Origin of the sequence: Kribbella sp. ALI-6-A (assembly GCF_001984195.1) — a bacterium.
Lineage (GTDB): Bacteria > Actinomycetota > Actinomycetes > Propionibacteriales > Kribbellaceae > Kribbella.
Window position 1 is genome coordinate 57,672 of sequence record NZ_MTQN01000010.1, and the last position, 111,536, is coordinate 169,207.

A 111,536-nucleotide genomic window follows, 5' to 3' on the forward strand; every position below is an offset into this window, starting at 1 on the left:
CAGGCCGATCGCGATCAGCAGCGCGCGCGGGTGCCGCCGGGCCAGCCGACGGGCGTGCCGGCGCACTTGTGCGGAGTCCGCGACCGGCAGGATCCGCTTCATGCGAGCACCTCCTCGTCCTCGGTCTGGCGGGTGACAGTACGGCGGTAGCGCGGTTCGGACTCCAGCAACTGCCGGTGCGGACCGGTCGCGACGACGCGGCCCTCGGCGACGAAGACCACCTCGTCGACCCGGTCGAGCAGCAACGGGCTGGATGTCAGAACGACGGTGCTGCGGCCGGCGCGGTACTCCTTGAGCCGGTCCGCGATTCGGGCCTCGGTGTGCGCGTCCACCGCGGACGTCGGCTCCACCAGCACCAGCACCGACGGGTCGGCGAGCAGGGCGCGGACCAGCACGAGTCGCTGCCGCTGACCGCCGGAGAACGACCGGCCCTTCTCCTCCACCTCGGAGTCGAGCCCGTCGGCCAGGGCGACCAGCACGTCCTCGGCCGAGGCCGTCCGGATCGCCGCCAGCAGTTCGTCGTCGGTCCGCCGGCCGGTCGGGTCGAGCTCCTCGCGCAGGACGCCGGTGAACAGCTGGGAGCCGGTGTCGCTGACCAGGATGCGCTGCCGGACGTCGGCCCGGGTCGCGCTCGCCAGCGTGACCCCGCCGTACCGGACCTCGCTGGTGTCGTCGTACCGGCCGAGGGTGTCAGCGATCAGCGCGGCGCGGTCGGACTCGGCGGAGACGATCGCGGTGAGGCGTCCGTCGCGCACGCGGATGCCGGAGACCGGGTCGACCAGGTCTCCGCGCTCCGGCAGCCGGACCGGCTCGGTCGGGTCGACCACGTCGGGAGTCAGTTCGAGCACCCGGACGATCCGGCGGGCGGCGACCAGCCCGCGCATCAGCGCGTTGGCCATCTCGGTCGCCGTCCGCAGCGGCAGCACCAGGAAGGTGGCGTAGCCGTAGAAGGCGACCAGGCTGCCGGCGCTCAGATCACCGCGGACGGCGAAGTGCGCGCCGAGGCCGACGACGCTGACCACGAAGATGCCGGGCAGGAAGACCTGCGCCGCGTCGAGCACGGACTGGATCCCGGCCACCTTCACCCCGGCGCCGCGGACCCGCTGCGACTCGGCCCGGTACCGCTTGGAGAAGGAGTCCTCACCGCCGATGCCGCGCAGCACACGCAGCCCGGCGACGATGTCGGAGCCCAGCGAGTTCAGCTCGCCGACCGCCTCGCGCTGCGCGGACTGGCGCTGGTGCAGCGGACGCAGCATCGGGCCGAGCGCGAACAGCATCAGCGGCACACCGATCAACACCACCAGGCCGAGCACCGTCGAGGTGTTGAGCAGGATCACCGCGACCACGACGAACGCGACGATCGCGCCGCTGAACCGGGCCACGATCTCCAGCAGGTTGCCGATGTAGGCCAGGTCGCCGGCGCCGACGCTGACCACCTCTCCGGTGGCCAGGTGCTTGGGCAGGGTGGCGCCCAGGTCGGCCGACTTGCGGGTGACCACCTGGACCGTGCGGTAGGCGCCGCTCAGCCAGTTCGTCACCGCGAACCGGTGCCGCATGATGCCGGCCAGCGCTTGCACCACGCCGACCACGAACAGCCACGCCGTCCAGAACAGCAGCCGGTCGGTGTCACCACCCGCGACGCCCTCGTCGATGGCCTTGCCCAGGATCGCCGGCACGAAGGCCTGCGCGCCCATCCAGAGCATGCCGAAGGCCGTGCCGCCCAGCAGCGTGACCTTCTGGCCGCGGGCCACCCAGAGCAGATAGCGCGCGGCGGAGCGGTGGTCCGGAGTGCCGGGATCGGCGACGGGAAGCTGTTTCATGACCTGTTCAGGCTAGGCACCGGCACCGACAAAAGCATGTGAATTACCGGTCTTCTCCGGATCCGGAGAGCTTCATCTTGCGTTGGGCAACCAGTTCCCCGGGGTCCACCTCGACCGCTTGTCCTGGATCACATGCTGGTCATCGCGCATCGGGGAGCGAGCGGGTACCGCCCGGAACACACGCCGGCGGCGTACCGCCTGGCTGCGGCGCTCGGCGCCGACTACCTGGAACCGGACCTGGTCGCCACGCTGGACGGCGTGCTGGTGGCCCGGCACGAGAACGAGATCTCCGGCACCACCGACGTCGCCGACCACCCGGTGTTCGCCGACCGCCGGATCACCAAGATCGTCGACGGGGCGGCCGTCACCGGCTGGTTCGTCGAGGACTTCACCTACGCCGAGCTGAGCACGCTGCGCGCCCGGGAGCGGATGCCCGCCCTGCGCGCGGCCAACACGGCCTACGACGGCCGCGAGGCGATTCCCACCTTCGACGACGTGGTGGCGCTGGCCCGGCAGGAGTCGGCCCGGCTCGGCCGCCCGATCGGGGTGCTCCCGGAGATCAAGCACCCGGCGTACTTCCGCCGGCTCGGGCTGCCGCTGGAGGAGCTGCTGGCCGAGCGCCTGAGCGCGCTCGGCGTCGGACGCGACGAGGCGATGGTCCAGTCCTTCGAGCCGACCAGCCTGCGCCGGCTCGCGGTGATGACGAACGTGCCGCTGGTCCAGCTGGTCGACTCCGAGGGCACGCCGAACGACTTCCTGCGCTTCGGCGACGACCGCACCTTCACCGACCTGACCGCACCGGCCGGTCTGCGCGAGATCTCCACGTACGCCGAGGTGCTGGCGCCGCACAAGGACCTGATCATTCCGCGCCGGTCCGACGGTTCGCTGGATGAGCCGACCGGTCTGGTCGACCAGGCCCACCGTGCCGGCCTGAAGGTCCAGGTCTGGACCTTCCGCGCCGAACGCCGCTTCCTGCCCACCGGCCTGGACCTGGCCGCCGAACTCCGCGCCTTCGCCGCCACCGGCATCGACGGCGTCTTCGCCGACCACCCGGACGTCGCCGTGGCCACGATGACCCGCCGGGCGACGCTGAAGGTCTAGCGAGGGAGCTCGGCGCGCAACTGCTTCAGCACTCGTTCCGCCGCGGGTGCGAGCTCACGGTCGATCGCGTGGTGTTCGTTCAGCCCCAGTACGACGCGAGCGCTGGTGGCCGGGCGCGTACGGATCAGCTTGGTCCGCAGGTACGTCGGCGGGTGGCTGAAGTCGGTCCGGGTCTCACGCAGCCGGCTGACGCGCAGCCGCCGTTCGATCTCCCGCTGGGGGATCTCGGTCACCGCGCGCCGTACCGCCTCCAGCGGTGGCACGTCCTTCTCGAAGCGCAGCGCCCGCTCCAGTGCCCGATACGCCGAATCGGCCAGCAACGTCCGCTCCAGTGCCCAGGCGGCGGCTTCCGATCCGGCCACCTCGCCGGCCGTGCGGTCGGCCAGGTACTCCGCCCGCTGATTGCTGCGGAGGCTGACCCGGTCGAGCAGCCAGGCGTAGCCGCGGACGAGTGGCCCGACCGTGGCGTTGATCAGCCGGGTGAGATGACCGACCGAGGTGTCGGTGGCCAGGGCGTGCGCGGCGTCCAGCTTGTACTCGTCGTACGGCTGCTCGGTGAACGCGGCCTCCAGATGCTCCAGCACGGACTCGGCCGCTCCGACCACCCAGCCGTGCCGGGCGTCGCCGTTCTTGCCGTGTCCGAGCTCGTGAGCCAGCACCGCCACTCGTTCCTGAGGGCCGAGGCCGGTCCACAGCGGCAGGCCCAGTCCGACGACCGGGCGGAACCGCCAGCCGACCCGGAGGAAGCAGACGTTCGACTCAGCATCCACCGCGACCGCGGCGACCCGTTGCGTGCCGATACTCGCGGCGATCTCGTCCAGCAGGCCGAACAGCACCGGCGCCTCGTCGCGGTGCACGAGCTCGGCGTCGGGATCGAGTTGGGCGGCGCGCGGCCGCAGCATCAGACCGATGCCCAGGGCAATCACCGCGAGCGGGGCGCTCAGCCAGAGCGGCCGGTAGAACACCAGCAGGGCGATCCCACCGAGCAGTGCGATGACGGGCAGGACCAGCAGCAGAGCCGACAGCAGGTACGCCGCGACGCGGGCCGCGTCCCACCCGGGCCGGTGCACCTTGCCGCGTTCGAGCTCGCGATAGAGGGTGTCGGCGAGTTGGTGCTCCAGCTTGACCCGCCAGGCCGGGTGGTTCCGCTCCGGGCCCGCCGGGTCGACGTTCCAGTCGCACTGGTCGCACCAGGTCACATAGCCGGGATCGGTGCGGATTTGCCGGCCGCACTGCGGGCAGCTGATCACGCTGTCGTGGGTCTGCACGAGCAGCAGTGTGACAGTGCGGTCAGAGTTCCTGGCGCAACGCGGAGAGAGCTGCTTGCGTGGCGGGGCGCAGTTCCTTGTCCAGATCGGCGGTCAGCATGACCTGCGGCTGAGTGGAGGACTGCTGGAGGAGCTGCAGGCGGAGGTACGTCGGCGGCACGTCCGGGGTGCCGCACCGGCGGGTCAGGCGGATGCGGCGGTCCAGCTCACGGGCAGGGACTTCGGTGACGGCTCGGCGGGCCGCGGTGGTCGGGTCCTCGTCGCGGTTGTAGCGCAGGGCTCGTTCGAGGGCCCGGAAGCCGGTGTCGGCGAGCAGGGCCTTCTCCAGGGCGTGGACAGTCGCCTCGGTGCCGGCCAGCTGGGCGGCCTGGCGGTCGGCGGCGTAGACGGCGTACTGGGTGGGGCGGAGGGTGATGCGCTGGAAGACGGCCAGGTACAGGCGGGCGGCTGGGCCGAACACCAGGTTGGCCAGCTTGGTCAGGTAGTAGTTGACGATCGCGTCGTCCTGCGCGGAGATCACACCACCCGCATGGCTCGGCAGGACGCGCTGGGCCTCGTCGTGGCGGGCTTCGTCGAGTGGCCCGGGCTGGAAGGAAGCGATGAGCCCGGTGAGGACGTGCCGGGCGGCCTCGATCGTGAGAGCGAGCCGGCTGGATCTGGCGAGGCTCAGCTCGTGCGCGATCACTGCAACCTGCTCCTGCGGCGCCAATGCGGCCCAGTACGACGTACCGATCGCCAGCACCGGGCGGAAGCGCCAGGTGATCCGGGCGTAGCCGATGGTCGGACCGGTGTGTAGGTAGACGCCGGTGAGCTTGGTCCGGGTGATCCGGCCGATGTCGTCGAGCACGGCGTACAGGTGTGGGGCGTCGGCGGGGGAGACGGGCTGAGCGTCCGGCGGTAGCTGCTGAGGGCGCGGTCGGAACGCTGCGCCGATTACCAGAGCGATCACCGCAAGCAGCCCGCTGAACCACAGCGGGCGGTAGAAGAGCAGAAGAGCGACTCCACCGAACAGACAGGCGAAGGGAACCAGCAGCACCGGGACGGCTACCGAGTACGCCGCAGCCCGGGCTGCCCATGAGCCCGGGCGGGTGACGGCACCGCGTTCCCAGTCGCGGTAGAGGGCTTGCTGTTGCCGCTGCTGCCAGGCGGCGACCTGATGGTGCTCCGGGTCGACGTTCCAGTCGCACTGGTCGCACCACGTCACGTAACGCGGGTCGGCGGGCAGCTCGTGGTCGCACTGCGGGCAGTGCGACAGTCCCGACTCGGTCTGCACGGCAGCAGTGTGGTCCCTGATCGGGGCCAGTGCATCTTCCCGGCCCCGATCGGGCCGGGCGGGTCACTGCTGCCGTGACAGCTCGGTCACGCGGCCGGCGGCTTGTCGTCGTAGATGCGGGCGGCGATGTCGGCCTCCGGGGTGGTCTGCTGCTGCGGCTGGTTCTGCGAGTTCTGGACGTTCTGCCAGACCGCCTTGCCGTCGGCCGCGGGCATCACGACCCAGGCGATCAGGTAGCCGAACGCTGCGGTACCGCCGGTGATCAGCGTCAGCCCGACGATCGCCAGCCGGACCAGCGTCGCGTCGATGTTGAAGTACTCGGCGAGGCCGCCGGAGACACCGGACAGCATCCGCTGGTCGCGCGAACGGCGGAGGGTCTTGCCGGACAGGTTCTGGAAGGGTGCGGTGTTGTTCGTCATGTCAACCACTGTGCCGCCCGCGGACCCCCGCGCACATCGGGATCGGTACCGACCCACCCCTGAGCCGACCCCGGCATCCCTCGGCCGGGGCCCTGACGACTTATGGACCGAACTTGTCGGTGGCCGGGGTTAGCGTCACAGGATGGACGCGGAAGCGGTGCAGAAACTGGTGCTGCGGTTGCCAGGGGCGGAGGAGCACGAGGGCTGGGCTGGCCAGCCGGCCTTCAAGGTGCGCAAGAAGGGGTTCGCCTACCTGTCGGAGGACGAGACCAAGCTGTTCGTCAAGGCGCTGCGCGAGGAACAGCAGGCGATGATCGCGCAGAACCCGGACGTCTACGCGTCCTGGTGGGAGTCCGGCCGCTTCGGCTGGCTGGAGATCGACCTGGCCGGCGCGGACGACGAGGAGGTCGAGGAGCTGCTCACCGAGGCCTGGCGGCTGAACGCCCCGAAGTACCTCGTCGCCCAGCTGGAGCAGTAAGCGCCGGGCCGCCCGGCGGGCACCACCTGGCTTGCACTCGCTTGGGTCGAGTGCTAATACTTGGTTAGCACTCAATGGGCGAGAGTGATAACGCTCGTGCCCGCTGGGAGCTGTTAGAAGACGGCCTCGATGAGGCGCCGGAGTCAGGGCGGGACGTGAGCGCCAGGACGCCGGAGCCGTCCGTCGCGGGCATCCGGCCGGCTGAACCACCAGAAACTCGACGCGGGAGGACTCGCGGAGAATGCCCAAGCTGATTTCGTTCAACGAAGAGGCGCGCCGCGGCCTCGAGCGGGGAATGAACACCCTCGCCGACGCCGTCAAGGTGACGCTTGGCCCGAAGGGCCGCAACGTCGTGCTGGAGAAGAAGTGGGGCGCCCCCACGATCACCAACGACGGTGTTTCCATCGCCAAGGAGATCGAGCTCGAGGACCCGTACGAGAAGATCGGGGCCGAGCTCGTCAAGGAAGTTGCCAAGAAGACCGACGACGTCGCGGGTGACGGCACCACCACCGCGACCGTGCTGGCCCAGGCGCTCGTGCGCGAGGGTCTGCGCAACGTCGCCGCCGGCGCCAACCCGATGGGCCTGAAGAAGGGCATCGAGAAGGCGACCGAGGCCGTCAGCGAGCAGCTGCTCGCGCTGGCCAAGCCGGTCGAGACCCGTGAGCAGATCGCGGCCACCGCCTCGATCTCGGCGGCGGACACCCAGGTCGGCCAGATCATCGCCGAGGCGATGGACAAGGTCGGCAAGGAAGGTGTCATCACCGTCGAGGAGAGCAACACCTTCGGTCTGGAGCTCGAGCTCACCGAGGGCATGCGCTTCGACAAGGGCTACATCTCGCCGTACTTCGTGACCGACACCGAGCGGATGGAAGCGGTCCTCGACGACCCGTACATCCTCGTGGTGAACAGCAAGATCTCCAGCATCAAGGACCTGGTCCCGGTGCTCGAGAAGGTCATGCAGACCGGCAAGCCGCTGGCGATCATCGCCGAGGACCTCGAGGGCGAGGCGCTGGCCACCCTGGTCGTCAACAAGATCAAGGGCACCTTCAAGACCGTCGCCGTCAAGGCGCCGGGCTTCGGTGACCGCCGCAAGGCCATGCTGACCGACATCGCGATCCTGACCGGTGGTCAGGTCATCTCCGAAGAGGTCGGCCTCAAGCTCGACACCGTGGACCTGGAGCTGCTCGGCCAGGCCCGCAAGGTGGTCGTCACCAAGGACGAGACCACCATCGTCGAGGGCACCGGCGACGCCGACTCGATCCAGGGCCGGGTCAACCAGATCCGCGCCGAGATCGAGAAGTCGGACTCCGACTACGACCGCGAGAAGCTGCAGGAGCGGCTGGCCAAGCTGGCCGGCGGCGTCGCGGTGATCAAGGTCGGCGCGGCCACCGAGGTCGAGCTGAAGGAGCGCAAGCACCGCATCGAGGACGCCGTGCGCAACGCGAAGGCGGCCGTCGAGGAGGGCATCGTCGCCGGTGGTGGCGTCGCGCTGCTGCAGGCGTCGGTCAAGGCGTTCGAGAAGCTGGAGCTCGAGGGTGACGAGGCGACCGGTGCGCAGATCGTGCGTCACGCCGTCGAGGCCCCGCTGAAGCAGATCGCCGTCAACGCCGGCCTCGAGGGTGGCGTCGTGGTGGAGAAGGTTCGCAACCTCGAGCCGGGTCACGGCCTCAACGCCGCGACCGGTGAGTACGTCGACCTGATCGCCACCGGCATCATCGACCCCGCCAAGGTGACCCGCTCGGCGCTGCAGAACGCGGCCTCGATCGCGGCCCTGTTCCTCACCACCGAGGCGGTCATCGCCGACAAGCCGGAGAAGGCCTCGGCCGCTCCGGGTGGCGCGCCCGACATGGGCGGCATGGACTTCTGATCTCCGGAAGTTCCTCGTAGTACTCAGCACGACGACAGCGGTCCCGGGTCCCAGCCCGGGACCGCTGTCGCGTTGGGGCTCAGGCTCCGGCGGCGCGCAGCAGCCGGAGCTGGCCGATTTCGGCGGCGTTCTTCATCAGTTCGGCGTTCACCCAGCCGTACATGTCGGCGACCGAGCGCCCCGCTTCGGGCGACCAGGGAAAAGCCGCGGGCAGCGTGAGCCGGGACGAGTCCTCCAGGACCATGGACCACTCGTCCCGCAGGTGGTGCATCAGGTCCCGCGTGCCGAGCAGCGTGCCGGGCCACGGTACGTCGGTGCGGTGCGGCGGCACGGTCTGCTGCGCGTGGGCCAGCGCGACCGTCCACCACCAGCCGATGTGCCAGGTCAGCCAGCCGATTGTCGGCACCGGAATCGGGTCGAGTTCCTGGTCGGACCAGTCCGGCCGCCAGATCCCGGCCGCGTCCGGCCGCACGGTCCAGGTCAGCCCGGCCGGCTCCCAGAGCAGGTCCTCGGGGACCAGCCGATCCAGGTGGTACTCGAACAGCGACCAGGTCAGCTCGAACTGTCCGCGCAACAGGTCAACCCCGGTGATCGTCACCACCGAAGTCTCTCAGGTGGTCCCGACAGCCCGCGTCCTCCCCAAAGGCGGTGGACGACGACCCCGCCGGCCCCCTAGTCTTGCCGCTGCGAGAACGACTCGAGCGAAAGGAGCGACCGATGACCACTCAGATCTGTGCCACGGCGCGACCGGTTCGCTCGTCCAGCTCGCACTGAGCGGAGCCCGCGCCTTCGTCCCGGAGGTTTCGTGAAGATCCGCACCGCCGTCGAGTCCGATCTCGACGCCATCCACACCCTGATCGCCGACCAGTCGGTCAACACCGTCACCCGTGAGCGGTACGACGAGTTCCTCGGCAACGGCTCCTACCGCCACGCCTGGACCTGGGCCGCCGAGGAGGACGGCCGCATCGTCGCTCTGGCCGTCTGGTGGGGGATGCCGCAGTCCGAGCACCCCTTCAGCATCGACGGGCTGTACTACGCCGGCGACGGGGATCCCGTCCCGGTCTGGGCCGAGCTGATCCGGCACACGCTGGACTCGATGCCCGAACCGCCCGAGTACCACGTCTTCCTGCCGAGCGGCTGGCGCGAGCAGCCCGAGGTTGTCGCCGCGCTGGAGCCCCGGCTCGCCGCCGCGGCGCAGGCCGGCCTGTCGCAGCTGACCGAGCGACTGCGCTACGAGTGGCTCCCGGCGTACGGGCTGCCGGCGCGGTCGACCCGGCTGCGGTTCGAGCCGGCGGACGACGACGCGTTCCTGCGGGCCTTCGTCCGGGTGATCGAGGGCAGCCTGGACGCCGCCACCGCACGAGCCGTCGCGCAGGACGGCGCCGAGGCCTCGGCCAAGGCGGACCTGGAGGTCTACCAGGAGATGCCCGGCGAGCGGGACTGGTGGCGTCTCGCGTACGACGAGGCCGGCGACCTGGTCGGCTTCATCGTGCCGTCGGCCAACAACGGCGGCCCGGTGATCGGGTACGTCGGAGTGCTGCCCGAGCAGCGCGGCCACGGCTACGTCGACGACCTGCTGGCCGAGGGCACGCACCTGCTGGCCGAGACCGGTGCCGAGCAGATCCGCGCGGACACCGACCTCACCAACCGCCCGATGGCCGCGAGCTTCGAACGCCTCGGCTACCGCAACCACGCGATCCGGATGGTCGCGAGCCGCCCGATCGCCTGAGCCGTGCCCGGCTGCCCCTCGGAAAGTTGGTTCCGAGGGGCAGACGGGCGAGCGGCCGGCCCCTATGCTCCCTGACATGTCAGAGGCCTTCGGGTCCGGTCGGGGTGGTGGGCGATGCGGGACATCGCGCTGATCCTGCACGTCGCGGCGGGGGCGCTGGGGCTGGTGCTCGGCCCGCTCGCGATCGTGCTGACCTTGCGCCGCAAGCGACTCAACTGGGCCGGCGAGATCTACCACTGGGCGGTCGCGCTGGTCTGCCTGACGGCGCTGGTGATGGTGCCGTACGACTGGGCGGGGCTGTGGTTCTTCTGGCCGATCTCGCTGGCGTCGTACTTGTTCGTGTATCTCGGGCAGCGGTCGGCCGAGTCCCCCGGCGGCCTGTGGTACCGCGGCGTGCTGCGCGGGTACGGCGGGAGCTGGATCGCTTTGTGGACAGCGATTCTGGTCGTCAGCGTTTCCGACTACCCGTGGACGTGGGCGGCGCCGACCGTGCTCGGCACCGCCTTGATCGAACTGCTCTGCCTTCGGCCGGTGCCGGCGTGGACGCGGGCCTGAGGGTCCGCGGTCGAGGCGTGCCGGGGATCAGCGCAGCGAGCGGAAGAACGTGCGCAGGTCGTCGGTGAGCAGGTCGGGGACCTCCATCGCGGCGAAGTGGCCGCCGCGCTCGTACTCGGTCCAGTGCTCGATCTTGCCGTCCGGGTCGACCAGGCTCCGGATCGCCGTCTCGGCTCCGAACACGGCCACCCCGGTCGGTGGAGCCGGCGGCCCATCGCCCCAGCCTCCGCCGTCCGAGCCGCCGCTCCAGTCACCGCCGTCCGCGCCGCCCGCCTCCGCTCCGCCGTCGCCCCAGCTGTCCGAGCTGTCGCCCTGGGAAGCCGCGCCCTGCTGTTCGGCGAAGGCGCGCCAGGCCGCCATGCCGTCGTACAGCGCGTGGGCCGAGGAAGCTCCGGAGCCGGTGAACCAGTACAGGCTGACGTTGGTGAGCAGTTGGTCCTTGTCGACGGCGTCGTCCGGCAGCGCCGCCGCCGGATCGGTCCATTCGGCGAACTTCTCCACGATCCACGCCAGTTGCCCGGCCGGCGAGTCGTTCAGCGAGTAGGCGAGCGTCTGCGGCCGGGTCGACTGCAGCGTCAGGTAGCCCAGCCCGTCGGTGAGGTACCGGTTGAACCTCTCGCCCCGCTCCCGGTCCGCCGCGGTCAGCGGCTCGAGGTCGATCGGCCCGGCGAACGGTTCGGACGCGCTGACCGCGGCCAGATGCACCCCGGCCACCCGGCCCGGCGCCACGAAGGGCAGCATTCCGCTGACCCCCGCGCCGGCGTCCCCACCGTGTGCCGCGAACCGCTCGTACCCGAGCCGGCTCATCAGCTGCGCCCACATCCCCGCGACCGCGAAGAGGTTGAACCCGGCCGGGCCGAGCGGGTTCGAGAACCCGTACCCCGGCAGCGACGGGACGACGACGTGGAAGGCGTCGGCCGGATCGCCTCCGTGCGCCCGCGGATCGGTCAGCGGGCCGACCACCCGCGCAAACTCGACCGGCGAGCTCGGCCAGCCGTGGGTCAGCAGCAACGGCAGCGCGTCCGGCTCCGGCGACGGCTGGTGCAGGAAGTGGATCCGCTGACCGTCGATCTCGGTCAGGTACTGCGGGATCTCGTTCAGCCGCGCTTCCTCGGCGCGCCAGTCGTACCCGTCGGCCCAGTACGCCGCGAGGTCGCGCAGGTAGCCGGTCGGCACGCCCCGGCTCCAGTCGTCGACCCGCGGCGTCGTCGGCCAGCGCGTGTTGCGCAGGCGAGCGTGCAGCTCATCGACCTCAGCCTGCGGTATGTCGATGCCGAAGGGCTGGATCTCGTCGCCGGTCGTCATGGCTGCACCCCATCTCGCCGCGAGCGATGGCGGCAAACACTTCGACTCTGATCTAAAGCACTACGCCTGCCCGGCCTGCTCTTCGGGAGTGGCCCTGCGCACGACCAGGCGGGTCCAGGCGCCGACGTAGATCCGGTCGTCGGCGTTGAGCTCGCGGCGCTGGCCTGGGGTGATCGGGTCCTCGGGCAGCGGACCGGAGGCCGGGCCGACGAAGGTGCCGTTGGAGGACTGCAGGTCCTCGACCCACCAGCGCTGGCCGTCGGTGGTCAGCTGGGCCTGGCGCCTGCTGACGCCGGTGTCGTCGCCGCAGTCGACCTCCGGGCTGATCCCGCGACTCCGCGACGGCCGCCCGACCAGGACGCTCTTCTCGGTCAGCGGTACGACGACCGGCAGCCCGGGGGACGGGCAGGGATCGTCGCTCTGCTGGACGGCGTACCAGTCCGGGTCGACCCAGCGCTCCACCACCCACTCGGCGACCTCCTGGGGTGCCGACGGGACCGGCGGCGGAGGCGTCACCGGGCCGAGGTCCAGCGACGAGGCCGGCCGGGGCATCGTGCCGGTGGTGAAGTCGTAGCCGCAGGACTCGCAGAACAGCGCATCCGTGGCCGCTGCCTCACTGCAATTCGGGCAGGCCTGGACAGCCGGTGCGGGCGTCGGGGCCGCCACAGCAGGAGCCGGTACGGCGGCGGCAGCCGGGCTGGCCGCCGCTCCGATCGGCAGACCGCAGACGTCGCAATAGTCGGTCGAGGTGGACGGGTGCCCGCTCGGACACGTCACTGCGCTCACTTCTTCACCCGGGTGGTCTTGGTGGAGGCGGTGTCGAGCGCCATCTCGTCGACCTTCTCGACCGTGCGCTTGAGCCGCACCGTGCCGGTGTCCTGGTCGTCGATGTCGACCACCTTGCGCAGCCGCGAGGTGGCCTCCTCGTTACCGGTCTGCGCGGCCAGCTGGACGGCCCGGCCGAGCTTGGTGGTCGCGGTCGCGGTGTCGCCGACCGCCTTCGCCGCGAGGCCCTCCTGGATCGCGTTGGCCAGCTCGGTCTGCCCGGTGTAGTGGGCGACCTCCGGGCTGATCCGTGTGGTCAGCGCCTCGTCGGCCGACCACAGCGCCTTCACCAGCCCCTGCGCGAGCACCTGGTCGCCGATGGCCAGCTGGACGCGTGCGGCGAGCTGCTCCTGCCCGATGCCCTTGGCCGCGAGCCGTACGGCGACGTGGTAGTCGCGGGACTCGTCACCCCACGAGCCGGTCGGGTAGGACCCGGTCAGCGCGTTCACCTCGGTACGCCGGCCGGTCAGGTCCTCCACGGTCGGCGCGACCTGGCGGACGAACAGCACCTGCGCGCCCTGCGGCGCCCAGACCCGCAGGTCCGCGGTGGCGACGCCCTTGCTCATCGCCTGCCGGATCAGCTTCTGGAACTCCGCCGCCAGCTGGTCCGGGGCCGGGATGATGTCGACCGTGCCGAGCAGCGCGGTCGCGATCCGGCGGACCTCGTCGACCTGCCAGGCCACACCGACACCCCGGCAGTCGCACTGGAACTGACCGGTGACCGCGTTGATCGTCTCGGTCAGCACCTCCGGCGACTCGTGCTGGTTCTCGCCGTCGGTGAGCAGGATCGCGTGCTTTTGCGTCAGCGACGGCACGGTCGCGAAGACCCGCGCGGCCAGCCGCAGCCAGGTGCCCATCGCGGTCCCGCCGTCGGCGTAGAACCGGGCCACCGCGTCCTTGGCGGCCTGCCGGGTGTAGGGGTCCATCCGGACCATCACCGGCTCGGCCGACGGCGGGAACGCCAGCTGGGCCCGGTCGTTGCCGGAGATCACCGCGAACCAGACCCCGTCGAGGATCTGGTCGATCGCGGTCTGCGCGGCGTACGCGGCGGCCCGGACGCCGTCGGCGCCCATCGAGCCGGAGGTGTCGACGATGATGATCTCGCCGACGTCACCGCCGCCCGACTGGCCCGCGACACCGGCGCCGGAGCAGTCGACCGTGACGATCGCGTGCACGTCGGTGCCGCCGTCGGGCAGGAACTCGTTCTGGTAGACGGTGGCGGAGAACTCGGCCATCTCGTGGCGTTCCTTTCGTCGAGCGGTGTCTTCTACAGCCGCGCGAGCGCGACGGTGATGTTGTCCTGGCCGCCCTGGGCGTTCGCCCAGTCGACCAGCGCGGACGCGGTGGCCAGCGGCTCGCCACCGTTGGCCGCAGCGGTCTGACGGACCAGGTCGGCCAGCGGTGCCGCTTCGGAGCAGTAGTTCCACAGCCCGTCCGAGCAGGCCATCAGCCAGCCCGGTCCCGCCACCCGCAACGTGGTGGTGCGCGGAGTGTGGTCGGGAGCGTCCTTGCCCAGCCAGCGGGTGATCGCGTGGCCCTGCGGACCGGTCTCGGCCTCGTGCCGCGGTACGCCGGTCGCGATCAGCTCCGCGGCCCACGAGTCGTCAACGGTGAGCGCGACGGCCTCGGCGTTGTCCGGGAACCAGTACGCCCGGCTGTCGCCGACCACCCCGGCCACCAGCAGCCCCGCCTCGAGCACCGTCGCGACGAACGTGCACGACGCCGGGTTCGGGCTGTCCGGACTCGTGTTCGCCAGTACGGCGTCGCTCGCGGCGTCCGCGGCCGCGTTGAGCCGGGCGATCACCGCCGCCTCGCGGGACGCCTCCGTGCCCATGCCCTGGGCCTGGCCGGCGACCAGCACGTCGCGGGCAGCGCGGGCCGCGGCCAGGCTGGCCACGTCGGAGTCGAGCGACGAGCTCACTCCGTCGCAGACGACCAGCAGAGCCCGGCTGCCCGGCTCCGGGTCGGCGGCGATCGCCACGGCGTCCTCGTTGCGGCTGTGCCGGATGCCCCGGTCGCAGACGGCGGCGACCCAGGGAGCGGGCTGCTCGGTGAAGTGGTCGCGGAGCTTGGTGGCTTTGGTGCCGCAGGTTTCGCAGTAACCGTCCGCGCTGACCGTGCCACCGCAGGAGCGGCACGGACCGGGTACCACTGCGGCAGCGGCGCCGGGGTCACCGGTGTGCAGTTCGATCGTGGGCTCCGTGTCGGTGTCCAGCGCGGGCGTGGCCGGTGCGCTGGACTGCAGCTCGGCGCCGCAGTTCTCGCAGTACAGGTCGGTGCCGGACACCGGTTCGCCACACGCTGGGCAGACCGTTCGGGTCGTACTCGTCATCGCAACGTCCATCCTCGAACCTCGTTGGCCAGGTCGACCAGGGCGATCCGTTCCTCCCGGCTGCGGGCGTGGCCGGCCAGCTCACGGTAGGCCGACTCCAGGCCGGCGCGCAGGTCGGACTCCGTCGCGGCGCGCTGCGAGATCACCACTTGGGGGTCCGGGCCTCCCGCCAGCACGAGGTCGAGCGCCGTCCGGAACACGTTCGCCGACAGCGTCGCCCGGTCCACCGGGTCGATCGTCAGGGAGTCGATACTGCCCATGGCCTCCGCCAGTGCGCCCAGTCCACGCCCCGATCCTGCCAGCAGACCGGCTCGCATCCGGCGGGCCCGGATGTAGGCGCCGCTGGTCGGCGGGACCAGGTCGAGCGCGGCGACCGCCCCGTCGAGGTCACCGCGGTCGGACCGGATCGCCGCCAGCCCGAAGGCCGACGGGGCGATGTAGTTGGCGTCCGTGCGGGCACAGGTCAGGTAGAGCCCCTCGGCGACGTCGTACTCGCCGCTGAGCTGGCAGGACATCGCAAGAGCCAGCTTCGGCGCCAGCTCACCCGGCACCTGGCCGTAGACCGCGTTGAACGCCGACTGCGCCGCGGGGATGTCGTTGCGGGCCAGAGCCACCAGCCCGGCCATCCAGACCGCTCGCCACTCCCAGGGGTCCAGCTTCAGCAGGTCGGCGACGGCGGTGTCGACCAGGTCGTACTGGCCGGCGTCCAGAGCGGCTTGAGCGAACTCCAGCAGCGTTTGCGGCGTCGACACCGGTGCGTTGGACAACGCCTCCAACCGCTGCAGCGGGTCCTGCACGCTGACCGTCTTCAGCCACCCGGACATGGTGTCGCTCTCGTCCGGTAGCAGCGAGGGGAGACGCTGCCACGACAGCGCGGCCTCGCCGAGTCCGGCCGACCGGTCACCCGGGCTGCCGAACAGCAGCGACGACGTTGAGTGCTGCGCGGCGCCGTCCGGCTGCTTGGCCGCCACCACCTCCCGCAGTACGCCGAGCAGCTGCACGCGGAGCTCGTCGGCCGAGACGAAGCGGTCGGCCGGGTCCTTGGCGCAGGCCTTGAGCAGCAGGCGGTAGAACGAGTCGTACTCCTGGAACAGCGGCACGTCGGCGACCGGCGGCAGCGACGACAGATACGTCGACTGGTAGCCGCGGAACTCCATCGCCAGAACGGCCAGCGTGCGGCCGAGCGTGTAGATGTCGGAGGCGATCGACGTCCCGACCTCCGGCACTTCGGGCGCCTGGTAGCCGACCGTGCCGTAGATCGCGGAGTCCATGTCGTCGATCCGCCGGACGCCGCCGAGGTCGATCAGCTTCACCGCGTCGCCGACCTGGATGATGTTGTCCGGCTTGAAGTCGCAGTAGACCAGTTCGAGGTCGTGCAGGTACGAGAACGCGGGCAGGATCTCCAGGATGTAGGCGATCGCCTGGTCCAGCGGCAACGGGTCGTACCGGCCGTTGTTGGCCTGCATGCGCTGCTTGAGCAGGGTTTTCAGCGAGGTGCCGCCGACGTACTCCATCACGATGTAGCCGGCACCCTCGTGGGTGACGAAGTTGTAGATCTCGACGATCAGCGGGTGCTCGACCCGGGCCAGGAACTGCTGCTCGGCGATCGCCGCGGCGACGGCGTCGGGGTCCTCGGAGTTCAGCAGGCCCTTGAGCACGACCCAGCGGTCGGAGACGTTCTTGTCCTGGGCCATGTAGATCCAGCCGAACCCACCGTGCGCCAGGCAGCCGGCCACCTCGTACTGGCCGCCGACCAGGTCGCCCTTGTGCAGCTTCGGGGAGAACGAGAACGGGCTACGGCACTTGGGGCAGAACCCCTCGGTGCGACCCGGCTGGTCACCCCGCGCGCGACCGACCGCGTTGCCGCAGTTCGGGCAGTTCCGCCGGTCCTCCGGGACCATCGGGTTGGTCAGGATCGCCTTGCTCGCGTCGATCGGCGGGATCGTCGGCACGCTGGTCAGACCGGCACCCAGCCGAGCTCCCCGCAGCCGCGTCGACGAGGTCCCCAGCCGCCGGGTCAGCTTCGACCCGGCCGCCTGAGCGCGGGCAGAACCCAGCGGGGTCGAAGCCAGTCGATTGGACGCACGAGACACCGTCGACGGCGAGCTGATCGGCTCGCCGGCGCCTGGCCCCCCGGCGCCCGCTTGACTACTACCGCCGGCACCGCCGGGCGTGCCGCAGACATCGCAGTACCCGTCAACAACCGTCCCGGAGCAGCCGGGCTGCGTGCAGGCACCCGCAGCAGCCGGAGCGCCCAGCCCGGCAGTACCTCCACTGGGTGTGGTGACTGCGGGCGAACCGCAGACGTCGCAGTAGCCGTCGACTATGGAGCCGGTGCATCCCGGCTGGGTGCAGGTCATGTCGTCCCTCCGACACTGTTGTCCAGATAGGTCTGGTAGGCCGCGACGAGCGCTGCCAGGCGGGCCAGGTCGACCGGCTCCGCCGTCAGCACCTCGCGACCACGCCGGTACAGCTCGGCCAGGTCCTCGACCGTTCCCTCGGTGCGCGCGACACTGCCGGCCTTGACCCGGTACGCGTCCAGTCGCGCGGCCAGCTCGTCCCGCCGTTCCAAAGCACCGCCGTACGCCGACTGCGCCTGCCCGAGCGCCCGCCGTACGGCGTCGAGCCGGGTCAGGTACTTCTCCAGCTCGGCAGGCGTGTTCGGCACCGGCCCCAGCGCGGTCACATCCGGTACGCCGAGTCGCGGCGCCGGATGGACCGCTGCCACGCACCGGTCGGCCAGAGCGCGCACGGCCGTGCCCTGCGCCTCCAGCTCGGTCCGCAACGTCCGGGCGCGTGCCACGTCGGCAGCCCGCTCCCGCCGAGTCGCCGACCCGACGATCAGGTCGCGCTCGACTCGCGCCGCGTCCATCTCCAGCGGGCCGATCAGCCCACCGACGTCGGCGCCCCGCTTGGACCGCTCGGCCAGGTCGGTCACCCGCCGGTCGAGGTCGTGGTGCTTGGCGATCGCGTCGTTGCGGCCGGCCGCAGGCTCGCGCGCGACCAGGTCGTTGATCCGCTCGACCTGGGCCCGCAACTGCCGCAGCCGCGCGGCCAGGTCCGCGTCGCCGGGTTCCAGCGCGAGCTTGGCCCGCAGCGTCGCCGCCAGCGCGTCCGACAAAGTGCATGCCTCAGGCAACGAAACCGCGAGTGACCCGGCGCCGGCGCCACTGGCGACGGACGTGCCGCCACCGCCGCCGTCGCCCGCGCGCGGACCGACGCCGGTGTCCAGGCCGCCCCAGATCAGCGTCGAGATCCGCTCGGTCTCGACCGGACCGACCCGCCCGGAGTCCCAGGTCAGCAGGATCAGCTCGTACCGGTCCGAGACCGCCTTCCAGACCGCCATACTGAGCACGACGTCGGCGCTGAGCGCGTCGGCGTCGGCCGCGTGCAAAGCGGCCTGGTCGAGCTCGTCCAGCTCCGCGCGCCGGCGGTCGCGCCAGGTCCCGAGCGCGTCGAGCCAGGCCAGCAACTCCTGCGCCGGGATGCTGCTGCCGATCCGCCCCGGCGGCGCCGGCGCGACGGCGGTCGGCGTACGGACGGTCATCATCTCCTGCCGTACAAGGGCTTGGGCGGAGCCGGAGCGGGACCGAGCGTCGGCGCCAGCCACTTGTCGTAGGAGGCCTTCCAGCGCCCGTCGGCCTTCATCTGCTCGAGCACGCCGTTGACGAACTGGACGAAGTCCTTGTTGCCCTGGGGGATCCCCAGCCCGTACGGCTCGTCGCTGATCCGCTCGTTCGGAATGATCCGCGCGTACGGGTCCTGCGCGGCCTCGCCGGCCAGCACGGTGTCGTCACCGGTGATTCCGTCCGCCTTGCCCTGCTGGAACAGCACCAGGCAGCCGGTGTCGGTGTCGGCGGTGATCGCCTTGACGCCACGGTCCTTGTACTTGTTCAGGTTGTCCAGGCTGGTCGAGCCGGCCGGTGCGCAGACCGTCTTGCCGCTGAGGTCGGCCAGGCTCTTGGCAGGCGAGTCGCGCTGGACCAGCGTCTTCTGGCCCGACCGGTAGTACTCGGCCGAGAACGCGATCTGCTGCCAGCGGGCGCAGTTGATGGTCATGTTCCGGGCGACGATGTCGACCGAGTTGCGCTGCAGCGCCGGGATGCGCTGCGGGCTGGAGATCACCACTAGCTCGACCTTGTTCGGGTCGCCGAAGATCGCCCGCGCGACCTCGCGGACCATGTCGATGTCGAAGCCCTCGATCGCGCCGGTGATCGGGTTGCGCGACCCGAGGTTCAGGCTGTCCGCGGAGATGCCGGCCCGGAGCCGGCGGTTGCGGTAGATCTCCTCCATCGTGGAGCCGGCCGGCATCTGGTGCGGCGGGGGCAGTGCGCCCGTAGGAGCGATGGAGCGCAGTTCGTCGACGCCGTTGTTGGTGCAGTTCGGCCCGGCCGGTGGCGGCGCCGTACTGGTCGGGGCCACCGGCTTCGGCGGGATCTCGGTGGCCGCGTAGTCGGCCGAGCCGCAGGCGGTCAGGGCGAGCAGCGTCAGTGCGCTGCCGGCGGCGATCAGCTGCTTCTTCATCGGTATTCCCCCAGTCGCTGGGACAGGCCCCAGGCGGCGAGCAGTGCGGCCGCGATCCCGATCGGCAGGCCGAGCCACTCGATCGGTGGCAGCGCGCCGCGGGCCAGACCGAGCTGCTGCTGTGCCGCGTTGCTGGTTGTCTCCAGGCTCGCGGCCGACGACTTGTCGAAGGTGCCGAAGTACGTGTTCGCCGAATCCCCGCCGGATCCGATCGCCAGGTTCACCGCTTCGTCCCAGTTGCCGCGGTCGTCGGCTCTGCGGATCGCCTCGTGGCTGCGCTTGTAGTCCTGCCAGCCGCGCGGCGCACCGACTCGCCCGACCTTGGCGAGCTCCGCGTCGACCCGCTGGGCCGCTTCCTTCCACCCCTTCTCGAACTCCGCACCGGAGCCGCGGGCGATCAGCGTCAGGCTTTCGTTCGACTTCGCGTCGTACGCCGCGATCCGCGCCCGCGAGAGGGCCAGCGCGTTCGCGTAGGTGTCGCCGCGGGTGTCCTCGGCCGTGCTGCTCGCCTCGGCCATGCCGGCACCGCCGATCACCATCGTCACCAGCACCAGGACGGCTCCGACGGCGAGCGGGATGTTCAGGTACCGGTGGGTTCGCTTGGCCAGCCAGATCATCGTCACCACCAGGACGGCCAGGCTGACGAGCCCGCCGACGATCAGCCAGACGTTGCCGTCGCCGACGCCGTCGAACTCGGTGTCGACCCGGTCCTCGTTGGCCGAGACCAGCGCGTTGAGCAGCGGCAGCGAGTCGTTCTGCAGGGTCGCGTTGGCGTCCTTCAGGTACTGCGAGCCAATCGGCAGGCCCTGGCGGTTGTTGGCCCGGGCCTGCTCGATCTGGCCGTTGTAGGTCAGCAGCGTGGTGTTGAGCTGGCCGAGCACGGTCTGGTCGGCCGGCTGCGCCGTGGCGGCCTCGGCGATCAACCGGGAGGCCGTCGCCAGCGAGTCGACGAAGTGCTGGCGCTGGGCCGGCGGCTCCAGCCCACCGACCAGGAAGGCGTTGGTGGCGTCGGCGTTGGCCGCGACCAGGCTGGTGTGGATCGCCTGGACCCGGACCAGCTGGGCGGTGTTCGCCTCGGCGCGCTGGAGGGCTCCGTCGGACTGGCGGAAGCCCTGCGCGGCGGCCAGGCCGAACAGCACGGACACCACCGCGGACAGGATGAGCAGCGCGCGCATCCGGCCCGGCGTACCGGCGAACCACTCGCCGAGCGGTCCACGCCGGGGCGTCGACAAGCTCTGCGGCGGCTGCGGCGCGCCGCTCGGGGCGGCCGGCGTGGCCGGCGGCGACCAGGTCGCCGGGGGCGCGCTGACTGTCTGGGTCACGCCTGTTCTCCTTGCTCGGGCGGCACAGTCTGATCTTCACTGAGCAGCTCTGTTCCGACGGCTGTGCTGCCAGGACCGGTCGGCGGGTGCAGTTCCTCGTCGGTCAGGTCCACGGCGAGGATCTGACGCAGCTGGTCGGTGGTGGGTGCCGTGACGTCGCGCAGCCGCCAGGCGTGCCGGCCGATCGCGGCCTCCAGCACGTTGCGGGCGAAGCGGCCGTTGCCGAACGAGCGGCCCCGCGGGGTGGACGACAGGATCACCTGGAAGTGCTCCAGCGCCTCCGGGGTCAGCTCGTAGTCGGCGGCCTCGGCCAGTCCGGTCAGGATGTCGGTGAGCTCGGCGTCGGTGTAGTCGTCGAAGCCGATCGTCGTGCGGAACCGGCTGGCCAGGCCGGGGTTGGCGGCGATGAAGGTCTGCATCGGCTCGGGATAGCCGGCCACGATCACGACCAGGTCGTCGCGGCGGTCCTCCATCTCCTTGACCAGGGTGTCGACCGCCTCGCGGCCGTACTGGTCGGTGCCCTGGTCACCCGAGGTCAGGCTGTAGGCCTCGTCGATGAACAGCACGCCACCGGCCGCGGAGGCGACGACCTCGGCGGTCTTGGTCGCGGTCTGGCCGAGGTACCCGGCGACGAGTTCGGACCGGTCGACCTCGACGAGCTGCCCCTTGGACAGCAGCCCGAGGGCCTTGTAGATGCCGCTGACCAGTCGCGCCACGGTCGTCTTGCCGGTGCCGGGGTTGCCGACGAAGACCAGGTGACGGGTGATGGTCGGACTCTTCAGCCCTGCTTCGGTCCGCAGCTTCTCCACCCGCAGTACGGCGACCTGCCGGTGCACCTCACGCTTGACCTTCTCCAGCCCGGTCAGCGCGTCCAGCTCGGCCAGCAACTCCTCGACCGTGCGCTCCGGCTCAACAGGTGCTGGTTCTTCGGTCTTCTCGGGAGCTGCTGGTGCCGCGGGAGTACTGCTGACTTGGAGAGGGCGTGCGCCCGCCGCCTGGAGCTGGGCGGCCGCTGCGACGGATGCGTTGCCGATGACCCGCATCGTCGGCTCGCCCAGCGAGCAGCTGGCCGACGCGACCTCGGCCAGCGCCTCGGCGTACGGGATCTTCTCGGGTGAGCTCTGCGCGACCAGCTCGCTCAGTACGGCGGTCGGCGCGCCCCGCCATCGACGGCCGCGGACGGCGGCGTCGAAGAAGTCCTGGGTGGTCGCGCCCGGCGTCACCGCTGCCCAGTCGGCCGGAGCGCCGGGAGCGGACTCGGCCAGTGCGGCGGCGAGTGAGAGGCCTTCTGCCCGGGCAGAGTCCTCGGACACCCCGGCGCGCGCGGCAACGGTCAGCAGGCCCGCCAGTGCGTCCTTCAGCGAACTACCCCCCACGCTGCTCATGAGCCTCCTCGTCCTGGCGGTGGTTGCAGTGGGCCCCCACCTGGGGGCGGTGTGCTGGGTGGGACGTCCGGCGGCTGTGTCGAGGTCGTCTCGCCCAGTGCCAGCCCTCCACCGGTGGATCCGGTGCCGAACTTCTCCTGCAGGAACCTGCCGTGCGCGACCAGCGCGGCCGCGTCGGCCCGGTTCACCGCGTCGAAGACCTTGTCCATCGTGGACCCCAGCAGGTCCAGCTGGTCGATCAGCAGCATCAGCGACGTCTTGCCACGGTCCACCGGCCGGCTGTCGGCCCACTGGCGCGGCAGCCGCAGATACCCGCCGATGGCCTCCGGCAGGTAGTCCGTCGCGGTCGCCATCACCGAGTACGCCTGGGCGCTGCCGCCGAGGTTCCCGAGCCGCGGAATGGTCTCCCGTACGGTCCGGACCACCCGGTTGACCCGGGACGCGACCACGGCCGGTACGGCGCCGTCCGCGACCAGCTGCTCGACCCGGACCAGCGCGGCGAGCAGGTCGTCGGTGGTCGGCGCACGGGGAGTCGGGGCAGGCTCGGGCTCCGCCTTGCGGCCGGTCAGCCGCGCGAAGAAGTCACCCAGCGCCATGCAGTCCTACCCGTCCCCCCGCTCGTGGACCGACCGGTCCGGCTGTCCTGGTCCCGCGGCTCAGCGGCCGAGGTCGAGGCTGCCCTGGATCACCCGCTGGTCCTGCTGGGCGACGCGCTCCAGGTAGCTGCGGGACTTGGTCACCTCGGTCTCCAGCGTGCCGATGGTGGCGGCCATGCTGTCCAGCGCCTCGACCTTGAAGGTGTCGATCGCGTCCATGGTGGCGTAGATGTTCGCGAACGCCGCCTGCAGCTGCGGCAGCCCGATGCTGGCCGACGCGGCCTGCTGCTGGATCGCGACCGAGTTGTCCCGCAGCATCTGCGAGGTGCGCTCGATCATCCCGCTGGTGGTCGTGTTCAGCGCGGTGATCTGGTCCAGCACGAGCTTCTGGTTGCCCAGCGCCTGAGCCACGATGACCGCCGTCCGCAGTGCCGAGACGGTCGTGGTCGAGGCCCGGTCGACACCCTTGATCAGCTCGATGTTGTTCTTGATCACGATGTCGATGGCCAGGTAGTTCTGGATCGACACGGCCAGCTGGGTGAGCAGGTCCTGGTGCTTTTGCCGCACGTAGAACAGCACGTCGTCGCGCAGCGCCTTGGCCTTGTCCGGGTCGGTCGCGTCCAGCTCGGCGATGCTCGCCGACAGCCGCGCGTCCAGCCGCTCCGCGACGTACACGTACTGGTTCAGCCGGGTCATCGCGTCCCAGAGCTGCTGCTTTTCCAGGTTCAGCGCGGCGTTGTCCTTGGCGAGCTCGTCCTGGCCGTCGCGCAGCGCGTGCAGGATGCCCTCGAGGTGGCTCTGCGCGCTCTGGTACTTGCGGAAGTAGTCCTCGATCTTGTCGCCGAACGGGATCATCCCGAGCAGCTTCTTCGCGCCGGTGGCTTCCTTGGGGTCAAGGTTCTCGACCGTACGGCGCAGGTCGAGCAGCGTCTTGCCGACCGTCGAGCCCTCCGACAGCCCGCCGCTCTGCAGCGCGCGGACCGGTGACTGCAGCAGCCGGTTCGAGCTCTCGGCGGCGTGCCGGATGTCGACGTCACCCATGCTGCGCACATCGGTGGCCTTGGCCGCGAACTCCGGCGACCGCGGCGCGGCGGTCATCAGCGAGCTGAGGAATCCGTCGACCTTCGCGTCCAGCCCCGGCAGCGCGGCCGGGTCGACCGCCGGCGCCATGCTCGGCGCGGCCGTCGCGGCGACGGGCTGTGCCGGCGCGGGTGCGGTGAGTATCAGGCCGGGCGCGGTCGCGGTCGGCGGCTGCAACGGCGACGGCTGCGCCTGCGCGGCTCCCGCTCCGGCTGCCGGTGTCCCCGCGGTGCTGTCGGCTTCGGTCATCGTCGTTCCCCTCCGGTGGCCTGCCACGGGCTCGCGCCCGCGTCCCCTGTCACACACTCCGTGACGCGGAGACAATCTACGCGGTTCCCGGTCCGTTGGCTCCCGCCGTAACGGAGTCGTTGTCAGGACAAGGAGTCAGGCGCGGACGTAGCTGACGAAGCTGAAGCCGTCGTGGGGCTCGCGGGCGGTCTCGGTCCAGGCGGTGGGGTCGAGTTCGGGGAAGGTGACGTCGCCGGCGGGGGACTGGTCGACCTCGGTGAGTTCCAGGCGGTCGGCGGACGGCAGGGCGAGGCGGTAGATCTCGCCGCCGCCGGCCACGAAGACGTCGTTGCCGTCAGCAAGTTTCAGGGCGTCGTCGAGGGAGTGCGCGACCTCGACACCGGGGGTGGACCACTCGGTCTGCCGGGTGATCACGACCGTACGCCGGCCGGGCAGCGGGCGGCCGATCGAGTCGTAGGTCTTGCGGCCCATCACCAGCGTGTGCCCGAGGGTGAGCTGCTTGAAGTGGGCCAGATCCTCGCGGATCCGCCAGGGCAGGTCGTTGTCGCGGCCGATCACCCGGTTGCGGCCGAGCGCCGCGATCAGGACGACGCTCATACCGCGATCGGCGCCTTGATCCCCGGGTGCGGGTCGTAGCCGACCAGTTCGACGTCGGCGATCTCGTAGGCGTCGATCGAGTCGCGCCGGCGGAGGTTCAGGGTCGGCAGCGGGCGGGGCTCGCGGGTGAGCTGGAGCTTGGCCTGGTCCAGGTGGTTCAGGTAGAGGTGCGCGTCGCCGAGCGTGTGCACGAAGTCGCCGACCCCGAGCCCGGTCTGCTGGGCGACCATGTGGGTCAGCAGCGCGTACGACGCGATGTTGAACGGGACGCCGAGAAAGATGTCCGCCGAGCGCTGGTACAGCTGGCAGGACAGCTTGCCTTCGGCCACGTAGAACTGGAACATCGTGTGGCACGGCGGCAGGGCCATGGTGTCCAGCTCGGCGACGTTCCAGGCGCTGACCAGGTGCCGGCGCGAGTCCGGGTTCTGCTTGATCGCCTCGATCACCGCGCTGATCTGGTCGACGTGCCGGCCGTCCGGAGTCGGCCAGGAGCGCCACTGGTAGCCGTAGACCGGGCCGAGCTCGCCGTCGTCACCGGCCCACTCGTCCCAGATCGAGATGCCGTTCTCCTGCAGCCACTTGACGTTGGTCGAGCCGCTGAGGAACCAGATCAGCTCGCCGACCACCGACTTCAGGTGCAGCTTCTTGGTGGTCACCGCGGGGAACCCGGCGCTCAGGTCGTAGCGCGCCTGGTGCCCGAAAACACTCAGCGTGCCGGTGCGGGTGCGGTCGCCCTTCTCGACACCGTGGGTGAGAACGTGGTCGAGGAGCTCCAGATACTGCCGCATGCCGCCGACCTTACAACCGGCCCCCGCTCTGCCCGCGATGCCACTCCTGCCGGCTACGGCAGCGGGCTGGCAGACTCGCGCGGGTGAGTGATGTGGAGTACGTGCTGACGCTGGTCGCGCACGTGGAGAAGAACGAGCGGCCGGCGCAGACCGACGCGCTGGAGACCGCGGCGCGCGCCGTCCTGGCGATCCTGGCCGACGAGCGCTCGATCGGCGAGGGGGAGTGGGCCGAGGCGATGCGGGCCTGGCAGGACGCCCGGATCCGGAAGGTCGTACGACGTGCGCGTGGCGCGGAGTGGCGCCGGGCGTCGGCGCTGCCGGGGATCACCGTCCGCAGTGGGGAGCCGGTCGAGCCGGTCGAGCCGGAGGAGCCGGCCGGAGCGGCTCAGGTAGAGGAGCCGGCCGGAGCGGCTCAGGTAGAGGAGCCGGCCGGGCCGCCGCCGGCGGAGGTTCGGGTGTTTCCTCCGGTGCCGGTGGACGAGCTGCCGAAGGACCTGGCCAAGTTGCAGGTGACCGGGACCGATCTGGAAGACGGCGAGTTGCCGGCGGTGGCGCCCGGCGTACCGGTGCTTTGGGTGAACCCAGGACTCGAGATGTCGACCGGCAAGACGATGGCCCAGGTCGGCCACGCCGCGCACCTCGCCTGGTGGGCGCTCTCGGACGCGGCGCGGAAGGCCTGGATCGACGACGACTTCCGGCTGGCGGTGCGGACCGCGTCGCCCGAGCGCTGGAAGCAGCTGCTTCGCAGCCGTCTGCCCGTCGTCCAGGACGCGGGCTTCACCGAGGTCGAACCGGGCAGCCGGACCGTCGTCGCGGACCACCCGCACCTGCACTAGCGGCTGACCCGATAGTGCAGGTGGGTGACCCGATCGCCCTCGACGACCTTGGGGTTGTCGAGCAGCACCTGCTCTCCGGCGTAGTCGCCGAAGAACGGCACGCCGGTGCCGAAGACGACCGGGACCAGGCTGTAGGCGATCTCGTCGACCAGCCCGGCGGCCAGCGCCTGGCCGGTCAGGTTGCCGCCGGTCACCGCGACGTCGCGGTCCCCGGCGAACTCCCGGGCCTGCGCGATCGCGTCCTCGATCCCGGCGGCGAACGTGAACGGCGCGGCCGGGAACGACCAGTCCGTCGGCGGTGTGTGGGTGACGACGAAGACGTGCTCGCCGACCGCCGGTACGCCGTTCCAGCCGTTGGTGATGTCGAACAGCCGCCGCCCGATCACGCACGCGGCGACCTTCGGCCAGGACGCGTTGATGTAGTCCGCGCTGGCCTGACTGACCCTGAACGGCCGGCCCGGATCGGCGCCGTAGACCTCCACCGGGCCGTTGCCGTACCAGTCGAACAACGGCCCGACGTCGTCGTTGGTGTCCGCCACGAAGCCGTCCAGCGAGACGACGGCCGACGCGATCACGTTGCCCATCACGCGCTCTTGCGTACGGCGTATGTGAGGTGCTGCGCGTTCGGCGTCGACACCGCCGACGTCAGCTCCAGGTCCACCCGCGGACCGGGACCCGCGGGAAACAGCCTCGTCCCGTCGCCCAGGACGACGGGCGCGACGTGCAGGACCAGGGCGTCGGCCAGGCCGGCCGCGAGTGTCGCGTGGCAGATCTCGCCGCCGCCCATCACCACGACGTCCTTGTCCCCGGCGGCCTGGCGGGCCTGACCGATCGCGTCGGCGAGGTCGGTGACGAACGTGAACCGGTCACCGAGCCGGGTCGTGGCCGGCGGCTCGTGGGTGACGACGAAGATCGGCGGCTTCCGCTCGCCCTCGTGGGTGGCGCCGTAGCCCATCTCCTCGTTCCAGCCGTCGGGGGCGTCGATCACGTCGAACAACCGCCGGCCCTGGATCACCGCGCCGGTCTGTTCGAAGCTCCGGTCGAGCGCGGCCCGGTCCTCGTCGGTGCCTTCGAAGATCCAGGTGTGCAGCGCCTCGCCGTTGTCGCCGAGGCCGTTGCCCGGGCCGGCGTTCGGCCCGGTGACGTAGCCGTCCAGGGAGACGGTGATCTCGACCAGCACCTGGCTCATCGGCCGGCCTCCTTCGCGACCAGCGCGGTCAGCTTCTCCATCGCGTCGTTGAGACCCTGCTCCATGCCGCTGGCGACCATGCCGTCGCGGGCCTCGACCGACGGGAACACCGACCAGGTCCGCAGCCGGACGCCGTTCTCGGTCGCGGTGTAGGTGGCCTTCTCCAGGCTGACCTCGCCGGGCAGCCCCTCGTACTCGAAGGTCTGGATCACCATCGCGCCGGGCTCGATGGCGTGGAAGACACCGCGGAACGCGTACTCGGTGCCGTCGGCGGTGCGGTGGATGTAGCGGTAGCGGCCACCCGGGCGGACGTCGTACTCGACGACCTCCATCTCCAGGTCGTTCGGGCCGAGCCACTGGCTGACCAGGTCGGGGTCGGTGGAGACCCGGAACAGCTGCTCCGGGGTGGCGTCGAAGTCGCGGATCACCTCGATGAACGGGGTGTTCGCGGGGGCGTTGATGGTCGTGTCGCTCACTGGTCCTGCTCCTTCACGGTGTCGAGGAGAGCGTCGATCCGGCGGAACCGGCGCTCGGTCTCCAGGCGGTACTGGTCGATCCAGCTGGTCAGCTGCTCGAGGGCGCTGGGGGCGAGGTGGCACGGACGGCGCTGACCGTCCCGGGTGCGGGTGATCAGTCCGGCGGCCTCCAGGACGGAGATGTGCCGCGAGATCGCCTGCAGCGTGATCGGGAACGGCTCGGCGAGTTCGTTCACCGTGGCCGGACCGCGGGACAGCCGGGCGATCAGAGCCCGCCGGACCGGGTCGGCCAGGGCGAGGAACGCCCGGTCGAGTGCCTCTTCGTCAAACGCCATGTTTATCAACCAATGCCTTGATCAACTGATGTGTTGAATATAGGGCGAGTGTCGAGCGGAGGTCAAGCAGGAAGTTCGAGCAACTTTGGTTGACATTGGGGCGTTGTCAACTTAGGTTGCTAAGAGAGGAGGTGGCCGATGGAGAAGTTGGTGGATCCGGCGGATCCCGGGGCCGGGCTCGCGGCGGTGGTCGCGTTGCGGCGGCTGGCGGACCGGCTGGAGGACAGCCAGGTGGAGCAGGCGATGCGGGCCGGCTGGAGCTGGTCCGACGTGGCCGAGGTGCTGGGAGTCACCCGGCAGGCCGTGCACAAAAAACACGCCAAGCGGCTGATCGCCGCGGGCGTCGCCCTGAGGAGGCGCTGATGAGTGGAAGTACCGCTGCCAAGGATGTCCGGTCGGTGCTGGTGCGCGGTGCGCGCGAGGAGGCGCGGCTGGACGGTTCGTCGACGATCGAGGCCGAGCATGTGCTGCTCGCCTTGGCCGCACTCGAGGGTACGGCGACCGCCCGGTTGCTCGCCGCGGCCGGTTTGAACCGGGACGGCGTACGGGCCGTGCTGGATCGTGAGTGGGAGCAGAGCCTGGCCGTCGCCGGGGTCCGGATCGATGCGGGACAGTTGCCGACGGCAACACCCGATCCGACCCGGACGCCGCGGATCGGCGAGTCGACGGTCAGGTTGCTGCAGCGCGCGATGGACGCGTCCAGCGAGCTCGGAGGTGGGCGGATCACCGCCACGCACATGCTGGTCGGCGTGCTGGACACCAAGCTGGGCAGGGTCTCCCGGGCGCTGGACCTCGCCGGCGTCGACCGTGCCGCACTGCGCGCCCTCGCGGCGGAGTCCGCGCAGCGCGGCGAACGCTGAGGTCAGACCGTCGCGAAGCCGGCCATCATCGCCATGTCCTCGTGCTCGAGGTTGTGGCAGTGGATCAGGTACTTGCCGCGGTGGGCGGTGAAGCGCACCAGGACGTCGACCACCTCGGCGGGCCGGACATCGACGGTGTCCTTCCAGCCGCCGTCGTACGGGCCGGGTGGGCCGCCGCCGCGGCGCAGGACCTGGAACGGCGCGAGGTGGACGTGGACGGGATGGTGCACGTCGGTGACGAACGACCAGACCTCGTACTGGTCGAGGTTCACCGTCGCCTGCATCACCTCCCGGTCGAACGGCTTGCCGTTGATCGTCCACCCGCGGTGTCCGCCGGCCACGCCGCGGCGGAAGCGCCACTTGCGGCGGACAAGGCCTTGCGGCTCGGGCGTTCGGGCGTACGACGAGAGCTTCGCCGGAACGTTGCTGTCGTCAACCACCTTGCGAGCGACGACGAAGCGCATCACCTCGGCGGCCCGGCCCGTGCCGAGCTTGTTCTGCAAGGTGACCTCGGTTCCGACGGCGTACTGCGAGAAGTCCACAACCACGTCGAACCGCTCGGCCGGTGCGACCACCAGAGTCTCGTGCTCGACCGGTGCGCCGAGCAGACCGCCGTCGCTGCCGATCTGGACGAACGTGCCCCGGCCGTCGAGCGCCAGCTCGTAGCGCCGTGCGTTGGCGGCGTTGAGGATGCGGAAGCGATAGCGCGCGGCGTCCACCTCCAGTACCGGCCAGGGTGCGCCGTTGACGAGCTGGACGTCGCCGATGACGCCCTCCATGTACTTCGACTCGACGCCCGGCCCGTCCTTCAGTGCGGGATAGCGGAACGAACCGTCAGCGTGGAACGCGCGGTCCGCCAGGATCAGTGGGATCTCCCGATCGCCTGCAGGCAAAGGGAGTGCGTCCTCTTCGGCATCGCGTACCAGGTGCAGGCCGAAGAGGCCTCGGTAGACCTGTGGAGCGGTGTAGTCCATCCGGTGGTCGTGGTACCAGAGGGTTGCGGCCCGCTGGGTGTTCGGGAAGGTGTAGCTCCGGCTGCCCGTCTTGACGTCGCCGCCGGCCATGCTGTGGTGCCCGCCGTGGTTGTGGTGACCCCCGTGGGGCAGCAGCAGGTCCAGTGGCCAGCCGTCGCTGCTGGCCGGGGTGTGCCCGCCATGCAGGTGGACGACGGTCGGTACGTCGAGCTGGTTGACCTGCTCGACCACAGTGGTCCGCCCGCTGCGGACATCGAAGGTCGGGCCGGGCAGCAGGCCGTCGTACCCGAGCACCTCGGTCTTGAGGCCCGGCAGGATCTCCAGCGACGCCTTCTGCTGCACGACGCGGTAGTAGTCGGCCTTGGCGTCGCTGCGGATCGGCCGCTTGACCGGTGGGATCGGGAGCGGGACCTTGAACGCCTCCGGCAGTGGTACGGCGCTGGTCAGCAACTCGGCAGTCTGGCCGGGCGACGCGTCCAGGCCGCAGCCGGCCAGTGTCGCGGCACCGGCGACGCCCAGGAACCCGCGGCGGGACAACCTCATCGAACGACCTCCTGATGGCGGAAGGACCACACCGTCATCCCCACGACGGTGACGACGATCGCCGTACCGAGCGGCACGTGCACGGCGAAGTTCTGCAGATGACCGAAGACCAGCTGGACGAAGTCGGCGAAGAACAGAACGAGCGTGACCAGCGCGGGCCAGAGCCGGCCGCCGCCGGGGCGCCAGTACAGGACGGCGACGACGAACTGCAGCATCGCGACCATCCACAGCGTCGAGCCGATCGGGCTGTGGATGTCGATGGCGTCGGCTTCGCCGGACAGGAAATAGCCAGCCAGGATCGGCTGGGCGATCACCAGTGCGGCGTGCAGCAGCAGGACGATCCGCAGCATCCACAGCGTCACGCGCGGCTTGCGCTGCACGCGCGGTCCGGTCTCCACCACGCCCGACATGCGGCCACCGCCGTACGCCGGACCGCCCAAGCGGCGCAGACGATGCTGCCGGCAACTACCACCGTACCGAGCGGCACGTGGAGAGCCAGCTCCCGGCCGTAGCCCGCGTGAACCATCAGGGCTTCGCCGGTGAGCAGCGCCGCGCTCAGCAGGATCGGCCAGAGCAGGCGTGTGGTCCGCCACGTCAGGCCTGCGAGGGCGAGCTGGACGAGGCAGAGCGAGGAGGCGGTGAGGCCGGCCACCTCGTGGATCCGCCCAGCGCTGCCTTCGCCGTTCAGGTAGATGCCGGCGAGTACTGGCTGCGCGCAAACCACGACGGCGTGCAGCACCGCGACGGCACGGAAAAGCTTCATGCCGCCACTGTAGTAGCGTGTCTACATGTAGCGCGACCAGGTAAACCCTGAGTCGCCCCTGGCGGCTACGGCATCAGAGCCCGCCGGACGGTCGCCGCCAGCGCCTGACGGCGACGTTCGTGCACCTCGTCGGTGTCGTCCGGGCCGGCGGCGTGAGTCAGGCTGGCTGCCGCCCAGGTGCTCGCCAGGGCGATGAGCATCGAGTGCACGTCCACCGGATCCAGGTCCGCCACGACGTGGCCGCTGCGTTGCGCCGCCTCGATCGCGGCCAGTTTGTCCTTGTCGTGGCCGGCCCAGTCGGCGAACAGGTCGCCGGTCGGGGTGCGCTCGAGCCGGGCCCAGGTCGCCAGCCGAACCAGCTCCGGATGCTCGACGTTGGAGTCGTAGAGGCGTGCGGCGTACCCGGGCAGGTCGTCGGCGGTCAGCGGGACCTGGTCGATGTTGGCCACGACGTGCTCGGCCAGGACGACGTCGAACAGGGCGTCCTTGTTGCCGTAGTACGCGTAGAGCTGGGCCTTGTTGGCCTTCGCGTCGGCCGCGATCCGGTCGACCCGGGCGCCGGCGATGCCGTGGGTCGCGAACTCCGCGGTCGCGGCGTCGAGAATGCGCCGCCTGGTGGCTTGTCCATCTCCCATGAACCCCATCCTACTCGAAACAAACTGGTTGGTTTGTTTTTGCAGCGGTAGCGGCCTAGAGTCGAGAAAACCAACTGGTTTGTTTCTGACTAGGGAGTTGTGGCATGCAGCAGCGCACACTCGGCCGCGAAGGCCTGACCGTGTCCGCCCTCGGACTCGGCACGATGGGCATGACGATGGCGTACGGCGCGCCCGACGCCGAGGGGGGAATCGCGACGATCCGGCGGGCCTACGAGCTCGGGATCACGTTCTTCGACACCGCCGAGCTGTACGGCGCCGGGACCGGGAGCAACGAGCAGCTGCTCGGCCGCGCGGTGAAGGACTTCCGCGACGACGTCGTGCTGGCGACCAAGTTCGGCTTCGACATGACGAAGAACCCGCTCGAGGGCGAGGCGCTCGACAGCCGGCCGGAGAACATCCGCAAGGTCGCCGAGAACAGCCTGCGCTACCTCGGCACCGACCGGCTCGACGTGTTCTATCAGCACCGGGTCGACCCGGCGGTGCCGATCGAGGAGGTCGCCGGCGCGGTCGGCGAGCTGATCCAGGCCGGCAAGGTCCGGTACTTCGGGTTGAGCGAGGCCGGGCCGGAGGCGATCCGCCGGGCGCACGCCGTCCAGCCGGTGTCGGTGCTGCAGACGGAGTACTCGCTGTTCGAGCGCGAGGTCGAGGACACCGTGCTGCCCGTCGTACGGGAGCTGGGGATCGGGTTCGTGCCGTACTCGCCGCTCGGGCGGGGTTTCCTGACCGGAGATGTTCGGCCGGCCAGTGAGTACCCGGAGGACGACATGCGAAGCTTCGACGATCGCTGGCAAGGCAAGAACTTCGAGGCGAACCTGGCGGCGGTCGAGGAGCTGAAGACCTTCGCGGAGAGCAAGGGAATTACGGCGACACAGCTGGCGCTGGCGTGGCTGCTGGCCCAGGGCGACGACATCGTGCCGATCCCGGGGACCCGCAAGGTGCACCGGATCGAGGAGAACGCCGCCGCGGCGGCGGTGGAGCTGACGACCGCTGACCTGGAGCGGATCCGGGAGATCCTGCCGCACGGTTCGTACGGCAGTCGTTACCTGGCCCAGCACATGCCGGAGTGGGCTCGCTGAACCGGCCGAGCCGCACTGCTAGGTGAGCTGGCCCAGCCGCGAGACCGAGATGCCGGCGCGTTCGCAGACCCAGTGTGGGTCGGGGCCGAGCTCGGGCTCGATCCGCAGTTCGTGGTCGTTGAGGTCGTCGCAGGCCGTGCAGCGGGGCCAGCGCACGCCGGAGTCGGTGAGCCGGTCCTGCATGTCCTGCGCGACCAGGCCGGCGATGTGCTCGGCGCCGTCCGGCCACTGGTCGAGCCACCACTGCCGCTCGGCGACGGCGTCCTCGAGCGCGGACACCGTGACGGCGTCGTCGAATCCCCGCGCGGCCAGGTCGTGAAGCACCAGCGCGCGGGCGGTCAGCAAGATCCCCGGCTCACTCATCGCCCTTCAGCCTGCCAGACCCCACCGACAAACCCCACACCCCCGTCCCAGCCCTCCCGCCCCATTTCGACGGTTGACCCCCGCAGTTGCGGGTTCCATGGCTGCCTGCGGACCTGGAACCCACCTGTTCCAGGGTCAACCATCCAAATGGGGTTGGGGCGGAGGGCGGTTGCGGGGTGGTGGAGGGCAGGGCTGAGGGTGCGTCGGCGGGCTCAGCGGGTGACCGGGTCGCAGGTGGGGTCGAGGCGGTTGGCCAGCCGGAGCTCGCGTTCGGCGACCGAGCGCAGGATGGCCACGGTCCGGGCGCGCAGGGCGAGACCGCGGCGCGGACGGCGCGGCTCGTGCGGCTGCTGGGGAGCGTCGGGCAGGGCGGAGTGGGACAGCGATCGGGCGTTCTCCACGGCGGTGTTGCCGGCGATGAACATGGTGGTGCTCCCTTCGAAAAGAGCGTGGTGAAGTGTCCGGCGGCCGGACGGCCGTCGGTCGGTCAGTGGGTGGTGAGGTTCAGTTACGCGGTGCCGGACCGCTGCTGGAACGGACGACCAGCTCGGTCGGCATCATGATCTGGCGTTCTTGTACGGCGGGGTCGAGCAGCACGCGGCCGACCATCCGGCCCTTGTCCTTGATCGGCTGGCGGACCGTGGTCAGCCCGGCCGGTTCGGCCTGCGGGATGTCGTCGAAGCCGGCCACGGTCAGGTCCCGGCCGGGAACCAGCCCGCGGGTCTTCATCGCCTCCATCGCACCGAGCGCCTGGACGTCGCTCAGCCCGACGATCGCGGTCGGCCGGTCCTGGGAGTCCAGCACCCACTCGGCCCCGATCAGTCCGGAGCTGAACGCGTTGTGCCCACCGGAGACCAGCCGGATCCTGGCGTCCGGCATCTCCTTCTGCAGGCCACGGATCCGCAGCTCGCAGTCGGTGTAGCCGACCTCGTCCAGCGTCATCTCGACCGGCTGGGTGCCGGCCGCCTCCGCGTTGTCGACCAGGACGACGACCTCGCGGTGCCCGAGCCGGTTCAGGTGCTTGCCGAGCTTGGCCGCGGCCTCCACCTCGTCGATCGCGACCCAGGACAGGTCCGGGTGGTCACCGCGGTCGGTCGACACCATCGGGACGCCGCGCGCCCGCAAGGTGTCCAGCGCCGGGTGCCCGCCCGCGACACAGAAGATCGCGGCCGCGTCGATGGCCGCCTGCTGGACGGCGTTCGTCCCGCCCTGGATGTCGGACGAGCTGAGCGGCATCAGCAGCAAACTGGTGGCGAACTCCTCGGCGACCTCGGCGAGACCGGCCAGGAAGCCCACGGCGTACGGGTCGGAGAAGGCGTAGGCGAGCTTGTCGGTGAACAGCACGCCGACCGCGCCCGCCTTGCCGCTGCGCAGCGCCCGCGCCGAGGCGTCCGGCCCGGCGTACCCGAGCTCGCGGGCGGTCTCGAGGATGCGCTCGCGCAACGCCGCCGACAGCTGGTCGGGCTTGTTGTAGGCGTTCGAGACGGTCGACGGCGACACTCCGACGGCCTGCGCGACGGTCTTCAGCGTGACTCCCGGCGACATCGGTCCCACCCTTCTCGAACAGTCTTCTGTATCGTTCTTCTAAATCGATCTAGAAAAACGATACAGAAGATCGCCGGGCAGTGCAACGGGAAATCTGACCAGGCTCTGCTGGATGATGGTCGCCATGGGGTCGTTGCTCGAGGTCATCGCGTTGCATCCGGCGGATGCCGAGGCGGCTCAGGAGGGTGGGGCGGACCGGCTGGAGCTCTGCGCGTCGATGGAGGCGGACGGGCTGAGTCCGTCGGTGTCGACGGTCAGTGCGATCCGGCGGGTGACCGACCTGCCGTTGCGGGTGATGCTGCGGCTGACCGACTCGTTCGCGGTGAACGGCGCGGAGCTGAACCGGCTGACCGCGATGGCGCAGTCCTACCTGAGCGCCGGGGCGGACGGGTTCGTGCTGGGCTTCCTGACGCCGGACAACGAGATCGACACCGAGTCCGTCGCGGCGCTGGCCGGCACGTTCGCCGGGACGCCGTGGACGTTCCATCGCGCGATCGACCACGTGCTCGAGCCGCGGCCGGCGTGGCGGGCGCTGCGGACGCTGCCGGGTCTCGACACCGTGCTCACGGCGGGTTCGGCGCTCGGCGTCGGCCACGGGCTGGACGACCTGACCGCGCTGGCAAAGGCCGAGCCGGCGGTCGCGGGCGTGATGATGGCGGGCGGCTCGCTGCAGCCGGAGCACGTGCCGTGGCTCTACCAAGCCGGCGTACGCAAGTTCCATGTCGGGTCGTCGGTGCGCCAGGACGGTTCGTGGACCAAGGCCTACGTGAACTCGCGCTTCGTCCGGTCGTGGCGCAACCTGCTGGACGCCCAGGACACCAAGGAGACGACCGCGTGATCCTGATCGACCCCCCGGTCTGGCCGGGCTGGGACCGGGTCTGGTCGCACCTGGTCAGCGACGAGTCGTACGACGAACTGCACGCCTTCGCCCGCAAGGTCGGCATCCCCGCGCGCGGCTTCGACCGCGACCACTACGACGTCCCGTCCGACCTGTACGACGACATGGTGGCCGCCGGCGCGACGCCGGTGCCGAGTCGCGTCCTGGTCCGGCGCCTGATCGAGTCCGGCCTCAGACACCGCAAGGGAGAATAAAAGGTGCCCCGGGCAACTAGCCCGGGGCACCTTCTCTTCAATCGAGCAGCTCGGTCACCGTGCCGGCGGCGACGGTGTGGCCGCCCTCGCGGACGGCGAAGCCGAGGCCGACGTTCAGCGCGACCGGCTTGGCCAGCTCCACGCCCAGGTCGACCGTGTCGCCGGGCATCACCAGGGCGATCTCACCCAGGTCGATGCCGCCGTCCACGTCGGTGGTCCGGATGTAGAACTGCGGCCGGTACTCGGCGCCGAACGGGCTGTGCCGGCCGCCCTCGGCGGTCGACAGCGCGTGCAGCGTCGCCCGGAACTTCCGGTGCGGCGTCACACTGCCCGGCAGCGCGACGACCTGACCGCGACGGACCTCGTCGCGCTTCACGCCGCGCAGCAGGATCGCCGCGTTGTCGCCCGCCTCCGCGGACTCCAGCGACTTGCCGAACGTCTCCATGCCGATCGCCGTACTGACGACCGTCGGACCGAGGCCCACCACCTCCACGGCGTCGCCGAGCTTCAGCGAACCGCGCTCGACCGCACCGGTGACGACCGTGCCGCGACCGCTGATCGTCAGCACGTTCTCGATCGGCATCAGGAACGGCTCGCCCAGCTCACGGTCCGGTGTCGGCACGTAGCTGTCGACGGCGTCCAGCAGTTCACCGATCGACGCGGTCCATTGCGGGTCGCCCTCCAGGGCACGCAGCCCGGAGACGCGCACCACCGGCACCTCGTCGCCCGGGAAGCCGTACTCCGACAGCAGTTCCCGGACCTCCAGCTCGACCAGGTCGAGCAGTTCGGGGTCGTCGACGGCGTCCGCCTTGTTCAGCGCGACCACCAGGTACGGCACTCCGACGCGTTGCGCGAGCAGCACGTGCTCACGGGTCTGCGGCATGGCGCCGTCCTGCGCCGACACGACCAGGATCGCGGCGTCCACCTGGGCGGCACCGGTGATCATGTTCTTCACGTAGTCGGCGTGGCCCGGCATGTCCACGTGCGCGTAGTGCCGGGTGGCGGTCTCGTACTCGACGTGCGAGATGTTGATGGTGATCCCGCGCTGGACCTCCTCCGGCGCCCGGTCGATCCCGTCGAAGGCGACGAACGAGTTGAGGCTCGGGTCGCGCTCGGCGAGCACCTTGGTGATCGCGGCGGTCAGCGTGGTCTTGCCATGGTCCACGTGGCCCATGGTTCCGATGTTGAGGTGCGGCTTGGTCCGCACGAACTGGCTCTTGGCCATGATGTGAGTTTTCCCTTGCTGGTCAGTGGATTTGACGAGAGCCAGGACCCCCGGCCACCACGTCACCGCACAGCACAAGGGCTGCGAGGGAGGGGGCCGGTTGCCGTGCCACCCTCCTCCGCGGGTCCTGCTTCAGCAGGAGGAGGGTCGGCTTCGCGCGCCGGTGAACAGATCTGAATCCGCTGACGCCCACGCGGCAGCGCCCGTCAGGCACAGGCCCGACAGGTACGCAGCAGAATCCGCGCGGAACATGGTCATCACGGTAGGCATCAACCACGCCCGGGGCAACGGAATTCCCTCAGCCCAGATAGGCCCGGCGAACCGCCGGGTCGAGCTTGTCCACGGCGTACCGCAAGGCCGGCCGGGCCAAAGAGCTCGCATGCTGGTCGAGCCACGCGCGCAGGGCCGGCTCGTCCTGCACACCCGCGTATTTCAAGGCGATCCCGACCGGTTTGCAGACCACGGGATCGGCGTCCTCGGCGAGCAACGAAGCCAGCGCGAACACGTCGGCGAGGTCGTGCGGCCGGCCTGATCCGACGAAGCCGAGCGGTGCGGTCATCGCCGTACGGCGACGCAGCGGGTCCGTCGATCGGGCCAGCTCGAACAGCGGGTCGCGGGGCCGGTCGTGCAGGTAGCCGCCGATGACGCGGGGCGCCGCCCGGTCGACCATGTCCCAGTTGTCGATCCGGTCGTGCCGGGCCAGGTACAGCTCGTACGCCGCCCGGCGCTCGTCGTCCGGCAGCTTCGCCTTGCGGACCTTGAAGTCGAGCACACAGAACGCCGCCAGCCTCGGCTCGTACGCCGTGGCGTCCAGCAGCCGGTCGACCTCGGTCATCGGCAGGCCGGTGAAGGACTTCGCCATCGAGAACACTGTGCCCATCCGGACGCCGAGCACGCCGCCGTCACCGTGGTAGTGGCGTTGCGGGTACTTCTCCGGGTCCGCGGCCGACCGCAGCGCGTCGACGAGGGCGGCGGCGTCCATGGTCAGTTGAGCGCGAACAGCCGGACGCCGTCGCTGAAGATCGGGCGGCCGCCGGCCACGGCGACCGCCGGTTTGCCGCAGGTGACCTTGTCCCGCCCGGCGGCCTTGGCTGCGTCAGGACTCGCGACGATCGGCCGGGGCTGGACGCCGGTGGTGCCGATCATGACGGGAGTGCAGACGCCGTTGGGCTGGGGCATCAGCGTGACCACACGACCGTCGGGCAGCAGGCCGAAGCCGTCGCGGGGGAACGCCGGGTTCTGCAGCCGCGGCGGGACCTCGAGCAGGTGGTGCCACTGCGGCGTACCGTCGGCGGGGCTGGCCGCCGACACGTCGTACGTCTGGGGCTCGCCGGGCTCGGTGCTGGTCCGGCAGGTCACCAGGACGATCGTCGTGTGGGTCGCGGCGAGCTGTGCGTCGCAGGAGGACGCGCCGAGCCGCGGCCTCGGCGTACCGGGGACCGGGGTGGTCCACAGCATGCGGCCCTCGCCGACGTCGACCGACCACTGGTGCAGAGTGCCGCCGGCGTCGCTGGTCCAGACCAGGCCGGAGACCTCACGGGTGTCCGGTACGGCGACCAGCTCACCGATCCAGGTGGACGGGTCCAGCTCGGCGCTGAGCTCGAACTGGATGCCCAGGTCGACGTCCCACTTCTGGTCGCCGTTGGCCAGGTCCAGGCCACGGACTTCCGCGCCGTTGCCTCCACAGGCATCGACCACGACGGCCTGGTCGGCCAGCAGCACGCCGCGCGTCACCGCGCACTGCAGCCGGGTCCGCCAGTGGGTGGGGCTGCTCACCCCGTGTGCCACGACGTAGTTGTCCTCGGCGACGAGCAGCTGGTTGCGGTCGACCGCCAGCGCGGTGCCGTCGGTGTGGACCTCGGTCAGCACCTCACCGGTGTCCGCGTCCAGTACGGCGTACGTCGGCAGCTCGATCCCACTCGGCGCGTGGTTGCCGCCGTGCGGGAGGTGGGCGGCCAGGGTGCGGCCGTCGCTGGAGACCAGGAGGCCGCGCGAACCGTTCGAGGCCGCGTCCACGACGTCGGCGCGGGAGTACCGCCAGCGGATCTGACCGGTGGTCGCGTCGGACATCACCACGCCGTCCGGGCGGAGCTCGGCGACGCCGCCGACGGTTCCGGCGATCGCACCGGTGGCCGGGACCTCCCTGCTCCACGCGAGCTCGCCGTCCAGCTGCACCGGCATCACACCGGCGGGCACGGTCGCAGTGGTGCTCACAGTGTTGGCTGTCTCGAGCCGGGCCTGCACGAACGGCTCACCGGCGGACACCATGATCCAGGCGAGCACCGACGCGCAGACGACGGTCACTCCCAGGCCGAGGGCTCGCGGTGGCGACACGGCGTACGGCGGAGCCAGTCGCAGGCGGCGGGCCAGCGCCAGGAGTGCTCCGGCGATCAGGAGGGCGACCGAGGCGAGCATCAGGTACGGCCAGCGCTCACTCAGCGCGGCACCGGGCTGTGCGGCCGGCCAGCGCCACCAGCACACCCCGACGGCGACCACCCCGACGACCGAGAACAGGATCGCGGGGATGGTGATCAGCTTGGACCGGTTGCGCCGGAACCAGGCACAGGTCAGTCCGGCCGCGACCGCCGTACCGGCGATCGGGGTCCAGACCGGGAACCCGGTGGACTCGTCCGGGGCGACCGGCCAGTGGGCGGCGGCGCCGAGGCCACGGCCCAGCAGGACCGAGGCGGCGATCACCACCCCGAGCGCTGCCCCCAGGTAGATCATCGGGATCAGCCCGGAGATCGGACGCGCCGCCTTCGGGGCCCAGCGGGCCAGCTCGCGCTCGAGGTTGGCGTGGGCGGCCTTCTCCCAGTGCTCGCGGCCGTGGCTGGTCGCGTACAGCGGGGTCTCGGCCAGGTTCTGCAGGAAGCTCATCCGGCCGCGGGCGAAGTCCCGGTCGGGGATGTGCTCGTACTCGGCCCGGATGCCGACGGCGTACTCGTCGTAGCGCTCGGCGTCGAGGCTGAGGATGCGCAGGTCGGCGTCGCACAGCACCGCGCCGTTGGCGTCACCGGGCTCGCAGTCGTGCCGGGCGGTCAGCCGGATCAGCCGGCCGATCTCGGCCACCCGGTCCGCCTCCACGCCGTACGCCGCCAGCTCGAGCTCGGCCAGCTGCGCCGAGACCTCTTCGTTCTCGCCGGGGTCGGCCTGCGGGTCGTAGATCGCGTCGTGGAACCAGGCGGCCAGCCGGACGGTGTCGGCGTCGTCGGCCAGGTCGGCCAGTTCGTCGATGGTGGCCAGCATCTCGGCCAGGTGCCGCTGGTCGTGATAGTGGCGATGCAACTCTGCGTAGCGGGCCAGCAGGTCGTCGCCCAGCGGCTGCGCGTGCGGCAGCAGGCGATTCCACTGGTCGCGCAGGTCCATGGTCACCGAGTCTGACACCCGCCAGGACCCGCGACCGACCGATCCGGGGTCCAGCGTTAGGGTCGTGGCCAAAGCGATATCGGCTCGTCACCAGACCGCTGCCCGCGCCGGGCAGGTCGGGCGCGCGGTTCGGGAACGGAGAACAGCATGCGGTTCGGCCTGGTCGGCACCGGTCCCTGGGCCCGGCGGACGCACGGACCCGGTCTGCGGGCCACCGACGGCGCCGAGCTGGTGGGCGTCTGGGGACGTGACGCAGGCAAGGCCCAGGCGTTGGCTACAGAGCTGGGGACCACCGGCTACGACGACTACGCTGAGTTACTCGAGGTCGTTGACGCGGTGGCTTTCGCCGTTCCGCCGCGAGTGCAGGCGACGATGGCGCTGGAAGCGGCGGCCGTCGGCAAGCACCTGCTGCTGGACAAGCCGGTGGCAGACTCGCTCGACGACGCCCGGGCACTGGCCGACGAGGTGGCGGCCGAGGGCATCGCGTCGGTGGTGTTCTTCACCGGACGGTTCCAGCCGGAGCTGCGGTCGTTCTTCGCCGAGGTGCGTGAGCGCGGCGGCTGGAAGGGCGGCTGGAGCCGGATGCTGGCGTCGCTGGATGCCCCGGGCAACCCGTACACCGAGTCGCCGTGGCGGCGCGAGCAGCGCGGAGCGCTCTGGGACGTCGGCCCGCACGCACTGTCCAACTTGAGCGCCATGCTGGGTCCGATCGACTCCCTACGGGCAGTCGGCGGTGAAGGCGACCTGGTCCACCTGGTCCTCACCCACGAGTCCGGCGCGACCAGTACGGCGAGCCTGTCGCTGTTCGCCCCGCCGGCCGGCAGCAACTTCGAGACCGGCATTTGGGGCGAGACCGGCACGGCTCTGCTGCCGCCGACCGAGACGTCGTCGGTGGACGCCTTCGCGATCGCGGCCGGTGAGCTGGTCGCCGCTGCCGAGTCCGGTGAGCCGCACCAGATCGACGTGGCCTTCGGCACCCGAGTGGTCGAGCTGCTCGCGTCCGCCGAGTCCCAGCTCGCCCAGCACTAGCGCAGCGCGATGATGCTGCTGTTGCCGGAGGTCAGCAGCAGGTTGCCGACGGCCCGGATGTCGCGGCTGCAGGAGATGCCGTCGGGCAGGCGGGTCCGGCGCAGGCCGGTGCGGGAGATGGAGTTGGCGTAGCAGGCGTCGGAGCCACGGGCCAGCGAGACCACTCGGGCGTCCTCGGTGACCGCCACCCGGGCGCGAGGGCTGACGGGTGCGGTGGTCTGCCAGGCGGTGCGGCCGGTGGCGGAATCGATCGCCGCGACGACGGTCTTGTTGTTCTCGCGGGTGGACGGGCCGGGGCAGTCCACGACGATCAGCAGCCGCCCGGCGGGGCTGAGGAAGGTCCGGCAGGACCAGTCGCGCGGTACCGGCCAGCGCCATTTGATCTCGCCGGTGCGCGGCTCCACCGCGACCAGGGCGGCCGGCACGTTCGCCTCCTCGCCCTGCTCGGCAACGACGACCAGTCCGCCGACCACCACTGATCGGCGGAACAGGTTGCTCGGCGACTTCCGCCACAGCTCCTTGCCGCTCGTCAGATCCAGCCCGACCATGTCGTCCGGCTGGTCGTCGCAGCTGTGCCCGAGGAACGCGACCACGGTGTCCGGTGTCGCCGCCGCCTCGACCGACGTACAGCGGCCGGGCTCGAAGGACCACCGCTCGGTGCCGTCGGGGTCAACTCCGCGCAGCTGGTCCGCGCCCCGGCCGACTTCCTCCCGGGTGAGCAGCGGATCGGACTGCACGATCGCGTGGTCCCTGGTCCGGCCGGGCCACGCCGCTTGCCGGTGACCGGTCTCGGCGTCGAGCAGCAGGTAGCCGATGTCCGAGAACTCGGCCAGCACGTACCGCCCGTCGCCGGTCGCCGCGATGTTCGGCTTCTCGTCCGAGTCCGACCGGCTGTACCGCCAGCGCAGCTCACCCGTCGCCGCGTCCAGCATCTCCACCGAACCGGTCTGCCGCGGCACAGCGATCCCGTACGGCGTACTGACGGCCTCCCCGGCCCCTGCCCCGGTCAGCGCCCGACTGACCCACGCGACCCGGCCGTTGAGCACCGAGCGTGGTGCTGCGCCTGGAGCGGGCGCCGGGCCTTCCACTCGCTCGTTGGCCTCGAGCACGTAGCTCCTGGACAGCGGCTGGACGATCAGCAGCAGCACGAGGGCGATCAGCGCAGGTATGGCAAGCCAGGCCAGTTGCTGGCCGACGTTCCGGGTCGGGGTGAAGCGGGCGGCTCTGGTCCGCAGCAGGGAAGCGACCATCGCGGCGACAGCGGCGACGAGCAGCAGGAGCAGTGCGGAGATCAGCAGGGGCACTCGAAGCCCCACGCCGACCGCCGGGTTGGTCGTCGGGACCTGCGCCCAGGCTACGAGCAGTGCGGTCGTGGCGACGGCGATGACCGTGCCGGACACGAGCTTGGCTCGTTGGCTGTTGCTGCGGGCACTGCGGAACAGCAGTGGGGCCGCGATGAAGGAGAAGACCGCCAGGCCGATCGGAGGCCAGCCCGACTCGACGTCGACCACCGGGACCTGCCAAGGAGCACCGGCCGCGGCGATCGCCACCACGACGGCTGCGATCGCGCCGAACGTCGCGGCGGCCGCCAGCGCGGCCTGTTGCCAGCCGCGCCAAGGAGCCGGGAGCTCGCTGTCGAGCCCGGCCAGCTCGGTCTCCAGGTTGACCCGCGCGACCGCGCCCATCCGTTGCCGGGCGAGCTGGGTCCGGTAGAGGTGTCCGTCGAGCAGCGCCCGGACTTCGTCGTACCGGCGGGCCATCGCGAGGGTCCGCTCGCCGGCGTCCCGGCGTACTTCGGCAGCGTGGGCGGCGTAGCGGCTGGGGTCCGTGGCCAGGACGGAGTTCACCGCGTCCAGCAGGACGTCGCCGTTCGCGTCGCGGCGGGGCGGCGCGTAGGAGTCGGTCGGTGGTGTCGCCAGGACGCCGGTCAGGCGAACCAGGCGGGCGACCTCGGCGATCCGGATCGGGGCCACGCCGTACTGGGGCAGCAGCTGCTCGGCCAGACGGGCGGAGGCTTCGGCGTCCTCGCGCGCGTCACCGCCGGGCTCGTGCACCGCGCGGTGGAACCAGGCGGCCAGCCGGACGGAGGTCGGGTCGGTGCTTAACTGCAGCAGCGAGTCCAGTGCGGACAGCACGGTGTCGAGGTAGTGGTCGCGGTAGGCGCGGCGATTGCGTCCGACATACCTGGCGATCAGATCGTCGGCCAACGCCTCGGAGCCGGGGATCGGCTCGTTCCATCGCTCGCGCAGGGCCACCACCGCCACAGTCTGCCAGCCGCCCGCCCACGTCCGCGCCTCGATCCGTGCACCGCTGCCTTGCGGTTGCGGATCGACTGCCGCACGCGCTGGGGCTGCGGCTAGTGCTTGGCTGCCAGCACTCCGTCGAGCAGGCCGGGGTAGAGGGCGTCCAGGTCGTCTCGCCGCAGCTTGCTGATCCGGCGGGTGCCTTCGGTCCGCGTCGTCAATACGCCGGCCTCGCGCAGCGTGCGCAGGTGGTGGGCCCGGGTCGACGCGGTCACCGGCAGCTCCAGCTCTCCGCACGCGATGCCCTCGGGAACGCCGGCCAGCGCGCGCACGATGGTCAACCGGACCGGCTCGCCGAGCGCCTGCAGCACGGCGTCCACCCGGATCTCGCCGCGGTCGGGCTGCGGAAGCTGCTTCGAGGTGCTCACGCCGCCCATAGTACGACGCCCGTCGAAGTTCGACGAAGATCGTAGTACGATCCTCATCGAACTACTTCGACCTGTGGAGGGGCCAACTGATGTCCGCACGCATCTACCTGCTGGCCGGCGGAGCTTTCGCCGTCGGCACGAGCGCGTACGTCGTGTCCGGAGTGCTGCCGGCGGTCAGTTCCGAGCTGCACGTCTCGCTGACCGCCGCGGGCCAGCTCGCGACCGCCTTCGCGCTCTCGTACGCCGTGGGTGCGCCGCTGCTGTCCACGCTGACCGGCCGGTGGGAGCGCCGCACGCTGCTGATCGCGGCGCTGCTGCTGGCGGCGCTGGGCAACCTGATCGCCGCGGTGGCGACCACCTATCCGCTGCTGATCGTCGGCCGGGTGGTGGCGGCGCTCGGTGCCGCCGCCTACACGCCGGCGGCGACCTTGTTCGCCACCGGGTTTCTGCCGCCGAGTGAGCGAGGGCGAGCGGTCGCTGTCGTGTTCGGTGGGTTGACCTTCGCGCTCGTGCTCGGCGTACCGGCGGGCAGTCTGCTCGGTGGCAGCTTGGGGTACCGCGGGGTGTTCGCGCTGATCGCAGGGGTCGCCGCGTTGTTCGCCGTGGCGGTGCGGCTGGCGCTGCCGCGGGTCGAGGCGCCGGCGGCGGTGAGTCTGCGGGAGCGGTTCGCCGGTGTGACGGACCGGCGGGTGCAGACCGTGCTGGTGATGACCGTGCTCGGAGTGCTCGGCACGATGAGTGTCTACATCTACGTGGTGCCGCTGCTGGACAAGACGGCTCACCTGCACGGTGGCGTGGTCGGCGTACTGCTGCTGGTCTACGGACTGGGCGCCGTACTGGGCAACTGGCTCGGCGGGCGGGCGACGGACCGGTACGGCAGCCTGCGGACGCTGACGGTGACGATGATCGGCTTCGTAGTGGTGGTCGCGACGCTGTCGCTGACCGCGGTGAACGCCGGTGGGGCCGCCGTCGCGCTGTTCGTCTGGAGCGTGTTCACCTGGGCGTTCAACCCGCCGATCCAGAACCTGCTGCTGGAGATGGCGTCCGGTGGAGGCCTGCTGCTCGCGCTGAACGCATCGGCGATCTACTTGGGCGCCGGGCTGTCGGCGATCGTCGGGGGCGTGGTGATCAACCTGTTCGGAGTGGAGTTGCTGCCGCCGATCGCCGCCGTGCTGGGGCTGATCGTGCTCGGGCTGGTGTTCGTACTGCGCCGGAACCCGGAACTGCAGCAGGTGGAGCACCTGGACGAAGGAGCAGTTCCCGCTCTGGCGGACTGATCCCTTGACACCCGCTCGGCTCTGACGCAACCATTCATCGACCCCGCCCTTCGATGAATGGTTGTTTCATGTCCGAAGCCTCTGCCGTTGGTGTCGTCGACGTCGCCGACCGGGTCCGGGCGACGCTGCCGCGGCTGACGGGCGCACTGCGGCTGGTGGCGGACTTCGTGCTCGCCGAACCGGCCACTGCCGCCGAGCTGTCGACGGCCGCGCTGGCCGAGCGGGCGGGGGTGTCGCAGGCGAGCGTGACCCGGTTCGCGCAGGCCGTCGGGCTGTCCAGTCACCAGCAGCTGCGGATCGCGCTGGCCCGGCAGCTCGGGCGCGCGGCGGTTCCGGGCTGGAGCACCGATCTCGGACCGGTGATCGCCGACGACGACACCGTGGGCCGGGTCGCGACCGTCGTGGCGAACGCCGACATCCGCGCGATCACCCAGACCGTCGACCAGCTCGACCTGGAGGCGCTCGACCGGGCCGCGCACGCGCTCGCCGACGCCCGCCGGATCGACGTGTACGGCGTGGGCGGCAGCTCGACGATCGCCGCCGAGCTGGAGATGCGGCTGTTCCGGATCGGGGCGCAGGTCCGGGCCTGGCCGGAGGTGCACGGCGCGGCCACGTCGGCGGCGCTGCTGACCGGGCAGGACGCCGTGGTGGCGATCTCGCACTCCGGAGCGACCGCGGAGGTGCTGGAGCCGGTCGAGCTGGCCCACGATCGCGGCGCGACAGTCGTCGCCATCACCAGCGACCCCCGCTCGCCATTGGCCGCCGTGGCCGACGAGGTGCTCGGCACCGCCGTACTCGAAACCTCCTTCCGCAGTGGCGGTCTGGCCGCGCGCCACTCGCAGCTGGTCGTCACCGACTGCCTCTACATCCGGGTCGCCCAACTCACCTCCGCCCGAGCCGCCCGGTCCATCGAGCTCACCGAAGACATCAGCACCCGCCACACCCGCCGCCGTCGCTGAAGCCGGCCACCTCACCCCTCCCGAGGAGCCCCAGATGAAGCTGCACCGCCCGCAGCACGCCGTCCGCCGACTAGCCGTCCCGCTTCTGGCGTTAGCCACTCTTACTACTGCGCTCGCCGTCCCCGCCTCCGCCAAGGCGGAGGCGGGGACGGCGAGCGCGGGGACGGGGGTGTGGGGTGCGGTACCGCCCCGAGCTCCTGGCTTCGCCGGAGCGGCTCCCGCCGCCGAGGAGGTCGTGGCGGCCGGCGCTCCGCAGGTGCTTCCTGCCCTTACCGGTTGGCAGTCGGCCAGCGGAGAGTTCGAGCTGACTCGGAGCAGCCGGGTGGTTGCCGGGTCGGTGCCAGGAGAGGCGGCGACGTTCGTCGAGGATGCGCGGGAGCTGGTCGGCCGGCGATTGCCGGTGGTGGGTGGGTCCGCCAAGGCCGGCGACATCGTGCTGGCGACCGACTCCCGTCGTACTGACCTCGGGGCTGAGGGCTACGAGCTGTCGGTCGGCAAGACGATCGCGGTGACCGCGAAGACCGGCGCGGGAGTGTTCTACGGGACTCGGACCGTGCTGCAGTTGCTGCGGGCCGGGCGAGTGCCGGCGGGGCGCGTTGTCGACGTACCGGCGTACGCCGAGCGTGGGGTCGGGGTCTGCGCCTGCCTGATCAACGTGTCGACGGCGTGGTTCGAGCGGCTGGTGAAGGACGCGGCGTACCTGAAGCTCAACCAGTTGTGGGTCGAGTTGAAGGTGAAGAGCGACGTCCACCCGGAATCGGTCGAGTGGGGTTACTACACCAAGCCGCAGATCGCCGCGCTGCAGAAGCTGGCGGACAAGTACCACGTGACGATCGTGCCCGAGGTCAACTCGCCGGGACACATCGAGCCGTGGATCCGCAACCGGCCCGACCTGCAGCTCACTGACGACAGCGGGCAGAAGCAGGTCAGCCGGCTCGACATCACCAAGCCCGAGGCGTTCGGCTTCCTCACCTCGATCATCGACGAGAACCTGACCGTCTTCGACACGCCGTACTGGCACATGGGCGCGGACGAGTACATGCTCGGCTCCGACTACGCGAAGTACCCGCAGCTGCTGGCCTACGCCCGGGCGAAGTTCGGCCCCGACGCCGTGCCGCAGGACGCGTTCGTCGACTTCGTGAACCGGGTCAACGCGCACGTGAAGGCCAAGGGCAAGACGCTGCGGATCTGGAACGACGGGATCACCGACGCCGCCACCGTGCCGCTCGACTCCGACATCGTCGTCGAGCACTGGCTGGGCGGCGGCGTGAAGCCGAGCCGTCTGATCGCCGAAGGCCGCAAGGTGATGAACTCCGCGTTCGCGCTCTACAACGTCCGCGGCGGCTTCAAGACCAACGCGCAGCAGCTCTACGACTCGAACTGGACGCCGCTGCGGTTCGAGGGCGAAACGCTTGCCAGCGGCAACGGTGTGACCGGCGCGAAGGTGTCGCTGTGGCCGGACAACGGCTCGGGCGACACCGAGAACGAGATCGAGACCCAGGTCCGGATGCCGCTGCGTCTGGTCGCGCAGGCGACCTGGGGCGTCGCCAAGCCGGATCCGACGTACGCCGCCTTCACCGCTCGCGCCGACGCCGTCGGCCGGGCCCCGGGCTTCGCCAACGTCGACCGTACGCCGGTTGCCGCCGGCACCTATTCGCTCGCCGTCGGCCGCAACTACCTCGGCGCAGCTGAAGGCGCTCAGCTGAAGCTGTCGAGCACCGAGTCGGCCTGGGATGTCACCCCGACCACCGACGGCTATTACACGCTGACCGACCTGGCGACCGGCCGCTGCGCCGAATCCCGCGTCGGCGTCCGCTACCTCAACACCCCCTTGCAGCCGGGCACGCCGATCACCGCTGAGGCTTGCGACGCCACCAACCGCCTGCAGCGCTGGCAGCTTTCCAAGTCCGGTGACCGGATCAGGCTGGTCAACGCGATCACTCGCATGGTCGCCGTTGTCGATGGCTCGGGCGGTCTGCGCCAGCAGATCCCCGACGGTCACCAGGCGACGCCGCTCACGATCGCTCCGGTACTGCGTGCCGTTGCCTCGGTCGATCGCCAGACGGTTGTGCCGGGTTCGACCGCGCAGCTGACGGTGACCGTCACCGCCAAGGACCGCGCGACCGACGTCACCGTGAGCCCGACTGCTCCGGCCGGTTGGAGCATCAGCCCGGCCAGCCGTTCCACCGCCTCCATCGCGGCCGGCGGCAGCTTCACCGCGACGTTCACCGCGACCCCGCCCGCCGACGCACCCTCCGGTACGGCGGCGCTCGGCGCGGTCACGTCGTACCGGCAGAGTGGTGGTACGCATCGGCTGAGCACAACGGCCGGCGTACGGCTGAGCTGTGCGCCGGAGGCGATCAGTCCGGTGGCCGTGAAGTTCGTGGACAGCGAGGAGACGGCCGGTGAGGACGGCCGGGCCGTCAACGCGATCGACGGCAACCCGGCGACGTTCTGGCACACCGAGTGGTCCGCCCGGCAGCCGCAGCCACCGCACGAGATCCAGCTGGACCTGGGCAGCGCCAAGTCGGTCTGCGCGGTGACCTACCTGACCCGCCAGAACGCGACCAACGGCCGAATCGCCGACTACGAGCTGTACCTGAGCACCGACGGGGTCAGCTGGGGCCAGCCGGTGTCCAAGGGCACCTTCGGCAACAGCCCCGACGCCAAGTGGGTGCCGGTCGCGGCGACGTCCGCCCGGTACGTGCGGCTGGTCCAGCTCAGCGAGGCGAGTGGGAACCCGTTCGGGACCGCCGCCGAGATCACCGTCGACGCGAAGCAGGGGTGAGTGCCATGCGTGGTCTGTCCTTGGTGCTCGCGCTCGGCCTGCTGATCGGGGGAGTGGGGAGCGTGCCGGCTGTGGCAGCTGATCCTGATGTGCTCGACGTGTCGTTCGGTGGGTCGTTCTCCAGTGGCAACGCCTACACAGCCGCGACCGGCGAGGTGATGGGCGGCACGCTGACGCGTCGGACCGGTACCGAGTCGCTGGACCCGGCGCGTGGGCTGGTGCTCGCCGGCGGTGCCGACGGCGTGCGGTTCCAACCAGGTAGCGCGATCAGTGGTGGTGAGGTGCAGCGGTCGTTCCTGGTCGAGACAGCGTTCACACCGGCTGCCACGCAGAGCAGCCTGGCGACGGTGACCGCTGTCGGTGGGGCGATCTTCGGCCGGTACAACGACGGCAACCTCCAGTACGGCTTCAGCTCCGAGGTCGGTGGACAGTGGCGGGACGTCGTCCAGTCCGTTCCCGTGCCGAGTGCCGGGCAGCAGCACGTGCTGGCCCTGGCCTACGAGGTCGGCGGTGGCGGCGCGACGCTGCACGCCTTCCTGGACGGGCAGCAGCTGCCGCCGGCGGTCAGCACGTCCGGTACGGCGACCTGGCATCCCACCGCGGGTGCGGAGATCGGTGTCGGCAACGAGGTGCACCCGTCGGCGCTGCAGCGCGGTCTGGCCGGTGCGGTCCGGCAGGTGCGGCTGGCAACGTTCAGCGGTGCGTTCAACCCGGCGGATCTGCGGCTGGCGAAGCCCGTGGTGTCGATGGCGAAGGTGTCGGTCGGTTTCGAGGGTTCGATCGTCGAGGGCCGGTATCAGCCGGCCCTGGGGGAGAAGGCGGATCCGGCGCCGATGGTGACCGGCGGCAGAATCACCGAACCGGGGAGACTGCGGCTGGACGGCGGTGACGTCAGTTGGCGAGGCACGGGCCTCGACAGCGGAGTGCTGGCGGAGACCGTGGTGTCGCCTGAGGTGCTGCGTCCGGGCGTTGAGCTGATCGAACTCGGCGGTGTGAAGCTTGTTGCTACTGGCAACAAGACCGTCGAGCTGCGGGCCGGAACGAAAGCTACGGCGGTGCAGCTGCCGGTCCCGTCGGTCAAGGAAGGCGTGAAGTACCGGTACGTCGGGCTGGCGGTGGAGCCGGGCGGAGTGGTCAGTGTGCTGACCGCACCTGGCGTGACTGGCGTCAGCGAGTCGGCTCCGGTCACCGCGGTGGACGACGTGCGGTGGCTGGCCGGCGCACGCGGTACGGCGTACGGGGTGGGGGTCAGCACGTTCCTCGGCAAGCCGCCGGTGGAGGCTCAAGGGCTGAAGGCATTGCCTTGTGTGGTGGGGAAGCTGATGCCAAGGCAGACCATGCCGGTGGCGGAAGGCGAGTGCGTGACCTCACTGGTCGCCAAGGCCTCGGCGATCCGGCCGGAGCCGCGGCAGGTGGACTGGCAGCGGATGGAGCAGACCGCGTTCCTGCACTTCGGGGTGAACACCTTCACCGGGCTGGAGTGGGGCCACGGCGACGAGGACCCCGACCTGTTCCAGCCGACCGGGCTGGACACCGACCAGTGGGCGCGCACGTTGCGGGACTCGGGCTTCAAGCTCGCCATCCTCACCGTGAAGCACCACGACGGCTTCCTGCTCTACCCGTCGCGCTACAGCGACCACAGCGTCGCCTCGAGCTCCTGGCTGGGCGGTCAGGGTGACGTGGTCGAGGCGTTCGTGACGTCGATGCGCAAGTACGGGCTGAAGGTCGGCCTCTACCTGTCGCCGGCCGACGAGAACCAGTACCTCGACGGCGTGTACGCCAACGGCAGTGCGCACACTCCGCGCACGATCCCGACCCTGGTCCCGGGGGACGACCGGGCCGGCAAGGACCTGCCGCAGTACACACTGACGGCCTCGGACTACGGCGCGTACATGCTGAACCAGCTGTACGAGCTACTGACCGAGTACGGGCCGGTCGACGAGGTCTGGTTCGACGGCGCGCAGGGCCGGATCCCGCCGGACAAGGTGGAGACCTACGACTTCCCCAGCTGGTACGAGCTGATCCGCCAGCTGGCTCCGCAGGCGACGATCGCGGTCAGCGGCCCGGATGTGCGGTGGGTCGGCAACGAGTCCGGTCTGGCCCGGCCGGACGAGTTCAGCGTCGTACCGACGATCACCAAGCCGAACGGCTCGCCCGACTACGCACTCGGGTACGCCGCCGCCGACCAGGGCAGCCGGCAGGCCCTGCTCGCCGGGCGCGACGCCGGGGCGACCCAGCTCGCCTGGTGGCCGGCCGAGTCGGACGTGTCGATCCGGGAGGGCTGGTTCCACCACCCGGAGCAGTCGCCGCGCTCGGTGGACCAGCTGGCCGACATCTACTACAAGTCGGTCGGCCGGAACTCGGTCCTGCTGCTCAACATCCCGCCGAACCGTGAGGGCCGGCTGGACGACCAAGACGTCACCCGGCTGGCGGAGTGGCGCGCCCGGCTCGCAGCCGACATGCCACAGGACCTCGCCCGTGGCGCTCGGGTCAGTGGCGACGGCTCGAACCACCGCGCGGCGGTCGACGGCAATCTGGACACCTCGTGGGTGACTCCGGCCGCCGGCAAGGGCACGCTGACCGTTCAGCTCCCGAAGCAGTCCGCCGTCAGCAGGGTGTCGCTGGGCGAGGACATCCGGTTCGGCCAGCAGGTCGAGCGCGGGGTGGTCGAGGTGCGCGCGTCAGGTGGCTGGAAGCAGGTGGCCACCTTCGGTGCCGTCGGCCACAAGCGGATCCTCACGCTCGACACACCGGTGACAACTGACGAGGTGCGCATCAGGATCACCCAGTCGCGCGCCCCGGTCCGGCTGGCGTCCCTGTCCGTCTACTAACACCCGTATGCGGCAAGCTAGCGCGCATGCGCCTCATCGCCGGCTTGTTGCTGCTCAGCACGTCATTGACCGGTGCCGGCGATCCCAGCACCGTCGTGCAGGGCTGGCAGAGCAGTCCGGTGTACGTCGACCCGTCGCAGCGGGCCCTGGTCCCCGAGAAGGAGGCCCAGCGGCTCGCTGAACGGGTCGAAGGGCACGACCCGGCGATCCGGATCGCAGTGGTCCCGGCGGCTTCGCTCGGGACAACCGGGTCGCGCGAGCAGGCCGCACGGGCCTACGTCGACCAGGTGGTGGACCTGCAGCGCCAGGACGGCGTCTACCTCGTCGTCTTCGGCGGAGCGATCACGTGGGGCAGCGCGGTCGGTGTGGACACGCCGATCGCCCAGATCCTCACCGACGAGCTGAGCAAGCACAGCCGCTCCGACCCGGTGGGGACGCTGGACGGTGTGCTCGACCAGATGGACGTGCCCGGCTCACCCAGTGGCGGCTTCCCGACCTGGTTGCTGGTGCTGATCGTGCTGGTGGTCCTGGCCGCCGCGCTCGGCCTGGGGCTGCGGTGGTGGAAGGCTCGCCCGGGCAAGGACGAAGGGCCCGCGCTCTACCGCCCGTCGTACGACGTACTGCCGGACGAGGCGGACACGTTGGCTGAGCGGCAGGCACTGGCGCGAGAGGACGTGACCCGGTTCGGTGAGGAACTGGATGCCGCCGACGTGCGTCTGGACGTCGTGACGGCATCAACGGAGAGCGTGGCAACGGACCTGCAGGCGGCGATGGACGCGTACGCCGACGCGGGCCGGGTGGTCGATGCCGAGCCGACCGACGAGCAGCTGCGCGCAGTGCGGGCGACGGTGGAGTACGGCCGCTGGCGACTCGCCTGTGCCCAGGCGGTGGTCGCCGACCAGCCGAAGCCCGCGCGCCGTGCGTCCTGCTTCTTCGACCCGGCCCACGGGACCTCCGTGACGGACTGGATGTACACCCCGCCCGGTGGCAAGGCCCGTGAGGTCCCGGTCTGTGCCGCCTGCGCAACGCGCCTCTCGGGAGGAGCCCGATGACCAAGACTCGTTGGCCGGTACTGCTCGGTGTGCTCATGCTGGCTGCTCTGCCGGTGACTGCCGAGGCTGCGACTCCGACTCCCACGCCTGGCAAGACCACCACGACCCGGCCGACGTACCGCTACACCCCGCCGGACGTGCGCGGGGACCGCAAGCGTGCGATGGAGAGGGCCGGTCAGTACCTGGACAAGATCGCGGCGGGCCTCGGCGAACCCGGTGTCCTGGTCGACTCGTCGGTCACGAAGCTGTCCGCGGCGGAGGCCGCGAGGCTGAACGCGGCCGCCAAGTCCGCCGCCGCGCCGATGCGGATCGCGGTGATCCCCGCCTCGGCGATCAACCTCGACTCGGGCGGTTTCTCGTACAGCACCCAGCTGGCCTGGACAGGTGAGGAGATCGCCGACCAGCTCTACGACCGGGTCGGCGTGGAGGGCGTGTACGCCGTCCTGGTCGATGCGCGGTCGGAGTCGGCCGGGCGCGGGTTTCACGCGGTGCAGCGGGCCGACAAGGGACCGACGTACCACGTGGGGGACGCGGTCGACCAGGCCGTCGACTGCTGCGCGCCGGACTACGAGCGGATGCTCGAGCGGTTCATCCAGCGAGGGCAGGTGATCGACAAGCCCTTCTACGTCGACGCAGCGCCGTGGGCCGGAGGTGCGGCAGGGCTTGCCGGGCTCTGGTGGGGCCTCACCACGCTGAGCGCTCGCCGGGCCCGGCGAGCCGAAGAGAAGCAGCACCTGGAGATCTCCCGGCCGCTGCTGAACGAGGAGATCATCGCGCTGTCCCAGCAGGTGTCAGCGTTGCCGACGACGCCGGACCCGCAGCAGTCGAAGCTGTCGAAGGACGTGCTCGACACGGTGGAGAAAGCGCGGCACCGGCTGGACGCGGCGAAGGGCGACAAGGACACCGAGGCCGTGGCGACTCTGCTCGGCTCGGCCCGCTACGGGTTGCTGTGCCTGGACGCGCTGCGGGCAGGCAGGCCGGTCCCGGAGCCGACCGCGCCGTGCTTCTTCGACCCGCGGCACGGTCCGAGCACCGGCTCGGCGAACTGGACTCCCGAGGGCGGTAGCCAGCGGGCCGTCGACGTGTGCGCCGCCTGTGCGGCCCGCCTGGCCGCCAACCAGCAGCCGGACATCCGGATGGTGACCGTGCGGGATCGGGCCCGGCCGTACTGGACGCTGGGGGAGGACCTGGCGTCGTACATCGACGGCTACTGGTCGAGTGGTGACGGGCGCCGCTGGTGGTTCCCGGACGAGGACGCGCGCCGGGCCGGCAACGAGATGCGCGCGCGGTGGGCGTCGCGGCGAGCGGGCGCTCGCCTGGGCCGCGCAGCCTCGAACGTCGGGACGTCGCTCAGCAACTGGTCTTCCAGCTCCGGCTCCGACTACGACTCCGACGGTGGTGGCTGGGGCTCCGGGTCGTCCCGCCGGCGGTCCTACTCGTCCCGCACGCGTAGCAGCGGCGGCGGCTCGAGTCGCCGGTCGTCCCGGCGCTCAGGTGGTTCCCGGGGCTTCTGACCGATCAGTCGGTCAGCACCTCGGGAAGGTCCTCGGCGTGCAGGATCGCCAGCGAGGTGACCGCACGGGTGAGGCAGACGTAGAGGCGCCGCAGGCCGGTCCGCTCGTCGGCCTCGCCGGCGACGATGCCGGCCGGCTCCACCAGCACCACGTGGTCGAACTCGAGACCCTTCGCCAGCCCGGCCGGTACGACGTCCAGGTGGGTCTCCACGTCGTTCTCGTCACCGAGCACGGCGAACGTGATTGCCTTGTCCTGCAGGGCTTTCCGCGTCGCCGGGACCAACGCGTCAGGAACGATCAGCCCGATCGAGCCCGGCCGGGCCGACACCTCCGCCACCGTGGAGACCGCGGCCGCCAGGCTGTCCGGCACGCGGGTGATGGTCAGCTCACCGCGCGCCCGTCGTACGGCGGTCGGTGGGGTGAGGTGCGGGGCGATCAGTGGGAGCAGGCGGGCGGCGTACTCGATCACCTGGCCGGGGACGCGGAAGCCGGCCGTCAGCTCCTCGGTGTGCGCGCCGGTCTTGCCCAGGTGTTTCAGCGCCTCGTCCCAGGACGGTGTGGCCCACGGTGTGGTGCCCTGGGCGATGTCGCCGAGCACAGTCATCGAACCGGTCGAGCAGCGACGGCCGACAGCGCGCAGCTGCATGGCCGACAGGTCCTGTGCCTCGTCCAGCACGACGTGGCCGAGGCTGGGCGTCCGGTCGACCAGATCGGCGAGCTCGTCGATCAGCGTGGCGTCGGCGACCGACCACTTGGCGGCTCCGGCCGAGCGCGGCGCCTTGTCCCAGAGCAGGAGCCGCTGCTCGTCCTCGGTGAGGATGCCGTCCGCGTGCTCGGCCAGCAGGTCCGCTTCGGTGAACAGCCGGAACAGCAGCTTCACCGGGTCGACGGCCGGCCACAGCGACTCGGCGTACTGCTTGACCGGGCGGCTCCGGGCGACGGCGTCCTGCACCCGATCGTCCGGTGAGTCGCCGGCCGCCTCCATGCGCAGCAGTACGGCGTGGGCCAGGCGCTGCGGCAGCATGCTCCGGCCGGCGCCGTACCGGATGCCTCTGGTGCGCAGCTCGGTGACCAGCTCCTCCGCCTCGTACGCCGGGACGCGCCAGCGGTGCGAACCGCGCGGCACGACCAGCGACTCCTTCGGCAGCTGGATGCCCGACCAGACCGCCCGGTGCAGGACCTCGGCCATCCGGGCGTCACCCTTGAGCACGTCGACCGCGGCCGGGCCCGGACCGGCGAGCTTCACCCGCGCAACCATCTCCTCGATCGTGGTCTGCTTCGCCTCGATCTCGCCGAGCGCCGGCAGCACGTCGCCGATGTAGCGAAGGAAGCTGGCGTTCGGTCCAACCACCAGCACACCGGCCCGGCTCAGCTGGTCGCGGTACGCGTAGAGCAGGTACGCCGCGCGGTGCAGGCCGACCGCCGTCTTCCCGGTGCCGGGCGCACCCTGCACGCAGATGGTGTCCTCGACCCCGGCCCGCACGATCACGTCCTGCTCGGGCTGGATGGTCGCCACGATGTCGCGCATCGGGCCGGAGCGCGGCCGCTCGATCTCGGCGTCCAGGATGTCGCTGTGGTCGTCGGCGGCGCTCGCCGACGTCAGGTCCTCGTCCTCGTACGCCGTCAGCTCGCCGTGCGTGAAGCCGAACCGGCGGCGGTTGCGGACCCCCATCGGCTCGGTCTTGCTGGCCCGGTAGAACGGCACCGAGATCTCGGCCCGCCAGTCCACCACCAGCGGTTCGCCCTGCTGGTCGTTGACGTGCCGGCGGCCGATGTGGAAAGTCTCGGTGGTCGGCGTCTCGTAGTCCAGCCGGCCGAAGAACAACGGCACCTCGGGGTCGTCCTCGAGCTCCTTCATCCGGCGGTAGATCGCCGCCTTGAGGAACTCGGCGTTCACCCGGTCGGCGCTGTGGATCTCCAGCGCACCGGTCTTGTCCCGCATCACCGCGAGCGCGGCCCGGGAGGTCTTCAGGTAGTCCTTCTCGGACTGCAGGGTGTCGTCGGGATCGTCCGAGGGCATGACAGGACCTCCGCTAAGCGGTTCGACGTCAGGAGAGCCCGGCCACGTTACTTGACGCTCGCCAGCGGCGAAACCGAATTAACCGCTGACCGGCCGGAGCGCACTCCGGGACGCAGCAGCAGCGGGAGGCTGACCGCCAGCAGGGCCAGGGCGACGAGCCCGTCGAGCCAGTAGTGGTTCGCTGTCACCACCACCACGCCGAAGGTGATGATCGGGTGCAGCAGCCACAGCCAGCGCCACTTCGTCCGGGTGACCAGGATCATCGCCAGCGCGATCAGCGCGGCCCAGCCGACGTGCAGGCTCGGCATCGCGGCGAACTGGTTGGCCACGCCGTCGGAGTGGTCCGGTCCGTAGACCGACTGACCGAACCGCAGCCCGGTGTCGACGAACCCCGGCATCATCCGCGGCGGGGCGAGCGGGTAGGCGATGTGGCCGATCAACGCGAGTCCGGTCAGCGACACCATCGTCCAGCGCACCCGCGGGTACGCCGTGGGTCGCCAGATGCTCAGCCAGAGCAGGACGACGGCGGTGAGTGGCGCGTGCACGGACGCGTAGTACAGGTTGGCGCCCTCGACCAGTTGCGGGACCTGCAACGCGTGCTGCTGGATCGCAGCCTCGTCCGGCAGGTGCAACCAGCGCTGCAGCGACAGGACCTCGTCGGCGTGCCCGAACGCGGAGCCGGTGTGCTTCGCGGCGATCTGGCGGCCGGCGCTGTAGACCAGGAAGAGCGTGGCCAGCAGGACTGCTTCCCGGACCACTCGCCAGACCACAGGACCCGCAGAGGAGCGGTGCTGTGTCCGCCGTTCGCGTAGCCCGGCGGGCTCCAGTGCCTGTGTCCCCATAGCTTTCGACGGTACCGGCCGAAGCCTCGGGAATGGCCCAGGCTCAACCCTGAAGTTGCCCTGGGCAACCCCCGAGCCACACTGCGCCACCGGCCCGTCACCCCCTTTCCCGAACAACAACCCACGCCGGGGGCGGCGGAATTCCTGGATGACTCGCAGATCACAGCCACACTGGGCAGATGGCGGACCTCGTGGGCGTGCTGCTGGCAGCCGGAGCCGGGACCAGGCTCGGCATGCCGGGCGGTTTGATGCGTGCGGCCGACGGGACGCCCTGGGTGGTCAGCACGGTCGCCGTACTGCGTGCGGCCGGGTGCGGCCCGATCGGTGTGGTTGTCGGAGCTGCTGCTCCGGATGTGGTCGCGCTACTGGCCGGGGAGGACGTCACGATCGTCCCGTCGCCGGACTGGTCCGACGGCCTGTCCAGGTCGGTGCGGGCCGGCTTTGCCTGGGCCGAGCAGACAGTTGCCGCTGCGGCGGTGTTCCACATGGTCGACCGGCCGGACGTCGGTCCGGCGGTGGTTCGCCGAGTCATCGCCGGAGCACAGCACGCAACTCCGCTCGGCGGGAACTCCGGTGCGGCCCCCTGGGTCGCCCCGCAGACGAGGGCCGGCGCACAGCACGCCGCCCCGCCCGCTGGCAACCCGGCATCCACCGGTGCAGGCCCCGGAGTCACCCCGGTGGAGACGACCGCTGTGGCCCGTGCCGGGTACCACGGCCGGCCCGGATATCCGGTGCTGATCGGACGGGACCACTGGGCCGGCGCGGCCGCCGCCACGACCGGCGACCGCTCGATGGGCCCTTATCTCAAACGGGTCCCGTGCCCGCTCATCGCCTGCGACGACCTGCTCGGCTGAGTTTCCGGTACGCCGCGTACGCCCCGAGCCCCGCGGCGACCCACGGTCCCGCGACGACGATCACGTCGAGCGGCTGGTGGACCAGGTCGACCCGCTTCTGGCCACGGCGCGACTGCAGCCCGTGGTGGGTGAACTCGGTCCGGATGCCGGTCTGGGTGATCGGGTTGTCCGGCCGCAGTGTCGCGAACGAGCGCAGCGTGCTGCCGAGGGCGTCCACCCGGTCGGCCGCCAGCAGCAACAACCAGTGCGCGGCCCGGCCCTCGCTGTACTTCGCGTAGGAGAACCGGCGGATCGCGCCGGACACGCCGTGCGTCGGGCACGACGTACCGAAGACCGGGGTCAGGAACTCGTGCTCGATCGAGCGTTCCCGCGGTCGTTCCTCCGGCTGCCGCTCCGGGAAGTCCCAGTGCGCGCCGGACAGGTTCGGGTCGAACTGCTCCTTCGGGACCGACGGGCGGTCGGCCGGGTCCAGGTCGGCGCCCCAGCCGGGGATGCGCGCCCGCAGCTGCTCGCTCGACTCCTTCGCCGGCGGTTTCTGCGCGGTGTAGGGCATGGTCTGCTCCCGTCAGGTCAGGCGGCCGGGACGATCAGCGGCTTGATGCAGCCGTCGAGCTTGGCCGAGAAGATGTGGTAGCCGTCGGCGATGTGCTCCAGCGGGATCCGGTGCGTGACCAGGTCGCTGGGCTTGAGGTAGCCGTTGCGGACGTGCTCGAACAGCCGCGGCCACTGGCGCTTCACCGGGCACTGGTTCATCCGCAGCGTCAGTCCCTTGTTCAGCGCGTCGCCGAACTTCACCGCGCTGAACATCGGCCCGTACGCGCCCATCACCGAGACCGTGCCGCCCTTGCGCACCGAGTCGATCGCCCAGTTCAGCGCGATCGGCGAACCGCCCTGCAGCTTCAGCTTCGCCGCCGTGACGTGCTGCAGCAGGTTGCCGTCGGCCTCGGCGCCGACCGCGTCGATCGCGACGTCCGCGCCGAGGTGGTCGGTGGTCTTTTTCATCTCGACCACGATGTCGTCGTACTCGGCGAAGTTGCGCGTCTCGGCCTGCGCGAACTCCCGCGCCTTCTCCAGCCGGTACTCCAGGTGGTCGATCACGATCACCCGGCCGGCGCCCATCAGCCAGGCCGACTTCGCCGCGAACAGCCCGACCGGACCGGCGCCGAAGACCACCACGGTGTCGCCCTCGGCGATGTCACCGAGCTGCGCGCCGAAGTACCCGGTGGCCAGGGCGTCGGTGAGCAGGACCGCGTCGTCGTCGTCCATCCAGGCCGGGATCGGCGACGGGCCGATGTCGGCGAACGGCACCCGGACGTACTCGGCCTGACCGCCGTCGTACCCGCCGCAGGTGTGGGAGTAGCCGTAGATGCCGCCGACGGCGGTCGCGTTCGGATTGACGTTGTGGCAGTTGGAGTACAGGCCGCGGGCACAGAAGTAGCAACTGCCGCAGTAGATGTTGAACGGCACCATCACCCGGTCGCCGACGCTGAGATTCTGCACCGACGGCCCGATCTCGTCGACCACGCCGACGAACTCGTGGCCGAACGTGTGACCGACCCGGGTGTCCGGCATCATCCCGTGGTACAGGTGCAGGTCCGAACCGCAGATCGCCGCCCTGGTCACCCGCACGATCGCGTCGTTGGGGTGCTCGATCGCCGGCCGGTCCTTCTCCTCCACCCGGATCCGGTACGGACCGCGGTACACCATCGCTCGCATCAAAGCCTCCACAAGGGGTTGGTCGGTGGAACTTTCAGCGCAGCAGGAGATTGAGCACGACCGTGAGGATCACGGAAGCGACGACCGAGAACAGGATCATCGCCAGGCAGCCGCCCGCACCGCCCGCGGGACGGATCCGGACCGCGGACATCAGTGGTCCTCCTGCGTGGCCTCGCGGGTCAGGATCGTCGAGGACAGCTGCAGCAGGTCGGCGCCGGCCAGCACGGTCAGCCCGGCCGCGCCGAGCCGGGTCGCTTTCGGGCACAGCACCAGACCGGCCGTGTACGTCGCGGCCGTCCAGACCGAGACGCAGAACGGGCACGTGATCAGTTCACCGATCACCCGGCGGGCGCCGGTTCCCCGTGCGTCCTCGAGAGTCTCGGCCGGGCCACCCGGAGCGGCGTACCGGGTGAAGGGTGCTCGCAGCGGGCTGGTCACGGAGTTGCGGCTGACCAGCTTGCTGAAGCGGAACGTCGCGGCCGCCCCGACGACCAGATCCATCGGCTGGATCCGGCCGGGAAGCCGTCGCCCGGTCACCCGTGCGGTGACGGCCAGAGCGACGCCGTACGCCGCGAAGGCTCCCAGTGCGCCCAGGTAGCCGCGCAGCGACTGTTCCGGCCCGTATTGCTCGCTCTGGCGCTGCGCGGCACCCGCCAGGCGGCTGACCCAGGTGTCGTCCGCCTGCTCGGCGGTCCCCGTTTCGGCTGTCATGGACCCGAGGTACCCCGGTGCTGCCGCCGGATGCGCGGCGGCAGCACGAAACCTCAAAAAGTGAAGAGGTTCTCCGCGTCCGCGCCCCTCTTCCCCTTCTTTCCTTCCTTCCCTTGATCAGGCGAAGAGGTTCTCCGCGTCCACGATCGTGTACGCGTAGCCCTGTTCGGCCAGGAAGCGCTGGCGGTGGGCGGCGAACTCGGCGTCGACGGTGTCGCGGGCGACGATCGAGTAGAACCGTGCGGTGCGGCCGTCACCCTTCGGGCGCAGGACCCGGCCGAGGCGCTGGGCTTCCTCCTGCCGCGAGCCGAAGGTGCCGGACACCTGGACGGCGACCGACGCCTCGGGCAGGTCGATGGAGAAGTTCGCGACCTTGCTGACGACGAGCATGTTGATCTCGCCGGTCCGGAACGCCTGGAACAGCCGCTGGCGTTCCTTCACCGTCGTCTCGCCCTTGATCACCGGGCACTCCAGCCGCTCGCCGAGCTCGTCCAGCTGGTCGATGTACTGGCCGATCACCAGCATCGGCTCGCCCTTGTGATGCTCGGCGATCCGGCGCACCAGCCGCGACTTGGCCGGCGTCGACGCGGCCAGCCGGTACCGGTCCTCGGGCTCGGCGGTCGCGTAGACGAACCGCTCGGTCTGCTCCAGGTCGACCCGCACCTCGACGCAGTCGGCCGGCGCGATCCAGCCCTGCGCCTCGATGTCCTTCCACGGCGCGTCGTAGCGCTTCGGGCCGATCAGCGAGAACACGTCGCCCTCGCGGCCGTCCTCGCGGACCAGCGTCGCGGTCAGGCCGATCCGCCGCCGGGTCTGCAGGTCCGCGGTCATCCGGAAGATCGGCGCCGGCAGCAGGTGCACCTCGTCGTACACGATCAGGCCCCAGTCGCGGGCGTCGAACAGTTCCAGGTGCGAGTAGACGCCCTTCCGCCGGGTCGTCATCACCTGGTACGTCGCGATGGTGACCGGGCGGATCTCCTTGCGTGCACCGGAGTACTCGCCGATCTCGTCCTCGGTCAGGCTGGTCCGCTTCAGCAGCTCGTCCTTCCACTGCCGCGCGGACACCGTGTTCGTGACCAGGATCAGCGTGGTCGCCGAGGCCTGCGCCATCGCGGCCGCGCCGACGATCGTCTTGCCCGCGCCACACGGCAGGACGACGACGCCGGAGCCGCCGTGCCAGAACGAGTCGGCCGCCTGCTGCTGGTACGGCCGCAGGTCCCAGCCGTCCTTGACCAGCTCGATCTTGTGCGCCTCGCCGTCGACGTAGCCGGCCAGGTCCTCCGCGGGCCAGCCCAGCTTGAGCAGGGTCTGCTTGAGGTGGCCGCGCTCCGACGGGTGGACCAGCACGGTGTCGTCGTCGATCCGGTCGCCCACCATCGGCTTGACCTTCGCCGAGCGCAGCACCTCCTCCAGCACCGGCCGGTCCGTCGTCACCAGGACCAGTCCGTGCTGCGGGTGCTTCTCCAGCCGCAGCCGCCCGTACCGGTCGAGGGTCTCGGCGATGTCGACCAGCAGCGAGTGCGGGACCGGGTAGCGGCTGTAGCGCAGCAGTACGTCGATCACCTGCTCCGCGTCGTGCCCGGCGGCCCGTGCGTTCCACAGGCCGAGCGGAGTCAGCCGGTAGGTGTGCACGTGCTCCGGCGCCCGCTCCAGCTCGGAGAACGGAGCGATCGCCTTGCGGCAGTCGCTCGAGTCCGGGTGGGCGGTCTCCAGCAGCAGGGTCTTGTCGGACTGCACGATCAACGGACCGTCGGTCACGCCAGATCTCCCGTCAGATCGAGGGTCGGGCAGACAGCCTGCCCGACCCTCCATTGTGCCTCCTGCCGCAAACACCCCCGGCTCGGCCGACCTGATCGGCGTCCAGCGCTGGGTGGCGGGAGAGTCAGTCAGTTGACTTAAAGCAGGCGAGTCGGCACTCTGAAGCCGAACAACCGGGCGACAGTGGGGCAGGGTGGGGCGATGGCGGTTCGCGCGCAGCACACACGGGACCTGATCCTGGCCGCGGCCGAGCGGCTGTTCGCCGAGCACGGCGTCGGCACGGTCTCCAACCGGCAGATCAGCGAGGCCGCCGGGCAGGGCAACAACACGGCCGTCGGCTACCACTTCGGCACCAAGGCCGACCTGGTCCGCGCGGTCGTCCGACGGCACAGCGAGCCGATCGAGCAGCTCCGGGCCCGGATGCTCGCCGAGCTCCCGGCCGAGCCCCGGCTGGGCGACTGGGTCGGCTGTCTGGTCCGACCGGTCCCGGAGTACCTGGGGACGTTGGGCAAGCCGACCTGGTACGCCCGGTTCGGGGCCCAGGCGATGACCGACCCCGCTCTGCGGCAGATCATCGTCGACGAAGCACTGACGTCCCCGCAGCTCCAGCAGATCCGTGAAGGCCTGGACGCCTCCCTGCCCACCCTGCCGGCCAACGTCCGCGCCGAGCGGGGCGACATGGCCCGCCACCTGATTGTCCACACCTGCGCCGAGTACGAGCGCGCCGTCGCCGAAGGCGTGCCCACCCCGAGCCCCACCTGGCACCACCTGGCCGCCAACCTGGCCGACGCGATCACCGGTCTCCTGCTGGCCCCGGTCACCACCTCGTGACCCCGCCGACGATCCGGAAGGTCACGGCCTTCATCACCTGCGACGACCACCTCTTGGTCTTCCGCAAGCCGTTCCACCCCGGCACCGGCACGCAGCTCCCCGCCGGCACGGTCGAGCCCGGCGAGCCCCCGGAGATCGCCGTACTGCGGGAGGCGGAGGAGGAGACCGGCCACTCGGGTTACGCCGTACGGGCGCTGCTCACGCACCGGCTCGACGACATGCGGGTCTACGGCCGCGACGAGCTGCACGACCGCTGGTCGTTCCACCTGACCGCGCCGGCTGGTCTGCCCGCCACCTGGCGGCACGGCGAGTCCGACCCGTCGTCCGGCCCCGACTCCTACATCGCCTTCGACTTCTTCTGGATCCCGCTGGCCGAAGCAGCCGGCCACCTGCGGGCCGAGAACCACCCGGCCCTGCAGCACCTCCGCTGAGGTACGTTCGCCCGCATGTGGCGTGTGACGGGCCTGTTGTGGACTGGTGGAGCGCCGCACCTGGAGTGGTCCGGTACGACGGTGCGGGTCAGCCCGCTGCAGCTCGGTGCCGACCTGTCCTTCACATTCGGGGCCGATCGCCGGTGCATCGGGATCTGGCGGTCGGGGCGGCGCTTGCCGTGCTCGACCTCGACGGTGCTGGCCGCGGTGAGTCGCAGCCCGCAGTGTCCTGACTGTCAGGCGATGGAACGGTCCAACTCGATCGCCGCCGACACCCGGCTGGACGACCCGCGCTCGTTCTCGGTCTACCTCGCGCACCACGGGAGCGTCGTCAAGGTCGGCATCTCGGCCACCGAACGCGGGGACGCCCGGCTGCTGGAGCAGGGCGCGCTGTCGTCCACCTTCATCTCCAGCGGCAGCTTGCTCGGGGCCCGGCGGATCGAGAGCCTGCTGATGACCACGCTCGGGTTGCCCGACCGGGTCTCGACCACCCGGAAGCGAGCGGCCAGGGTGCACCCGGTGCCGGCTGCCGATCGTGGCGAGGCCTTGGCTGAGGCGGTCCGGCGAGCGGCGGAGCTGCCGTGGCCGGAGGGGCAGGGGCGTTGCGACTCGGCCGTCCGCGACCACACCGCGGCGTACGGGCTGCCTGTTGATGGACTGCACCCGGACGTTGCTCTGCGCTCACCAGCGCCTGGCAGCACGGTGACTGGTCAGATCGCGTGCACGATCGGGTCGGATGTCTACCTCAGGACGTCGGCCGGCCTGGTGCTGCTCGACACGCACCTGCTGGCGGGCTGGGCGCTGAGCCGGGCCGAGCCTGGTGCCGAGCTCACGGTTCCGTTGGAGCCGGTCGACGCGCCGCCGCCACCGGAGGTCGAGCAGGACGCGCTGTTCTGACCGTCGCGGCCGGGACAGTCGCGCCTCGACCGTCGCGCCTCGACCGTCGCGCCCCGACCGCCGCGCCTCGACCGCCGCGCCCGGACCGCCGCGGCTGGACCGGGCGAGCAGCTCGCGGCTCAGACCGGGCGGGCGGTGGCGATGCGGTGCAGCGCGTAGGTGCGCGGCTGGTCGGCGCCGTCGTCGTACGCGGTGAGCCAGCCGTCGGCGACGCGGACCGGCTCGACGACGCGTTCGGACGCGTTGCCGTTGTGGTCGACGTACGAGATCCACGTGCGGCTGCTGGACTCGGCGGCGTTGGTGAGGATGCTGATCGTCTCGGCGGGCGCGCTCGGTTCCTGGCCGGCGTCCTCGGGGCGTTCGGCGGCCAGGCGGTCGCCGGTGCGGACCTTCTCGATGACGGCCTTGACCTGGTCCTCGGTGAGGTCGGTCGGGGTGTCGACGAAGTCGCGGCTGGTCCGGCGGCGCGGTGCGTCGCCGCGGCGAGCGGTCGCGGTGCTGAGCTGGACGACGCCGTCGAAGGTCTCGGCCAGCGGCGCCAGACCGGCTTCGCGGAGCCGGGCCAGGACCATGTCGGGCGGCGAGGGGGAGACGACGACGGTCGCGGCCAGGCGACGGAAGCGGACGCCGGGCAGGTTGGAGCTGAGCAGCTGGGTCAGCACGTCCTCGTCGTCACAGCGCAGGTACGTCGTGGCCGTGCCGATCCGCAGTACGCCGTGTCTGCGCGCGACGTCGTCGATCAGGTAGGTGAGCGGCTGCGGCACCGGCGTACGGGAGTGCTCGGCCAGCCACTTGTGCAGCTGGTCGCTGGTCCGCCCGAGGTCGAACGCGCGGCGTACCGAGCTCTCGCTGAAGCGGTAGACCCCACCGCCGCCGTGCGACTCCGCATCCGCCATCGCGGCCAGGTCGTCCTGGACGGAGCGCACCAGCGGACCGGGCGCGACAGCTGTCAGGTCGGCCTGCAGCAGGAACTCCGTCACCGGCGCGGGCACCATCGGCTCGATCGCCGCGGCCAGGTCTTCCACAGTCGGTTCCTCGCTCAGCAAGGCCCGCGCATGCGCGCCCAGCGAGCCGAGCCCGGTCACCCCCAGCAGAGCGGCCTCCGTGAGAGTCCACTCGACCAGGTCGTCCCGGAACTGCCCGCCTCGGCGCGGCCGGTGCCACGCCACCCAGGTCACCACCGACTCGACCGCCGGCGCTGAACCCGGACCGGCCTCGGCCAGGGCCTGCAGCGTCAGCTGGCGAACCTCCGGTGCCAGCAGTCGCTCCAGATCAGGCGCCAACGCGTTGACCAGTCGCTCGCGTGCAGCTGCTGTCGCGCCGCCGCTGTCGCGTCGGCCGATCAGTCCGATCGCCCGCAAGCCCGTGTACCAGGCGATGACCAGCTGGGCCCAGCGGTGCGCGGTGTCGAGCTCCAGCCAGTCGTCGTACGAACCGGTCGGCAGCCACAGGTCGTTGGTCCCCACCTCGACGGAGGCGAGCAGTCCGGCGGCGTACGCGATCTCCAGTACGGCGCCTGCGGTCTGCTCCTCCACACCGATCCGCCCGGCGAGTGCACGCAGCTCACGAACTCCGATGCCACCCGTCCGCAGTACCGGCGGCGGCTCGGTGCCCAGCTGCTCCAGGGCACGGTCGACCAGGCGGACCAGGTCCAGCGCGGCGCCGGCGGCGGCCCGGTCGGCGATGGACGCGGACACTTGCTTGCCGTCCAGCGGCGGGGGAGTCGGCCGGGTCGACGCCAGCACACGTCCGCGCCGCAGGTGCAGACCGATCTGCCGAGGCAGTACGACGGTCGTCGGGTCCTTCGGTACGACGAGTCCGCGGGCCAGCAGGCGCTCCACGGGAGTCTTGGCCGAGGCGATCGTCACCGGGCGCTCGGCCTTCTCCACCGTGCCGGTCGGCGGACCCCAGGTGAGCTTGGCGAGCACCTCCTGCGCCTCCGGCCCGGCCTCCTCGATCAGCTTGTCGAGGTCGCCGAAGTGCCGGGTCGTCACGGGACCCAGTCCGGCCGGTGTCGGGCCCAGCAGCTCGTGCACGGCCCGGATCGGGCGCAGGTCGTCCTCGGTGCCCCAGACCAGGGCCAGCGCGAGCAGCTCGGTCACCCGGGGCTGGACGACCTCGACCGGCTGGCCGACGCCGGCCGCGATCGCGGCGAGGTCCACCGGTTCGGGCAGGGCCGACAGTGCTTCCAGCAGGTCGACGCCGAACTCGTCCAGCCGGTTGATCGCGCGGGCGGCGGAGGCGTTGGTGGTCGCTCGCGCCGCGAGCTGGCCGGTGTCGGCCGGGATCGGCGTCGCCAGGTCGGGCCGGTGCCGCAGCAGGTGCCCGAGAGCAGCGTCGTCCCAGCTCCTCAGCGCCTCGGCGAGGGTACGTGGGCGGGTCCGCTCGGTGTTGCTCATCCCTCCAACCGTACGGCCATCGGGCCGGCCGGGACGACCCGCGGCGGAATCTTGTCCGGGATCTACCGGCCGAAGGAGACCGCGTCCGGATCGACGGGCAGATCCACGGGCCGGCCGAGGTCGGTCAGGATCCCGCGCCAGCACGGCGTCCTGGCCGGTGTGCTGGTCGAAGACGTGCTGGTCCACCCCGGGCATGAGCGTCTCCTCGAACGGGATGCGTCGCCGTAGTCGACGCAGTAGCGCGCGTTCAGCCGATCAGCCTGGCTCGATGCTGCTCGTCACTCGGCGGCACCCGCGTGGCCGATGCGGTGGAAGCCGACGCGCTCGTACACGGCGGCGACCGCGTCGTTCTGGGCGGACAGCAGGACCAGGTCGACGCCGTTGGCGAGGGCGTGCTCGACCAGGCAGCTGGTCACCGCCGCGCCGAGCCCCTGGCGGCGCGCAGCAGGCAGCGTCGCGACTCCGACGACCTCACTGGTCGCACCAACAGGCTGATGTACGCCGGACGCCAGCATCCCCTCGTCGCCGAAGGCAGCCGCCGTCACCGAGACGCCGGACTCGGCCCGCTCCAGCAGCGCCCGATCGGTCTCGTCCGAGACATCGGCAAGCGCCTCGTCCCGCGCTGCCACGCCACTGTCGCCCACGTCCGTCCCAGGGTTGCTGAAACCGACCGCCGCGACAGCCCGGGCCTGCCGCAGCAGCTCCGCGTCAGCCGGAAGGATCTCGCAGCGCACCGGCCCGGCGTACGGCTTGAAGTCGTCTCGCTCGAGCACGAGCAGCGGGTACTCGACCACTGTCAGCCCAGCCGCGGCAGCAGCGGCTCCCATCGACGGGCAGGTCTCCACCACCCACTCGAAGTTCAGCGGCAGCTCCAGCTCGGCGCACCGCTCCCGCACCCGCTCGACGTCGGCCGGCTCGACCTGACCGGTCCCAGGCACCGGCCGCGCGTAGTACGGCCAGATGGTGGTCGACCGGAACAGGGTGAACGGCCCCACCTGCTCCGGAGTGGCCCCGGAGAGCGGAGCTGCGTGCAGGTACTCGTCGACGCGCGTGAGGTAGGACATCGCCCGCAGTGAACCAGTCTGCCCGGCACCACGCCAAGTGAATATGTCGAGCCCCGCCCACCGGCTCCGACGTAGCTCCAGACCACCAGGGAGGACAGACATGGAATACGTCGTATCCGCGGACGGCACCCGCATCGCCTACGAGCGCTCGGGCCAGGGCAGCCCGCTGATCCTGATCGGCGGCGCACTGTGCGACCGGACCGCCACCCGTCCGCTGGCTCAGGCGCTGGAGCGGGACTTCACCGTCGTCTCGTACGACCGGCGCGGCCGGGGCGACAGCGGAGACACCGCCCCGTACGCCGTGGCCCGCGAGGTCGAGGACCTGGCCGCACTGGTCACCGCGCTCGGCGGGACGGCCGCGGCGTACGGGCACTCGTCCGGCGCGGGTCTGCTCGTGGAGGCCGCCGCCAGCGGTCTGCCGCTCAGCAGCGTGGTGCTGCACGAGCCGCCGTACGGGCCGGACGACGTGGAGGCGCAGCGGGAGTCCGATGCGGGAGCCGCGATCGTCGAGGGATTCATCGCCGAGGGACGCGGGCTGGAGGCCGTGACGGCGTTCCTGCAGCTGACGGGCCTGCCGGAGGACGCCGCGAAGGAGTGGGCGGCTACGCCCGGCCTCGCGGAGCTGGCGCCCACGCTGCGCTACGACTTCGCCGTCATGGACAGCTCACCGGGCGGCACGGTGCCGTTCGGCCGGCTGGCTCAGATCACCCAGCCGGCGCTGGCGGTCTGCGGCAGCGTCAGTCCGCCGTTCATGCTCGATGCCGCCCGCCTGGTCGCCAAGGCGCTGCCGCACAGCCAGTACGTCGAGCTGGACGGCCAGCACCACGTCGTACCGCCCGAGGTGCTGGCGCCCGTGCTGCGCGACTTCCTCAGTCGGCGATGATCTCCAGGTCGACCAGCTCGGTGTAGAAGGCGACGTGGTCGCGGATGTCGGCGACCGCGTCGTACGGCTGCTCGTAGGTCCAGACGGCGTTGATGCCGGTCTTGTCCAGCGGCAGCACGCTGTAGTACGACGCCTCACCCTTGTACGGGCAGTAGGTGGTGTACTCGGTGCGCTCCAGCAGGTTGAAGTCGACGTCGGCGCGCGGGATGTACTGGACCGCCGGGTAGCTCGACTCCTGCAGCGACAGCGCGGACCGGGAGTCCGCGAGGACCTGGCCGTTGACCTTCACCACGACCCGGTCGGGGTTCTTGCGCACCGTGATCGGGTGGTCCGGGCCAGGAATCTTGACCGGCTTGTCCGACATGTTCGTCTCCGCTCCGCAGGCAATCGTCCATCAACGAGCAACCGCGGCGGCGGACCGATCATTCCCCGAGCGGATCGAGCTCCACGACCAGCGACGGGCCGCCGTCGAAGGTGCCGGCGTCGATGCCGAGCACCAGGTCGTCGCAGTACAGCAGCGGGCCGGTCACCCAGGCCGGGTCGATGCCCATCTGGTCGGCGACGATGCTGTGCCCGTGCACGATGCGACGGCCGCCGAGGTGCTGCAGCAACGTACGGGCGATGGCCGGCCCGTCCGGTCCGCGGAAGGCGTAGCGCGACGTCATCCGCCGCCAGATCTCCCACCAGACGGTGATGTCGTCGCTGTGCAGGTCGGCCCGCGCGGCCGCGTTGATCTCGGCGATCGTGCTGCCCCACTCGACGTACTCGGCCGTGTCGGAGTGCATCAGCAGGTGCCCGGCGTCCAGGCCGAGCATCGGCTGGTCGATCAGCCAGGCGACGTCGTCGTCGGTGAGCAGCTCCTGGTCGCGGTCGATGCCGCCGTTCAGCGCCCAGCTGCGCTCGAAGCTGCGCAGCGTGATGCCGTCGTGCGGCACTGCCTCGTCGCCGAACTTGTGCATGCCGAGCGCGAGGATCTCGTGGTTGCCGAGCAGCGTGCGGACCTCGCCGGTGCCCTGCGACGCCTGCGCGGTCAGCCGCTGCACCAGCCGCAGGACGCCGATCCCGTCCGGTCCGCGGTCGAAGAAGTCGCCGAGCAGCCACAGCCGGGCGTCCCGGCCGGACCAGTTGCCCTCGGCGTCGACCAGGCCGGCCTCGTGCAGCGACGCGGCCAGCTTGTCCGGGTGGCCGTGCACGTCGCTGACCACGAACGACGCGGTCATGTCACCCTCGCAGCGTCAGCACGATCAGTACGACGTTGAGGACCGAGACGGCGGTGGCTACCAGACATGCGGTGAGAGTAGTCGGCAACCGGTTGACCAGGCTGCCCATGATGCGCCGTGTTGCGGTCAACTTGACCAGCGGCCACAACGCGCACGGGATCCCGAAGCTCAGCACGACCTGCGAGACCACCAGCGCCCGGCTCGGGTCGATGCCGATCGCGAGGATCACCAGCGCGGGCGCGAGCGTGATCAGCCGCCGGACCGCGAGCGGCACGTGCCGCTGCCAGAACCCTTCCAGGATGACCGATCCGGCGTACGTGCCGACCGAGGACGACGCGAACCCCGAAGCGAGCAAGGCCAGCGCGAACAGCAACGCCGGCAGCTGACCCAGTCGCTCACCGATCGCCCCGTGCGCCGCGTCGAGCGAGTCGGCGCCCGATCCGCTCAGCGCCGCCGCGGCCAGCACCACCATCGCCAGGTTCACCGCGCCGGCCAGCGCCATCGCCACCGCCACGTCGACCCGGGTCGCCCGCAGCACCCGCTGCTTGCCCGCGGTCGAGCGGAGCGCCTTCCCGTGCCGGTCGGTGACCAGGGCGCCGTGCAGCCAGATGGCGTGCGGCATCACGGTCGCGCCGAGCATTCCGGCCGCCAGCACCAGCGACTCCGTCCCGTCCAGCCGCGGCACCAGACCACCGACGACTCCCGCGGCGGACGGCTGCGCCTGGACCGTCGACACCACGAACCCGACCAGCACGACGGCCAGCAACCCGATGATCGCCGCCTCGAACGGCCGTTGCCCGCGCTTGGACTGGTAGACCAGCAGCCCGAACGAGACCGCCCCGGTGATCACCCCACCCAGCAACAGCGGTACGCCGAACAGCAGGTTCAGCGCGATCGCCCCACCGACCACCTCGGCCAGATCGGTCGCGACGGCGACCAGCTCGGCCTGCGCCCACAGCCCGCGCGACGTGGAGGCCCGGAAGTGCTCCCGGCACAGCTGCGGCAGCGTCTTGCCGGTCGCGATGCTCGCCTTGGCCGCGAGGTACTGCACCAGCACGGCCATCAGGTTCGCCCCGACGACCACCCAGCACAGCAGATAGCCGTACGACGCGCCGGCCGCGATGTTGGTCGCGAAGTTGCCGGGGTCCACGTACGCCACCGCCGCCACGAAGGCAGGGCCGAGCAGCAACAGACCCGAACGGTTCAGCTGACGACGAAGCGGCGCCGGTGCGTACATGGGAGAACTATGGCCGACGCGGGGGACACGCGCGCGGCGTGTCCTGGGTCGACACCGGTCAGGCCCAGTTCCAGCGCACCTCGAGGGTCACGTCGACGGTCTGCTCGCCGGGCGTGACGCCCAGGTCCGCGGCGAAGCCACCGCCGGCGCTGACGGCTTTGGCCGACATCTCCCGCAGCGGCACGTAGCCCTGCGTCTCGCTGACCGCCGCGATCCCACCGATCGCCTGACCGGTCAGCTCGGCCAGCTGCTCCGCCTTCTGCCGTGCCTGGGTGAACGCCAGCTTCCGCGCCTTGTCCACCAGCGCGCCCTTGTCGGCCACGTCGAACTGCAGGAGGTCCAGTCCCAGGCTGTTGCCCACCGCGGCGACGGCCGCGTTCAGCAACCGGCCGAAGCCCGTCAGGTCGCGGGTGGTCACCGCCATCGAGTGCGACGCCCGGTAGCCCGTCACGGTCATCGACTCGCCGTACTGGGGGTGCACCGACACCGCACTGGTCGCGATGTCGTCGGCGGCGACACCTTCGGCCAGCAGCGCGGCCATCACCGCCGCCGTCCGCTCGGCGACCTGTGCGACGGCGTCGGCGACGTCGGGCGCGTCCTGCCCGACGCTGAGCGTGAGCCGCAGCAGATCGGCCGGCGCGGTGGCCTGACCGGTCCCGGTGACAGTGATCCCAGAGTCCATGCGCGCCAGTCTGACACTTCACCCGGCGCACAGCCTCTGGTCAGCTGGTGTCGGCCGTGCCTTCTCCAGCTGGGCACACGCTGCCCGGAACCACCCCACCGCAACGGGAGACCACCATGCGCAGGAAGACCTTGCTCGCCACCGTCATGGCGGGCGCACTGCTCGTCGGACTGACCACCGCCGGGGCGGAGGCGGGCGGACGCGACGACCAGGTCGCCAGAGCCTTCGCGGCGACCACCCGCAGTACGCCGTGGACGCAGGTGGCCAAGATCCCGCTGAAGTTCCCGACGTACCACCCGCAGGGTTTCGCGCTGGTCGGCGACCTGATCTACCTGTCCAGCGTCGAGGTGCTGGAAGCGCCGGTGCGCTACCCGCAGCCCGTCGACGGGTACGACCGCAGTCCAGGCAAGGGGATCGGGCACCTGCTCGTGCTGGACCGGCAGGGCCGGCTGAAGAAGGACATCCGGCTCGGTGAGAGCACCGTCTACCACCCGGGCGGCATCGACTTCGACGGCGAGAACGTCTGGGTTCCGGTCGCGGAGTACCGGCCGAACAGCAAGGCGATCGTCTACAAGGTGGACCCGAAGACCTACCGGGTCAGCGAGCAGTTCCGCGTTCGCGACCACGTCGGCGGAGTCGTGCGCGACCGGCGTACCGGCCTGGTGCACGGAGTCAGCTGGGGCTCGCGGACTCTGTACCAGTGGAGCCCCTCCGGCAAGCAGCTGGACGCCCAGCCGAACCGGAGCCACCTGCTCGACTACCAGGACTGCGACTACGTCAGCCGGAGCAAGCAGCTCTGCGGCGGAGTCACCGGGCTGCCGACGGCGACCGGCGGCGGCTACGAGCTCGGCGGACTGGCCCTGCTCGACCTGAAGGACGACAACCGGATCCTGCACGAGATCCCGTTCCCGGCGTTCTCCTCGGCCGGGCACAGCGCGACCCGCAACCCGGTGGCGCTGGAGGTGGACGGCAAGAAGCTGCGCCTGTTCACCGCACCCGACGACGGCGAAGAGGTCAACGGCACCGAGCTGACCGTGTACGAGTCGCCGATCAGCTAGCGCGGGGCACGATGCGGGCCGGGATGTCGTGCTGGTGGCACAGCGCGAGCAGCCCGGTCCCGTCGATCAGCTGCAGCGGTTTGCCGTTCGCGAACTGGTAGCTGGACGGCCCGAACCCGCTGGTGGTGATCAGGATCCCCTTCGTCGCCCCGGCGTCGACGACGGTGCCGAACAGATCCCGTACGGCGCTGGGCGGCACGGTCCGCGTGTAGAGCTTCGCCTGGACGACGAACTTGCCCCCGGTGATCGGCCGGGGGTCGTAGGCGACGCAGTCGATCCCGCCGTCGTTGCCGCTGCGGAACAACCGGGTCTCCAGCCCCATCCGGGTCAGCAGGTTGTGCACCAGGTGCTCGAACTCCTCCGGACTCAGGTCCAGCAGGTTGGGCCGGCTGTCGAGCTCGCTGACCACGTCGGCCGGTTCCACCGTGCGTGGGTCGGTCAGGTCGAAGTCCAGCACGGGCTCGACCGGCTGCAGCTCCTCGGGATGCCGGGAGACCTCCGCGCCGAAGTAGTGCCGGACACAGGCGACCGGATCGAGCTGGTCGAGCACCAGCGCGGTGAACTGCTCCCGCGTTGCCCGCAAGGTGATCAGGCACGGCCGGACCGTCCGTCCGGTGGCCGCGTCGACGGCCTCGACCATCCCGTTGAAGACGACGGTGTCGACCACGCCGTACCGGTCATGGGCGAAGACCAGGTGCAGCGCCCGCAGCGCGCACTGGGCGACGAGCTGCTGGTAGAGCAGCCGGATCTCCTTCTCCGGCCGCGGTACGGCGTACACGGCATCGGATGCCTCGTCGTAGCGGTAGGCAGCCGCGGAAGGGATCACACCGACGTCCGGCAGGTCCCACTCCAGCGCGAGCAGCGTCGACTCCGGCACGTACCCGGCCTTGCGGCGCCGGGGAAAGTCGAGTGGCTCGGGTGTCCGGTCCAGCGCTTTCTGGAAGTACCGGCTGACCGCCTGCCGGTCCTTGGCGCGTACACAGCGCTCGTACTCGTCGACCCGGGCGTGCTGCTCGGCCGTGGCCTCGTCGAGCCGGCGCTGTTGGTCCGCCTGCTCCCGGACGGCCCGGGCGACTCGCAGCTGCCGCGCCTCCTCGGCCAGCCGGTGCCGCTCGATCGCCTCGGCGAACCTGTCCTCGGCGTCGCGCAACCGCCGGGCGTAGCGCCGGTTCCCTCCGACCCAGCGCGCGAACGGGCCCGGTGGACTCGGCCGGAAAGCTGCCCAGACCGGCCCCGGATGCGGCTGCAGATCCGCCTCCGCCAAGCCCGGTGGAGCCCGGCGCGGCGCCCGCTTCAGCGTCTGCAGGTCGGTGGCCTGTACTTCCTCTGCCAGCGCTGCGGCGAGCACGCTCTCCAGCAAACGGACATGCTCCCGCGCCGCAGCGGTCCGCTGCGCCGCCTCGGCGGTCCGTCCGGGCGGACGCTCGCTGCGGGCATGTCGATCCACCGACCAGCCCATGGCCTCACACCTCTCGGATCCAGCCTAAGCGCGTCTTCACGCTGAGCGACCGACGGTGACGCAGAGTTGGTCATGACATTGCTTGCCGTCCACACCCTGTTCGCCTGCACTCGAACAACCGTTCGCATCCGGTCCGACAGGCCGCTGGGGTTGTCGGTGCGCTACCGGCGGGTCACGATGTGGCCATGAGCCTGCCTTCCTACGCGTCCGGGGTGTCCGACGTTCCGTTGCTGGGGGAAACGATCGGGGCGAACCTGCGCCGCACGGTCGCGACGTACGGCGAGCAGGAGGCCCTGGTCGAGGTCGCCACCGGCCGGCGCTGGACGTACGCCGAGTTCGGCGCGGCGGTCGACACGTTCGCGAAGGGCCTGCTGGCGCGAGGAATTCGCAAGGGCGACCGGGTCGGCATCTGGGCGCCGAACTGCGCGGAGTGGACGATCAGCCAGTACGCGACCGCGACGATCGGCGCGATCCTGGTGAACATCAACCCGGCGTACCGGACGCACGAGCTGGCCTACGCGCTGAACCAGTCCGGCGTACGGCTGCTGATCTCGGCGACCGAGTTCAAGACCAGCGACTACCGGGCGATGGTCGACCAGGTGCGCGGCGACTGTGCGGCGCTGGAGGACACTGTCTACATCGGCACTGACGACTGGGATGGCGTGGTCGAGGCGGCGAGCGGGATCACCGACGCGCAGCTCGCCGAGCGCGAGGCCGAGCTGAGCTTCGACGATCCGATCAACATCCAGTACACCTCGGGCACGACCGGTTTCCCCAAGGGGGCAACGCTTTCGCACCACAACATCCTCAACAACGGCTACTTCGTCACCGAGCTGATCGGCTTCACCGCGGACGACCGGCTCTGCATCCCGGTGCCCTTCTACCACTGCTTCGGCATGGTGATGGCCAACCTCGGCTGCACCACCCACGGCGCCTGCATGGTGATCCCGGCGCCGGCCTTCGACCCCGCCGCGACCCTGCGGGCGGTGCAGGACGAACGCTGCACCGGCCTGTACGGCGTACCGACGATGTTCATCGCCGAGCTCGGACTGCCGGACTTCGCCGACTACGACCTGACGAGTCTGCGCACCGGGGTGATGGCCGGATCGCCCTGCCCGATCGAGGTGATGAAGCGCTGCGTCGCCGACATGCACATGGCCGAGGTCGCGATCTGCTACGGCATGACCGAAACCTCGCCGGTGTCGACGCAGACCCGGCGTGACGACGACCTCGACCGGCGGACGTCGACGGTCGGCCAGGTGATGCCGCACGTCGAGGTGAAGCTGGTCGACCCGGCGACCGGCCTCGTCGTCCCGCGGGGCGAACCCGGCGAGTTGTGCACCCGCGGCTACTCGGTGATGCTCGGCTACTGGGACGAACCCGGGAAGACGTCCGAAGCGATCGACCGGGCCCGCTGGATGCACACCGGCGACCTCGCGGTGATGCGCGACGACGGCTACGTGAACATCGTCGGCCGGATCAAGGACATGGTGATCCGCGGCGGCGAGAACGTGTACCCGCGCGAGATCGAGGAGTTCCTCTACACCCATCCCGACATCGCCGACGTCCAGGTGATCGGCGTACCCGACGCCAAGTACGGCGAGGAGCTGTGCGCCTGGATCAAGCTGAAGGACGGCGCCGCGCCGCTCGACGCCGCCCAGCTCAAGCAGTTCGCCACCGGCAAGCTCGCCCACTACAAGATCCCGCGCTACGTCCTGCTGGTCGACGACTTCCCGATGACGGTGACCGGCAAGATCCGCAAGGTCGAGATGCGCGAGAAGTCCGTCGAACTGTTGGGGCTCACCAACTGATCCTCGTCCGGCGATAAGTCGACAAATCGCGTTACTGCTCGTCCAGCAAGGCGCCGGCGAACGTCCGTAGCCATGGAGTGTCCTCACCGCGCCGCCAGACCAGCCCGAGCGCCGAGTCCGGCAGCCCGGTCACCGGGACGTGCACGATGTCGGCGCGCTGGTTCAGCTCGGCGGTCGGCCGGCACAGCAGCATGCCGCCGCGGTTCGCGGCGATCATCGACAAGCCTTCCTGCAGTGTGCGGACCTCAGGACCGCGGTGGATCAGCGCGCCGGACGGCGTCTGGGTCGGAGCCTGCACCTGACGCCAGTAGCCCGGTGCCGGCGGCGCGACCGAGATCAGCACGCTGCCGGCCAGTTCCTCGACGTCCAGGCTCGACCGGTCGGCCAGAGGGTGCTTGACCGAGACCGTCAGGGCCGGTGGCTGCTCGGAGAAGACCGGTCCGAGCGCCAGGTCGTCCTCGGCCACCGGGAGCAGGACCACCGCCGCGTCGACCTCACCCCGCCGCAGCGCGCTGAACGGATCGTTCAGCGGCAGCTCCATCACCTCGACCAGGAAGCCCGGATGCTGCTCCTGGAAGCCGCCGACCGCCGCGAGGATCTGGTCGTTCGCCGTTCCCTGGAAGCCGATCCGCAGCTGCCCACCGCTCCCCGCCGCCTTCTGCTGAGTGCTGGCGACCACCCGCTCCAGCGCCGCGTACGCCGGCCGCAGCGACTCCACGAACTCCTGCCCCAGCGGCGTCAGCGACACCCGGCGACTCGTCCGCTCGACCAGCTGCCCGCCGATCCGGTGTTCGAGCGCACGCAGCAGCTGACTCACCCTGCTCTGGGTCAGGTAGAGCCGCTCGGCGGTACGGCCGAAGTGCAGTTCCTCGGCCAGGACGAGGAAGCACTCCAGTTCGCGGATCTCCAGGCTGATGACGACCTCCGTGATCGATGAGTACGGCTAATCCAAGGATGAGCACATCGTCGTTGTTCCCGTCGAGCGGTGCGCAGTTGGCTGGAAGCATGACAAGCACCTGCCTCGACGCGACGCCGCCCCGCACCACGGCCCAGGGCTGGGCGGCCGCGATCACCATGGCCGTCACGATCTTCACCGTGGTCACCGCCGAGATGCTGCCGGTCGGACTGCTGACGCCGATGGGCGCGGCGCTCGGCATCAGCGAGGGGACGGCTGGGCTCAGTCTGACCGTCACCGGTCTGGTCGCGGCCGTCTCGGCGCCCGTCCTGCCGCTGCTGCTCGGCAAGCTCGACCGCCGGACCGTCCTGGTCGCGCTGATGATCGTGCTGGCCGCGGCCAGTCTGCTGGCCGCCTGGTCGCCGAACTTCGGCGTCCTGGTCGTCGCCCGGATCCTCACCGGCATCGCGATGGGCGGCGTCTGGCTGCTGACCGTAGGGCTGGCTCCGCGGCTGGTCCCGCCGGAGTCCGCCGGCCCGGCGACCGCACTGATCTTCAGCGGCATCGGTATCGCCTCGGTCCTCGGCATCCCCGCCGGCACGTACGTCGGTGAGCTGGTCGGCTGGCGCTGGGCCTTCGCGTCGATCGGCCTGCTGTCCGTCGTACTGGCGGTCGCTCTCGCGCTGCTCCTGCCGAGGCTGCCCGCGTCGGCGCCGGTCCGCCTGGCCGATGTGGCGGCGGCGCTCGAGCTCCGGCAGGTCCGCGTCGGCCTGCTCCTGGTCGCGCTGCTGGTCACCGCCCACTTCTCGGCGTACACCTATGTGCGCCCGATGCTGGAGCACTTCGCCGGCATCGGTCCGGCGCTGATCGGCACACTCCTGCTCGCGTACGGCGTCGCCGGCGTCACGGGGAACTTCGTCGCCGGCTCGGTGAAGTCCTACCGGCGCATGCTCGGCCTGATCGCCGCACTGGTCGCGTCGTCGGTGCTCGCCCTCCCGCTGCTCGGCACGAGTGTCCCCGGAGCCCTTGTCCTGCTGCTGATCTGGGGCTTCGGGTACGGCGGCGTCAGCGTCACCACCCAAGCCTGGACGCTCGCGGCGGCCCCCAGAGCGCCGGAGCCCGCCTCGGCCCTGCTGGTCGGAGTCTTCAACGCCGCCATCGCTTTGGGCGCCCTCACCGGCGGCCGAATCGTCGACCACGGGGGCCCAGCCGCGGTCTCCTGGCTGACGGGGCTACTCGCGCTCACCGCCCTCGCCGTACTCCTCAGCCAGCGTCCGAAGAACCCGAGACTGTAGCGCACAGTTCTTCGGACGCTGCGTTCAGCGTACGGCGGCCAGGGCGGCGGAGTCCTCGGCGCCGAAGTCGTCTTCCAGCTTCTCGGGGGAGTAGTCGAGGTCGATGCCGGCGACGTCGGCGCCGAGGGCGGACTCGATCGCGCCGAGGCGACGAGTGGCGCGGTCGCCGGCGTACGTCATCAGGGCGGTGGGATCGATCTCGGGCGGAAGCTCGGGGGAGTTCTCCATCGCCCACTGGATTTGGACGAGCGCGTGCGGGAGCAGCTCCTCCATCGTGTCGGTGACGACCTTCCAGTTGGACGCGTCGGCGGCGACGTGCCGGCGGCAGGTGAAAGTGCCCCAGGCCATGTGGCGGCGTTCGTCGTCACCGATCCGGCGGATCAGTTCCTGCATGCCGGGCAGGATCCCCCGACCGGTGCAGAGCAGGTTCCAGGCGTGGTAGCCGGTCAGCGCCAGCGTGCCTTCCACGACGTGGTTGTAGGTGACCGAGGCGCGCACCTGGTTGGCCGGCGACGGGTCGTCGGCCAGCGACTTGAGTGCGACCGGCAGGGCTTCGTAGAAGATCGCGCGGTAGCCCGGGTTGTGCTCGACGTACCGGTGCAGGTCCTCGGTGACGCCGACCGCGTCCAGCCAGAGCCGGAACACCGCGGTGTGCTTGGCCTCCTCGAAGCAGAACTGGGTCAGGTACATCTCGTCGCCGAAGCGGCCCTCCGCGGCCATCGCCTGCAGGAACGGCTGCAGGTCCTCGGTGACCGCCTCCTCGCCGGCGATGAACTGCGCGCACAGCATCATCGCGTTGTCCTTCTCGTTCGGCGTCAGCCGCTGCCAGTCCTCGGCGTCGCGGCTGAAGTCGATGTCGCGCGGGTTCCAGAACTTGCGGTTGCCCTTGTCGAACAAGCGCAGCGGCAGCGCGTCCCAGTGGAAGCCGCCCTCGCGCAGCGAGTTGAAACCCTTGCGGTGCAGGGGATTCGCGGTCGTCGTGGTCATGCCTGCCTCCTGCTGCTCAAAAACGGACCCAGCACCTGGGCCACCTGGACGGCGACGACCGCGGGCGCGGCGCCGGGATTCACGATGTGACTCAGCACGACGCGCAGCGCGATGTCCACGCAGGTGGTCGCGTCCTCGCCCGGTACGTCGGGCCAGTGCTGCCGGACGTGGGCGTCGAGCCGCTGGTGACTCAGCTCGAGGACGTGCTGGCCCCGGGTGGTCAGCAGCTGACTGGCCTGGTCCGAACCGGGTTGCCCGAGCGCGGCCTTCACCAGCGGGTTGTCCGCCGCCAGCGTCAGCGCGCGCTCGACCGCGGCCCGCAACCCGTCGATCGGGTCGTCGTGCTGGGCGAGCGCGGCGTTCACGTCGACCAGGAACTGCTCGGTCTCGCGGGCCGCCACCGCTTCGAGCAACCCCCAGCGGTCCTTGAACTCGTTGTAGACGGTCTGCCGGGACACCCCGACCCGGCGGCCGACGTCGGCCATCTTCAGGCCGTCGTAGCCGCCGGACACCAGGAGGTCGTACGCCGCGTCGAGCAACTCGTCGTGCAACCGGCGCTTGGTCCGCTCGGCGAAGGTGTCCATGCGGTCCAGGGTTTACATTTGCCTCCCGGATGTCAAGAGACCGAACGCAAATGGACTAACTGTCAAGTAAGGAGAAGTGCGCCGCGTCGCCCGTCCGCGGCGTACTGCGGACTCCGTCGACGCTCACCGGGACGTCTCCGGCCAGCGTGATCCGGTGCAGTCGGCGCGGCTGGTCGTCGTAGTCGGCGACGCCGTAGTGCTGGGTCGCGCGGTTGTCCCAAATCGCCAGGTCACCCGGCTGCCACTGCCAGCGGACGGTGTTGTCCAGGTTGGTCACCCGGTTCTGCAACAGCTGGAAGAGCTGACTGGTCTCGGCGGCGGTGAGCCCGACGAAGCGCCGGACGAAGTGCCCGAGCACCAGCGAGCGCTCGCCGGTCTCCGGGTGCACCCGCACCACCGGGTGCTCGGTTTCGAACAGTTGCGAGACGAACTGGTCGTGGTACTGCTGGAACTTCACGTCGATCCCGCCGACCCGCGACTCGTCCAGCCGCCCGGCGTAGTCGTACACGTTGCTGTGCACCGCCCAGAGCCGATCGACCAGCGCCTTCAACGCCACCGGCAGGTTCTCGTACGCCGTGACCGTGTTCGCCCAGCTCGTGTTGCCGCCGTACGCTGGCAGCGTGACCGCGCGCAGCAGGCTGATCGCGGGGATCCGGTCGACGAACGTCACGTCGGTGTGCCAGCTGTTCGCCTTGCTGTAGTCGGAGTCGATCGGCAGGACGTTGCTCGCGCCGTCGATGCTCTTGGCCGTGGGGTGAGCCAGGGTCGGTGTGCCGAGCAGCTGGGCGAACGCGAGCTGGCCGGCGTCGTCCAGGTGCTGCTGGTCGCGGAAGAAGATCACCTTGTGGGTGAGCAGGGCCTGCCGGATCGCGGTGACGGTCGCCGGGGCGAGCTCACCGCCGAGCTGGACGCCGCCGATCACGGCTCCGAGGGCGCTGCCGACCTTCGTCACAGTCACGGTGGGTGCTTCGAGTTGAGTCGTCATAACTTCTATATTCCAGCCAATTTACTCGACTTTGAAGCTGGTTCGGCATCTGAGACGAAGTCCCTGACACCGTAGGGTTGGGGATGTGTCAACCGCCGAGATGCAGTCCAAGACCACCGTCACCGACGTCCCCGAGCTCGTGGTCGGGTTCGACCTGGACATGACGCTGATCGACTCCCGGCCGGGCATCCAGGCGGTCTGGGACCTGCTGGTCGCCGAGACCGGGGTCCCGATCGACACCGATCTCGTGGTCAGCCGACTCGGGCCGCCGCTGCGCTGGGAGATGGCGCACTGGTTCCCCGAGGAGCAGATCGACGCGATGGTCGAGCGCTACCGCGAGCACTACCCGCAGCACGCGATCGCCGACAGCCTGCCGCTGCCCGGGGTGACCGAGTCGCTGGCCGCCGTCCGGGCGCTGCGCGGGCGGTCCGTGGTCGTCTCGGCGAAGTACACCCCGAGCGTGAAGCTGCACCTGGACCACCTCGGCCTCGACGTGGACGAGCCGATCGGTGACCTGCACGGCGCCGAGAAGGGCATCGCGCTGCGCGAGCACCAAGCGATGATCTACGTCGGCGACCACACCGCCGACATCGACGGGGCGCGGGCCGCCGGCGCCGTCGCGGTGAGCGTGGCGACCGGTCCGTTCACCGCCGACGAGCTGCGCGCGTACGGGGCGGACGTCGTACTGAACGACCTGACCGAGTTCCCGGCCTGGCTGGACGCGTACGTGCTGGAGCAGCGGCTCGAGGCGCTGATGGCGCGACTGGCGTCGTACCCGAGTCTGGTGGTCGCGTTCAGCGGCGGTGCCGACTCGGCGTTCCTGCTGGCGGCCGCGGCGCGGGCGATCGGTCCCGCGAACGTGGTCGCGGCGACGGCGGTCAGCCCGAGCCTGCCGGTCGCGGAGTTGGAGCCGGCCGCCCGGTTCGCCGACGGGCTCGGCGTCCGGCACGTCACGCCGCACACGCACGAGATGGACCGCGAGGGCTACCAGGCCAACGCCGGCGACCGGTGTTACTTCTGCAAGGCCGAGCTGGTCGAGACGCTGCAGCCGATCGCGGACGAGTTCGGCATCGCCGCGATCGCGACCGGTACGAACGCCGACGACGCGATCGCCGGGTTCCGGCCGGGGATCCGGGCCGCGTTCGAGCGCGGGGCGATCACGCCGTTGCGCGACGCGCGGCTGACCAAGGCGCAGATCCGTGAGGCGTCGCGCAGCTGGGGCCTGGAGACGTCGGACAAGCCGGCCGCCGCGTGCCTGTCCAGCCGGATCGCCTACGGGATCCGGATCACGCCGAACCTGCTCGCCCGGGTCGACCGCGCCGAGCAGGCGGTCCGCGCGCACCTGGCGCCGTACGGGGTGCAGAACGTGCGAGTCCGCGACCTCGGCGAGTCCGCGAGCATCGAGATCGACGCCGAGCTGCTCGGCACGGTCGACAGTGGCGCGTTGGTCGAACTGGTCCGCGCCGAGGGCTTCACCGCGGCCGCCGTCGACCCTCGCGGATTCCGGTCCGGTTCGATGAACGAGCGGCTCAAGGAGCCCGAAAAGTATCGCTGACGGGTCCGTCGGCGGGGATCAACCGCCCGGCGCTCGGGGGACCGTTCCATCGGCGACCCGGTCGCAGCAGGCGACGACCCGGAAATACGAGACCGGGGAGTGCGGAATCACTGTGCGATCAGATAGTTTCCCAGAGGCGCGGCGCATCCGGTTCACGTACGCTGGGTAGCCGGCCCGGGCAACCTGTCCGGTCCCCCTTTCCGTCCTGTTCCGTCGATGACACTCGAAGAGGTTCCCGTGCCTGTTGGCAAGGTCAAGTGGTATGACTCCGAGAAGGGGTTCGGCTTCCTCAGCAAGGAGGAGGGCGGGGACGTTTACGTGCGCGCCGAGGCCTTGCCGGCCGGAGTGACCAGCCTGAAGCCGGGCCAGAAGGTCGAGTTCGGCGTGGTCGAGGGCCGCAAGGGTGAGCAGGCGCTGCAGGTCCGGCTGATCGACCCGCCGCCGTCGGTGGCCAAGGCGATGCGTCCGAAGCCCGAGGAGATGGCGCTGGTCGTCGAGGACCTGATCAAGCTGCTCGACAACCTCGGCGAGGGCTACCGCCGCGGCCGCCACCCCGACGGCAAGGCCGCCCGCCAGGTCGCCACGGTGCTGCGAGGAGTCGCGGACCGCCTCGACGTCTGACCCGGTAGGCCGCCCGCGCCGCTTTTGCGGCGCGGGCTCAGTGGTTTCGCCGGTCGATGAGTCGCTGGATGCCGTCGAGTACGACGTTCAGCCCGACCTGGAACTCGTCGGCCGTGTAGTCCGCGTCGAAGTCCTCGAGCCGGCCGCCGCCGAGGTTCGCCGCGATGCCGGGAAACCGGTCCGGCGTCGCGAGCATCGCCAGCCGTTGCGCGTACAACCGGTCGGCTTCCTGGACCGCGGCGTCGCCGGTCAGCAGATTGGCCGTGAGCTGCAGGTAGGGCCGGGCCCGCTGACCAGCCAGCTCGCCCAGCCGATGAGCGGCTCGACGGACGTGCACCACTCACCAACGGCCGATCACCGGTCGCCTGCCTGCGTGAAAGCGCCTGCTTCCCGGGCGATGCCGGTGTTGGTGAGTGGTGCACGTCCGCCCGTCGCCGAAGGACGCGCGGCGCACGCGGCACTCGCCGTTCGCCGCTGCCGTCGTGGTCGCTGCCGCTCCCGCTGCTCTGGCTGCCGCCGGCGACGGGGCCGAGTCGAGCTGGGCCGGTGTGGGGGCGACGCTTTGTGCGTCCGGTCTCGACCTCCACCACCCACCAACTGCCCACTGCTGGCGTGGCCACGCCTGGCACTTGGCCCGATCTGGGGCTTAGTCGGTGGTGGAGGTCGGCCTCGGCGGGCGATGCGCACCGACGCGGCGCCCGCCGGTCTGAACGGCTTCGGACTCGAGCGGGCGGCGAGCTGGCGTGCGGACCTGAGCCAGCGACGTGCGCTACGCGGTGAACGGAGGCGGCGGGGCGTCGGCGAACCGACCAGGTGCGCGGCAGTCGCTGGGTCAGCGTTCCAGCTGCGGTAGAAGGAAGGGTGCTGCTCGACGCCGGGACCGCGGCCGGTGGAGGACGCGGCGGCGCCGGTCGAGGCTGGCGAACTGCGCCACGCGCGGGACTCGTGTCAGCGGTTGCGGCGGCGGAAGAAGCTGGGGCGGCGCTCGACGCGGGTCTCGTCGTTGGGGGCGACGCCACCGCGGGGCGACGGGTCTTCGGCCGGGCGCGGATCGCGGCGGCCGGACGTCGGTTGCTCGGCGGTGCGTTCGACGGTTGGTTCCTCGGACCAGGTGGTCGGCTCGGCGACGGTGTCGTCGTCGTCCGGCTGGCCGCTCCACCAGCGGCCTGCGGTGGGGGAGGTTCCGGGGCTCCGGTTGCCGGTGGGTGCAGGGGTGCCTGGAGAGCCTGTGGTGGAAGGGGAGTCCCCGACCGGCGCGGGCCTGCCGTGGGGGTCGAGGCGGAGTTCTACGGTGGGCTCGGTGTAGCGGCCGGAGTTGTCGGGGCGCGGGCCGCGGGTTCGGACCTCGCTGATGCGGGTCGGGTCCTGCGGGCTGGTCAGCACCGTGCCCTCGGCGCGGGTTTCGTCGGTACGGCGGGCGGCTGCATCGGCCCGGAACTCGTCCGCGTCGGGGTGTCGGGCGGCTGCGTCGGCGCGCGAGTCCTCCGAGCCGGGGCGCCGGACCGGACGAGTCGCCTCGTGCGGGGACGGAGTGCGAGGACCCGACGGGGCGGCGTTCGGCGTACGAGGTTGGGGTGCGGGTTTATGGCGGACGACCAGGAAGATGACCACCAGCAGGACGGCGGCCAGGAAGCCGAAGCCCAGGCGGGGGATCAGGGGCAGGATGATGCCGCAGCCGCCGCCGATCACCCAGGACAGTTGCAGGACGGTTTCGGAGCGGGCGAACACCGACGTCCGCACGGTTTCCGGTACGTCGCGCTGGATCATCGCGTCCAGCGACAGCTTGCCGAGCGAGCTGCACAGGCCGGCGACCAGGCCGAGCACGATCAGGGTCGGGAAGCCGTAGAGGATCGCCACGACGACCGCGACGGCGGCGTCGGCGAGCAGCACGACCAGGACGACGATCTCCGGTTTTCTTGCCTTGAGCAACGATCCGGTCAGGGTTCCCAGGCTGTTGCCGATGCCGGCCGCCGCGATCACCGCGCCGGCCGCGATCGCACCGTCCAGCCCGGCGATCGGTTTGTCGCGCAGCAGGAACGCCAGGTACATGGTCAGGAACCCGGACACGAACCGCAGGCCGAGGTTGCACCGGATACCCCGGGACACCGCCGCGGTGATCGCCCGCCGGCGCGCCTCGCGCCCGGCCGAGCCGGTCATCTCCTCACCGGCCGGCGAGTCCACCCGGCTCGGCAACCGGATCGCCAGGATCAGGCCGACCGTGTAGACCAGCGCGGCCCACCGCAGCGACCACTCCGGCCCGATCGCCGCGAACGCGCCTGCGATGCCGGCGCCGATCGTCGCCCCGGCCACGCCGGCCAGGGAGATCCGCGAGTTGGCGGTGACGAGCGTGATCTCCTTAGGCAGCAGCCGGGGAACCGCCGACGCGCGCGTCACGCCGTACGCCTTGGAGGCGACCAGGCAGCCGAGGGCCGCCGGGTACAGCCAGGTGGAGCTGTCGTGGATCGACGCGGCCAGGCTCCACACGAGGAAGCCACGCAGGCCGAGTGTCGCGCCGATCGCCCAGCGGCGGCCGTGCCGGAAGCGGTCGAGGATCGGGCCGATCAGCGGTGCCATCAGAGCGAACGGCGCCATCGTCAGCAGCAGGAACAACGCGACCCGGTCGCGCGCCTGCTCACTCGGTACGGCGAAGAACACGGTGCCGGCCAGGGAGACCGCGAAGGCGGTGTCGCCCGCGGCGTTCACCGCGCCGAGCTCGATCAGCCGGGACAGCCCGGACTCGCGCGCACCTTGCGCGCCGGTCAGTCCCTGGATCCGCCGCCCGGTCGCCTTGCCCACTCGCCCGGTGACGCCGGCGGTCTTCCGCGAGATCGACGCGAACCCGCTGGCCCCGACCTTCGACGCGTGCCCGACCTTCTTGCTCGCACTGCCGAGCCGCTGCCCGGCAGCCCCGAGCCGCTCACCGGCCGACTTCTTCCCGGGACCCGGTCCGCCGGCGCCGGCACCGCGCCCACCCGGGGCACCGTCCGAGCCTTCACCACGCGCACCACGCGCACCGCTGGAGCCCTCACCACGCGCACCGCTGGAGCCCTCGCCACGCGCACCCCGCGTACCGCTGGAACCCCCACCGCGCGCACCCGTCGTACCGGTCGAGCCCGTGCTCGACCCGGCGGAGGGATCCTGGCCAGGACGCCTCGGCTGCTCGCTGCGCGGCCGGTCCGCGGGGTCGGGACTCTCCATACGACCATCCTGCCTTGTGCGGGGGACAGAGCGCAGTCGCGGCACGGTTCGATCTGTGTGGTACGACGTGCGAGAATGACCGACTGTGACTCCCGTCAAAGCTCCGGAACCGGTCCGCGCCAAGCCCGACGCCGTCTGCGTCGCGGCGGTGGAACCTGCCCGCGACGCCGCGATCGAGGAAGCCGGCGCCGCGCAGGTCGGCGAACACCTGGGCCACCTGGTCGAGGGCGAGCGGCTGGTCACGCACTACTTCGCCTCCACCCACCCCGGGTACAAAGGCTGGCGCTGGGCGGTGACGGTCACCCGCGCGTCGCGGGCCAAGACCGTCACGATCAACGAGGTCGTGATGCTGCCGGGCGGCGAGGCGATCGTGGCGCCGGAGTGGGTGCCGTGGTCGGAGCGCGTCCAGCCGGGTGACCTGCGGCCGGGCGACCTGTTCCCGACGCTGCCGGACGACCCGCGGCTCGAGCCCGGCTACACCGACACCAGCGGCGCGCCCGACGAGGTGCTCGCGGTCGTCGAGGAGCTCGGGCTGGGACGCGAGCGGGTGCTGTCGCCGGCCGGCCGGGAAGACGCGGCCGAGCGCTGGTACGCCGGGGACTTCGGTCCCGGCTCGGCGATCGCGCAGGCCGTGCCGTTCAAGTGCCACTCCTGCGGCTACTGGATCCGGCTGGCCGACAGCCTCGGCCAGGCCTTCGGCGCCTGCGCGAACGAGATGGCGCCGGGCGAGGGCCGGGTCGTCGCCTACGACTACGGCTGCGGCGCGCACTCCGACGTGGTGATCGACGCACCGGACCACCCGTCGACCGAGCACGCCTTCGACACCACCGGGTACGACGAGCTGGCGATCCCGTCCGACCCGACCCCGACCGAGGCGGTCGACGAGATCGCCGAGGCCGACGCCGTCCAGGCCGAGGTCGAGGCCGCTGCCGAGCCCAGCTCGGACGACGAGGTGGAAGAGGTCGCCGCCGCGACCGAGGAGATCGTCGAGCAGGACTGACGTTCCGAGCCGGACCTTGACCACCTCCTCCCCGGGCGGTCGATCCGCCTCGGGGCTCGATGGTCAGGAGCCGCGCACAGGGTTTCGGCGCGTCGCTCGCGAAGGCGGCCCAGCCGGCGCAGGCCTCGAGTCAAGACCCCAGCCGGGCGCCGACACCGCCGCTGGACTTCTTTCGGGCGATGGCGGCTGACTTATGGTCTGACCATGAGCAAGGAGCGACCACCGGTACGACGGATGGACCCGTGGGCGGTCTGGGGTGTGCTCGCGGCGGCGGTCTCGCTGATCGTCGGCGCGGTGTCCGCCGTTGCCGGCGAACACGCTGGTTCCACGACCTTGTGGATCATCCTCGGCCTGGGGACGGCCGGTCTCGCCCTGTCCGCGCGGGCATCGATCCTGACCGCCGTCGTGGCCGTGCTCCTGGCCGCTCTGGAGGTGCGCGATCCTGCCCCCTGGGGCACGTGGGCCGTCGGTGGGGCGCTGTTGTTCCTGTTCGCACTGCGCCGGCCCCGCTTCGACGCGGTAGCTGCCGGAGTGGCGTTCGCGGGGGCTGCGATGGCTGCGGTGTACGTCCCGTGGCTCGGTGGTGGCGGCAGCGGAGCCTTCGGGCTGATCGCGCTCGCCGCTGCGATGGTCGGGGTGGGCCAGTGGGTGCAGGCGCAGCGGCGCTACGTGGTCGCGGAGGTGGGCCGGCGGCGGCAGGAGACCGAGCGGAGGCGGGAGGAAGTGGCTCGCCACGTGGCCGAGGAACGACTGCGGATCGCCCGCGAGCTGCACGACAGCGTTGCGCACCACCTTGCGGTGGTCAGCGTCCACACCAATGTCGCGAGGGCGAACCTGCTGCGGTCTCCGCAGGTCGCTGAGCGAGCTCTCGACGACGTCCAGGTCGCCACGCAGTCGGTGCTGGAAGAGCTGGGAGTCGTGCTCAACGTCCTTCGGGCCTCAGAACCCGAGGTGGTCCCGTCCACTCCGGTCGACGCCGGCATGATCGACGAGCTGCTCGGGAGCTTCGAGGGCATCGGGCTGAGGATCCGTACCGAAGGGCTGGACCACCTGTTCACGCTGGCACCGGTCGCCCGCACCGCGGCCCAGCGACTCCTCCAGGAAGCTCTGACCAACGCGCAGCGCCATGGCGACGGCACCGCCCAGATCGTCGTCGGTGCTCCCGTGAACGGGTACGTCACCCTGTCGATCCGCAACGGCCGGCCGGCGCACGCGACGACGTCGGCCGGGAACGGGCTGGGCCTGGTCGGCATGGAGGAACGGGTCCACCTCCTGGGCGGCACTTTTCAAGCGGGTCCGGAGGGCGACGGGTTCACGGTGACCGCCCAACTGCCGGCGACCGCGCCGCGGAGCGCAAAGGAGACGCTCGCATGAGCGCCGTTCGCGTCCTCGTCGTCGACGACCAGCCCATGATCCGCTCCGGGATCCGCGCGCTGCTCGAGACCGGCGAGGGAGTGGACGTCGTCGGCGAGGCGGCCGACGGCCATCGGGCCGTCGGTATGGCCCGTGCCCTGGTGCCCGACGTCATCCTGCTGGATCTCCGGATGCCGGTGCTCGACGGCGTGGGAGCGATCGTCCAGCTGCGATCCGATCCCACCACCGCCGGCATCGGCATCCTGGTGCTGACCACCTTCGACACCGACCAGAACGTGCTCGCCGCCCTGAAGGCCGGGGCCAATGGTTTCCTCGGCAAGTCCGCCGACCACGAGGAGCTGATGCAAGCGGTGAACCGGGTTGCCGCCGGAGGCGCGTCACTGTCCGCTGTCGCGACCAACACGGTGGTCGGGCATCTGGCCGGCACGGCGAACAAGCCCCCGCTGCACGAGCAGGCCTCCGCTGAGGACCTCCGCAAAGTCGCATCCCTGACCTCCCGGGAACGCGAGGTCGTCACGCTGGTCGCCCGGGGCCTGAGCAACGACGCCATCGCCGAGCACCTGTTCATCTCGCCGATGACGGCGAAGACCCATGTCAATCGAGCCATGAGCAAGCTGCACGTGTCGGACCGGGCCCAGCTTGTCATCGCCGCGCTTCGGGCCGGCCTGCTCGGCGAGGACTGACACCCCGGACCGGCCAAGTCGCGGCCGGCGCAATACCGCGGATGCGGTACGCCGCTACCGCGTCCGGACGACGCTCAGCAGGTACTCCGCGGGCGAAGGTAAGGCAACGAGTCCGCACCGGCGGCCTTCGTACCGACCTCGTCCAGGAGATTCGCATGTCTCGGTTCTTGTCCAGGGTCGGTGCCTTCAGCGCCGCCCACCGTCTCGTCGTCGCCGGCGCCTGGATCGTGGTGACCGCGGTTTTCGCCGTCCTGACGATCAGCGGAGCGAAGTTCTCCGATGCCGCGTTCAGCATCGCAGCAGCCGAGTCGACCACGGCGCTCGCCACGATGAACAAGGCGTTCCCGGCGGCCGCCGGCCCGGAGTCGGGCGAGCTGATGCTGGTCGTCGAGGCGCCGGACGGCACGTCGGTGACCGACCCCGGCGGCAAGCAGCTGGTCACGGACCTGGTGTCGCGCATCGACGATCTCCCGGACGTCTCGTCCGCCTCGGATCCGTACGACGTACGGCGCCCCTTCGTGTCCGAGGACGGTTCGGTGGCCGTCTCGACGCTCGCCGTCGACCTGGCGGCCGATCAGGCCGTCGTCGAGGACAACGTTCGGAAGGCGTCGGCGGACCTGGCCGGTGCGGGCTACACGATCGAGCTCGGCGGCTCCCTCGACGACGGACCGCCCGAGATCGCCAGCATCACCGAAGCGGTGGGTGTGGTGGTCGCCTTCGTCGTGCTGTTGCTGACGTTCGGCTCGTTGGTCGCGGCCGGCGCGAACCTGCTGACCGCCTTGTCCGGTGTCGTCGTCGGCGTCCTCGGCGTGCTCGCCTGGTCGTCGGTCGGTTCCGGCATCCAGTCCACCACACTGATCCTCGGATTGATGCTGGGATTGGCAGTGGGCATCGACTATGCGCTGGTGATCCTGTCGCGGTTCCGCGATGAGCTCCGCCGTGGAGCCGGCGTCACAGCGGCCGTGGCTCGGGCCTCCGGCACTGCGGGCACCTCCGTGGTGGTCGCCGGAACCACCGTGGTCATCGCCTTGGCGGGGCTGGCGATCGTACGGATCTCGTTCATCACCGAGATGGGCCTGGGCGCGGCGTTCGCGGTGGTCGTGGCCGTGGCCGTCTCGCTCACCGTCGTGCCGGCCGTGCTGAAGACCCTTGGCCACAAGGTGCTGCCGCGGAAAGAACGTCCGGCCACCGACCAGGCGGGCGAGCAGTCGGCGGCTGCGGTGGTGGAGGATCACCGCCCGGCAGACTCGCGGTCCGGCTTCCTGCGTCACTGGGCCCGAACGGTGGTCAATCGCCCCGTGCTCAGCATGCTGATCGCCACGACGGCCGTCGCCGCGCTCGCTGTGCCGGCCCTGTCGCTCGAGACCGAGCTGGATCCTCCGGGTGGGCCCGACCCGGCCAGCTCCCAGCGTGCCGCCTACAACACCGTGAGCGACGCGTTCGGTGCCGGTGAGCAGAACCCCCTGATCGTGCTCTTCGAGGGCGTAGCCGCAGCTGACACCGCAACCCGGGCGACAACGGAGATCGCGGCGCTCGACGGGGTTGTGGACGTCAGCCCTGCCCAGCCCGCCGCGAGCGGGGATGTCGCCTTCTTGGCAGTCACTCCCGAGTACGGCCCGACCGACGTGCGGACCGGCGAGCTGGTGAATTCACTGCGCGCCGCCGTGGCCGGCACCGACGGCGCAAAGGTCTCGGTGACCGGGCAGACAGCGGTCGACGTGGACGTCGACTCACAGCTTTCGTCCGGTCTCATCACCTACCTGATCTGCGTGGTAGGGCTCTCGCTGCTCTTGCTGATGCTCGTGTTCCGGTCCATCGCGGTGCCGCTGCTGGCCACGGCCGGGTTCCTCATGTCCCTGGCCGCGGGCCTCGGAGTGACGGTGGCGGTCTTCCAATGGGGCTGGGCGGGCCGGCTGGTCGGCCTTGACGAAGCCCGGCCGCTGGCCAGTCTGATGCCCCTCATCGTGGTCGGCGTGCTGTTCGGATTGGCGATGGACTACCAGGTGTTCCTGGTCTCCCGTATGTACGAGGCCCACCGGCGAGGACTGCACACCCGGGCAGCGGTACTGCGCGGATTCGGCCAAGCCGCCCCGATCGTCGTCGCCGCGGCCACCATCATGGCAGCGGTGTTCGCGGGCTTCGCGTTCAGCGGTGGCGACGCGATGGTCGCGTCGGTCGGCCTGGCCTTGACCGTAGGCGTCCTGGTGGACGCGCTCCTCGTCCGCATGGTCCTGGTTCCGGCCGCCCTGCAACTCCTCGGCGAAGCCAGTTGGTGGCTGCCACGCCGGCTGGACCGGGTGCTTCCGAACGTCGACACCGAGGGCGGACACGTCGAACAGGACGAGCCGGCCCAGAGCCACGAACGAACCAGCTCGTCCGCAAGGGCGTAGGACCGACGGCGGGCTCCCACCAGGGAGCTCGCCGTTCGTCCGTCGACTTCCTTCCCTCATCCGACCTGTAGACAGGACTTTCGCCATGACGAATGCGACGGATTCAGCAACCCCGCCTCCGGCGCCCCCGCGCACCGTGTCCCGTTCGCGTCCCGCGCGCAACGGCCGGATCAGCTGGGTCGTGGTGGCACTGACCAGTTTGGCGATCGTCGGCTACGTCATCGCGACCTACGCCCAGGGCAGCCTGGCTACGCTCGCGCAGAACGAAGCGGGGCTGGCGACCGCCTATGCCGATCGGGCCGCGCCGGTGCGAGCCGCGTTCTACGCTCACATCATCTTCTCCGCGCTGGCGCTGGGGATCGGCCCGGTGCAGTTCGCGGGCACGGTACGGCGGCGCCGGCCGCGGCTGCACCGCTGGGTCGGCCGGGTGTTCCTGATCTCGGTGGCGATCGGCTCGGTCTCCTCGTTGATCATGGCCTGCTTCAACACGGCGGCCATCAACGGGTTCTTCGGGTTCGGTTCGCTCGCGGTGCTGTGGGGATGGACCGCGTGGCGCGGCTGGCGCGCAATCCGCGCCGGTGATCACCTCAGCCATCAGGCCTGGATGATCCGGTGCTTCGCGCTGACCTACGCCGGGGTCACCTTGCGGTTGTGGCTCGGGATTCTGATCGGTGTCCAGCTGCCGTTCGCCGGCCCCACCGTCGATGCGGAGCGGGTCTTCGACACCGCCTACGCGGTTCTGCCGTTCCTGTGCTGGCTGCCCAACATCGTCGTTGCCGAACTGCTGCTTCGGCGGCGCGGCCTGCCGTCGTTGGCCCTGACGCCCTCCCGAACCGCGTCGTCCGGCACCGACCGACGTCCTCCGGGGGTGTCCGCGCGATGAGCGCACCCTGAGCGTGGTGCTGATCTGACCGGTCAGTCCTCGGTTGCGGAGCGGTGCCCGGCCTGGATGCTCGACCAGCGGCGCTTGCAGTAGGCCAGGCCGATCCAGCCCAGGCCGAAGCCGGCGACCGTGACCCACAGCCACCACTCGTTACCGGACCGCTTCAGGTCGTCGTGGAAGATCAGCACCGCGACGAAGGCCAGCGCCCAGGCGATGATCCCGGCGATCACGGTCGGGATCCCGGACAGGTCGAGCGGCTTGACCTCGGCGTGCACCAGCTCGCCGCGCGCCAGCTGACTGGTCGGATCGTTGCGCTTCTTCGACACCGGCGCCGGCTTGTCGTCTGCCACGTGATCACCTTAACGCGTCGGGCCGGCCAGATCGCTCGCGCGGGCCCGGCCCGAACTGGCACGATGCGGTCATGAGCACGCGCCCGGCTGTTGCCTCCCGCCCAGGCTTCCTGGACTCCTTCTTCAAGATCACCGAGCGGGGCTCGACCGTGCCCCGGGAAGTTCGCGGTGGTCTGGTCACGTTCTTCACGATGGCCTACATCGTCGTGCTGAACCCGCTGATCATCGGCACGGTCAAGGACAGCACCGGCCAGTACGTCGGTGGCGGCACCGACCCGACCGCCTCGATCGCCAAGGTCGCGGTCGCCACCGCGCTGATCGCGGGCGTGATCACGATCCTGATGGGTCTGGTCGCGAACTTCCCGCTGGCGCTGGCCACCGGCCTGGGCCTGAACGCGTTCCTGGCCTACTCGATCGCCTCGAAGATGACCTGGGCCGACGCGATGGGCCTGGTGGTGCTGGAAGGCATCATCATCCTGGTCCTGGTCCTGACCGGCTTCCGCAGAGCGGTGTTCGAAGCCGTTCCACGCCAGCTGAAGGTCGCGATCAGTGTCGGCATCGGCCTGTTCATCGCGTTCATCGGTGTGATCGACGCCGGCTTCGTCCGCCGCCCGGCCGCGCCGACCGGTCCGCCGGTCGAGCTGGGCATCGGCGGCAGTCTGCGGGGCTGGCCGGTGCTGATCTTCGTGGTCGGGCTGGTGCTGATCGTCACGCTGTACGCGCGCAAGGTGAAGGGCGCGATCCTGATCGGCATCCTGGCCGCGACCGTGCTGGCGATCGTGGTCGAGGCGATCACCGACGTCGGCGCCCGTACGACGGACAACCCGGCCGGCTGGGGCCTGAGCGTGCCCTCGTTGCCGGACAACTGGTTCAGCAAGCCGAACCTGGACCTGCTCGGCGAGTTCAACCTGTTCGGTTCGTTCGAGCAGGTCGGGGTGGTGTCGGCGATCCTGCTGATCTTCACGCTGATGCTGGCCGACTTCTTCGACACGATGGGCACGATGACCGCGATCGGCGCCGAGGCCAACCTGCTCGACGCCGACGGCAACCCGCCGAACGCGCAGCGGATCCTGATCGTGGACAGTGTCGCCGCGGCCGCCGGCGGCGCCGCCTCGGTGTCCAGCAACACGTCGTACATCGAGTCCGCCTCGGGGGTCGGCGAGGGCGCCCGGACCGGTCTGGCCAGCGTGGTCACCGGGATCTGCTTCCTGATCGCGATGGTGGTCGCGCCGCTGGTCACGCTGGTCCCGTACGAGGCGGCGACGCCGGCGCTGGTGCTGGTCGGGTTCTTGATGATGACCCAGGTCAAGGGCATCGACTTCGACGACATCGAAGTGGCGATCCCGGCGTTCCTGACCATCATCCTGATGCCGTTCACGTACTCGATCACGGCCGGCATCGGCGCCGGGTTCGTCTCGTACGTGCTGCTGAAGGTGGTCCGCGGCAAAGCCCGGCAGGTGCACCCGCTGATGTGGGTGGTGTCGGCGTTGTTCGTGGTGTACTTCGCGATCGGCCCGCTGGGGGACTGGCTGACCTGACCTGAACCGGGGACCCGAAGAGTCCGGTGAACCGCGCGGTTGCTAAGCTGTTGATCTCTTCGGGTTCTCCGACTTCACACCATCCCCTCTCGCGGTCGCTGCTACGACGCCCAGAGTCTCGGTTATGGACAACAAGCGCTCGTACATCGACAGCTATCCCACCCTGGCGGCCCGGACCCAACGCTTCACCCTCGGCCTGCCGAAGGCCTTCGCCGCTTCTCCGGACGGCGAGCGCGTGCTCTTCCTGCGCACCCGCGGACCGGAGGACCGGGCCGGCTGCCTGTGGCTGCTGGACGGCGACGAGGAGCGGCTGCTCGTCGCGCCCGAAAACCTCGGCGCCGACGGCCCGATCCCCGAGGCCGAGCGGATCCGTCGCGAACGCACCGGGGAACGCAGCAGCGGCATCGTCGCCTTCTCCGCCGACGAAGCACTCTCCGCGGCGGTCTTCGCTCTCAACGGAACGCTCTGGCATCTCGACCTGCCCACCGGCGTACTACGAAAGCTCGACACCGCCGGCGCCGTCGTCGACCCTCGGCTGGATCCCACCGGCGACCGCGTCGCCTACGTGACCGACGGCGCCCTGCGCGTCCTGGAACTTGCCGATGGCAACGACCAGGAGATCGCCGCGGACGACAGCCCGGATGTCGCCTGGGGCTTGGCCGAGCACGTCGCCGCCGAGTCGATGCACCGGACGCGCGGCCACTGGTGGTCGCCCGACGGCACTCGGCTTCTCGCCACCCGCGTGGACCAGACGCCGGTCCAACGCTGGTGGATCGCCGATCCGGCCGACTCCGGCGCTCGCCCCCGCGAGGTCGCGTATCCGGCCGCGGGGACCGCGAACGCGCTGGTCAGCCTGCACGTCTTCGATCTGCACGGCGGCAGCACGGAGATCGTCTGGGGCGACTTCGAATACCTGCCGACCGTCGCGTGGGACGCGCACGGCGTACTGATCAGCGTCCAGTCCCGCGACCAGAAGACCGTGCAGGTCCTCGCCGCCGATCCCGCCACCGGCCGGGCCGAACTCCTGCACGAACAGCACGATCCCGCGTGGGTCGAGCTCGTCCCCGGCACCCCGGCGCGCACCGCGTCGGGCAAGCTGGTGGTTGCCCACGACACCCCCTCCACGCGCCACCTGATGATCAACGGCCGGCCGGTGACCCCGGAGGGCCTCCAGTTGCGCGCGGTCGTCGACGTCACCGGCGAGACCGTCCGGTTCCAGGCCAACGACGAGCCGACGGAGCGCCACCTCTGGGTGCACGACCCGACCGGGCTGCGCCGGCTCACCGACACCCCTGGCGTCCACAGTGCCGTCGGTCCCGTCGTCGTCTCCAACACCGAGACCGGCCAGACGTTCGCCGTACGACGTACTGGCCGCCAGATCCGGTCGCTGGCCGCCAAGCCGGCGCTGGCGCCACGCATCACCTGGCTGCAGGCGGGGGAGCGGCAACTGCGGACCGCGCTGATTCTCCCGTCCTGGTACGAGCCCGGCATGACGCTGCCCGTCCTGATGTCCCCCTACGCCGGCCCGGCGCTGCAACTCGCCGTCCGCGCCCTGACCCCGATGTACCCGACCGCGCAGTGGTACGCCGAGAACGGTTTCGCCGTTGTCATCGCCGACGGCCGCGGTACGCCGGGCCGCGGACCCGCCTGGGAGAAGACCGTGTACGGCGACACGCTGTCGCTGCCGCTCGAGGACCAGATCGTCGCTCTGCACGCCGCGGCCGAGCACAATCCGGATCTCGACCTGACCCGCGTCGGCATCACCGGCTGGAGCTACAGCGGCCTCCTGGCGACCATCGCGGTCCTGCGTCGGCCGGACGTCTTCCACGCGGCGGTCGCGGGCGCCGGTCCGCACGACGCGAGGCTCTACGACACGCACTGGCGTGAGCGCTTCCTCGGCCACCCGGACGAGAACCCGGAGGCCTACGACCGGAGCTCGTCGATTCCGGAGGCGGCGAAGTTGTCCCGTCCGCTGCTGCTGGTGCACGGACTGGCTGACGACAACGTGGTGGTCGCGCACACGCTGCGCTTGTCAGCGGCTCTGCTGGCCGCGGGGAGGCCACACCAGGTCCTGCCGCTGTCGGGCGCGACGCACATGCCGACGGACGAGGCCACGGCCGAGGGGCTGATGCGCCACCAGCTGCAGTTCCTGAAGGGTGCGCTCGGGATGGAGTGACCCGCCGCGTCCCGCCTGCTCAGGTCGAGCTGGGCAGGCGGGACCGCAGGTCGAGGTACTCGGCGCGGGCGGTGAAGAGCGTGCGCAGTTCGTCGGAGACGTTGTCCAGGAACTCGGCCCGGTAGGTCGCGTCGGTCATCAGCGAGATCGAGTAGTACAGACCGGTGAAGTTCGCGATGCCGATGGCGACCTTGATCAGTGCCGCGCTGATCAGCACGGGGTGGTCGAGCAGCTGGAACTGGTAGGACCACGCGCCGCGGTCGATGCCCCACTCCTCGTAGAGGTGCCCGCTGATCGCCAGCATGCCGAACGCGACGAAAAACGCGCCGACCCCGGCGCTGACCACCAGGACCTGCATCCACTGCCGGACCACCAGGCTGACGCTCAGGTTCAGCCGCTGGATCCGGCGCAGCGGCGGGCCCGATCCGCCGGCGTCCGCCTCGATCCGGTCCAGCTCCTGCGGCAGGCGCAGCACCAGGAACAGGTCGCTGAGCAGCGCGAACGCGATCGCCGAGAGCACGATGAAGGCGACCGGCATGCCCGCGAAGACCTGCCACATCTCGGTGTTCACGAACAGGACCAGTGAGAAGACCAGTAGCAGCGGCAGCGCCCGGATCAGGCTGGCGACGGAACTCGCCAGCTCTTTCGCGAGGCGGCGTACGCCCCAGATCGTCGTACCGATCAGGCCGTAGCCGACCACGACGTACACGAGACCGATCAGCACCAGGTTGCTGAGCGCGACGCCGAAGAACTGCTTCCACTGGAAGTGCGACATCACCGGGAGCAGCGCCGGCAGCAGGACGAAGACGGCGAGCTCGGGCGTCCCGAACCGGGTCGGGAAGGACCAGAACGGCCGTCCGCGCATCCCGTTCAGCAGGCCGAAACCGCCGATCAGGACGGTCAGCCCGCCGAGCACGGCCAGCGCGTTCTGCCACCACGGCCAGGTCAGCTCGATCGCGCCGAGCACCTCGGCGACGAACACCAGCGCCAGCACCGGCGTGGCCCGGGCGAAGATGTCGTGCGTCGGCGAGAAGTCCTCGATGAACAACGGCAGTCCGGCCCGCCGAAACCGCTGCTCGTACCTGTCCAGCTCCACCGGTGTTCCCATGGCCGCACACCCTATGGGCTCACCGGTTCCCGCCGACCGCTCCATTGCCGGTCCGGTCCGCAGGGTGGAATAGAAACCTGATCGTTTTCGTTAGCAAAGGTAATGAGTTATGCTAACGACATGCCCGAAGTCGTAGCCCAGCAGGTGAAGACCGACGTCGGCCTGGCCAGCGCGCTGCGGTCGTCGACCCTGCGGTTGTCCCGGCAGATCCGCCGGCAGCGCGAGCAGGGGCACGACCTGACCGCCAACCAGCTCGGCGTACTGGGTGCTCTGGGCAAGCACGACGCGATGACGATCGGTGAGCTGGCCGCCCACGAGCAGGTCAAGCCGCCGTCGATGACGCGGATCGTGTCCAACCTGGAGGACGCCGGCCTGGTGGCCCGCCGCCCACACGCGACCGACAAGCGCCAGATCGTGGTCGAGCTGACCGACGCCGCGCACGCGCTGCTGCGGGCCAACCGCCGGCGCCGCGACGAGTGGCTGCAGACGAAGCTGAAGAAACTGACCCCCGAGGAGCGCGACATCCTGCGTAAGGCAGCACCTGTTCTCGAACGTCTGGCGGGCGCGTGAGTCCCACCTTCCGGGCCTTCAAGGTCCGCAACTTCCGGCTGTACGCGACCGGAGCGATCATCTCGAACGTCGGCACCTGGATGCAGCGGGTCGCCCAGGACTGGCTGGTCCTGGAGCTGACCCACTCCGGGACGGCGCTCGGCATCGTGACCGGCCTGCAGTTCCTCCCGGCCCTGCTGTTCGGCCCGTACGCCGGGCTGGTGGCCGACCGCTTCCCCAAGCGCCAGGTCCTGACCGTCACCCAGCTCGCGATGGGTTCCGTCGCGCTGGTGCTGGGCACGATGACCGTGACCGGCGTGGTCGAGGCGTGGCACGTCTACCTGCTGGCCCTGCTGTTCGGTGTCGGGACGGCGTTCGACGCGCCGACCCGGCAGGCGTTCGTGGTCGAGATGGTCGGCCGCGACGAACTGTCGAACGCGGTCGGCCTGAACTCGGCGTCCTTCAACGCCGCCCGGCTGCTCGGCCCGGCGCTGGCCGGTCTGCTGATCCACTGGATCGGCACCGGACCGGTGATCATGATCAACGGCTTCACCTACGCCGCGGTGATCGTGTCACTGCGGCTGATGCGGGTCGGAGAGCTGTACTCGCCGACCCCGGCCGCCCGCGAGAAGGGCATGATCCGCGACGGCATGCGCTACCTGTGGCGCCGGCCCGACCTGATGATGGTGCTGGTCGCGGTGTTCTTCGCCGGCACCTTCGGGCTGAACTTCCAGCTCACCTCCGCGCTGATGGCGACGAGCGAGTTCGGCAAGGGCGCGGGGGAGTTCGGCATCCTCGGCTCGATCCTGGCGATCGGCTCGCTGGCCGGTGCGCTGATGGCGGCCCGCCGGGTGCGGGTCCGGGCGCGGCTGGTGATCGGCGCGGCGCTGATCTTCGGGTTGTCGGTGGTCGCGAGCGGTCTGATGCCCAACTACATCTCGTACGCCGCGGTGCTGCCGCTGGTCGGTTTCGCCTCGCTGACGATGCTGACCGCGGCCAACGCCACCATGCAGCTCGGCATCGAGCCGACCATGCGCGGCCGGGTGATGGCGCTGTACATGACGGTCCTGATGGGCGGTACGCCGATCGGCTCGCCGTTCATCGGCTGGGTCGGCCAGGAGTTCGGTGCCCGCTGGTCGCTGATCGTCGGCGGCGCGCTCACCGTGATCGGCACGACCGCCTCGGTGATCTACTTCTCCCGCCGCCGCGGTTTGGCGATCCGCCCGCACCTGCTGCCGCGGCCGCGGCTCGAGGTCCTGCCGCAGAGCGAGATGCTCGCGGACAAGGCGACCGTGGACTCCAACCCCAAGGTCGCCTGAGCTCGACCGCTCGACCGCTCGACCGCTCGACCGCTCGACCGCTCGAGCCGCGTGGATCGCCGGGGAGCTCAGCTCCGCGCGACCGCGGCCAGCAGCGCCGCGATCCCGCCGGCCGGCGAGGTGAACGTGCGAACGTCCAGCTCAGCCACGGCCTGAGCCATCGACGCCTGGGCGAGCACGACGGCGTCCGCCTCAGCACTCTCGACCGCCGCGCGGACCAGACGATCGTGCTCGTCCTGGTCGCCCGCCGCCCGAGCGTCGGTCGCGCCGTCGACGACCGTCGCCTCGACCGTCACACCGGTGCCGGCCGCCGCACGCTCGAGCAGCCGCCCAGTCGGGCCGAGCGTCGCCCGAAGCGTCGCGAGCACCGCGATCCGCCCACCTTCGCCGGCCGCCCGCACCGCTTCCTCGGCCATCGGCGCATCAACTCGCAACACAGGCACCTCGGCGTCGGTCGCCGCTGCCTCAACGGCCTCGCCGATCGAGGAGCAGGTCACCAGCACGGCCGCCGCGCCGTCCTCGATCAGGTACCGCACGTGCTGCCGTACCCGCGCGAAGACCTCCTCGGTCACGCCGTCACGCACAGCCGTCGCCAGCAGTTCCGCGTCGGCGACGTGGACCTGACGCAAGGCGGGCTCCTGCCGAGCGACGAGGTCCTGGAAGGTGCCGGCCAGGGCGGGCACGGTGTGCAGAAGGCCGACCTTGCGCTGCGCAGTCATGTGGCCAAGTTTGTGCGAATTCGGACAACACCGCAATTGATGTGCGGCGATTGACAACCGGTACGCCGTCAGGTTGAGGTGGTCGCGTGCGTTACACAGGAGCGACCGCCAGGCGTGACGAGCTGATCCGGCGGCTGACCGCGGACGGCTACGTCTCGTCGGCTGGAGCCGCCCTCGACCTCGGGGTGTCGGAGATGACGATCCGTCGAGACCTACGGCGACTCGACCTGGACGGCCTCGCCCGGCGGGTGACGGGTGGCGCAAGTCTCCCGACCGCAGGCGACGGAGAGCCGTTCGACCAGCGCAACCGCGCCGGCAGATCGGACAAGCGGGCAATCGTGGCCGCCTGCGCGGAACTGCTGACCGACGCGGCCACCATCGCCCTGGACGCCGGTACGACGGTGGCGCCGCTCGCGGCTCTCGTACCGAAGGACGTCACGGTGGTGACGCACTCCCTGCCGGTGATCAGCACGTGCGCGGCCCGCGACGACGTCGAACTCGTCGCGCTGGGCGGTACGTACCAGGCCGACACGCGATCCTTCACCGGACCGGCGACCGAGGCCGGAGTCGCCAGCCTGTCGGTCGACGTCGCCGTACTGTCGGCGACGGCCGTCGATGCCTCAGGACTGCTGTGCAGCAAGGCGTTGGACGCGAGCATCAAGCAGCGACTGGCCGAGGTCGCGCAGCGGACCATCCTGTTGGTGGACCATCGCAAACTCGGTGGACGGGCCCCGATCCGGTTCGGCCGGCTCGACCTCGTCGACGTCGTGGTCACCGACTCGGGATCGACCGCCGAGCAGCGGGAGCTGCTGGGCAGCGGCGGCGCCCGCGTGGTGGTGGCGCCATGAGAGCCGCAGCGTGGTCGCCTGAGCTGCGCGGCCCGGGTCCCCTGCTGGGCGTGGTCGCGGACGACCTGACCGGCGCCTGCGATCTGGCCGGCGGCGTCGCGCACGCCGGACTGACAACCTCGGTGACGCTCGGCGTACCGACCGAGCCGATCCCGTCCGACGTCGACTGCGCCGTCGTCGCGCTGAAGTCCCGGACGAACGACCCCGCCGAGGCGGTCCGGGACTCGCTCGCAGCCGCCCGAGCACTTCGGGACGCGGGAGTCCGGTACGTCTACCAGAAATACTGCTCGACGTTCGACTCGACCGACCGGGGCAACATCGGTCCGGTCGCCGATGCGCTGGTCGACCTGCTCGGCCCGGACGCGATCAGCCTCGGTACGCCGGCCACGCCGCAGGTCGGCCGGACGCAGTACCTGGGCCACTTGTTCGTCAACGGCCAACTGCTGTCGGAGTCGTCGCTGCGCGACCACCCGTTGACGCCGATGACCGACGCGAATCTGGTCCGCGTGCTCGGGCGGCAGACCACTCGATCGGTCGGGTTGGTTGATCACTCGGTCGTACGCCGTGGCGCGGCGGCGATCGCGGCCGCGGTGAAGGCGGCCGCGGTCAAGGCGTCGGCGGTGAAGACGGCCGCGGTGAAGGCGTCAGCGGTGCAGGCGTCGGCGGGTGCGGCCGGACACCGCGCCATGCTCGAGGCCGAGCACGTCGATGCAGTCCACCGTCACCTCCTGGTCGACGCGGTGGAGGATGCCGATTTGGACCGGCTCGCCGAGGCGATCGCGCTGCTCGACGTACCGGTCGTGCTCGGCGGTGGTGCCGGGCTCGCGGTCGCTCTCGCGCGCTCGATGGCCGGTGCCGCCGAGCGGGGACCGGAGGAGCTTCCGCCGATCGAGGCCGGTGCGCGGCTGATCATCTCCGGCAGCGGGTCGGAACGGACCCGTGCGCAGGTCGGGGCGTTCCAGGGGCGGGTCATCTCGGTCGATCCGCTCGCCCTGGCGGCCGACGGGTCGGCGTCGGTGATCAACCGGCTGGTCCGGGAACTGGCCGAAGCCATCCGCGCCGTCGACGACCTGGGCGTCCGGCGCATGATCGTCGCCGGTGGCGAGACGTCCGGCGCCGTCGCGGCGGCGCTCGGCGTGAAGACCGTCCGGATCGGCGCCCTGGCCGCGCCCGGCGTGCCCTGGACGTACGCGACGGTGCGCGATCGCCCGATCGCACTGCTGCTGAAGTCCGGCAACTTCGGCGGCCCCGATCTGTTCGACACTGCCTGGGAGGTCGCTCCGTGATTGCCGACAGCCTGACGGAGATCCGGGAACAAGTCGTCGCGGCCTGCCGGCACCTGGCCGCCGCCGGCCTGTCCCCGGGAAGCTCCGGCAACGTCAGCGTGCGCGTCGGCGATCAGGTGCTGATCACGCCGACCGGCTCGGCGCTGCGGCGCGTGCAGGCCGAGGACCTTGCGCAAGTGCCTGTCGACGGCCAGACGAGCAACAGTGCGCCCAAGCCGTCCAAGGAACTGCCCGTCCATCTCGCGGTCTACCGGCAACGCCCGGAGGCGACCGCCGTCGTCCACCTCCATTCGCCGTACGCGACTGCCTGCGCTTGCCTTCCGCCGGACGAGAGCGGCTTGGCGCAGTTGCCGCCGCTCACGCCCTACCGGGTGATGCGGCTGGGGGACGTCCCGCTGGCGCCGTACGCGAAACCTGGCTCCAGCGAGCTCGGGGACGGAGTGGAGCGGCTGGCCGTCCGCCATCACGTCATCCTGCTGGCGAACCACGGATCGGTCGTCGCAGGCACCTCGCTCGACGCGGCCGTCGAGTTGGCGGAAGAGCTCGAGACGGCCGCGCACCTGAGTCTGCTGCTGCGTGACCTGCCGCACGTCCAGCTCACCCCGGCTCAGGCCGCCGTGCTCCGCTGACGGCGGTCGGCGACCTTTCGGCTCGCGAACGGCTGACCGGGGTCGGGGTGGTCGGCCTTGTCGTCAGGGTCAGAATGGGGTGTGACTCATTACGACTTGGTGATCGTCGGCACCGGCTCCGGGAACTCGATCCTCGACGGGCGGTTCGCGGACTGGAAGACGGCGATCGTCGAACGCGGCACCTTCGGCGGGACCTGCCTGAACGTCGGCTGCATCCCGACCAAGATGTTCGTGCACACCGCCGACCTGGCCAGGACGCCGTCGATCAGCTCCCGGTACGGCGTCGACGAGCAGCTGACCGGCGTGCGCTGGCCGGACATCCGGGACCGCATCTTCGGCCGGATCGACCCGATCGCCGCCGGCGGTTCGGAGTACCGGCGGCACCACGCCGACAACGCGAACGTCACCGTGTACGACGGCACCGGCCGCTTCACCGGGACCAAGGAGCTCACCGTGACGGCCCCCGACGGGCAGGCCCGGGTGATCACCGCCGACCGCTTCGTGCTGGCCGCGGGGAGCCGCCCGAACATCCCGTTCGTGCCCGGGCTGGCCGAGGTCGGCTACCACACCTCGGACACGATCATGCGGCTCGGCGAGCTGCCGGCCCGGCTCGGCATCATCGGCAGCGGTTTCGTCGCGGCCGAATTCGCGCACGTGTTCTCCTCGCTCGGCGTCGAGGTCACGCTGATCGCGCGCTCCGGCCTGCTGCTGCGCCACGAGGACACCGAGATCGCCACCCGCTACACCGAGCTGGCCACCACCCAGTACGACGTCCGCCTGAACCACGAAACGGTCAGCGCCACCCGGCGCGCCGACGGCGCGATCGCGCTGGAGACCCTCAGCCCCGGCGGCCGCGACGAGATCGTCGTGGACGAGGTGCTGGTCGCGATCGGCCGGCGCCCGAACTCCGACCTGCTCGACCCGGCGGCGACCGGTGTCACGGTCGACGAGGACGAGCGGGTCGTCGTCGACGCCCACCAGCAAACCGTTGTCGAGGGCATCTATGCGCTCGGCGACCTGTCCTCGCTGTACCAGCTCAAGCACGTCGCCAACCACGAGGCCCGCGTCGTCCAGCACAACCTGCTGCACCCCGACGACCCGATCGAGTCCGACCACCGCTACGTCCCGTCCGCCGTCTTCGGCTCGCCGCAGATCGCGTCCGTCGGACTCACCGAGGAACAGGCGCAGGAGCAGAACGTCGAGTACGTCGTCGGCCGGGCCGAGTACGCCGGCATCGCCTACGGCTGGGCGATGGAGAACACCAGCGGCTTCGCCAAGGTGCTCGCGGATCCGAAGACCGGTCTGCTGCTCGGTGCCCACATCATCGGCCCGCAGGCCAGCTCGATCCTGCAACCGGTCATCCAGGCGATGAGCTTCGGTCTCGACGCGCACACGATGGCTCGTGGTCAGTACTGGATCCACCCGGCGCTGCCGGAGCTGGTCGAGAACGCCTTGCTGAACATCCCGCTCGGCAAGAGCTGATCGTTGCCTCCGGCCCCGGTCTGGTGCGCCGGGTCAGCGGAAGGCGCTGATCACCTCGCCGGCGGTGTCCAGCGGGCTGAGGTCGTCGTCGAGGTTCGGCAGGCTGAACATCACCTCGGCGGCGCCGGCCTCGGCCAGCGCGCGAAAGCGTCCGACCTGATCGGTGATCGTGCCGGCGTTGGCCGTCGCGGCGTACCGGGCCGGGTCCTGGTTGCGCGGCCGCAGTTGGTTGACCAAGGCATCGACCTCGCGCTGATCCCGGCCGATCAGCGTCGTCGACAGATGGGTGAGCTCGATCTGCCGCGGCTGGGCCTTCAGGTACTCGGCCTTCTCCCGCACGCGGGTGACATCGCCGAAGACGTTCGCCGCGTCGGCGTACCGGGCTGCCAGTCGTAGGGTCCGCGGTCCGCTCCCGCCAACCAGCAACGGCACGTTGTCCTGCAGGGGTCGTGGATAGCAGGTCGTGTCCGGCACCTCGAGCACCTTGCCGCTGAACCCCTTGTTTCCCGCGCCCCACAGCACCGGCAGCACCTGCAGCGCGTCTTCGAGCAACGCGTATCGCTCGGCCGTCGACGGGAACTCCCACCCGTACGCCTTGTGCTCGGCCTCGAACCACCCGAGCCCGACCCCGCACACCGCACGCCCACCACTGAGAACGTCCAGCGTGGCAACGATCTTGCCCAGATGCGCGACGTTCCGGTACGTGATGCCCGTGACCAGCGTGCCGAGCCGGACCCGCTCCGTGCAGGCCGCGAGGTACGCCAGCGTCGTCCAGCTCTCCAGGAAGTCCTCCCAGGCCCGCCCGACCTGCGGGATCTGCCGGAAGTGGTCCATCACGTAGATCGCGTCGAACCCCGCCGCCTCCGCCCGCGCCCCGACCTGCCGGATCCATTCGCCGGTCGTCTTCCGCCCGCCCTTGTGCGTGTAGCTGCTCACCTGCAACCCGAACCGCAACCCGCGCGGCGCCGCGTCCTCCCGCCGTACCGCCGCATCCGCTTGGACAAACGCCTCCGGTACGACGCGAACCTCCGTCGCCGCCTGCAGCACTTCGTCGAATCCCTCGCCCGGCAGCTCCTTCTTCACCCGGTTCCACGTCGTCAACTGCGCCGCCAGCGCGTCGGCCGGAATCCGCTTCACCCGCTCACGATTCCGCCGCCGGCACTCCGCCGCCGGGGTGTCGAAAGCCACCGCCACACAGGGCATCCCGTGCTCCCGAGCCAACGCCAACCACCGCAGCCGCCGCTCCCGATCCAGCCCCAACGTGTCGATCACGGTCGTCAGCCGCCGCCCGATCCGCTGCCGAACCACCGCCTCCAGCAAGTCGAACGCATCCGCACTCGCCGCCAGATCGTCCTCCCCGGCCCCCACCAACGCCCGCAGCCGATCACTGGACACCACCAGCTCGCCCGCGAACCTCTCCCCAGCCCACGTCGACTTCCCCGCCGCCCCCGGCCCCACCAGCACCACCACACACGGCGAAGGCAGCTTCCGCTCGTCCATACCTCAGTGTGCCCCGACCGGCGCCGCCTAGAGCTGCACCACGAACCACTCCCGAGCATCGTCGAACCGGACGAAGGCCCGGTCGTCACGGCACACGACCTGCCGCGGCTGCCCTGGCGGCTCACTCCCGTCCGGCATCGTCAATGGGACCTTGCGCTCGACCAGAACGTCGTCGCCGTCGTCGCTCCAGCCGATGCTGACTGTTACCTGCCGACTGGGGGCGGTCCGACGCCGGTCGTGGCGGTAGTCGTCGTACTCGCCGAGAAAGGCCACCAACGGCCCGGAAACCAGGAGCCCGCGAGCGCCTCTGACGCTGGTTCCACGGATGCCGCGCACCCCCTTCCGATCAACGGTCACCAGCGGGAACTCGTGGTAGAGACAGCCCCACGTGAGTTCCTCGCCGACGTTGAGGGCGTAGCAATCCATCCATCCGACACCGTCGTACGCCGGCAGCCAGGCGAGACTGCCGTCCGACTTCCACCGGTTCCGTGCGTCCGCCACGACGAAACCGTCGCCCAGGGCATCGATCATCGGGTACTCGGCGTCGAGCGGTTCGAGCTCCACATCGATGGTGACGTCCGAAGGGCCGACGACCACCGCACGGGCTCGGTACGGTCGATCCACGGCGGCTGGAGTCACCGCATCGGCGATCAAGGCGATCAGACGACCGTCGAGGTCGACAGAACTGGCGACGAACTGCTCGTCGCTGAAGCGGAAGTCGGTTGGGGGTGACGGGCCCAACTGGCAGTCTGTTCCCATGCGATTGTTCGTGGCCGTTGTGCCGCCTGTGGAGGTTGTCGAGCATCTGAGTGAGTTCGTGGAGCCGCGTCGGTCTCATCCGGACGAGGACGTTCGGTGGGCCAGTGACGAAACCTGGCACATCACCCTCGCGTTCCTGGGGGAGGTGCCGGAGTGGAAGACCGATGATCTGGGGGAGGGGCTGGAGCGGGCCGCCGCCAGGCAGAAGCCGTTCGATCTGCGGCTGGGGGGAGCGGGCGCGTTTCCCGGCGTACCGGATGCTCGGGTGTTGTGGACCGGGGTGCACGACGAGACCGGGTCGCTCAAGCACCTGGCGATGACGACGCGGTCGGCGGCGAACAAGGCCGGTGTCACCGTCGACGGGCGCAAGTTCACGCCGCATCTGACGCTGGCCCGGATGCGCCGGCCGATGGACGTCGTGCGCTGGGTCCGGGTCTTCGACGAGTACCAGGGACCGGCCTGGACGGCGGAGAGTCTGCAGTTGATCTCGTCGCGGCTGGGCGAAGGGCCGAGCCATGGTGCGGCGTACGACACAGTGGGCGAATGGGATTTCTTAGGTTAACCTTCCGAAGGTTAGACAACCCTAAGCTCCAGGAGTACCGCCATGCTCGCCAACTACCTCATCGGACTGCGTGAGGGACTGGAGGCGTCCCTGGTGGTCAGCATCCTGGCCACGTTCCTGGTGAAGTCCGGGCACCGGGACCGTCTCAAACTGGTCTGGGCCGGAGTGGCCGCGGCGGTCGCCGTCGCGGCCGCCGGCTGGGCCCTGCTGCAGTTCATCACCGCGCTGACCGCGAAGTCGTTCACCACCCAGGAGACGATCGGCGGCGTGATGTCGATCATCGCGGTCGGCTTCGTCACCTGGATGATCTTCTGGATGCGCAAGGCGTCCCGCACGATCGCCAAGGACCTGCGCGACCGGATGGACGTCGCACTGCAGATGGGCCCGGCCGCGGTCGTGCTGCTCGCCTTCCTGGCGGTCTTCCGCGAAGGCATCGAGACCGCGTTCATCGTCTACGCCTCGGCGGCGACCGCGACCACCGCGACGCCGTTCGTCGGGGTGCTGCTCGGCCTGATCACCGCCGTCGGACTGGGCTTCGCGATCTACCGCGGCGCGGTCAGGATCAACCTTGGCGTGTTCTTCAACTGGACCGGCGCGCTGCTGATCCTGGTCGCGGCCGGCATCTTCGCCTACGGCTTCCACGACCTGCAAGAGGCCAACCTCCTGCCCGGTCTGCACAACCTGGCCTTCGACATCTCCGCGGTGATCCCGCCGGACAGCTGGTACGGCGTACTGCTGAAGGGGATCTTCAACTTCACCCCGGCCCCGACCGTGATCGAGCTGACCGCGTGGCTGGTCTACCTGATCCCGGTCCTCGTGCTCTACCTCCGTCCGGTCAAGCGCCCGGCGGCACCACCCGCAGTGCCTGCTCAGGCCTGACCACTCCGGCCTCGACGGCCCCCCGAGAAAGAACACCGATGAACCCGATCACCACCCGCCGTGGTCTCGCGGCCGGCACCGTCCTGCTGCTGGCCGCCCTGACCGGTTGTGCCGAGGAGACCCCGGCGGCCGCGCCCGGCGACGACACCGGTCCGGTCACCGTCAAGGCCTCCGACGACGGCTGCGACCTGAGCCGCCGGGACGTGAAGTCCGGCACCAGCACCTTCTCGGTGTCCAACGGCGGCAGCAAGGTCACCGAGTTCTACGTGTACGCCGAGGGCGACCGCGTGATGGGCGAGGTCGAGAACATCGGCCCCGGCCTGAAGCGCGACCTGATCGTCGAGCTGCCGACCGGCAAGTACCAGGCGGTCTGCAAGCCCGGCATGGTCGGCGACGGCATCCGCGGCGACCTGACCGTCACCGGTGAGGCGGCCGCGCAGGTCGACACCGACACCGCGCTGAAGGACGCCACCGTCAGCTACCAGCGCTACGTGAACTCGCAGGCGATCGCGCTGGAGGAGAAGACCACCGAGTTCGTCGCCGCGGTCAAGGCGGGCGACGTGGCCAAGTCCAAGGCGCTGTTCCCGGTCTCGCGCACGTACTGGGAGCGGATCGAGCCGGTGGCGGAGTCGTTCGGCGACCTCGACCCGAAGATCGACGCCCGGGTGAACGACGTCGAGCCGGGCACCGAGTGGACCGGGTACCACCGCATCGAGCAGGCGCTGTGGGAGAAGAACAGCACCGCCGGCATGACCAAGTACGCCGACCAGCTGCTGGTCGACGTGAAGACGGTGGTCGCCAAGGCCAAGACCGTGCAGCTGAACCCGCTGCAGCTGGCCAACGGCGCCAAGGAGCTGCTGGACGAGGTCGCCACCGGCAAGATCACCGGTGAGGAGGACCGCTACTCACACACCGACCTGTGGGACTTCCAGGCCAACGTCGAGGGCTCGCAGGCCGCGATCCAGGCGCTCCGCCCGGCTCTGCAGCAGCGCGACGCCGCGCTGGTCACCACGCTCGACACCAACTTCAAGGCGGTCTTCGCCGCGGTCGACAAGTACCGCGTCGGCGACGGCTTCAAGCCCTACCGGCCGACCGAGGCCGAGCGCCGCGAGCTCGGCAACGTCGTCGACGCCCTGGCCGAACCGGTCAGCAAGGTCGCCGGGGTCATCGCGAAGAAATGAGTGAGCCGAAGAAGGGCATCTCCCGCCGTGGGCTGTTCGGCGCGGCGGGGGCTGCCGTTGCCACCGGTGTCGCCGGGTACGCCGCGCACTCCGTCCTCAGCAGTGAGGAGTCGCAGGCTGCCGACACCAGTGGGCCGGTGGAGTTCCACGGGCAACACCAGGCCGGAATCGTCACCCCCGCGCAGGACCGGCTGCACTTCGCGACGTTCGACGTCACCACCGACAAGCGCGACCAGGTGATCGCGCTGCTCAAGGAGTGGACCGCGGCCGCCGCGCTGATGACGGCCGGACGCGACATCGGCCAGTACGGCGCGGTGAACGGCCCGGCCGAAGCGCCGCCCGAGGACACCGGCGAAGCCGTCGGTCTGCCGCCGGCCCGGCTGACGCTGACGATCGGCTTCGGCCCGAGCTTCTTCCAAGATGCCAAGGGCAACGATCGCTTCGGCTTGAAGGCCCGTCGCCCGGCCGCCCTGGTCGACCTGCCGCACTTCATCGGCGACAACCTCGACCCGGCCCGCAGCGGCGGCGACATCGCCGTCCAGGCCTGCAGCGACGACCCGCAGGTCGCCGTGCACGCGATCCGCAACCTGGCCCGGATCGGCTTCGGCACCACCGCCGTGCGCTACTCCCAGCTCGGTTTCGGCCGGACGTCGTCCACCTCGCGGGCGCAGACCACGCCCCGCAACCTGTTCGGCTTCAAGGACGGCACGAACAATCTCAAGCTCGAGGACACCGCCAAGCTGGAGCAGCAGCTCTGGGTCCAGCCCGAGGACGGCCCGGACTGGATGGTCGGCGGCTCGTACCTGGTCGCCCGCCGGATCCGGATGACGATCGAGACCTGGGACCGTACGTCGCTCAGCGAGCAGGAGCTGATCGTCGGCCGCGGCAAGGGCACCGGCGCCCCGCTGGGCAAGTCCGAGGAGTTCGACCCGATCGACTTCGAGGCCAAGGGCGCGGACGGCGAACTCAAGATCGCCAAGGACGCGCACATCCGGCTCGCGCATCCCCAGTTCAACAACGGCGCCGAGCTGCTCCGCCGCGGCTACAACTTCGTCGACGGCTCGGACGGCCTGGGCCGCCTCGACGCCGGCCTGTTCTTCCTGGCCTACCAGCGCGATCCGCGCAAGCAGTTCATCCCGATCCAGCGGCAGCTGGCCCGCTCCGACGTGATGAACGAGTACATCCGCCATGTCGGCTCTGGCATCTTCGCCTGCCCCGGCGGCGTACCGGCGGGCTCGTTCTGGGGCGAGAAGCTCTTCGGCTGAACCACCGGGTCACTACATTGTGGCGGTGAGCAACCAGCAGAACGGCCATCCGGGCCAGCCGCCGTACGGTCAGCAGCCGCAGCAGCCGCCGTACGGGCCGCCGCAGCAGTACGGGCAGCCGCAGTACGGC

The 111,536-nt window shown here is 70.6% G+C and carries 105 protein-coding genes (2 of these 105 cut by a window edge); 46 read left to right on the forward strand and 59 right to left on the reverse strand.

Annotated elements, in window-relative coordinates:
* Both BWI15_RS14585 and BWI15_RS14590 read right to left on the reverse strand, forming a co-directional pair.
* Positions 1-102 carry the beginning of an ABC transporter ATP-binding protein gene (locus tag BWI15_RS14585; protein ID WP_077014956.1) on the reverse strand. The gene continues 1,635 nt to the left of window position 1, outside the view, so the window shows 102 of its 1,737 coding nt (coding positions 1-102); its start codon is at positions 100-102; its stop codon lies beyond the left edge, outside the window.
* Complete coding sequence (locus BWI15_RS14590; RefSeq protein ID WP_077014957.1) at positions 99-1,820, reverse strand: ABC transporter ATP-binding protein; 1,722 nt, start codon at positions 1,818-1,820, stop codon at positions 99-101. Before BWI15_RS14590 ends, BWI15_RS14585 begins: the two co-directional genes overlap by 4 nt.
* Positions 1,821-1,952: 132 nt before the next feature.
* On the opposite strand from BWI15_RS14590, the gene BWI15_RS14595 reads away from it, so the two are divergent.
* Positions 1,953-2,921, forward strand: coding sequence for a glycerophosphodiester phosphodiesterase (locus tag BWI15_RS14595; protein ID WP_077014958.1), 969 nt, complete (start codon positions 1,953-1,955; stop codon positions 2,919-2,921).
* Here BWI15_RS14595 and BWI15_RS14600 read toward each other — a convergent pair.
* From BWI15_RS14600 to BWI15_RS14610, 3 genes are all read right to left on the reverse strand, one after another.
* A complete protein-coding gene (locus tag BWI15_RS14600; RefSeq protein WP_077014959.1) occupies positions 2,918-4,189 on the reverse strand; it encodes a M48 family metalloprotease in 1,272 nt (423 codons plus the stop codon). The genes BWI15_RS14595 and BWI15_RS14600 overlap by 4 nt on opposite strands.
* Positions 4,190-4,211: 22 nt before the next feature.
* Positions 4,212-5,462, reverse strand: coding sequence for a hypothetical protein (locus BWI15_RS14605; RefSeq protein ID WP_077014960.1), 1,251 nt, complete (start codon positions 5,460-5,462; stop codon positions 4,212-4,214).
* An 86-nt stretch (positions 5,463-5,548) separates the two neighbouring features.
* On the reverse strand, positions 5,549-5,881 hold the full coding sequence (locus BWI15_RS14610) for a PspC domain-containing protein (RefSeq protein WP_077014961.1): 333 nt from the start codon (positions 5,879-5,881) through the stop codon (positions 5,549-5,551).
* Between the two features lie 142 nt (positions 5,882-6,023).
* On the opposite strand from BWI15_RS14610, the gene BWI15_RS14615 reads away from it, so the two are divergent.
* Positions 6,024-6,359 (forward strand): MmcQ/YjbR family DNA-binding protein, encoded by a 336-nt coding sequence (locus tag BWI15_RS14615; RefSeq protein WP_077014962.1) that lies wholly within the window; start codon positions 6,024-6,026, stop codon positions 6,357-6,359.
* A 241-nt stretch (positions 6,360-6,600) separates the two neighbouring features.
* Positions 6,601-8,226 (forward strand): chaperonin GroEL, encoded by a 1,626-nt coding sequence (groL, locus tag BWI15_RS14620; RefSeq protein WP_012923547.1) that lies wholly within the window; start codon positions 6,601-6,603, stop codon positions 8,224-8,226.
* Between the two features lie 79 nt (positions 8,227-8,305).
* Here groL and BWI15_RS14625 read toward each other — a convergent pair whose 3' ends face one another.
* Positions 8,306-8,824: a DinB family protein gene (locus tag BWI15_RS14625; protein ID WP_077015986.1), complete on the reverse strand. Its 519-nt coding sequence runs from the start codon at positions 8,822-8,824 to the stop codon at positions 8,306-8,308.
* 207 nt (positions 8,825-9,031) lie between these two features.
* Here BWI15_RS14625 and BWI15_RS14630 point away from each other — a divergent pair, with 207 nt between their 5' ends.
* Both BWI15_RS14630 and BWI15_RS14635 read left to right on the forward strand, forming a co-directional pair.
* Positions 9,032-9,955: a GNAT family N-acetyltransferase gene (locus tag BWI15_RS14630; protein ID WP_077014963.1), complete on the forward strand. Its 924-nt coding sequence runs from the start codon at positions 9,032-9,034 to the stop codon at positions 9,953-9,955.
* A 114-nt stretch (positions 9,956-10,069) separates the two neighbouring features.
* Complete coding sequence (locus tag BWI15_RS14635) at positions 10,070-10,510, forward strand: hypothetical protein (RefSeq protein ID WP_077014964.1); 441 nt, start codon at positions 10,070-10,072, stop codon at positions 10,508-10,510.
* A 27-nt stretch (positions 10,511-10,537) separates the two neighbouring features.
* On the opposite strand, the gene BWI15_RS14640 is transcribed toward BWI15_RS14635, so the two are convergent.
* From BWI15_RS14640 to BWI15_RS14700, 13 genes are all read right to left on the reverse strand, one after another.
* Positions 10,538-11,815: an epoxide hydrolase family protein gene (locus tag BWI15_RS14640; RefSeq protein ID WP_077014965.1), complete on the reverse strand. Its 1,278-nt coding sequence runs from the start codon at positions 11,813-11,815 to the stop codon at positions 10,538-10,540.
* Between the two features lie 60 nt (positions 11,816-11,875).
* A complete protein-coding gene (locus tag BWI15_RS14645; protein ID WP_237771288.1) occupies positions 11,876-12,592 on the reverse strand; it encodes an FHA domain-containing protein in 717 nt (238 codons plus the stop codon).
* A 5-nt stretch (positions 12,593-12,597) separates the two neighbouring features.
* On the reverse strand, positions 12,598-13,875 hold the full coding sequence (locus tag BWI15_RS14650; protein WP_077014967.1) for a vWA domain-containing protein: 1,278 nt from the start codon (positions 13,873-13,875) through the stop codon (positions 12,598-12,600).
* 32 nt (positions 13,876-13,907) lie between these two features.
* Positions 13,908-14,972: a PP2C family protein-serine/threonine phosphatase gene (locus BWI15_RS14655; protein ID WP_237771289.1), complete on the reverse strand. Its 1,065-nt coding sequence runs from the start codon at positions 14,970-14,972 to the stop codon at positions 13,908-13,910.
* Complete coding sequence (locus BWI15_RS14660) at positions 14,969-17,332, reverse strand: serine/threonine-protein kinase (RefSeq protein ID WP_077014969.1); 2,364 nt, start codon at positions 17,330-17,332, stop codon at positions 14,969-14,971. The genes BWI15_RS14655 and BWI15_RS14660 overlap by 4 nt, the downstream gene beginning before the upstream one ends.
* Entirely contained in the window at positions 17,329-18,522 is a 1,194-nt protein-coding gene (locus BWI15_RS14665) for a hypothetical protein (RefSeq protein ID WP_237771290.1), read from the reverse strand. The genes BWI15_RS14660 and BWI15_RS14665 overlap by 4 nt, the downstream gene beginning before the upstream one ends.
* Positions 18,519-19,496 carry a glutamate ABC transporter substrate-binding protein gene (locus tag BWI15_RS14670; RefSeq protein WP_077014971.1) on the reverse strand — a complete coding sequence of 326 codons (978 nt, stop codon included), beginning with the start codon at positions 19,494-19,496 and terminating at the stop codon, positions 18,519-18,521. The genes BWI15_RS14665 and BWI15_RS14670 overlap by 4 nt, the downstream gene beginning before the upstream one ends.
* Positions 19,493-20,818, reverse strand: a complete 1,326-nt coding sequence (locus BWI15_RS14675; RefSeq protein ID WP_077014972.1) for a hypothetical protein — start codon at positions 20,816-20,818, stop codon at positions 19,493-19,495. The genes BWI15_RS14670 and BWI15_RS14675 overlap by 4 nt, the downstream gene beginning before the upstream one ends.
* Entirely contained in the window at positions 20,815-22,203 is a 1,389-nt protein-coding gene (locus BWI15_RS14680) for an AAA family ATPase (protein ID WP_077014973.1), read from the reverse strand. Before BWI15_RS14680 ends, BWI15_RS14675 begins: the two co-directional genes overlap by 4 nt.
* Entirely contained in the window at positions 22,200-22,799 is a 600-nt protein-coding gene (locus tag BWI15_RS14685) for a hypothetical protein (protein WP_077014974.1), read from the reverse strand. The genes BWI15_RS14680 and BWI15_RS14685 overlap by 4 nt, the downstream gene beginning before the upstream one ends.
* A gap of 60 nt (positions 22,800-22,859) precedes the next feature.
* Positions 22,860-24,128 (reverse strand): toxic anion resistance protein, encoded by a 1,269-nt coding sequence (locus tag BWI15_RS14690; RefSeq protein WP_077014975.1) that lies wholly within the window; start codon positions 24,126-24,128, stop codon positions 22,860-22,862.
* Positions 24,129-24,263: 135 nt separating this feature from the next.
* Positions 24,264-24,725 carry a dihydrofolate reductase gene (locus tag BWI15_RS14695; RefSeq protein ID WP_077014976.1) on the reverse strand — a complete coding sequence of 154 codons (462 nt, stop codon included), beginning with the start codon at positions 24,723-24,725 and terminating at the stop codon, positions 24,264-24,266.
* The gene (locus BWI15_RS14700; protein ID WP_077014977.1) at positions 24,722-25,513 is read right to left on the reverse strand and encodes a thymidylate synthase; all 792 of its coding nucleotides are present in this window, start codon (positions 25,511-25,513) and stop codon (positions 24,722-24,724) included. Before BWI15_RS14700 ends, BWI15_RS14695 begins: the two co-directional genes overlap by 4 nt.
* Before the next feature lie 83 nt (positions 25,514-25,596).
* Here BWI15_RS14700 and BWI15_RS14705 point away from each other — a divergent pair, with 83 nt between their 5' ends.
* Positions 25,597-26,349, forward strand: coding sequence for a peptidyl-tRNA hydrolase (locus tag BWI15_RS14705; protein ID WP_077014978.1), 753 nt, complete (start codon positions 25,597-25,599; stop codon positions 26,347-26,349).
* Here BWI15_RS14705 and BWI15_RS14710 read toward each other — a convergent pair.
* From BWI15_RS14710 to BWI15_RS14725, 4 genes are read right to left on the reverse strand one after another with little or no spacing between them, the layout of a single operon-like run.
* The gene (locus BWI15_RS14710) at positions 26,346-26,933 is read right to left on the reverse strand and encodes a dihydrofolate reductase family protein (protein WP_077014979.1); all 588 of its coding nucleotides are present in this window, start codon (positions 26,931-26,933) and stop codon (positions 26,346-26,348) included. The two genes, BWI15_RS14705 and BWI15_RS14710, sit on opposite strands and share 4 nt — an antisense overlap.
* Positions 26,933-27,538, reverse strand: coding sequence for a dihydrofolate reductase family protein (locus BWI15_RS14715; RefSeq protein WP_077014980.1), 606 nt, complete (start codon positions 27,536-27,538; stop codon positions 26,933-26,935). The genes BWI15_RS14710 and BWI15_RS14715 overlap by 1 nt, the downstream gene beginning before the upstream one ends.
* Entirely contained in the window at positions 27,535-28,014 is a 480-nt protein-coding gene (locus BWI15_RS14720) for an SRPBCC family protein (RefSeq protein WP_077014981.1), read from the reverse strand. The genes BWI15_RS14715 and BWI15_RS14720 overlap by 4 nt, the downstream gene beginning before the upstream one ends.
* Complete coding sequence (locus BWI15_RS14725) at positions 28,011-28,349, reverse strand: ArsR/SmtB family transcription factor (RefSeq protein WP_077014982.1); 339 nt, start codon at positions 28,347-28,349, stop codon at positions 28,011-28,013. Before BWI15_RS14725 ends, BWI15_RS14720 begins: the two co-directional genes overlap by 4 nt.
* A 138-nt stretch (positions 28,350-28,487) precedes the next feature.
* Between BWI15_RS14725 and BWI15_RS14730 the strand changes: the two genes are divergently transcribed.
* Positions 28,488-28,712, forward strand: coding sequence for a hypothetical protein (locus BWI15_RS14730; RefSeq protein ID WP_077014983.1), 225 nt, complete (start codon positions 28,488-28,490; stop codon positions 28,710-28,712).
* Positions 28,712-29,209: a Clp protease N-terminal domain-containing protein gene (locus tag BWI15_RS14735; RefSeq protein ID WP_077014984.1), complete on the forward strand. Its 498-nt coding sequence runs from the start codon at positions 28,712-28,714 to the stop codon at positions 29,207-29,209. Before BWI15_RS14730 ends, BWI15_RS14735 begins: the two co-directional genes overlap by 1 nt.
* 2 nt (positions 29,210-29,211) lie before the next feature.
* Here BWI15_RS14735 and BWI15_RS14740 read toward each other — a convergent pair whose 3' ends face one another.
* From BWI15_RS14740 to BWI15_RS14755, 4 genes are all read right to left on the reverse strand, one after another.
* Positions 29,212-30,726, reverse strand: coding sequence for a multicopper oxidase family protein (locus BWI15_RS14740; protein WP_077014985.1), 1,515 nt, complete (start codon positions 30,724-30,726; stop codon positions 29,212-29,214).
* Positions 30,723-31,136, reverse strand: coding sequence for a hypothetical protein (locus BWI15_RS14745; RefSeq protein WP_077014986.1), 414 nt, complete (start codon positions 31,134-31,136; stop codon positions 30,723-30,725). Before BWI15_RS14745 ends, BWI15_RS14740 begins: the two co-directional genes overlap by 4 nt.
* Positions 31,085-31,489, reverse strand: coding sequence for a hypothetical protein (locus tag BWI15_RS14750; protein ID WP_077014987.1), 405 nt, complete (start codon positions 31,487-31,489; stop codon positions 31,085-31,087). Before BWI15_RS14750 ends, BWI15_RS14745 begins: the two co-directional genes overlap by 52 nt.
* Positions 31,490-31,554: 65 nt before the next feature.
* Positions 31,555-32,124, reverse strand: a complete 570-nt coding sequence (locus BWI15_RS14755; protein ID WP_077014988.1) for a TetR family transcriptional regulator — start codon at positions 32,122-32,124, stop codon at positions 31,555-31,557.
* A gap of 104 nt (positions 32,125-32,228) precedes the next feature.
* Between BWI15_RS14755 and BWI15_RS14760 the strand changes: the two genes are divergently transcribed.
* On the forward strand, positions 32,229-33,221 hold the full coding sequence (locus tag BWI15_RS14760) for an aldo/keto reductase (protein WP_077014989.1): 993 nt from the start codon (positions 32,229-32,231) through the stop codon (positions 33,219-33,221).
* 18 nt (positions 33,222-33,239) lie between these two features.
* Here the strand turns inward: BWI15_RS14760 and BWI15_RS14765 are convergent, their stop codons facing one another.
* The 3 genes from BWI15_RS14765 to BWI15_RS14775 form a co-directional block, all read right to left on the reverse strand.
* A complete protein-coding gene (locus tag BWI15_RS14765; RefSeq protein ID WP_077014990.1) occupies positions 33,240-33,584 on the reverse strand; it encodes a hypothetical protein in 345 nt (114 codons plus the stop codon).
* 212 nt (positions 33,585-33,796) lie between these two features.
* On the reverse strand, positions 33,797-34,009 hold the full coding sequence (locus BWI15_RS14770; RefSeq protein ID WP_077014991.1) for a hypothetical protein: 213 nt from the start codon (positions 34,007-34,009) through the stop codon (positions 33,797-33,799).
* A 79-nt stretch (positions 34,010-34,088) separates the two neighbouring features.
* Positions 34,089-35,129 carry a LacI family DNA-binding transcriptional regulator gene (locus BWI15_RS14775; protein ID WP_077014992.1) on the reverse strand — a complete coding sequence of 347 codons (1,041 nt, stop codon included), beginning with the start codon at positions 35,127-35,129 and terminating at the stop codon, positions 34,089-34,091.
* Positions 35,130-35,253: 124 nt separating this feature from the next.
* Between BWI15_RS14775 and BWI15_RS14780 the strand changes: the two genes are divergently transcribed.
* Together BWI15_RS14780 and BWI15_RS14785 are read left to right on the forward strand one after the other, a co-directional pair.
* On the forward strand, positions 35,254-35,967 hold the full coding sequence (locus BWI15_RS14780; protein WP_077014993.1) for a copper homeostasis protein CutC: 714 nt from the start codon (positions 35,254-35,256) through the stop codon (positions 35,965-35,967).
* Complete coding sequence (locus BWI15_RS14785; RefSeq protein ID WP_077014994.1) at positions 35,964-36,221, forward strand: DUF4031 domain-containing protein; 258 nt, start codon at positions 35,964-35,966, stop codon at positions 36,219-36,221. The genes BWI15_RS14780 and BWI15_RS14785 overlap by 4 nt, the downstream gene beginning before the upstream one ends.
* A 37-nt stretch (positions 36,222-36,258) precedes the next feature.
* Here the strand turns inward: BWI15_RS14785 and tuf are convergent, their stop codons facing one another.
* From tuf to BWI15_RS14800, 3 genes are all read right to left on the reverse strand, one after another.
* Positions 36,259-37,446 (reverse strand): elongation factor Tu, encoded by a 1,188-nt coding sequence (tuf, locus tag BWI15_RS14790; RefSeq protein WP_077014995.1) that lies wholly within the window; start codon positions 37,444-37,446, stop codon positions 36,259-36,261.
* A gap of 298 nt (positions 37,447-37,744) precedes the next feature.
* Complete coding sequence (locus tag BWI15_RS14795; protein ID WP_077014996.1) at positions 37,745-38,428, reverse strand: DNA alkylation repair protein; 684 nt, start codon at positions 38,426-38,428, stop codon at positions 37,745-37,747.
* 2 nt (positions 38,429-38,430) lie between these two features.
* Positions 38,431-40,812, reverse strand: a complete 2,382-nt coding sequence (locus tag BWI15_RS14800) for a PQQ-binding-like beta-propeller repeat protein (RefSeq protein ID WP_077014997.1) — start codon at positions 40,810-40,812, stop codon at positions 38,431-38,433.
* 147 nt (positions 40,813-40,959) lie between these two features.
* Between BWI15_RS14800 and BWI15_RS14805 the strand changes: the two genes are divergently transcribed.
* The gene (locus BWI15_RS14805) at positions 40,960-41,841 is read left to right on the forward strand and encodes a Gfo/Idh/MocA family protein (protein ID WP_077014998.1); all 882 of its coding nucleotides are present in this window, start codon (positions 40,960-40,962) and stop codon (positions 41,839-41,841) included.
* Here the strand turns inward: BWI15_RS14805 and BWI15_RS14810 are convergent.
* Complete coding sequence (locus BWI15_RS14810; protein ID WP_237771291.1) at positions 41,838-44,099, reverse strand: outer membrane protein assembly factor BamB family protein; 2,262 nt, start codon at positions 44,097-44,099, stop codon at positions 41,838-41,840. The two genes, BWI15_RS14805 and BWI15_RS14810, sit on opposite strands and share 4 nt — an antisense overlap.
* Positions 44,100-44,197: 98 nt before the next feature.
* Positions 44,198-44,512: an ArsR/SmtB family transcription factor gene (locus tag BWI15_RS14815; RefSeq protein ID WP_202817660.1), complete on the reverse strand. Its 315-nt coding sequence runs from the start codon at positions 44,510-44,512 to the stop codon at positions 44,198-44,200.
* An 89-nt stretch (positions 44,513-44,601) separates the two neighbouring features.
* On the opposite strand from BWI15_RS14815, the gene BWI15_RS14820 reads away from it, so the two are divergent.
* From BWI15_RS14820 to BWI15_RS14845, 6 genes are all read left to right on the forward strand, one after another.
* Positions 44,602-45,789 (forward strand): MFS transporter, encoded by a 1,188-nt coding sequence (locus tag BWI15_RS14820; RefSeq protein ID WP_077015001.1) that lies wholly within the window; start codon positions 44,602-44,604, stop codon positions 45,787-45,789.
* 68 nt (positions 45,790-45,857) lie between these two features.
* Positions 45,858-46,748: a MurR/RpiR family transcriptional regulator gene (locus BWI15_RS14825; RefSeq protein ID WP_077015002.1), complete on the forward strand. Its 891-nt coding sequence runs from the start codon at positions 45,858-45,860 to the stop codon at positions 46,746-46,748.
* Between the two features lie 34 nt (positions 46,749-46,782).
* Complete coding sequence (locus tag BWI15_RS14830; protein ID WP_083750776.1) at positions 46,783-49,536, forward strand: family 20 glycosylhydrolase; 2,754 nt, start codon at positions 46,783-46,785, stop codon at positions 49,534-49,536.
* 5 nt (positions 49,537-49,541) lie between these two features.
* Positions 49,542-52,367 carry an alpha-L-fucosidase gene (locus BWI15_RS39815; RefSeq protein ID WP_202817661.1) on the forward strand — a complete coding sequence of 942 codons (2,826 nt, stop codon included), beginning with the start codon at positions 49,542-49,544 and terminating at the stop codon, positions 52,365-52,367.
* A gap of 26 nt (positions 52,368-52,393) precedes the next feature.
* The gene (locus tag BWI15_RS14840) at positions 52,394-53,419 is read left to right on the forward strand and encodes a hypothetical protein (protein ID WP_077015005.1); all 1,026 of its coding nucleotides are present in this window, start codon (positions 52,394-52,396) and stop codon (positions 53,417-53,419) included.
* On the forward strand, positions 53,416-54,933 hold the full coding sequence (locus BWI15_RS14845) for a hypothetical protein (RefSeq protein ID WP_077015006.1): 1,518 nt from the start codon (positions 53,416-53,418) through the stop codon (positions 54,931-54,933). The genes BWI15_RS14840 and BWI15_RS14845 overlap by 4 nt, the downstream gene beginning before the upstream one ends.
* Positions 54,934-54,937: 4 nt before the next feature.
* Here BWI15_RS14845 and BWI15_RS14850 read toward each other — a convergent pair whose 3' ends face one another.
* Both BWI15_RS14850 and BWI15_RS14855 read right to left on the reverse strand, forming a co-directional pair.
* A complete protein-coding gene (locus BWI15_RS14850; protein WP_077015007.1) occupies positions 54,938-56,953 on the reverse strand; it encodes a HelD family protein in 2,016 nt (671 codons plus the stop codon).
* 47 nt (positions 56,954-57,000) lie between these two features.
* Positions 57,001-57,711, reverse strand: a complete 711-nt coding sequence (locus BWI15_RS14855; protein ID WP_237771292.1) for a phosphatase PAP2 family protein — start codon at positions 57,709-57,711, stop codon at positions 57,001-57,003.
* Between the two features lie 263 nt (positions 57,712-57,974).
* On the opposite strand from BWI15_RS14855, the gene BWI15_RS14860 reads away from it, so the two are divergent.
* The gene (locus BWI15_RS14860) at positions 57,975-58,649 is read left to right on the forward strand and encodes a nucleotidyltransferase family protein (RefSeq protein ID WP_077015009.1); all 675 of its coding nucleotides are present in this window, start codon (positions 57,975-57,977) and stop codon (positions 58,647-58,649) included.
* On the opposite strand, the gene BWI15_RS14865 is transcribed toward BWI15_RS14860, so the two are convergent.
* The 4 genes from BWI15_RS14865 to BWI15_RS14880 all read right to left on the reverse strand — a co-directional run bounded on the left by BWI15_RS14865 (position 58,621) and on the right by BWI15_RS14880 (position 62,834).
* The gene (locus tag BWI15_RS14865; protein ID WP_077015010.1) at positions 58,621-59,202 is read right to left on the reverse strand and encodes a hypothetical protein; all 582 of its coding nucleotides are present in this window, start codon (positions 59,200-59,202) and stop codon (positions 58,621-58,623) included. The two genes, BWI15_RS14860 and BWI15_RS14865, sit on opposite strands and share 29 nt — an antisense overlap.
* 17 nt (positions 59,203-59,219) lie before the next feature.
* A complete protein-coding gene (locus BWI15_RS14870) occupies positions 59,220-60,365 on the reverse strand; it encodes a zinc-dependent alcohol dehydrogenase (RefSeq protein WP_077015011.1) in 1,146 nt (381 codons plus the stop codon).
* A 150-nt stretch (positions 60,366-60,515) separates the two neighbouring features.
* On the reverse strand, positions 60,516-61,076 hold the full coding sequence (locus BWI15_RS14875; RefSeq protein ID WP_077015012.1) for a DUF1360 domain-containing protein: 561 nt from the start codon (positions 61,074-61,076) through the stop codon (positions 60,516-60,518).
* A 117-nt stretch (positions 61,077-61,193) separates the two neighbouring features.
* Positions 61,194-62,834 carry a DNA repair helicase XPB gene (locus BWI15_RS14880; protein WP_077015013.1) on the reverse strand — a complete coding sequence of 547 codons (1,641 nt, stop codon included), beginning with the start codon at positions 62,832-62,834 and terminating at the stop codon, positions 61,194-61,196.
* Between the two features lie 201 nt (positions 62,835-63,035).
* Between BWI15_RS14880 and BWI15_RS14885 the strand changes: the two genes are divergently transcribed.
* From BWI15_RS14885 to BWI15_RS14895, 3 genes are read left to right on the forward strand one after another with little or no spacing between them, the layout of a single operon-like run.
* Positions 63,036-63,665 (forward strand): TetR/AcrR family transcriptional regulator, encoded by a 630-nt coding sequence (locus BWI15_RS14885; RefSeq protein WP_077015014.1) that lies wholly within the window; start codon positions 63,036-63,038, stop codon positions 63,663-63,665.
* Entirely contained in the window at positions 63,662-64,096 is a 435-nt protein-coding gene (locus tag BWI15_RS14890) for an NUDIX hydrolase (RefSeq protein ID WP_168197316.1), read from the forward strand. The genes BWI15_RS14885 and BWI15_RS14890 overlap by 4 nt, the downstream gene beginning before the upstream one ends.
* A gap of 15 nt (positions 64,097-64,111) precedes the next feature.
* Positions 64,112-64,993 carry a DUF2797 domain-containing protein gene (locus BWI15_RS14895; RefSeq protein ID WP_077015015.1) on the forward strand — a complete coding sequence of 294 codons (882 nt, stop codon included), beginning with the start codon at positions 64,112-64,114 and terminating at the stop codon, positions 64,991-64,993.
* Positions 64,994-65,112: 119 nt separating this feature from the next.
* Here the strand turns inward: BWI15_RS14895 and BWI15_RS14900 are convergent, their stop codons facing one another.
* A complete protein-coding gene (locus BWI15_RS14900) occupies positions 65,113-67,392 on the reverse strand; it encodes a helicase-associated domain-containing protein (RefSeq protein ID WP_077015016.1) in 2,280 nt (759 codons plus the stop codon).
* Positions 67,393-67,670: 278 nt separating this feature from the next.
* Entirely contained in the window at positions 67,671-68,456 is a 786-nt protein-coding gene (locus BWI15_RS14905) for a GNAT family N-acetyltransferase (protein ID WP_077015017.1), read from the reverse strand.
* Between the two features lie 100 nt (positions 68,457-68,556).
* Between BWI15_RS14905 and BWI15_RS14910 the strand changes: the two genes are divergently transcribed.
* Complete coding sequence (locus BWI15_RS14910; protein WP_077015018.1) at positions 68,557-69,339, forward strand: alpha/beta fold hydrolase; 783 nt, start codon at positions 68,557-68,559, stop codon at positions 69,337-69,339.
* On the opposite strand, the gene BWI15_RS14915 is transcribed toward BWI15_RS14910, so the two are convergent.
* The 4 genes from BWI15_RS14915 to BWI15_RS14930 are packed head-to-tail and all read right to left on the reverse strand — an operon-like array spanning position 69,326 to position 72,478.
* Entirely contained in the window at positions 69,326-69,703 is a 378-nt protein-coding gene (locus tag BWI15_RS14915; protein ID WP_077015019.1) for a DUF427 domain-containing protein, read from the reverse strand. The two genes, BWI15_RS14910 and BWI15_RS14915, sit on opposite strands and share 14 nt — an antisense overlap.
* A 58-nt stretch (positions 69,704-69,761) precedes the next feature.
* The gene (locus tag BWI15_RS14920; RefSeq protein WP_077015020.1) at positions 69,762-70,559 is read right to left on the reverse strand and encodes a metallophosphoesterase; all 798 of its coding nucleotides are present in this window, start codon (positions 70,557-70,559) and stop codon (positions 69,762-69,764) included.
* Between the two features lies 1 nt (position 70,560).
* On the reverse strand, positions 70,561-71,796 hold the full coding sequence (locus BWI15_RS14925) for an Nramp family divalent metal transporter (RefSeq protein WP_077015021.1): 1,236 nt from the start codon (positions 71,794-71,796) through the stop codon (positions 70,561-70,563).
* A gap of 58 nt (positions 71,797-71,854) precedes the next feature.
* Positions 71,855-72,478, reverse strand: a complete 624-nt coding sequence (locus BWI15_RS14930) for an SIMPL domain-containing protein (protein ID WP_077015022.1) — start codon at positions 72,476-72,478, stop codon at positions 71,855-71,857.
* Positions 72,479-72,594: 116 nt separating this feature from the next.
* Here BWI15_RS14930 and BWI15_RS14935 point away from each other — a divergent pair, with 116 nt between their 5' ends.
* Complete coding sequence (locus BWI15_RS14935) at positions 72,595-73,536, forward strand: DUF6454 family protein (protein ID WP_077015023.1); 942 nt, start codon at positions 72,595-72,597, stop codon at positions 73,534-73,536.
* Here the strand turns inward: BWI15_RS14935 and BWI15_RS14940 are convergent.
* Entirely contained in the window at positions 73,529-74,995 is a 1,467-nt protein-coding gene (locus BWI15_RS14940) for a restriction endonuclease (protein WP_077015024.1), read from the reverse strand. The two genes, BWI15_RS14935 and BWI15_RS14940, sit on opposite strands and share 8 nt — an antisense overlap.
* 185 nt (positions 74,996-75,180) lie before the next feature.
* Between BWI15_RS14940 and BWI15_RS14945 the strand changes: the two genes are divergently transcribed.
* Positions 75,181-76,806: an AMP-binding protein gene (locus BWI15_RS14945; RefSeq protein WP_077015025.1), complete on the forward strand. Its 1,626-nt coding sequence runs from the start codon at positions 75,181-75,183 to the stop codon at positions 76,804-76,806.
* Positions 76,807-76,837: 31 nt separating this feature from the next.
* Here the strand turns inward: BWI15_RS14945 and BWI15_RS14950 are convergent, their stop codons facing one another.
* Complete coding sequence (locus BWI15_RS14950; protein ID WP_143465609.1) at positions 76,838-77,737, reverse strand: LysR family transcriptional regulator; 900 nt, start codon at positions 77,735-77,737, stop codon at positions 76,838-76,840.
* Positions 77,738-77,811: 74 nt separating this feature from the next.
* Between BWI15_RS14950 and BWI15_RS14955 the strand changes: the two genes are divergently transcribed.
* A complete protein-coding gene (locus BWI15_RS14955; protein WP_083750779.1) occupies positions 77,812-78,996 on the forward strand; it encodes an MFS transporter in 1,185 nt (394 codons plus the stop codon).
* Positions 78,997-79,020: 24 nt separating this feature from the next.
* Here the strand turns inward: BWI15_RS14955 and BWI15_RS14960 are convergent, their stop codons facing one another.
* Genes BWI15_RS14960 through BWI15_RS14970 form a run of 3 tightly spaced genes read right to left on the reverse strand, consistent with a single transcriptional unit; the run spans position 79,021 to position 81,552 of the window.
* A complete protein-coding gene (locus BWI15_RS14960) occupies positions 79,021-79,983 on the reverse strand; it encodes a R2-like ligand-binding oxidase (RefSeq protein WP_077015027.1) in 963 nt (320 codons plus the stop codon).
* On the reverse strand, positions 79,980-80,567 hold the full coding sequence (locus tag BWI15_RS14965) for a TetR/AcrR family transcriptional regulator (protein ID WP_077015028.1): 588 nt from the start codon (positions 80,565-80,567) through the stop codon (positions 79,980-79,982). The genes BWI15_RS14960 and BWI15_RS14965 overlap by 4 nt, the downstream gene beginning before the upstream one ends.
* Positions 80,568-80,622: 55 nt before the next feature.
* Positions 80,623-81,552: a TauD/TfdA dioxygenase family protein gene (locus BWI15_RS14970; protein ID WP_077015029.1), complete on the reverse strand. Its 930-nt coding sequence runs from the start codon at positions 81,550-81,552 to the stop codon at positions 80,623-80,625.
* A gap of 85 nt (positions 81,553-81,637) precedes the next feature.
* On the opposite strand from BWI15_RS14970, the gene larE reads away from it, so the two are divergent.
* Positions 81,638-83,107 carry an ATP-dependent sacrificial sulfur transferase LarE gene (gene larE, locus BWI15_RS14975; protein ID WP_083750780.1) on the forward strand — a complete coding sequence of 490 codons (1,470 nt, stop codon included), beginning with the start codon at positions 81,638-81,640 and terminating at the stop codon, positions 83,105-83,107.
* Positions 83,108-83,344: 237 nt separating this feature from the next.
* Positions 83,345-83,728 carry a cold-shock protein gene (locus tag BWI15_RS14980; RefSeq protein WP_077015030.1) on the forward strand — a complete coding sequence of 128 codons (384 nt, stop codon included), beginning with the start codon at positions 83,345-83,347 and terminating at the stop codon, positions 83,726-83,728.
* Between the two features lie 37 nt (positions 83,729-83,765).
* Here BWI15_RS14980 and BWI15_RS14985 read toward each other — a convergent pair whose 3' ends face one another.
* Complete coding sequence (locus BWI15_RS14985; protein ID WP_143465611.1) at positions 83,766-84,065, reverse strand: hypothetical protein; 300 nt, start codon at positions 84,063-84,065, stop codon at positions 83,766-83,768.
* 611 nt (positions 84,066-84,676) lie between these two features.
* Positions 84,677-86,926 carry an MFS transporter gene (locus BWI15_RS14990; RefSeq protein WP_077015032.1) on the reverse strand — a complete coding sequence of 750 codons (2,250 nt, stop codon included), beginning with the start codon at positions 86,924-86,926 and terminating at the stop codon, positions 84,677-84,679.
* Between the two features lie 85 nt (positions 86,927-87,011).
* On the opposite strand from BWI15_RS14990, the gene BWI15_RS14995 reads away from it, so the two are divergent.
* The 5 genes from BWI15_RS14995 to BWI15_RS15015 all read left to right on the forward strand — a co-directional run bounded on the left by BWI15_RS14995 (position 87,012) and on the right by BWI15_RS15015 (position 93,256).
* Positions 87,012-87,926: a DUF3027 domain-containing protein gene (locus BWI15_RS14995; RefSeq protein WP_077015033.1), complete on the forward strand. Its 915-nt coding sequence runs from the start codon at positions 87,012-87,014 to the stop codon at positions 87,924-87,926.
* Positions 87,927-88,130: 204 nt separating this feature from the next.
* On the forward strand, positions 88,131-89,300 hold the full coding sequence (locus BWI15_RS15000; protein ID WP_083750781.1) for a sensor histidine kinase: 1,170 nt from the start codon (positions 88,131-88,133) through the stop codon (positions 89,298-89,300).
* Positions 89,297-89,983: a response regulator gene (locus tag BWI15_RS15005; RefSeq protein ID WP_077015035.1), complete on the forward strand. Its 687-nt coding sequence runs from the start codon at positions 89,297-89,299 to the stop codon at positions 89,981-89,983. Before BWI15_RS15000 ends, BWI15_RS15005 begins: the two co-directional genes overlap by 4 nt.
* Positions 89,984-90,138: 155 nt before the next feature.
* A complete protein-coding gene (locus BWI15_RS15010) occupies positions 90,139-92,373 on the forward strand; it encodes an MMPL family transporter (RefSeq protein ID WP_077015036.1) in 2,235 nt (744 codons plus the stop codon).
* Positions 92,374-92,458: 85 nt separating this feature from the next.
* On the forward strand, positions 92,459-93,256 hold the full coding sequence (locus tag BWI15_RS15015) for a DUF2306 domain-containing protein (RefSeq protein WP_077015037.1): 798 nt from the start codon (positions 92,459-92,461) through the stop codon (positions 93,254-93,256).
* Between the two features lie 32 nt (positions 93,257-93,288).
* On the opposite strand, the gene BWI15_RS15020 is transcribed toward BWI15_RS15015, so the two are convergent.
* The gene (locus BWI15_RS15020; protein WP_077015038.1) at positions 93,289-93,606 is read right to left on the reverse strand and encodes a DUF2530 domain-containing protein; all 318 of its coding nucleotides are present in this window, start codon (positions 93,604-93,606) and stop codon (positions 93,289-93,291) included.
* 71 nt (positions 93,607-93,677) lie between these two features.
* On the opposite strand from BWI15_RS15020, the gene BWI15_RS15025 reads away from it, so the two are divergent.
* Both BWI15_RS15025 and BWI15_RS15030 read left to right on the forward strand, forming a co-directional pair.
* Positions 93,678-95,144: an NCS2 family permease gene (locus tag BWI15_RS15025; protein WP_077015039.1), complete on the forward strand. Its 1,467-nt coding sequence runs from the start codon at positions 93,678-93,680 to the stop codon at positions 95,142-95,144.
* A 124-nt stretch (positions 95,145-95,268) separates the two neighbouring features.
* Entirely contained in the window at positions 95,269-97,320 is a 2,052-nt protein-coding gene (locus BWI15_RS15030) for a S9 family peptidase (RefSeq protein ID WP_077015040.1), read from the forward strand.
* A 19-nt stretch (positions 97,321-97,339) separates the two neighbouring features.
* On the opposite strand, the gene BWI15_RS15035 is transcribed toward BWI15_RS15030, so the two are convergent.
* Entirely contained in the window at positions 97,340-98,428 is a 1,089-nt protein-coding gene (locus BWI15_RS15035; protein WP_077015041.1) for a hypothetical protein, read from the reverse strand.
* Between the two features lie 120 nt (positions 98,429-98,548).
* Between BWI15_RS15035 and BWI15_RS15040 the strand changes: the two genes are divergently transcribed.
* Positions 98,549-98,998 carry a MarR family winged helix-turn-helix transcriptional regulator gene (locus tag BWI15_RS15040; protein ID WP_077015042.1) on the forward strand — a complete coding sequence of 150 codons (450 nt, stop codon included), beginning with the start codon at positions 98,549-98,551 and terminating at the stop codon, positions 98,996-98,998.
* Positions 98,995-100,296 carry an MFS transporter gene (locus BWI15_RS15045; protein ID WP_077015043.1) on the forward strand — a complete coding sequence of 434 codons (1,302 nt, stop codon included), beginning with the start codon at positions 98,995-98,997 and terminating at the stop codon, positions 100,294-100,296. Before BWI15_RS15040 ends, BWI15_RS15045 begins: the two co-directional genes overlap by 4 nt.
* 68 nt (positions 100,297-100,364) lie before the next feature.
* Here the strand turns inward: BWI15_RS15045 and BWI15_RS15050 are convergent, their stop codons facing one another.
* Positions 100,365-101,015 (reverse strand): aspartate/glutamate racemase family protein, encoded by a 651-nt coding sequence (locus tag BWI15_RS15050; protein WP_077015044.1) that lies wholly within the window; start codon positions 101,013-101,015, stop codon positions 100,365-100,367.
* Between the two features lie 86 nt (positions 101,016-101,101).
* Between BWI15_RS15050 and BWI15_RS15055 the strand changes: the two genes are divergently transcribed.
* The 4 genes from BWI15_RS15055 to BWI15_RS15070 all read left to right on the forward strand — a co-directional run bounded on the left by BWI15_RS15055 (position 101,102) and on the right by BWI15_RS15070 (position 105,260).
* Entirely contained in the window at positions 101,102-101,863 is a 762-nt protein-coding gene (locus BWI15_RS15055; RefSeq protein WP_077015045.1) for a DeoR/GlpR family DNA-binding transcription regulator, read from the forward strand.
* The gene (locus tag BWI15_RS15060; RefSeq protein WP_077015046.1) at positions 101,860-103,149 is read left to right on the forward strand and encodes a four-carbon acid sugar kinase family protein; all 1,290 of its coding nucleotides are present in this window, start codon (positions 101,860-101,862) and stop codon (positions 103,147-103,149) included. The genes BWI15_RS15055 and BWI15_RS15060 overlap by 4 nt, the downstream gene beginning before the upstream one ends.
* A complete protein-coding gene (locus BWI15_RS15065; RefSeq protein ID WP_202817663.1) occupies positions 103,146-103,778 on the forward strand; it encodes a class II aldolase/adducin family protein in 633 nt (210 codons plus the stop codon). Before BWI15_RS15060 ends, BWI15_RS15065 begins: the two co-directional genes overlap by 4 nt.
* A gap of 81 nt (positions 103,779-103,859) precedes the next feature.
* Positions 103,860-105,260 carry a mycothione reductase gene (locus tag BWI15_RS15070; protein ID WP_077015047.1) on the forward strand — a complete coding sequence of 467 codons (1,401 nt, stop codon included), beginning with the start codon at positions 103,860-103,862 and terminating at the stop codon, positions 105,258-105,260.
* A 33-nt stretch (positions 105,261-105,293) separates the two neighbouring features.
* Here BWI15_RS15070 and BWI15_RS15075 read toward each other — a convergent pair whose 3' ends face one another.
* Both BWI15_RS15075 and BWI15_RS15080 read right to left on the reverse strand, forming a co-directional pair.
* Complete coding sequence (locus tag BWI15_RS15075; RefSeq protein WP_077015048.1) at positions 105,294-106,760, reverse strand: LLM class flavin-dependent oxidoreductase; 1,467 nt, start codon at positions 106,758-106,760, stop codon at positions 105,294-105,296.
* 27 nt (positions 106,761-106,787) lie between these two features.
* Positions 106,788-107,519: a hypothetical protein gene (locus BWI15_RS15080; RefSeq protein WP_077015049.1), complete on the reverse strand. Its 732-nt coding sequence runs from the start codon at positions 107,517-107,519 to the stop codon at positions 106,788-106,790.
* Between BWI15_RS15080 and thpR the strand changes: the two genes are divergently transcribed.
* The 5 genes in view from thpR to BWI15_RS15105 are tightly spaced (at most 42 nt apart) and all read left to right on the forward strand, a layout consistent with a single transcriptional unit that may run on beyond the window.
* Positions 107,518-108,081 (forward strand): RNA 2',3'-cyclic phosphodiesterase, encoded by a 564-nt coding sequence (gene thpR / locus BWI15_RS15085; protein ID WP_077015050.1) that lies wholly within the window; start codon positions 107,518-107,520, stop codon positions 108,079-108,081. The two genes, BWI15_RS15080 and thpR, sit on opposite strands and share 2 nt — an antisense overlap.
* Before the next feature lie 42 nt (positions 108,082-108,123).
* Positions 108,124-108,960 (forward strand): iron uptake transporter permease EfeU, encoded by an 837-nt coding sequence (gene efeU, locus BWI15_RS15090; RefSeq protein WP_077015051.1) that lies wholly within the window; start codon positions 108,124-108,126, stop codon positions 108,958-108,960.
* A 38-nt stretch (positions 108,961-108,998) separates the two neighbouring features.
* The gene (gene efeO / locus BWI15_RS15095) at positions 108,999-110,141 is read left to right on the forward strand and encodes an iron uptake system protein EfeO (protein ID WP_077015052.1); all 1,143 of its coding nucleotides are present in this window, start codon (positions 108,999-109,001) and stop codon (positions 110,139-110,141) included.
* Positions 110,138-111,406 carry an iron uptake transporter deferrochelatase/peroxidase subunit gene (efeB, locus tag BWI15_RS15100; protein WP_077015053.1) on the forward strand — a complete coding sequence of 423 codons (1,269 nt, stop codon included), beginning with the start codon at positions 110,138-110,140 and terminating at the stop codon, positions 111,404-111,406. The genes efeO and efeB overlap by 4 nt, the downstream gene beginning before the upstream one ends.
* A gap of 25 nt (positions 111,407-111,431) precedes the next feature.
* Positions 111,432-111,536, forward strand: the beginning of a protein-coding gene (locus BWI15_RS15105) for a hypothetical protein (protein WP_077015054.1). 759 nt of this gene lie beyond the right edge of the window; the window shows 105 of its 864 coding nt (coding positions 1-105); its start codon is at positions 111,432-111,434; its stop codon lies beyond the right edge, outside the window.

What these genes read in the sequence shown, in the direction of transcription:
- BWI15_RS14795 (WP_077014996.1), bottom strand. Translation starts at nt 38,428, where the DNA reads ATGGACGCCGCCGCCCTCGTCGACGCGCTGCGGTCGGCCGCGGACCCG.
- thpR (WP_077015050.1), top strand. Translation starts at nt 107,518, where the DNA reads ATGCGATTGTTCGTGGCCGTTGTGCCGCCTGTGGAGGTTGTCGAGCAT.
- BWI15_RS14805 (WP_077014998.1), top strand. Translation starts at nt 40,960, where the DNA reads ATGCGGTTCGGCCTGGTCGGCACCGGTCCCTGGGCCCGGCGGACGCAC.
- BWI15_RS14725 (WP_077014982.1), bottom strand. Translation starts at nt 28,349, where the DNA reads ATGGCGTTTGACGAAGAGGCACTCGACCGGGCGTTCCTCGCCCTGGCC.
- BWI15_RS14670 (WP_077014971.1), bottom strand. Translation starts at nt 19,496, where the DNA reads ATGAAGAAGCAGCTGATCGCCGCCGGCAGCGCACTGACGCTGCTCGCC.
- BWI15_RS15075 (WP_077015048.1), bottom strand. Translation starts at nt 106,760, where the DNA reads ATGGACGAGCGGAAGCTGCCTTCGCCGTGTGTGGTGGTGCTGGTGGGG.
- BWI15_RS14770 (WP_077014991.1), bottom strand. Translation starts at nt 34,009, where the DNA reads ATGTTCATCGCCGGCAACACCGCCGTGGAGAACGCCCGATCGCTGTCC.
- BWI15_RS14910 (WP_077015018.1), top strand. Translation starts at nt 68,557, where the DNA reads ATGGAATACGTCGTATCCGCGGACGGCACCCGCATCGCCTACGAGCGC.
- BWI15_RS14900 (WP_077015016.1), bottom strand. Translation starts at nt 67,392, where the DNA reads ATGAGCAACACCGAGCGGACCCGCCCACGTACCCTCGCCGAGGCGCTG.
- BWI15_RS14915 (WP_077015019.1), bottom strand. Translation starts at nt 69,703, where the DNA reads ATGTCGGACAAGCCGGTCAAGATTCCTGGCCCGGACCACCCGATCACG.
- BWI15_RS14750 (WP_077014987.1), bottom strand. Translation starts at nt 31,489, where the DNA reads ATGAAGCTTTTCCGTGCCGTCGCGGTGCTGCACGCCGTCGTGGTTTGC.
- tuf (WP_077014995.1), bottom strand. Translation starts at nt 37,446, where the DNA reads ATGGCCAAGAGCCAGTTCGTGCGGACCAAGCCGCACCTCAACATCGGA.
- BWI15_RS14685 (WP_077014974.1), bottom strand. Translation starts at nt 22,799, where the DNA reads ATGGCGCTGGGTGACTTCTTCGCGCGGCTGACCGGCCGCAAGGCGGAG.
- BWI15_RS39815 (WP_202817661.1), top strand. Translation starts at nt 49,542, where the DNA reads ATGCGTGGTCTGTCCTTGGTGCTCGCGCTCGGCCTGCTGATCGGGGGA.
- BWI15_RS14850 (WP_077015007.1), bottom strand. Translation starts at nt 56,953, where the DNA reads ATGCCCTCGGACGATCCCGACGACACCCTGCAGTCCGAGAAGGACTAC.
- BWI15_RS14590 (WP_077014957.1), bottom strand. Translation starts at nt 1,820, where the DNA reads ATGAAACAGCTTCCCGTCGCCGATCCCGGCACTCCGGACCACCGCTCC.
- BWI15_RS14825 (WP_077015002.1), top strand. Translation starts at nt 45,858, where the DNA reads ATGTCCGAAGCCTCTGCCGTTGGTGTCGTCGACGTCGCCGACCGGGTC.
- BWI15_RS14655 (WP_237771289.1), bottom strand. Translation starts at nt 14,972, where the DNA reads ATGACGAGTACGACCCGAACGGTCTGCCCAGCGTGTGGCGAACCGGTG.
- BWI15_RS14665 (WP_237771290.1), bottom strand. Translation starts at nt 18,522, where the DNA reads ATGATGACCGTCCGTACGCCGACCGCCGTCGCGCCGGCGCCGCCGGGG.
- BWI15_RS14945 (WP_077015025.1), top strand. Translation starts at nt 75,181, where the DNA reads ATGAGCCTGCCTTCCTACGCGTCCGGGGTGTCCGACGTTCCGTTGCTG.
- BWI15_RS15030 (WP_077015040.1), top strand. Translation starts at nt 95,269, where the DNA reads ATGGACAACAAGCGCTCGTACATCGACAGCTATCCCACCCTGGCGGCC.
- BWI15_RS14660 (WP_077014969.1), bottom strand. Translation starts at nt 17,332, where the DNA reads ATGACCTGCACCCAGCCGGGATGCACCGGCTCCATAGTCGACGGCTAC.
- BWI15_RS14710 (WP_077014979.1), bottom strand. Translation starts at nt 26,933, where the DNA reads ATGGGCAACGTGATCGCGTCGGCCGTCGTCTCGCTGGACGGCTTCGTG.
- BWI15_RS15015 (WP_077015037.1), top strand. Translation starts at nt 92,459, where the DNA reads ATGACGAATGCGACGGATTCAGCAACCCCGCCTCCGGCGCCCCCGCGC.
- BWI15_RS14650 (WP_077014967.1), bottom strand. Translation starts at nt 13,875, where the DNA reads ATGGCCGAGTTCTCCGCCACCGTCTACCAGAACGAGTTCCTGCCCGAC.
- BWI15_RS14820 (WP_077015001.1), top strand. Translation starts at nt 44,602, where the DNA reads ATGTCCGCACGCATCTACCTGCTGGCCGGCGGAGCTTTCGCCGTCGGC.
- BWI15_RS14865 (WP_077015010.1), bottom strand. Translation starts at nt 59,202, where the DNA reads ATGCCCTACACCGCGCAGAAACCGCCGGCGAAGGAGTCGAGCGAGCAG.
- BWI15_RS15080 (WP_077015049.1), bottom strand. Translation starts at nt 107,519, where the DNA reads ATGGGAACAGACTGCCAGTTGGGCCCGTCACCCCCAACCGACTTCCGC.
- BWI15_RS14965 (WP_077015028.1), bottom strand. Translation starts at nt 80,567, where the DNA reads ATGGACACCTTCGCCGAGCGGACCAAGCGCCGGTTGCACGACGAGTTG.
- BWI15_RS15060 (WP_077015046.1), top strand. Translation starts at nt 101,860, where the DNA reads ATGAGAGCCGCAGCGTGGTCGCCTGAGCTGCGCGGCCCGGGTCCCCTG.
- BWI15_RS14845 (WP_077015006.1), top strand. Translation starts at nt 53,416, where the DNA reads ATGACCAAGACTCGTTGGCCGGTACTGCTCGGTGTGCTCATGCTGGCT.
- BWI15_RS14955 (WP_083750779.1), top strand. Translation starts at nt 77,812, where the DNA reads ATGACAAGCACCTGCCTCGACGCGACGCCGCCCCGCACCACGGCCCAG.
- BWI15_RS14690 (WP_077014975.1), bottom strand. Translation starts at nt 24,128, where the DNA reads ATGACCGAAGCCGACAGCACCGCGGGGACACCGGCAGCCGGAGCGGGA.
- BWI15_RS14895 (WP_077015015.1), top strand. Translation starts at nt 64,112, where the DNA reads ATGTGGCGTGTGACGGGCCTGTTGTGGACTGGTGGAGCGCCGCACCTG.
- BWI15_RS14800 (WP_077014997.1), bottom strand. Translation starts at nt 40,812, where the DNA reads ATGGACCTGCGCGACCAGTGGAATCGCCTGCTGCCGCACGCGCAGCCG.
- BWI15_RS14775 (WP_077014992.1), bottom strand. Translation starts at nt 35,129, where the DNA reads ATGTCGCCGGGAGTCACGCTGAAGACCGTCGCGCAGGCCGTCGGAGTG.
- BWI15_RS14735 (WP_077014984.1), top strand. Translation starts at nt 28,712, where the DNA reads ATGAGTGGAAGTACCGCTGCCAAGGATGTCCGGTCGGTGCTGGTGCGC.
- efeB (WP_077015053.1), top strand. Translation starts at nt 110,138, where the DNA reads ATGAGTGAGCCGAAGAAGGGCATCTCCCGCCGTGGGCTGTTCGGCGCG.
- BWI15_RS14700 (WP_077014977.1), bottom strand. Translation starts at nt 25,513, where the DNA reads ATGCGGCAGTATCTGGAGCTCCTCGACCACGTTCTCACCCACGGTGTC.
- BWI15_RS14935 (WP_077015023.1), top strand. Translation starts at nt 72,595, where the DNA reads ATGCGCAGGAAGACCTTGCTCGCCACCGTCATGGCGGGCGCACTGCTC.
- BWI15_RS14885 (WP_077015014.1), top strand. Translation starts at nt 63,036, where the DNA reads ATGGCGGTTCGCGCGCAGCACACACGGGACCTGATCCTGGCCGCGGCC.
- BWI15_RS14830 (WP_083750776.1), top strand. Translation starts at nt 46,783, where the DNA reads ATGAAGCTGCACCGCCCGCAGCACGCCGTCCGCCGACTAGCCGTCCCG.
- BWI15_RS15005 (WP_077015035.1), top strand. Translation starts at nt 89,297, where the DNA reads ATGAGCGCCGTTCGCGTCCTCGTCGTCGACGACCAGCCCATGATCCGC.
- BWI15_RS14870 (WP_077015011.1), bottom strand. Translation starts at nt 60,365, where the DNA reads ATGCGAGCGATGGTGTACCGCGGTCCGTACCGGATCCGGGTGGAGGAG.
- BWI15_RS14840 (WP_077015005.1), top strand. Translation starts at nt 52,394, where the DNA reads ATGCGCCTCATCGCCGGCTTGTTGCTGCTCAGCACGTCATTGACCGGT.
- efeU (WP_077015051.1), top strand. Translation starts at nt 108,124, where the DNA reads ATGCTCGCCAACTACCTCATCGGACTGCGTGAGGGACTGGAGGCGTCC.
- BWI15_RS14680 (WP_077014973.1), bottom strand. Translation starts at nt 22,203, where the DNA reads ATGAGCAGCGTGGGGGGTAGTTCGCTGAAGGACGCACTGGCGGGCCTG.
- BWI15_RS14740 (WP_077014985.1), bottom strand. Translation starts at nt 30,726, where the DNA reads ATGAGGTTGTCCCGCCGCGGGTTCCTGGGCGTCGCCGGTGCCGCGACA.
- BWI15_RS15050 (WP_077015044.1), bottom strand. Translation starts at nt 101,015, where the DNA reads ATGACTGCGCAGCGCAAGGTCGGCCTTCTGCACACCGTGCCCGCCCTG.
- BWI15_RS14730 (WP_077014983.1), top strand. Translation starts at nt 28,488, where the DNA reads ATGGAGAAGTTGGTGGATCCGGCGGATCCCGGGGCCGGGCTCGCGGCG.
- BWI15_RS14780 (WP_077014993.1), top strand. Translation starts at nt 35,254, where the DNA reads ATGGGGTCGTTGCTCGAGGTCATCGCGTTGCATCCGGCGGATGCCGAG.
- BWI15_RS14960 (WP_077015027.1), bottom strand. Translation starts at nt 79,983, where the DNA reads ATGACCACGACGACCGCGAATCCCCTGCACCGCAAGGGTTTCAACTCG.
- BWI15_RS14715 (WP_077014980.1), bottom strand. Translation starts at nt 27,538, where the DNA reads ATGAGCCAGGTGCTGGTCGAGATCACCGTCTCCCTGGACGGCTACGTC.
- BWI15_RS14635 (WP_077014964.1), top strand. Translation starts at nt 10,070, where the DNA reads ATGCGGGACATCGCGCTGATCCTGCACGTCGCGGCGGGGGCGCTGGGG.
- BWI15_RS14930 (WP_077015022.1), bottom strand. Translation starts at nt 72,478, where the DNA reads ATGGACTCTGGGATCACTGTCACCGGGACCGGTCAGGCCACCGCGCCG.
- BWI15_RS14615 (WP_077014962.1), top strand. Translation starts at nt 6,024, where the DNA reads ATGGACGCGGAAGCGGTGCAGAAACTGGTGCTGCGGTTGCCAGGGGCG.
- BWI15_RS15025 (WP_077015039.1), top strand. Translation starts at nt 93,678, where the DNA reads ATGAGCACGCGCCCGGCTGTTGCCTCCCGCCCAGGCTTCCTGGACTCC.
- BWI15_RS14765 (WP_077014990.1), bottom strand. Translation starts at nt 33,584, where the DNA reads ATGAGTGAGCCGGGGATCTTGCTGACCGCCCGCGCGCTGGTGCTTCAC.
- BWI15_RS14920 (WP_077015020.1), bottom strand. Translation starts at nt 70,559, where the DNA reads ATGACCGCGTCGTTCGTGGTCAGCGACGTGCACGGCCACCCGGACAAG.
- BWI15_RS14875 (WP_077015012.1), bottom strand. Translation starts at nt 61,076, where the DNA reads ATGACAGCCGAAACGGGGACCGCCGAGCAGGCGGACGACACCTGGGTC.
- BWI15_RS14610 (WP_077014961.1), bottom strand. Translation starts at nt 5,881, where the DNA reads ATGACGAACAACACCGCACCCTTCCAGAACCTGTCCGGCAAGACCCTC.
- efeO (WP_077015052.1), top strand. Translation starts at nt 108,999, where the DNA reads ATGAACCCGATCACCACCCGCCGTGGTCTCGCGGCCGGCACCGTCCTG.
- BWI15_RS14745 (WP_077014986.1), bottom strand. Translation starts at nt 31,136, where the DNA reads ATGTCGGGCGTGGTGGAGACCGGACCGCGCGTGCAGCGCAAGCCGCGC.
- BWI15_RS15035 (WP_077015041.1), bottom strand. Translation starts at nt 98,428, where the DNA reads ATGGGAACACCGGTGGAGCTGGACAGGTACGAGCAGCGGTTTCGGCGG.
- groL (WP_012923547.1), top strand. Translation starts at nt 6,601, where the DNA reads ATGCCCAAGCTGATTTCGTTCAACGAAGAGGCGCGCCGCGGCCTCGAG.
- BWI15_RS14940 (WP_077015024.1), bottom strand. Translation starts at nt 74,995, where the DNA reads ATGGGCTGGTCGGTGGATCGACATGCCCGCAGCGAGCGTCCGCCCGGA.
- BWI15_RS15000 (WP_083750781.1), top strand. Translation starts at nt 88,131, where the DNA reads ATGAGCAAGGAGCGACCACCGGTACGACGGATGGACCCGTGGGCGGTC.
- BWI15_RS14970 (WP_077015029.1), bottom strand. Translation starts at nt 81,552, where the DNA reads ATGACGACTCAACTCGAAGCACCCACCGTGACTGTGACGAAGGTCGGC.
- BWI15_RS14755 (WP_077014988.1), bottom strand. Translation starts at nt 32,124, where the DNA reads ATGGGAGATGGACAAGCCACCAGGCGGCGCATTCTCGACGCCGCGACC.
- BWI15_RS14925 (WP_077015021.1), bottom strand. Translation starts at nt 71,796, where the DNA reads ATGTACGCACCGGCGCCGCTTCGTCGTCAGCTGAACCGTTCGGGTCTG.
- BWI15_RS15010 (WP_077015036.1), top strand. Translation starts at nt 90,139, where the DNA reads ATGTCTCGGTTCTTGTCCAGGGTCGGTGCCTTCAGCGCCGCCCACCGT.
- BWI15_RS14990 (WP_077015032.1), bottom strand. Translation starts at nt 86,926, where the DNA reads ATGGAGAGTCCCGACCCCGCGGACCGGCCGCGCAGCGAGCAGCCGAGG.
- BWI15_RS14905 (WP_077015017.1), bottom strand. Translation starts at nt 68,456, where the DNA reads ATGTCCTACCTCACGCGCGTCGACGAGTACCTGCACGCAGCTCCGCTC.
- BWI15_RS14760 (WP_077014989.1), top strand. Translation starts at nt 32,229, where the DNA reads ATGCAGCAGCGCACACTCGGCCGCGAAGGCCTGACCGTGTCCGCCCTC.
- BWI15_RS15040 (WP_077015042.1), top strand. Translation starts at nt 98,549, where the DNA reads ATGCCCGAAGTCGTAGCCCAGCAGGTGAAGACCGACGTCGGCCTGGCC.
- BWI15_RS14860 (WP_077015009.1), top strand. Translation starts at nt 57,975, where the DNA reads ATGGCGGACCTCGTGGGCGTGCTGCTGGCAGCCGGAGCCGGGACCAGG.
- BWI15_RS14695 (WP_077014976.1), bottom strand. Translation starts at nt 24,725, where the DNA reads ATGAGCGTCGTCCTGATCGCGGCGCTCGGCCGCAACCGGGTGATCGGC.
- BWI15_RS14595 (WP_077014958.1), top strand. Translation starts at nt 1,953, where the DNA reads ATGCTGGTCATCGCGCATCGGGGAGCGAGCGGGTACCGCCCGGAACAC.
- BWI15_RS14640 (WP_077014965.1), bottom strand. Translation starts at nt 11,815, where the DNA reads ATGACGACCGGCGACGAGATCCAGCCCTTCGGCATCGACATACCGCAG.